The 112718-nt window shown below is 72.6% G+C and carries 111 protein-coding genes and 1 tRNA gene (2 of these 112 cut by a window edge); 50 read left to right on the top strand and 62 right to left on the bottom strand.

The features are described from left to right. On the top strand, positions 1–542 hold the end of the coding sequence (locus tag Pdca_RS04445; RefSeq protein WP_085915993.1) for a BCCT family transporter. 1078 nt of this gene lie to the left of the window's left edge; 542 of the gene's 1620 nt are visible here — the last part of the coding sequence; its start codon lies beyond the left edge, outside the window; it ends in the stop codon at positions 540–542. Positions 543–572: 30 nt separating this feature from the next. Here the strand turns inward: Pdca_RS04445 and Pdca_RS04440 are convergent, their stop codons facing one another. Further along, complete coding sequence (locus tag Pdca_RS04440; RefSeq protein WP_197719920.1) at positions 573–1871, bottom strand: FAD-dependent oxidoreductase; 1299 nt, start codon at positions 1869–1871, stop codon at positions 573–575. Between the two features lie 32 nt (positions 1872–1903). Here Pdca_RS04440 and Pdca_RS04435 point away from each other — a divergent pair, with 32 nt between their 5' ends. The 4 genes from Pdca_RS04435 (at position 1904) to Pdca_RS04420 (ending at position 5668) form a co-directional block, all read left to right on the top strand. After that, positions 1904–2920: a helix-turn-helix transcriptional regulator gene (locus Pdca_RS04435; protein WP_085915994.1), complete on the top strand. Its 1017-nt coding sequence runs from the start codon at positions 1904–1906 to the stop codon at positions 2918–2920. A gap of 78 nt (positions 2921–2998) precedes the next feature. Beyond that, complete coding sequence (locus Pdca_RS04430) at positions 2999–4000, top strand: ABC transporter substrate-binding protein (protein WP_085915995.1); 1002 nt, start codon at positions 2999–3001, stop codon at positions 3998–4000. 68 nt (positions 4001–4068) lie between these two features. Beyond that, positions 4069–4141 (top strand) — tRNA-Arg (locus Pdca_RS04425). 93 nt (positions 4142–4234) lie between these two features. Continuing rightward, on the top strand, positions 4235–5668 hold the full coding sequence (locus tag Pdca_RS04420; protein WP_073577577.1) for a tyrosine-type recombinase/integrase: 1434 nt from the start codon (positions 4235–4237) through the stop codon (positions 5666–5668). 232 nt (positions 5669–5900) lie between these two features. Here Pdca_RS04420 and Pdca_RS04415 read toward each other — a convergent pair whose 3' ends face one another. Further along, positions 5901–7286, bottom strand: coding sequence for an AlbA family DNA-binding domain-containing protein (locus tag Pdca_RS04415; protein ID WP_073577575.1), 1386 nt, complete (start codon positions 7284–7286; stop codon positions 5901–5903). A gap of 429 nt (positions 7287–7715) precedes the next feature. Between Pdca_RS04415 and Pdca_RS04410 the strand changes: the two genes are divergently transcribed. Beyond that, complete coding sequence (locus Pdca_RS04410; RefSeq protein ID WP_125911259.1) at positions 7716–8378, top strand: hypothetical protein; 663 nt, start codon at positions 7716–7718, stop codon at positions 8376–8378. A 1-nt stretch (position 8379) separates the two neighbouring features. Next, positions 8380–9426 (top strand): hypothetical protein, encoded by a 1047-nt coding sequence (locus Pdca_RS04405; RefSeq protein ID WP_073577573.1) that lies wholly within the window; start codon positions 8380–8382, stop codon positions 9424–9426. Between the two features lie 639 nt (positions 9427–10065). Here Pdca_RS04405 and mobF read toward each other — a convergent pair. From mobF to Pdca_RS04350, 11 genes are all read right to left on the bottom strand, one after another. Continuing rightward, positions 10066–14475: a MobF family relaxase gene (gene mobF, locus Pdca_RS04400; protein ID WP_073577571.1), complete on the bottom strand. Its 4410-nt coding sequence runs from the start codon at positions 14473–14475 to the stop codon at positions 10066–10068. 253 nt (positions 14476–14728) lie between these two features. Continuing rightward, entirely contained in the window at positions 14729–15625 is an 897-nt protein-coding gene (locus tag Pdca_RS04395) for a hypothetical protein (RefSeq protein WP_125911258.1), read from the bottom strand. Then, positions 15622–16284, bottom strand: coding sequence for a hypothetical protein (locus tag Pdca_RS04390; protein WP_073577779.1), 663 nt, complete (start codon positions 16282–16284; stop codon positions 15622–15624). Before Pdca_RS04390 ends, Pdca_RS04395 begins: the two co-directional genes overlap by 4 nt. Further along, on the bottom strand, positions 16284–17159 hold the full coding sequence (locus tag Pdca_RS04385) for a hypothetical protein (RefSeq protein WP_073577569.1): 876 nt from the start codon (positions 17157–17159) through the stop codon (positions 16284–16286). Before Pdca_RS04385 ends, Pdca_RS04390 begins: the two co-directional genes overlap by 1 nt. After that, positions 17156–19078, bottom strand: a complete 1923-nt coding sequence (locus tag Pdca_RS04380) for a type IV secretory system conjugative DNA transfer family protein (RefSeq protein ID WP_073577568.1) — start codon at positions 19076–19078, stop codon at positions 17156–17158. The genes Pdca_RS04385 and Pdca_RS04380 overlap by 4 nt, the downstream gene beginning before the upstream one ends. Beyond that, positions 19078–19617, bottom strand: coding sequence for a hypothetical protein (locus tag Pdca_RS04375; RefSeq protein ID WP_073577567.1), 540 nt, complete (start codon positions 19615–19617; stop codon positions 19078–19080). Before Pdca_RS04375 ends, Pdca_RS04380 begins: the two co-directional genes overlap by 1 nt. After that, a complete protein-coding gene (locus Pdca_RS37935) occupies positions 19617–20195 on the bottom strand; it encodes a WhiB family transcriptional regulator (protein WP_249044941.1) in 579 nt (192 codons plus the stop codon). The genes Pdca_RS04375 and Pdca_RS37935 overlap by 1 nt, the downstream gene beginning before the upstream one ends. Then, positions 20192–20575 (bottom strand): hypothetical protein, encoded by a 384-nt coding sequence (locus Pdca_RS04365; RefSeq protein WP_125911257.1) that lies wholly within the window; start codon positions 20573–20575, stop codon positions 20192–20194. Before Pdca_RS04365 ends, Pdca_RS37935 begins: the two co-directional genes overlap by 4 nt. Next, positions 20572–20874, bottom strand: a complete 303-nt coding sequence (locus Pdca_RS04360) for a hypothetical protein (RefSeq protein ID WP_073577565.1) — start codon at positions 20872–20874, stop codon at positions 20572–20574. The genes Pdca_RS04365 and Pdca_RS04360 overlap by 4 nt, the downstream gene beginning before the upstream one ends. A gap of 293 nt (positions 20875–21167) precedes the next feature. Beyond that, positions 21168–21398: a hypothetical protein gene (locus Pdca_RS04355; RefSeq protein ID WP_073577777.1), complete on the bottom strand. Its 231-nt coding sequence runs from the start codon at positions 21396–21398 to the stop codon at positions 21168–21170. Beyond that, positions 21398–21670: a helix-turn-helix domain-containing protein gene (locus Pdca_RS04350; protein ID WP_073577564.1), complete on the bottom strand. Its 273-nt coding sequence runs from the start codon at positions 21668–21670 to the stop codon at positions 21398–21400. Before Pdca_RS04350 ends, Pdca_RS04355 begins: the two co-directional genes overlap by 1 nt. A gap of 145 nt (positions 21671–21815) precedes the next feature. Here Pdca_RS04350 and Pdca_RS04345 point away from each other — a divergent pair, with 145 nt between their 5' ends. Together Pdca_RS04345 and Pdca_RS04340 are read left to right on the top strand one after the other, a co-directional pair. After that, on the top strand, positions 21816–23024 hold the full coding sequence (locus tag Pdca_RS04345; RefSeq protein WP_232021410.1) for a helix-turn-helix domain-containing protein: 1209 nt from the start codon (positions 21816–21818) through the stop codon (positions 23022–23024). 488 nt (positions 23025–23512) lie between these two features. Next, on the top strand, positions 23513–23974 hold the full coding sequence (locus Pdca_RS04340) for an NUDIX domain-containing protein (RefSeq protein ID WP_073577563.1): 462 nt from the start codon (positions 23513–23515) through the stop codon (positions 23972–23974). A gap of 242 nt (positions 23975–24216) precedes the next feature. Here Pdca_RS04340 and Pdca_RS04335 read toward each other — a convergent pair whose 3' ends face one another. From Pdca_RS04335 to Pdca_RS04325, 3 genes are all read right to left on the bottom strand, one after another. Beyond that, positions 24217–24750, bottom strand: a complete 534-nt coding sequence (locus Pdca_RS04335; RefSeq protein ID WP_073577562.1) for a hypothetical protein — start codon at positions 24748–24750, stop codon at positions 24217–24219. A gap of 96 nt (positions 24751–24846) precedes the next feature. Next, entirely contained in the window at positions 24847–27474 is a 2628-nt protein-coding gene (locus Pdca_RS04330) for a DUF2309 domain-containing protein (protein WP_073577561.1), read from the bottom strand. A gap of 103 nt (positions 27475–27577) precedes the next feature. After that, positions 27578–29155 carry a proton-conducting transporter transmembrane domain-containing protein gene (locus Pdca_RS04325; RefSeq protein ID WP_073577560.1) on the bottom strand — a complete coding sequence of 526 codons (1578 nt, stop codon included), beginning with the start codon at positions 29153–29155 and terminating at the stop codon, positions 27578–27580. A gap of 230 nt (positions 29156–29385) precedes the next feature. Here Pdca_RS04325 and Pdca_RS04320 point away from each other — a divergent pair, with 230 nt between their 5' ends. From Pdca_RS04320 to Pdca_RS04300, 4 genes are all read left to right on the top strand, one after another. Next, positions 29386–29685 carry a helix-turn-helix transcriptional regulator gene (locus tag Pdca_RS04320; protein WP_073577775.1) on the top strand — a complete coding sequence of 100 codons (300 nt, stop codon included), beginning with the start codon at positions 29386–29388 and terminating at the stop codon, positions 29683–29685. After that, positions 29682–30551, top strand: a complete 870-nt coding sequence (locus tag Pdca_RS04315; RefSeq protein WP_073577559.1) for a DUF6671 family protein — start codon at positions 29682–29684, stop codon at positions 30549–30551. The genes Pdca_RS04320 and Pdca_RS04315 overlap by 4 nt, the downstream gene beginning before the upstream one ends. Before the next feature lie 89 nt (positions 30552–30640). After that, positions 30641–32020: a UDP-N-acetylmuramoyl-tripeptide--D-alanyl-D-alanine ligase gene (locus Pdca_RS04310; RefSeq protein WP_232021621.1), complete on the top strand. Its 1380-nt coding sequence runs from the start codon at positions 30641–30643 to the stop codon at positions 32018–32020. Between the two features lie 344 nt (positions 32021–32364). Continuing rightward, positions 32365–32859, top strand: a complete 495-nt coding sequence (locus Pdca_RS04300; RefSeq protein WP_085915224.1) for a hypothetical protein — start codon at positions 32365–32367, stop codon at positions 32857–32859. Positions 32860–32890: 31 nt separating this feature from the next. Here Pdca_RS04300 and Pdca_RS04295 read toward each other — a convergent pair whose 3' ends face one another. Next, positions 32891–33247 (bottom strand): MerR family transcriptional regulator, encoded by a 357-nt coding sequence (locus Pdca_RS04295; RefSeq protein ID WP_085915223.1) that lies wholly within the window; start codon positions 33245–33247, stop codon positions 32891–32893. A gap of 68 nt (positions 33248–33315) precedes the next feature. Between Pdca_RS04295 and Pdca_RS04290 the strand changes: the two genes are divergently transcribed. Next, positions 33316–34230 carry an NmrA/HSCARG family protein gene (locus Pdca_RS04290; RefSeq protein ID WP_166665896.1) on the top strand — a complete coding sequence of 305 codons (915 nt, stop codon included), beginning with the start codon at positions 33316–33318 and terminating at the stop codon, positions 34228–34230. A 619-nt stretch (positions 34231–34849) separates the two neighbouring features. On the opposite strand, the gene mhpA is transcribed toward Pdca_RS04290, so the two are convergent. From mhpA to Pdca_RS04260, 5 genes are all read right to left on the bottom strand, one after another. Then, positions 34850–36394, bottom strand: a complete 1545-nt coding sequence (mhpA, locus tag Pdca_RS04280) for a bifunctional 3-(3-hydroxy-phenyl)propionate/3-hydroxycinnamic acid hydroxylase MhpA (RefSeq protein ID WP_085915222.1) — start codon at positions 36392–36394, stop codon at positions 34850–34852. A gap of 2 nt (positions 36395–36396) precedes the next feature. Continuing rightward, the gene (locus Pdca_RS04275) at positions 36397–37332 is read right to left on the bottom strand and encodes a fumarylacetoacetate hydrolase family protein (RefSeq protein WP_085915221.1); all 936 of its coding nucleotides are present in this window, start codon (positions 37330–37332) and stop codon (positions 36397–36399) included. A 31-nt stretch (positions 37333–37363) separates the two neighbouring features. After that, positions 37364–38512: a VOC family protein gene (locus tag Pdca_RS04270; RefSeq protein WP_085915220.1), complete on the bottom strand. Its 1149-nt coding sequence runs from the start codon at positions 38510–38512 to the stop codon at positions 37364–37366. 264 nt (positions 38513–38776) lie between these two features. Next, positions 38777–39424, bottom strand: a complete 648-nt coding sequence (locus tag Pdca_RS04265; protein WP_085915219.1) for a TetR/AcrR family transcriptional regulator — start codon at positions 39422–39424, stop codon at positions 38777–38779. 359 nt (positions 39425–39783) lie between these two features. After that, positions 39784–41034, bottom strand: coding sequence for a PucR family transcriptional regulator (locus tag Pdca_RS04260; protein ID WP_158092271.1), 1251 nt, complete (start codon positions 41032–41034; stop codon positions 39784–39786). Positions 41035–41258: 224 nt separating this feature from the next. Between Pdca_RS04260 and Pdca_RS04255 the strand changes: the two genes are divergently transcribed. From Pdca_RS04255 to Pdca_RS04245, 3 genes are read left to right on the top strand one after another with little or no spacing between them, the layout of a single operon-like run. Continuing rightward, on the top strand, positions 41259–42125 hold the full coding sequence (locus Pdca_RS04255; RefSeq protein WP_085915217.1) for a polysaccharide deacetylase family protein: 867 nt from the start codon (positions 41259–41261) through the stop codon (positions 42123–42125). A 38-nt stretch (positions 42126–42163) separates the two neighbouring features. Further along, the gene (locus Pdca_RS04250) at positions 42164–43708 is read left to right on the top strand and encodes an AMP-binding protein (protein ID WP_085915216.1); all 1545 of its coding nucleotides are present in this window, start codon (positions 42164–42166) and stop codon (positions 43706–43708) included. Beyond that, on the top strand, positions 43705–44544 hold the full coding sequence (locus Pdca_RS04245) for an enoyl-CoA hydratase (protein ID WP_085915215.1): 840 nt from the start codon (positions 43705–43707) through the stop codon (positions 44542–44544). Before Pdca_RS04250 ends, Pdca_RS04245 begins: the two co-directional genes overlap by 4 nt. A 124-nt stretch (positions 44545–44668) precedes the next feature. Here the strand turns inward: Pdca_RS04245 and Pdca_RS04240 are convergent, their stop codons facing one another. Further along, positions 44669–45319, bottom strand: coding sequence for a TetR/AcrR family transcriptional regulator (locus tag Pdca_RS04240; RefSeq protein ID WP_085915214.1), 651 nt, complete (start codon positions 45317–45319; stop codon positions 44669–44671). 121 nt (positions 45320–45440) lie between these two features. On the opposite strand from Pdca_RS04240, the gene Pdca_RS04235 reads away from it, so the two are divergent. Both Pdca_RS04235 and Pdca_RS04230 read left to right on the top strand, forming a co-directional pair. Further along, complete coding sequence (locus Pdca_RS04235; RefSeq protein WP_085915213.1) at positions 45441–46649, top strand: cytochrome P450; 1209 nt, start codon at positions 45441–45443, stop codon at positions 46647–46649. A 7-nt stretch (positions 46650–46656) separates the two neighbouring features. Continuing rightward, a complete protein-coding gene (locus Pdca_RS04230; RefSeq protein WP_085915212.1) occupies positions 46657–46848 on the top strand; it encodes a ferredoxin in 192 nt (63 codons plus the stop codon). A gap of 128 nt (positions 46849–46976) precedes the next feature. On the opposite strand, the gene Pdca_RS04225 is transcribed toward Pdca_RS04230, so the two are convergent. Beyond that, entirely contained in the window at positions 46977–47597 is a 621-nt protein-coding gene (locus tag Pdca_RS04225; protein ID WP_085915237.1) for a CGNR zinc finger domain-containing protein, read from the bottom strand. Between the two features lie 69 nt (positions 47598–47666). On the opposite strand from Pdca_RS04225, the gene Pdca_RS04220 reads away from it, so the two are divergent. Next, positions 47667–48347 carry a haloacid dehalogenase type II gene (locus Pdca_RS04220; protein WP_085915211.1) on the top strand — a complete coding sequence of 227 codons (681 nt, stop codon included), beginning with the start codon at positions 47667–47669 and terminating at the stop codon, positions 48345–48347. 22 nt (positions 48348–48369) lie between these two features. Next, on the top strand, positions 48370–48954 hold the full coding sequence (locus Pdca_RS04215; protein WP_085915210.1) for a hypothetical protein: 585 nt from the start codon (positions 48370–48372) through the stop codon (positions 48952–48954). 166 nt (positions 48955–49120) lie between these two features. On the opposite strand, the gene Pdca_RS04210 is transcribed toward Pdca_RS04215, so the two are convergent. From Pdca_RS04210 to Pdca_RS04200, 3 genes are all read right to left on the bottom strand, one after another. Beyond that, positions 49121–49384, bottom strand: coding sequence for a hypothetical protein (locus Pdca_RS04210; protein ID WP_085915209.1), 264 nt, complete (start codon positions 49382–49384; stop codon positions 49121–49123). A 463-nt stretch (positions 49385–49847) separates the two neighbouring features. Continuing rightward, positions 49848–50240, bottom strand: a complete 393-nt coding sequence (locus Pdca_RS04205; protein WP_085915208.1) for an HNH endonuclease — start codon at positions 50238–50240, stop codon at positions 49848–49850. Positions 50241–50531: 291 nt separating this feature from the next. After that, the gene (locus Pdca_RS04200) at positions 50532–51992 is read right to left on the bottom strand and encodes a serine hydrolase domain-containing protein (protein WP_085915207.1); all 1461 of its coding nucleotides are present in this window, start codon (positions 51990–51992) and stop codon (positions 50532–50534) included. 338 nt (positions 51993–52330) lie between these two features. Here Pdca_RS04200 and Pdca_RS04195 point away from each other — a divergent pair, with 338 nt between their 5' ends. Further along, positions 52331–53158 (top strand): helix-turn-helix transcriptional regulator, encoded by an 828-nt coding sequence (locus Pdca_RS04195; RefSeq protein WP_085915206.1) that lies wholly within the window; start codon positions 52331–52333, stop codon positions 53156–53158. A gap of 70 nt (positions 53159–53228) precedes the next feature. Here the strand turns inward: Pdca_RS04195 and Pdca_RS04190 are convergent, their stop codons facing one another. From Pdca_RS04190 to Pdca_RS04165, 6 genes are all read right to left on the bottom strand, one after another. Then, positions 53229–53978, bottom strand: a complete 750-nt coding sequence (locus Pdca_RS04190; protein ID WP_197719919.1) for an SDR family NAD(P)-dependent oxidoreductase — start codon at positions 53976–53978, stop codon at positions 53229–53231. Continuing rightward, complete coding sequence (locus Pdca_RS04185; protein ID WP_232021409.1) at positions 53975–54784, bottom strand: alpha/beta fold hydrolase; 810 nt, start codon at positions 54782–54784, stop codon at positions 53975–53977. The genes Pdca_RS04190 and Pdca_RS04185 overlap by 4 nt, the downstream gene beginning before the upstream one ends. A gap of 37 nt (positions 54785–54821) precedes the next feature. Further along, positions 54822–56126 carry an MFS transporter gene (locus Pdca_RS04180; RefSeq protein WP_232021408.1) on the bottom strand — a complete coding sequence of 435 codons (1305 nt, stop codon included), beginning with the start codon at positions 56124–56126 and terminating at the stop codon, positions 54822–54824. Positions 56127–56216: 90 nt separating this feature from the next. Beyond that, complete coding sequence (locus Pdca_RS04175; RefSeq protein ID WP_085915205.1) at positions 56217–56972, bottom strand: SDR family NAD(P)-dependent oxidoreductase; 756 nt, start codon at positions 56970–56972, stop codon at positions 56217–56219. Continuing rightward, positions 56969–58093, bottom strand: a complete 1125-nt coding sequence (locus Pdca_RS04170) for an NDMA-dependent alcohol dehydrogenase (RefSeq protein WP_085915204.1) — start codon at positions 58091–58093, stop codon at positions 56969–56971. Before Pdca_RS04170 ends, Pdca_RS04175 begins: the two co-directional genes overlap by 4 nt. A gap of 29 nt (positions 58094–58122) precedes the next feature. Further along, positions 58123–59616 carry an aldehyde dehydrogenase family protein gene (locus Pdca_RS04165; protein ID WP_085915233.1) on the bottom strand — a complete coding sequence of 498 codons (1494 nt, stop codon included), beginning with the start codon at positions 59614–59616 and terminating at the stop codon, positions 58123–58125. 211 nt (positions 59617–59827) lie between these two features. On the opposite strand from Pdca_RS04165, the gene Pdca_RS04160 reads away from it, so the two are divergent. The 8 genes from Pdca_RS04160 to Pdca_RS04125 all read left to right on the top strand — a co-directional run bounded on the left by Pdca_RS04160 (position 59828) and on the right by Pdca_RS04125 (position 66992). Continuing rightward, positions 59828–60265 carry a Zn-ribbon domain-containing OB-fold protein gene (locus Pdca_RS04160; protein ID WP_085915203.1) on the top strand — a complete coding sequence of 146 codons (438 nt, stop codon included), beginning with the start codon at positions 59828–59830 and terminating at the stop codon, positions 60263–60265. Further along, on the top strand, positions 60262–61416 hold the full coding sequence (locus Pdca_RS04155) for a thiolase family protein (protein ID WP_197719918.1): 1155 nt from the start codon (positions 60262–60264) through the stop codon (positions 61414–61416). Before Pdca_RS04160 ends, Pdca_RS04155 begins: the two co-directional genes overlap by 4 nt. Further along, a complete protein-coding gene (locus tag Pdca_RS04150) occupies positions 61413–61922 on the top strand; it encodes a hypothetical protein (protein ID WP_085915202.1) in 510 nt (169 codons plus the stop codon). Before Pdca_RS04155 ends, Pdca_RS04150 begins: the two co-directional genes overlap by 4 nt. Further along, a complete protein-coding gene (locus Pdca_RS04145) occupies positions 61919–62656 on the top strand; it encodes an SDR family NAD(P)-dependent oxidoreductase (protein ID WP_085915201.1) in 738 nt (245 codons plus the stop codon). The genes Pdca_RS04150 and Pdca_RS04145 overlap by 4 nt, the downstream gene beginning before the upstream one ends. After that, a complete protein-coding gene (locus Pdca_RS04140) occupies positions 62656–63753 on the top strand; it encodes a CaiB/BaiF CoA transferase family protein (RefSeq protein ID WP_085915200.1) in 1098 nt (365 codons plus the stop codon). Before Pdca_RS04145 ends, Pdca_RS04140 begins: the two co-directional genes overlap by 1 nt. Positions 63754–63827: 74 nt before the next feature. Next, positions 63828–64502, top strand: coding sequence for a GntR family transcriptional regulator (locus Pdca_RS04135; RefSeq protein ID WP_232021407.1), 675 nt, complete (start codon positions 63828–63830; stop codon positions 64500–64502). Between the two features lie 64 nt (positions 64503–64566). Beyond that, positions 64567–66153, top strand: coding sequence for a class I adenylate-forming enzyme family protein (locus tag Pdca_RS04130; protein ID WP_085915198.1), 1587 nt, complete (start codon positions 64567–64569; stop codon positions 66151–66153). Then, positions 66150–66992: an SMP-30/gluconolactonase/LRE family protein gene (locus Pdca_RS04125; RefSeq protein WP_085915197.1), complete on the top strand. Its 843-nt coding sequence runs from the start codon at positions 66150–66152 to the stop codon at positions 66990–66992. Before Pdca_RS04130 ends, Pdca_RS04125 begins: the two co-directional genes overlap by 4 nt. A gap of 210 nt (positions 66993–67202) precedes the next feature. On the opposite strand, the gene Pdca_RS04120 is transcribed toward Pdca_RS04125, so the two are convergent. Next, entirely contained in the window at positions 67203–67811 is a 609-nt protein-coding gene (locus Pdca_RS04120; protein WP_085915231.1) for a TetR/AcrR family transcriptional regulator, read from the bottom strand. 93 nt (positions 67812–67904) lie between these two features. Here Pdca_RS04120 and Pdca_RS04115 point away from each other — a divergent pair, with 93 nt between their 5' ends. Together Pdca_RS04115 and Pdca_RS04110 are read left to right on the top strand one after the other, a co-directional pair. Continuing rightward, entirely contained in the window at positions 67905–68648 is a 744-nt protein-coding gene (locus tag Pdca_RS04115) for an SDR family oxidoreductase (protein ID WP_085915196.1), read from the top strand. Positions 68649–68674: 26 nt separating this feature from the next. Further along, on the top strand, positions 68675–69541 hold the full coding sequence (locus Pdca_RS04110; protein WP_085915195.1) for an LLM class F420-dependent oxidoreductase: 867 nt from the start codon (positions 68675–68677) through the stop codon (positions 69539–69541). 59 nt (positions 69542–69600) lie between these two features. Here the strand turns inward: Pdca_RS04110 and Pdca_RS04105 are convergent, their stop codons facing one another. From Pdca_RS04105 to Pdca_RS04090, 4 genes are read right to left on the bottom strand one after another with little or no spacing between them, the layout of a single operon-like run. Next, complete coding sequence (locus tag Pdca_RS04105) at positions 69601–70410, bottom strand: SDR family NAD(P)-dependent oxidoreductase (RefSeq protein ID WP_085915194.1); 810 nt, start codon at positions 70408–70410, stop codon at positions 69601–69603. Beyond that, on the bottom strand, positions 70407–71276 hold the full coding sequence (locus tag Pdca_RS04100) for a PCC domain-containing protein (protein WP_085915193.1): 870 nt from the start codon (positions 71274–71276) through the stop codon (positions 70407–70409). Before Pdca_RS04100 ends, Pdca_RS04105 begins: the two co-directional genes overlap by 4 nt. Continuing rightward, a complete protein-coding gene (locus Pdca_RS04095) occupies positions 71273–72871 on the bottom strand; it encodes an AMP-binding protein (protein WP_174824369.1) in 1599 nt (532 codons plus the stop codon). The genes Pdca_RS04100 and Pdca_RS04095 overlap by 4 nt, the downstream gene beginning before the upstream one ends. Next, complete coding sequence (locus tag Pdca_RS04090; RefSeq protein WP_085915192.1) at positions 72868–74064, bottom strand: thiolase domain-containing protein; 1197 nt, start codon at positions 74062–74064, stop codon at positions 72868–72870. The genes Pdca_RS04095 and Pdca_RS04090 overlap by 4 nt, the downstream gene beginning before the upstream one ends. Positions 74065–74209: 145 nt before the next feature. Between Pdca_RS04090 and Pdca_RS04085 the strand changes: the two genes are divergently transcribed. Then, positions 74210–75427, top strand: coding sequence for a PucR family transcriptional regulator (locus Pdca_RS04085; RefSeq protein WP_085915191.1), 1218 nt, complete (start codon positions 74210–74212; stop codon positions 75425–75427). 125 nt (positions 75428–75552) lie between these two features. Continuing rightward, entirely contained in the window at positions 75553–76350 is a 798-nt protein-coding gene (locus Pdca_RS04080) for an SDR family NAD(P)-dependent oxidoreductase (RefSeq protein WP_085915190.1), read from the top strand. Positions 76351–76382: 32 nt separating this feature from the next. On the opposite strand, the gene Pdca_RS04075 is transcribed toward Pdca_RS04080, so the two are convergent. Continuing rightward, the gene (locus Pdca_RS04075) at positions 76383–76955 is read right to left on the bottom strand and encodes a TetR/AcrR family transcriptional regulator (RefSeq protein WP_085915189.1); all 573 of its coding nucleotides are present in this window, start codon (positions 76953–76955) and stop codon (positions 76383–76385) included. Between the two features lie 77 nt (positions 76956–77032). Further along, positions 77033–78550 carry an MFS transporter gene (locus tag Pdca_RS04070; RefSeq protein WP_085915188.1) on the bottom strand — a complete coding sequence of 506 codons (1518 nt, stop codon included), beginning with the start codon at positions 78548–78550 and terminating at the stop codon, positions 77033–77035. Between the two features lie 121 nt (positions 78551–78671). On the opposite strand from Pdca_RS04070, the gene Pdca_RS04065 reads away from it, so the two are divergent. The 5 genes from Pdca_RS04065 to Pdca_RS04045 are packed head-to-tail and all read left to right on the top strand — an operon-like array spanning position 78672 to position 82811. Then, a complete protein-coding gene (locus Pdca_RS04065; RefSeq protein WP_085915187.1) occupies positions 78672–79676 on the top strand; it encodes a zinc-dependent alcohol dehydrogenase in 1005 nt (334 codons plus the stop codon). 9 nt (positions 79677–79685) lie between these two features. Then, on the top strand, positions 79686–80084 hold the full coding sequence (locus Pdca_RS04060) for a 6-pyruvoyl trahydropterin synthase family protein (RefSeq protein WP_085915186.1): 399 nt from the start codon (positions 79686–79688) through the stop codon (positions 80082–80084). A 35-nt stretch (positions 80085–80119) separates the two neighbouring features. Next, positions 80120–81175 (top strand): glycosyltransferase family 4 protein, encoded by a 1056-nt coding sequence (locus Pdca_RS04055; protein WP_085915185.1) that lies wholly within the window; start codon positions 80120–80122, stop codon positions 81173–81175. Next, entirely contained in the window at positions 81172–82098 is a 927-nt protein-coding gene (locus Pdca_RS04050; protein WP_085915184.1) for a lysylphosphatidylglycerol synthase transmembrane domain-containing protein, read from the top strand. The genes Pdca_RS04055 and Pdca_RS04050 overlap by 4 nt, the downstream gene beginning before the upstream one ends. Next, entirely contained in the window at positions 82095–82811 is a 717-nt protein-coding gene (locus Pdca_RS04045) for a RibD family protein (protein WP_085915183.1), read from the top strand. Before Pdca_RS04050 ends, Pdca_RS04045 begins: the two co-directional genes overlap by 4 nt. A 46-nt stretch (positions 82812–82857) precedes the next feature. Here Pdca_RS04045 and Pdca_RS04040 read toward each other — a convergent pair whose 3' ends face one another. Beyond that, positions 82858–84168 carry a glycoside hydrolase family 140 protein gene (locus tag Pdca_RS04040; RefSeq protein ID WP_158092270.1) on the bottom strand — a complete coding sequence of 437 codons (1311 nt, stop codon included), beginning with the start codon at positions 84166–84168 and terminating at the stop codon, positions 82858–82860. A 289-nt stretch (positions 84169–84457) separates the two neighbouring features. On the opposite strand from Pdca_RS04040, the gene Pdca_RS04035 reads away from it, so the two are divergent. Next, positions 84458–85432 carry a DUF808 domain-containing protein gene (locus tag Pdca_RS04035; RefSeq protein WP_085915181.1) on the top strand — a complete coding sequence of 325 codons (975 nt, stop codon included), beginning with the start codon at positions 84458–84460 and terminating at the stop codon, positions 85430–85432. Between the two features lie 245 nt (positions 85433–85677). Then, complete coding sequence (locus Pdca_RS04030) at positions 85678–86058, top strand: DUF4345 domain-containing protein (protein ID WP_232021406.1); 381 nt, start codon at positions 85678–85680, stop codon at positions 86056–86058. Here Pdca_RS04030 and Pdca_RS04025 read toward each other — a convergent pair. After that, the gene (locus Pdca_RS04025) at positions 85942–86898 is read right to left on the bottom strand and encodes an AraC family transcriptional regulator (protein WP_085915180.1); all 957 of its coding nucleotides are present in this window, start codon (positions 86896–86898) and stop codon (positions 85942–85944) included. The genes Pdca_RS04030 and Pdca_RS04025 overlap by 117 nt on opposite strands. A gap of 17 nt (positions 86899–86915) precedes the next feature. Between Pdca_RS04025 and Pdca_RS04020 the strand changes: the two genes are divergently transcribed. Beyond that, on the top strand, positions 86916–87332 hold the full coding sequence (locus Pdca_RS04020) for a phosphopantetheine adenylyltransferase (RefSeq protein ID WP_125911253.1): 417 nt from the start codon (positions 86916–86918) through the stop codon (positions 87330–87332). A 40-nt stretch (positions 87333–87372) separates the two neighbouring features. Here Pdca_RS04020 and Pdca_RS04015 read toward each other — a convergent pair whose 3' ends face one another. The 6 genes from Pdca_RS04015 to urtA form a co-directional block, all read right to left on the bottom strand. After that, positions 87373–88104: a GntR family transcriptional regulator gene (locus Pdca_RS04015; protein ID WP_197719916.1), complete on the bottom strand. Its 732-nt coding sequence runs from the start codon at positions 88102–88104 to the stop codon at positions 87373–87375. A 102-nt stretch (positions 88105–88206) separates the two neighbouring features. Next, complete coding sequence (gene urtE / locus Pdca_RS04010) at positions 88207–88911, bottom strand: urea ABC transporter ATP-binding subunit UrtE (RefSeq protein WP_232021405.1); 705 nt, start codon at positions 88909–88911, stop codon at positions 88207–88209. After that, positions 88908–89687: an urea ABC transporter ATP-binding protein UrtD gene (urtD, locus tag Pdca_RS04005; RefSeq protein ID WP_085915178.1), complete on the bottom strand. Its 780-nt coding sequence runs from the start codon at positions 89685–89687 to the stop codon at positions 88908–88910. Before urtD ends, urtE begins: the two co-directional genes overlap by 4 nt. Then, positions 89684–90787, bottom strand: coding sequence for an urea ABC transporter permease subunit UrtC (urtC, locus tag Pdca_RS04000; RefSeq protein ID WP_174824391.1), 1104 nt, complete (start codon positions 90785–90787; stop codon positions 89684–89686). Before urtC ends, urtD begins: the two co-directional genes overlap by 4 nt. Further along, positions 90784–91668 carry an urea ABC transporter permease subunit UrtB gene (gene urtB / locus Pdca_RS03995; RefSeq protein ID WP_085915177.1) on the bottom strand — a complete coding sequence of 295 codons (885 nt, stop codon included), beginning with the start codon at positions 91666–91668 and terminating at the stop codon, positions 90784–90786. Before urtB ends, urtC begins: the two co-directional genes overlap by 4 nt. Positions 91669–91749: 81 nt before the next feature. Then, positions 91750–93009: an urea ABC transporter substrate-binding protein gene (gene urtA, locus Pdca_RS03990; protein WP_085915176.1), complete on the bottom strand. Its 1260-nt coding sequence runs from the start codon at positions 93007–93009 to the stop codon at positions 91750–91752. 328 nt (positions 93010–93337) lie between these two features. Between urtA and Pdca_RS03985 the strand changes: the two genes are divergently transcribed. Further along, a complete protein-coding gene (locus Pdca_RS03985) occupies positions 93338–93898 on the top strand; it encodes a TetR/AcrR family transcriptional regulator (protein WP_085915175.1) in 561 nt (186 codons plus the stop codon). Positions 93899–93923: 25 nt separating this feature from the next. Beyond that, positions 93924–94412, top strand: a complete 489-nt coding sequence (locus tag Pdca_RS03980) for a cupin domain-containing protein (protein ID WP_158092269.1) — start codon at positions 93924–93926, stop codon at positions 94410–94412. A 150-nt stretch (positions 94413–94562) separates the two neighbouring features. Here Pdca_RS03980 and Pdca_RS03975 read toward each other — a convergent pair whose 3' ends face one another. From Pdca_RS03975 to Pdca_RS03960, 4 genes are all read right to left on the bottom strand, one after another. Next, positions 94563–95192 carry a PIN domain-containing protein gene (locus Pdca_RS03975; RefSeq protein WP_085915173.1) on the bottom strand — a complete coding sequence of 210 codons (630 nt, stop codon included), beginning with the start codon at positions 95190–95192 and terminating at the stop codon, positions 94563–94565. After that, positions 95189–96022, bottom strand: a complete 834-nt coding sequence (locus Pdca_RS03970) for an ImmA/IrrE family metallo-endopeptidase (protein ID WP_085915172.1) — start codon at positions 96020–96022, stop codon at positions 95189–95191. The genes Pdca_RS03975 and Pdca_RS03970 overlap by 4 nt, the downstream gene beginning before the upstream one ends. Next, complete coding sequence (locus tag Pdca_RS03965; protein WP_197719915.1) at positions 96019–96351, bottom strand: helix-turn-helix domain-containing protein; 333 nt, start codon at positions 96349–96351, stop codon at positions 96019–96021. The genes Pdca_RS03970 and Pdca_RS03965 overlap by 4 nt, the downstream gene beginning before the upstream one ends. A gap of 193 nt (positions 96352–96544) precedes the next feature. After that, positions 96545–97642, bottom strand: coding sequence for a serine hydrolase (locus Pdca_RS03960; RefSeq protein WP_085915170.1), 1098 nt, complete (start codon positions 97640–97642; stop codon positions 96545–96547). 89 nt (positions 97643–97731) lie between these two features. Here Pdca_RS03960 and Pdca_RS03955 point away from each other — a divergent pair, with 89 nt between their 5' ends. Beyond that, positions 97732–98958, top strand: a complete 1227-nt coding sequence (locus Pdca_RS03955; RefSeq protein WP_085915169.1) for an amidohydrolase — start codon at positions 97732–97734, stop codon at positions 98956–98958. An 18-nt stretch (positions 98959–98976) separates the two neighbouring features. Here the strand turns inward: Pdca_RS03955 and Pdca_RS03950 are convergent, their stop codons facing one another. Further along, complete coding sequence (locus Pdca_RS03950) at positions 98977–99789, bottom strand: helix-turn-helix domain-containing protein (protein WP_085915168.1); 813 nt, start codon at positions 99787–99789, stop codon at positions 98977–98979. Between the two features lie 102 nt (positions 99790–99891). Here Pdca_RS03950 and Pdca_RS03945 point away from each other — a divergent pair, with 102 nt between their 5' ends. Together Pdca_RS03945 and bla are read left to right on the top strand one after the other, a co-directional pair. Then, entirely contained in the window at positions 99892–100620 is a 729-nt protein-coding gene (locus Pdca_RS03945; protein ID WP_085915167.1) for an SDR family oxidoreductase, read from the top strand. Between the two features lie 49 nt (positions 100621–100669). Further along, positions 100670–101560: a class A beta-lactamase gene (gene bla, locus Pdca_RS03940; RefSeq protein WP_232021620.1), complete on the top strand. Its 891-nt coding sequence runs from the start codon at positions 100670–100672 to the stop codon at positions 101558–101560. Between the two features lie 21 nt (positions 101561–101581). Here the strand turns inward: bla and Pdca_RS03935 are convergent, their stop codons facing one another. Then, positions 101582–102388 carry an SGNH/GDSL hydrolase family protein gene (locus tag Pdca_RS03935; protein ID WP_125911252.1) on the bottom strand — a complete coding sequence of 269 codons (807 nt, stop codon included), beginning with the start codon at positions 102386–102388 and terminating at the stop codon, positions 101582–101584. A 117-nt stretch (positions 102389–102505) separates the two neighbouring features. Then, positions 102506–103861: a glycosyltransferase family 2 protein gene (locus Pdca_RS03930; protein ID WP_085915164.1), complete on the bottom strand. Its 1356-nt coding sequence runs from the start codon at positions 103859–103861 to the stop codon at positions 102506–102508. A gap of 139 nt (positions 103862–104000) precedes the next feature. Here Pdca_RS03930 and Pdca_RS03925 point away from each other — a divergent pair, with 139 nt between their 5' ends. Then, on the top strand, positions 104001–104348 hold the full coding sequence (locus Pdca_RS03925; protein ID WP_085915163.1) for a tetratricopeptide repeat protein: 348 nt from the start codon (positions 104001–104003) through the stop codon (positions 104346–104348). 54 nt (positions 104349–104402) lie between these two features. Here Pdca_RS03925 and Pdca_RS03920 read toward each other — a convergent pair whose 3' ends face one another. Continuing rightward, on the bottom strand, positions 104403–105929 hold the full coding sequence (locus Pdca_RS03920; RefSeq protein WP_125911251.1) for a glycoside hydrolase family 16 protein: 1527 nt from the start codon (positions 105927–105929) through the stop codon (positions 104403–104405). 336 nt (positions 105930–106265) lie between these two features. Next, the gene (locus Pdca_RS03915; protein WP_085914512.1) at positions 106266–107489 is read right to left on the bottom strand and encodes an MFS transporter; all 1224 of its coding nucleotides are present in this window, start codon (positions 107487–107489) and stop codon (positions 106266–106268) included. 93 nt (positions 107490–107582) lie between these two features. Here Pdca_RS03915 and Pdca_RS03910 point away from each other — a divergent pair, with 93 nt between their 5' ends. After that, positions 107583–108770, top strand: a complete 1188-nt coding sequence (locus tag Pdca_RS03910; protein WP_125911250.1) for a THUMP-like domain-containing protein — start codon at positions 107583–107585, stop codon at positions 108768–108770. A 1-nt stretch (position 108771) separates the two neighbouring features. On the opposite strand, the gene Pdca_RS03905 is transcribed toward Pdca_RS03910, so the two are convergent. Then, positions 108772–109227 (bottom strand): VOC family protein, encoded by a 456-nt coding sequence (locus Pdca_RS03905; RefSeq protein WP_085914510.1) that lies wholly within the window; start codon positions 109225–109227, stop codon positions 108772–108774. A 41-nt stretch (positions 109228–109268) separates the two neighbouring features. Further along, the gene (locus Pdca_RS03900) at positions 109269–109793 is read right to left on the bottom strand and encodes a GNAT family N-acetyltransferase (RefSeq protein ID WP_232021404.1); all 525 of its coding nucleotides are present in this window, start codon (positions 109791–109793) and stop codon (positions 109269–109271) included. A 59-nt stretch (positions 109794–109852) separates the two neighbouring features. On the opposite strand from Pdca_RS03900, the gene Pdca_RS03895 reads away from it, so the two are divergent. Then, complete coding sequence (locus Pdca_RS03895) at positions 109853–110881, top strand: NAD(P)-dependent alcohol dehydrogenase (protein WP_232021403.1); 1029 nt, start codon at positions 109853–109855, stop codon at positions 110879–110881. A 92-nt stretch (positions 110882–110973) separates the two neighbouring features. On the opposite strand, the gene Pdca_RS03890 is transcribed toward Pdca_RS03895, so the two are convergent. The 3 genes in view from Pdca_RS03890 to Pdca_RS03880 are tightly spaced (each overlapping or abutting the next) and all read right to left on the bottom strand, a layout consistent with a single transcriptional unit that may run on beyond the window. Next, positions 110974–111723 carry a hypothetical protein gene (locus tag Pdca_RS03890; protein ID WP_085914509.1) on the bottom strand — a complete coding sequence of 250 codons (750 nt, stop codon included), beginning with the start codon at positions 111721–111723 and terminating at the stop codon, positions 110974–110976. Beyond that, complete coding sequence (locus Pdca_RS03885; RefSeq protein ID WP_085914508.1) at positions 111720–112610, bottom strand: ABC transporter ATP-binding protein; 891 nt, start codon at positions 112608–112610, stop codon at positions 111720–111722. Before Pdca_RS03885 ends, Pdca_RS03890 begins: the two co-directional genes overlap by 4 nt. Next, positions 112607–112718: the 3' end of a GntR family transcriptional regulator gene (locus Pdca_RS03880; protein WP_085914507.1), read on the bottom strand. It continues 251 nt past the right edge of the window; 112 of the gene's 363 nt are visible here — the last part of the coding sequence; its start codon lies beyond the right edge, outside the window; the stop codon is at positions 112607–112609. Before Pdca_RS03880 ends, Pdca_RS03885 begins: the two co-directional genes overlap by 4 nt.

The raw sequence follows: 112718 nt of genomic DNA, 5'->3' as shown, positions 1-112718 counted from the left end.
GCGTCGTGTTCTCGGTCTGGTTCACCGCGTTCGGCGGGACCGCGATCCACACCGACCTGGCCGGCACCACCCGGATCGCCGCGGCTGCCGCGGCGGATGCCAACTCGGCGTTCTTCACGATGCTGCAGTCGCTGCCGCTCCCGGCCGTCACGTCGGTGGTGACGATCCTTCTGGTGGTCCTCTTCTTCGTCTCGGGGGCCGACGCGAACACGTTCGTGCTCGGCATGCTGACCACCGGTGGCTCGACGAACCCGCCGGCCTGGGTGCTCGCCCTGTGGGGATCGGTGACCGGTGCAGCGGCGATGGCCCTGCTGGTCGCCGGGGGCCTGGACTCGCTGCAGCAGATGGTGATCGTCAGCTCGGCGCCTTTCCTGCTCATCGTGCTCGGCGTGGCGGTGGCGCTGTGGCGGGACCTGTCCGTCGAGCCCGCCACTCCCCTCCCGTCGCCGGGGACCGACGGCTCCCGGGCGGCGGAACGCACGCCGGAGGACCCGCCGGAGGCCGAGCAGCTCGACACGGACCGGGCGGCGGTGCCCGGCTGAACTGCGGTGACGCCGTGGCGGCGCGCCCGGTCAGCGGCTCGACCGGGCGACCGCGGCGAGGATCGGGGTGGCGAGCGCCGTCGCGGCGGCGCCCAGCACGGTGTCGGTCGCGCGGATGCCTCGGACGGTCCGCATCGCCAGGGCGAGCACCTCGCTGCCACGCTCGCGCATGCCGGCCTCGAACCGGCCGATCGCATCGGTGAGCGGCACGGCGTCCTCCGCGACGGCACCGAGCTGGTCGAGCAGATCGGCGGCGTCGCGGATGGCGGCCCCCGCTCCCATCCCCGCGGTGGGCGGAGTCGCGTGCACGGCGTCCCCGAGTGCGGTGATCGAACCCGCCGGCCAGGGCGCGAGCTCGGCGGCCCTGGTCGACGCGGCGCGGAACCGGAACGAACCGATCCCGGTCGGATCCGCCAGGGCGACGACCTCGAGGAAACGGTCGTCCCAGCCCCGGTCGCGGAACCGGTCGAGCAGCGCCGCCCGCAGCTGCTCGCCGCGCAGACCGCGCAGTGCCCGGGTACCGGCGCCCTCCGGGAACATCGCGCCCCAGATGTAGGTGGGGCCGGTGGTGACCGACATCCGCAGCTCGGGCGCATCGAGTGCCGCGTTGCCGACCGGGTCGAGGAAACCGATGTAGAGCGCGGCTCCCCGGGGGCCGACGGCCATCGACGACCGCGGGCCCAGGCGCTCGCTCTCCGCGGCACCGAGGTCGGCCCGCCGGGTACGCCCGGAGAAGCCGATGATGCCCACCGGATGGTTGGTCGGCGCTCCCGCCAGGTGCCGGGCGACGAGCGAGTGGGCGCCGTCGGCGCCGACCACCAGGTCCGCGGTGACCGACGTGCCGTCGGCGAACCCGACCCGTGGACGGCCGTCACCGTCGAGCCCGACGCCGGTCACCGTTCGTCCCAGGCGTAGGTCCGGACCGACCGCCTCGGCCAGCAGCGCGCGCAACGTGATGCGGTCGACGTCGACACTCGCGCTGCCGCTCAGGTCGGCACCGTGTCCGAGGAACCGGCCACGGCGGTCCCAGAACGCGTCGGGCTCGCGATGCCGCAGCGCCGAACCCGAGGCCGACAGCCGGCGCACGATCTGCGGCTGGACCAACCGTCCCAGCGCCGCCAGGGCCCGGTCGTCGAGCGTGATGTGGTAGCCGCCGGTCGCCCTCACGTCGATGTCACGGTCGACCACCTCCACGTCGAACCCGTTGCGGCGCAGCCCCGATCCCAGAGCCAGTCCGCCGATCCCGCCACCCACCACGACCACCCGCATGCCCGCCCCGTCCTTCCGTCGACTCCTGTCGGCCTCGACGGTGGCACCGGTGGTGGACACCGGATGTCCACCACCGGTGCCAGGATGAGCCGATGGCGGGCACCTCGCTCCGGACTCTGACGCTGCTGTCCCTGCTCGGGGCCCGCCGGGTGTGGCCACTGCGCGAGCTGGCGGACCGGCTCGGGACCAGCACCCGGACCGTCCGCCGGGATCTGGACACCTTGCGCGAGCTCGGCTACCCGGTCACGACCCTGCACGGTCCCGGTGGCGGGTACCGGCTGGGCAGCGGCCACACGCTGCCGCCGCTGCTGTTCGACCACGACCAGGCGCTCGCGATCGCCGTCGCACTGCAGACCGCTCCCGGCACGATCGCCGGATTGGGCGACGACGCCGCACGCGCGCTGGCCACGCTCGAGCAGGCGATGCCCGAGACCGTGCGCACGTCGATGGAGTCGCTGCGGCTGACCAGGTTGCGCAACTACTGGGAGTTCTCGGCGCCACCGATCGATCCCGAGGCGCTCACGGTGGTCGGCACGGCGGTGCGACAGCGGCGCGAGCTCGTCGTCGAGATCCTGCGGCCGGACGGGACCCGATCCGCTCCGGCCGACGCCGACTTCAGTGCCGGTCGCCGCGTCGAACCTCATCATCTCGTCGTATGGGCGGGGCGCTGGTACCTGGTGGCTCACGACCGCGCCGACCAGGAGTGGCGGGTGCTGCGCGTCGACCGGCTCCGTGCGCACCCGACCACCGCCGGTTTCGGGCCCCGCGAGCTTCCCGGCGCCGACATCGCCGGTTTCGTCATGTCCAGCCACGACCGGGGTGACACACCCGCCGACTGGCAGTGCACCGGCAGCGCCCGCCTCGATCTGCCCGCGCACGTGGTCGCCCGCTGGGCACCCGGCGGCTCGGTCGTCGAACATCTGGACGACCGGCATTGCCGTCTCACCCTCGGCGCGTGGTCGTGGGCCGGGATCGCCGGCATCCTCGCGAGCTTCGACTGCGACCTCGACGAGCTCCACCCGCCCGAGCTGGCCCGGGCGGCGGGCGGCATCGCCGAGCGGCTCCGGATCGCCGCCGATCAGGGGGCGAGCACGTCGACGCCGTCGTGAGCCAGGGCTGGGACAGGCCGGGCAGCTGCACCGGAGCACCCGTTGTGGAATCAGGTGAGGCTCACCTATGTTCGGTTCATGATGATCGCCTGCCCGCCCCCCGTCTGCACCGCGACGACCCGCCGGGAGTTCCTCGCGATCATGGCCGCCGCGGGCCTGCTCAGCGGCTGCGCCGGTGGCTCGGACAGCGGCCCTGCCGGCGCCACGTCACGCCGGGTCGAGCACCCCCTCGGCGTCACCGACATCCCGGTGTCCCCGTCGCGGGTCGTCGCGATCGACCGCCGGGGCACCCTGCCGCACCTGCTGGCACTCGGCATCGAGCCGGTCGGGGCCCTGACCCACGAGAGCATCATCGGGTCGCAGTTCCCCGGCGTCGTCGCCGACCTCACGGGCGACGTCACCGTGCTGCCGACGGCCGGAAGCTCCGACGAGGTCCGCCTGGAGGCGGTGGCAGCGCTCCGGCCGGACCTGGTGCTGGGCTGGACCGACGGGATCACCGACCAGTACGACGCGCTGACCCGGATCGCACCGACCGTGGCCGTCGACATCGACGTCCACGACGCGGAGCCCAGCCTGCGTGCGATCGCCGCAGCCGTAGGACGCGACGAACGGGCCGAGGAGATCATCACCGGGTTCGAGGCGCAGCGCACGCAGCGCCTCGAAGCCCTCGGCGAGATCGGAACGGTCTCGGCCGTCCTGGGCGTCGGGGACCAGATCCGGGTCTACCGCCCACGGGCGTCCTCGGTCACCCGGTGGCTGCAGGAGGCCGGTGGCCGGATCGTCCCGGACGCGGGCACGCTCGCCGGTGAGCCGTACCGGGACCTGTTCGTCACTGTCGGGCAGGAGCTCCTGGGCGAGGTGAACGGCGACACCCTGATCGTGATGGCCAACTCCGGCCCCGACGGCGAGGCGGCACTGGACGCACTGCGCGGGAACGCGTTGTGGTCGGGCCTCCCGGCAGTCCGGACGGGTCGGGTCATCCGGCTGGACTCGCAGGAGTCGGTCGGATACTTCGGCTACCAGGGCTACAACGCCGTCCTGGACTCGCTCACCGAGCAGTGGGCGGCGCTGACCCCCTGATCACCGGACGTACGGGGAGCGAACCGCGCCGGTGGTGCTGTGCGAGCATCCGGGTAGGCTCGCCGCACGCCCTCGTAGCTCAGGGGATAGAGCACCGCTCTCCTAAAGCGGGTGCCGCAGGTTCGAATCCTGCCGGGGGCACTACACCGTGACCAGCGGAAACGCTGTTCGCGATCGCGAACGACAGACGGCCGTGGGGCCATTCGTGGGGCCAAACTTGGCTACGGTCCGCCCATGCCCCCGCAGAAGCGCAGGTCACGCGGCTACATCGAGGAGCTGCCGAGCGGTTCGTTCCGCGCCGAGGTGTTCGCCGGAATCGACCCGCTGACGGGCAAGAAGCGCAAGCTCCGGGAGACCTGCAAGACCCACGCCGAGGCCAAGAAGGCACTGACCAAGCTCCAGCGCCAGGTCGACGAGAACAAGCAACCGAAGTCCTCGATCACCGTCGGCCAGGCCGTCGCGCAGTGGCTGGAGGTCGCCGACCTCCAGCCCACGACCCAGGAGCGCTACGACGACCTGATCCGGCTCTACGTCCTGCCCACGTTCGGCCACCTCCAGGCCGGGAAGCTCGACGCCGAGCTACTGGAACGCTTCTACGCCCGCCTCCAGCGGTGCCGGACGCTCTGCACCGGCCGCCCTCGACCCGGGCACGAGTGCCGGCCGCTGAGCGCCAGCACGACCCGCAAGGTGCACTACATCCTCCGGGCCGCGCTCGACCGGGCCGTGCGCTGGCGCCACCTGGGCGTCAACCCTGCCGCCATCGCCCAGGCCCCGGCACCGAGCAAGGCCGAGCCCGACCCGCCCAGCGCCGACGAGGCCGCCGCGATCCTCAACGAGGCATGGCGCGACCCGGAGTGGGGCCTGCTGCTCTGGTTGACGATGCTCATCGGCCCCCGCCGGGGCGAGATCTCCGCGCTGCGCTGGCACGACGTCGACCTCGACCGCGCGACCGTCTGGGTGCAGCGCAGCAACACCCAGTCCAAGGCCGGCGTCGTCGAGAAGTCGACCAAGACCGACCGCAAGCGCCGGGTCGCACTCGACCCGCACACCGTCGAGCTGCTGCGCACCCAACGGGACCTCTGGATCAGCAGACTGGCCGCGCTGGGCGTCGAGTTCGAGGCCGAAGGGTTCGTGTTCTCACCCTCGCCCGACGGGCGGACGCCCTACGCGCCCCGCGCGATCAGTCAACGCTACCGGCGGCTCGCCGTCCGGTTGAAGCTGCGCAGTACAAGACTTCACTCGCTCCGCCACTACTCCGCGACCGAGCTGGTCGCGGCCGGGGTCGACATCCGGACCGTCGCCGGTCGACTCGGGCACGGCAGCGGCGGCGCGACGACCCTGCGGGTGTACGCGGCGTGGGTCGAGGAGGCCGACCGGCGAGCCGCCGCGACGATCGCCACGGTGCTCCCGCAGCCGAAGCCTGCAGTGCGGCGATCGGGGCCGTACGAGCTGCTCGCTGCCGCGCTCCGTCAGCAGATCCAGGACGGCAGCCTTCCGCCGGGAGCGCTCCTACCGACGATGGCCGAACTCGCCGTTGCGAACTCTTGCGCGGTTGGGACCGCGCATCGTGCCGTCTCACTCCTCCGAGAGGAGGGGCTGGTCGAGGTCTCTCGCGGGCGCCGAGCGGTGGTCATTGGACCAAGACGGATTCACACGACTGTTCGGTAACCGGTGAGATCGTCGAGCACCACGACCCCCTCGGAGATTGCGGACGCGCTCGCCAACAAGCTCCCCGTCGGGGCGGCGGGCTCCGCGACGTCGAGGAGGGCGAACCAACGTGCTTGCCAACACTCCGCCCGGGTCGTCGTGGCGCGGTGGGTGCGCGAGCGCGCCGCCGTCAAGCACATCGACGGCGATCCGACGCCGCCGTACCTGTGCCGCCGCTCGAGCCCGACCTCGTCTACTGACCGCGGGCAGCTCCGGGCCCTCCGGGCAGGGACGCGTAGTAGTCGGGTTGCGACACGACCTCGACCCCCAGCTCGCCCTCGATCTTCCCGTCCACATTCTCGGCGGTCGCGGTCCACTCCACGCGGAGGATGGTGCCCGCAGGCTCCCTCACCATAACGGCCACGGCGGGCAGAGCAGTCGGGGTCCGCGGCCGGATATCGACAGCGGCGTAGGTGATGGTCACCGACCCCGTGTCCTCAATCTCGAAGCGCGGGATGGGGTTGACGATCGCACGGTCCGCCGCCCTTGGATACAGCGCGGCGGGGTTTAGAAGCCTCTCGATGCCGGGCAACTTCCGCGGCGTGCCCAGTACGGCCGGCACAGCGGGCCAATTCGGCGCGGCGTATACCCGGACCCCAACGCTCGACGGCCACTTCACGACATCGCCGTGGACGTGGGCCGTGACGACCAGCTTCTGAAAGTTGCGGTCCGTCGGGTTGTCGACGACCAGCCTCAATGTGGCGCCGTCGGACTCGTACCGCTGATGCAAAAGGTGGTCTCTCACCGTCTCTTCCGCCTTGGCGAGGTACTCCTCGACCTCCCGCTCGTAGTCCTCCTCGGTGCGTTTGTCGGGCTGCTCACCCAGGCCGTAGACCGACGTAGCCGGCATGACGAGACCCCGGTCAAACTGCCTGAGCGCGGCGTACGGCGAGGGCTTCGTGGCCGGCCACTTCGACCGGCTAGGAAGCATCAGCTCAGTTCGTCTCTCCGCGAGCCACTCCTGCGCGCGCTGCGCGTCGTAAGCCGGGCCGAACTCGACCGTGGCGGGCTCGGCTCTCACAACGACCTGCACGACAGCCGTACCAGCCCGGGCGCGCGCCATGAGGTCGGTGATCTGCGCGCTGGTCGCCCTGTCTGTCCGGCCGGGCGTCCGCACGAAGATGGCACCCTCGTTGAACTGGTCGTATGCCTTCCGCAGGGTGAAGGGGTCGTCGCCCGGCTGCGGAGGGTCCACGACGATCACCATGACGGTCTTGCCGTCGACCACCACCTGCTCCGGCGACCACCGCGCGGGACCGACCCACCGGTTAAGGGGGTTCACCAGGTCCGCGTTGTCGATAGTGGTCACGCCCGCCAGGGCGCCCGGCTCGACGCCGACGAGCACATAGCTGTAGCCCCCGGCGTGCCGCTTCGACGTAGCGATGGCACGGTTAGAGAAGCCGAGAATCTGCTTCGCAAGGTGCCAGCGGTCGGCGGCGATCGTGAGATCGAGGGTGCTTTTCCACTCCACCCAGTCGTGCTCGTCGTTCTTGTCCGCCTCGTCGCGTACGGCGACCACGAGCGCCTCGAGCTGGCTCGGCCGGAGGAACGGCGCCGACGTGTCGATCGAGAATGCCACCCTCCGAGTGTTCCTGTTCGCGCTTGACTCTCCGCAGCTCAGAGGGCTATCCGTCGACCACCGGTTCGTCTCGATCGGGTGAACGGGCCGCAGCTGCCGCGGTGAGACGGACCCCGTCGATGACCGGTCGACTCCTCAAGCGAGCGAGGTGTGCGTCTGCCCGGCGGCGCGGCCAGCACACCGCCAGGCACGCGACGGCGTCCGCCGTCAGAACGCGGTCTTCAGAATTGCGCGCTGCTCGCGGATGACGAGGCGAATCGAGCAGACGTTGCGGTACGTACTCATCCACCGCCTGAGCGACAGGGACATCGCCTCCTGCCCCGAGCTGCCGGAACGCCCGTCTGTGGCAACGTCGTCACTTTCCGTCGGCCCCGTCCACTAGCCTTCCTGGAGTTCCGCTCCCCACGGACGATCAGACGGGTGATCTGCATGAACCGCATCGACGCCGTGTCACAGGCGTTCCTCCAGTGGTCGTATCAGAACCGGCGGACCTCACCCCCCAACCACGGTTTCCTCACGAACGGGGAGTCGCTCGTCAACGGTCAGCAGGTCACACCAGACGAGCTTGAGGACGTCGTCGAGCTACTGCATCAACGGGGCCTCGTCGACGGACCGGTCTCGTTCGGGGAGCCGCAGCCGAACCCCGCGGAGCTGACGCCGGACGGGTTCTCCTGCGTCCTCGACTACGACGCCGACGTGCAGAAGTGGAAGGCGAGCAGACTCGTGACCTACGTCAACCAGCCGGTCACCGTCACAGGGAACCAGAACCAGGTCTCGGCGTTCAGCTCGAACATCAGCCAGCAGCAGCGCAGCACGATGGAGAAGGTTCACACCCTCCGTAACGTTGCGGAGCAGGCGCTCGCCGGACTTGGCACCTACGAGATCGACGAGGACGAGGCCGCCGACGTTCGGGCCGCCGCCGAGAAGGTGCTCGCCGAGACCGCGGAGGGCGAGCCCGAACCCGGCCGCATCGCGAAACTCGCGAAGAAGCTTCACTCCGTGCTCAGCATGTTCCTCGGCACGGCGGTCGGCGCCGAGTTTGCGCAGAGGCTCATGGACGCCCTCCTCCCGCTCATCGGCATGGCGGCCTGACGTGGAACCGAAGGAGCGGCGCAACGCCGTCGCCCGGGCGATCCTGCGGTGGCTCTATGAGGAGGACGGCAGCTACCCCCTCGTTGAGGACTTCCTCGCCTCAGCAGGGGGCGAGATCGGGGGCGAGCGCGTTGGCAACGACGAACTCGTCCGCACGGTCCGGTGGCTCCACGACCGGAAGCTCATCGAGGGCCCTGAGGTCGACGAGGTCCCGTACCCCGTCAGGCTTGCCCTGACCACCGCTGGTCGCCTCATGGTTGTCGAGCAGGACGGATGGGTAGAGCAGGAGGCTGCGACGCCGAGCGCCGGCGAGAAGCCGACCGTTCAGATCGTGGCGCGGGCGTTCCTGCTCTGGCTATATCCGGTCGAAAGCCAGCAGCCGACACCGCAGAAGTTCCTTCAGGCTCCGCGGTCTCTCATCGCGAACTACCAGATCGACGAGAAGCTGATGTCCGAGGCAGTTCGTCTGCTCGTCGCCAAGGGCCTCGTCGATGGGCCCGGCGCGTGGGGCAGCGATATCCCCATCCGGGTTCGACTCACTGACGCCGGGCGAATCTGCGTGATCGACCATGACGGGAACGTAACCAAGCAGGCCACATGGGCAGAGGTCGAGCGAGGCGGCGGAACGACCGTCGACAAGTCGATCACCACCACCGGGAGCGGCAACACAGTCGTCGCGCACAGCGACAACGTGACCTTACCGGTGGATCCGCGCGACCGGCCGGACTTCATCATCAAGCACGGGCGCGTGAGAGAGCCCGGACACCCGATCGTTGTGACGATGACGAGCGGCCCCCAGCAGCAGTACGTCACCCTGGACGTCGCCGTGCTCAAACCGCGCGAGGGCATCGCAGCGACGGTGTCAGGGGGTGAACGGTCCCGGATGGTTCGCGATCTTGAACGCGAGATCGTCGTCGACCTCGAACCGCCACGAGGAGAATCGGACGTCGTGGTCGAGGTAGTCGCGGTGTGCGAAGACGTCGACGCACCCGGCGACGGGTGGACCTGGCGGCGGGCTTTCAAAATCCCCGGCTTTGGGGTCGGTTAGCGCCGCTTCAATAGGCGAGCCCGCTGATCGTGAATCAGACTCCGTCGCCCGGAACAGCGGAACCAGGGCCGGCAAGTGCCGGGCCGAGAGCCTGCAGACGGCTCCCACAGGGCCGGAAACGGGGCTCCGTCCGGCTCCCGACGAGCAGGCCGCGCCTGTGTTGCTGTCGGTGGTTGCTGTCACCCTGAGTTGTATGGTGGCGACTGCTGAGCAGGTAGCGCGGATCCCGGCGGGAAACCTTCGGGTCCCACCAGGGGATCTCGCGGCTGTCTGGGCAGCCGCGGAGCGGCGGTCGTTCGAGCAGTCCAAGCGGGGTGTTCTCGACTGGTACGCCGCGGCGGTGGTCGCGACGTGCATGTGGTTGGCGTGCGCGATCTATCGACCGCCGTGGGGCCGGCCGCACCCCGCGGAGGCGCCGGTCTCCCGCACGCGGGCGTCGGCGTACGAGGAGCTGATCGAGGCCGAGTACCTCGCCGCGGAGCGGTTCGAGGAGCTGCATCCTCGTCGGGCGGAGCGGGAGCCCGGTTGGGCTGAGGGCGCGCGAGCGACGCTGCGGTGGGCCTGGCGCGGTGAGGGAACGCCGCCGATTGACGTCGAGGGATGGTCGGTGGCGGGATAGCTCCCGCCACCGACCATCCGTCACCACCGGCTGTCGGGCAGCTCCCGCTCGTCGAACCCGTCGGCGACGTCGTCGAACTCGCTGTGCTGCTCGGTATGCGAGCGAGCGAGTCCGGCTCGTTCCTCCTGGCCATCCTCGGCGGTGTCGCGGTAGCGAATCTCGTCGAGGATCCGGCCGGCGTGGTCGAGGTAGTCGGTCGTCTCGGCGGCCTCGGGCACTCGCACCGCGTCTTCCAGCACTGGGGCCGGGCGGGCGTCGGCGATCTCGCGGACGTCGTCGCGACGGCTGTCGGCCGTCTCGGCGTTCTGCTGCTCGTCCAGGAAGGCGTTGCGGTCGTCGGGGGCCTGGTCGTGGATGTCGTTCTCGGTGATCTCCCGGTACTGCTCGTCCTCGGAGAGGGCGGCGTCGTGGGCGGCCTTCCACTCCGCTGCGGTGACTCGGTCGTCGGGGTCGTCGGCGGCGTCGCGGGCGGACAACTCGGCCTTGGACAACTCAGCTTGCACGCGGGTCTGTGCGGTGTGGGCGAGCCAGGCACCGCGGGCGTCGTCGATCTCCTGGAGCTGGGTGGCTCGCTGCTCCAGCAGCGCGGCCATCGCCTCGGCCCCGGCTGCGCGCTCGGCGAGCCGGTTCCGCTCGGTCGGGTCGGGGGTGGTGTCGAGGGCGGCTCGGGTGACCGCGGCGTCCTGCCGCTGGGCCTCAGCCGCCTGCCGGGTCCCTGCAAGTTCGTTCGCGACGTAGCGGGGCGCAGCCGCCAGTTCGCGGTCATAGGCGCGGACTCGGATGCGGAGCTGTCCGTTGGATAGCTCCAGGTGCTCGCGGTCGATCTCGGGCCGCCCAAGAGCCCGCCACGCCGCCCGGTGGGCCGCGAACTCCTCCACCTGCCCGGGCTTCGGAGCCGGACCGAGTGCGTCGGTCGGGTCGTCGTGGCCGCGGACCTCGCGGTAGGCGGCGACCCGTCCGACGTCGTCGCACCACCGCTGCCGGGCCATCGGGTCGGTGGGGACGTCGCCGAACGCCTGGAACGCCCACGCGGGCGGCTCGACGGCCGCGGCGGCGCCGAGGTCGTCAGCACGCTGGTCGGCGGCGACGGCGAGCCGGTCAAGGTAGCTGCTCCACTGGAGGTTGTCGGTCTGGGGGATCCAGTCCGTCCAGCGTTCCCCGAGTGGGTCGAGGCGGTGCTGGTCGCGGATGCGGGAGTAGACGACGTTGCTGACGTTGCGCGCCCCGGTGAGCGGTCCGCGGTCAACGGCCTCGGCGAGCACGGCGTGCGGATCGAGTCCGGCGAGCTCGGCGCGGCGCAGGACCCGGGTCAGGGCGGCGGTGCCGTCCTCGGCCGCGATCCGAGCCCGCTGCTCGGTCGTGAGCGTGCCGTCGTGGACGAGGCGGTCCAGTGAGGCGGCGGTGCGCTCGGTCGCGGCGAGCTGGGCGGCGTCGGCGAGCAGCTCGACCACCGTCCGCGCGCTCCCGGCCTCCTCGGCCGACTCGGTCGCGATCGCCACCGCGGACCGGTCGATGGCCTGGTCGGCGGTGTCGAGGATTCCGGCGAGGACAGCGACGGGGTCGCGGTGCAACTCGTGGCGGGCGGCGGTGCCGTCGGCCGGGTCCTCCGGCGCGACTCGCGTGGTGACGTGAGCGGTGTTGCGAACGCGGCCGCGGGACATCCCGACGTAGAGCGCGTTCGCCCGGGTCATGGGCGTTACGACGGTGTGAGTGGTGTCGACGGTGGCGCCCTGCCCGGCGTGGGTCGTCCCGGCGTAGCCGAGGGCCAGGTGCTCGCTCACGTAGGTCGCGGGCAGCACGAAGCGGGCCCCGACGGTCGGACCGTGGGCAGAGTCGACGCCGCCGCCGTGGGTGTCGGTGGTGACCTCCAGGGTGCCGTCGTCGCGGACCGCGGTGATTCGGTAGAGGTCGCGGTTGTGCGGGCCGCGGCGGTTGCCCTCGAACCCGGCCAGGTGGTGGGCGTTGTGGCGGGCCTCGACCAGGTCCCCGACCCCGGCGGTGGTGCCGTCGAACCCGAGCCGAACCCCTGCCTCCGTGACTCGCCCGAGGCGGATCAGCTCGGCGCGGATCGAGCTGGAGAGGCGGGCTGCCTGCTCGTTGGTGTCGACCAGCAGCAGCGACCGCCGCCCCGCGAGGTGGTCGGCCAGCCAGCCCCGCGCCGCCGAGGTCTCGGCGTCTTCGCGGGTGCCGGAGTCCAGCAGGCGACCCTGCTGGTGGTAGGCGCGGAGCACGGTTTGGTCGCCCTCACGCAGCCGCAGGGACGCGTCGCGTTCCCACTCGGAGCTGAACCGGCGGGCGTCGGTGAGTTCGTAGCGGGACCCGGCCGTGGCGAGCAGGTCCATGCCGCCGCCGGCGCCGACCGCGGCGAGCTGGCGGTGGTCCCCGACCAGCAGCAGCTTCGCCCCGGCCTCGTCGGCCCGCTGGTGGATGGCGGCGAGTGCGGCGGTGTCGGTCATTCCGGACTCGTCGATCACCAGCAGGTCCCCCTCTCGTAGCCGCCACGCTTCGTCACCGTCGACCGTGCGGCGCTCGGCCGGGGCGGCGGCGAGGCGGTCCTGGGTGGTGAGCCAGCGGGCGATGTTCGACGCCGTCAGCCCCTCGGCGGTGAGGACCTCGGTGGCGCGTTGGCTGGTCGCCAGCCCGAACACCCGCCCCGCACCACCGCCCGGCCCGCCGGTCGGGCGTAGGTCAGGGTCTGTCCAGGCGCGGGCGAGGTTTCCCACGACGTAGGACTTCCCGGTCCCGGCGGGGCCGACGAGGGTCTCGACCCGGGCGCCGGAGGTGAGGATCCCGCGCACCGCGGCGGCCTGGTCGACACCCAGTTCGAGGCCTTCGCTGCGCAGGGTGCGCAGGAACCGCTCCGCCTGCGCCCCGGTCAGGGCGGCGCCGTCGCGGGCGCTGGTGGCGGCGAGCAGGATCCGCTCCGAGCGGACCTGGTCGGGGGTGCAGTAGACCCGCCCGCCCGGGGCGATGTAGGCGGACTCGCCGTTGGCCACGCGCAGCTCGTCGGGCAGCAGCCCGGACCCGGGTCGTTCGGACTCCAGCGCGATCGCGTAGACGAGAGCGTGGTCGGTGATCTGATCGAGCAGCACCGCGACGTCACCGCCGTCGGGGACCCCGAGGTAGTCCGGCAACGCCGCGTTCACCGCCCGCACCAGATCCGAGCGGGTCCACCCCGACTTGCGCGACGCCACATCCTCCAGGGCTATCTCGATCACGGCCTGCGGGTTGAACGCCTGCGGGGTCACGCCGTCTCGGCGGGCAGCCAGGGCGGTGTCGGCGATCCCGGCCAGCCCGCCAGCGATATCGGACTGCAACCGGGCGGCGACCCGGTCGAGCATGTCCCCGCGGGTCTCCCCGTCGTGCGACTTCGCGGCCCGCGTGGCGAGGGTGGCCTGCTGGGCCAGCCGGTCGCGCTCGACCCCGTTCGGGGCGCGGCCGTAGCGGGTCTCGAACGCCTCGATCAGCTCCGCCGCCTTCGCCGTCACCGCGTGACGGCGGTTCGACACCAGCGACATCGCCTCCGCGGACACGCCGACGACCTCGCGGGACTTCCCGTCCCGGCGGGTCGCGACCAGCGTCCCGATCGTCGCGGCCAGCCGCTCTTCGGTGGTGCGCTCCCCCACCGCCCCGGCCCCGGCGCGCCAGCGGTGGATCGCGCGGGAGTCCAGGGTTCGCCACACCCCGTCCGGGCCCTGGATCCGGTTCAGGATCGCGTTGTGGATGTGCAGCTGCGGGTCCCGGTCACGGGAGTCGTGCTGGAAGAACGACGCGACCGTGAACGCGTGCGCATCGACCCAACGGCCCGCGGCTCCGCCGTGGTGCCCGACCCGGGCGTACCCGGCCTTGTCCTCCAGGTAAGCCAGCGCGGCGTTGTTGCCCGCCCAGATCGCGTCCTCGACTGCCTGGCGGAACTCGCCCCACGCCGCCGCGGTGGCCTCGTCCCCGGCCTGGCGGGCGGCGACCTCGCGGGCCTCGAACGCGGTGTGCAGCAGCGTCACCGACTTCTGCACCGAGAACGTCGCGTCGAGGAAGGCGACGTTGTGCCGGGCCGCCTTACCCGCCTCGGTACGGAGCTCGGCGCGGCGTTCCGCCGCCGCATCCGGCTCCCGTTCCAACGCTGCCGCGTACAGGTCGTCCTCGGACAGGTACTTGCGTCCGGTGTGTCCCAGCGTTGGGACGCTGTCCCACCGGGACGGATCACCGAACCCGGCGTCGCGGGGGTCGAGGAACCGCTCGTAGAGGGCGCGCATGTCCTGGGCGTCGACGAGGCCGGCGAGGCCGAGCTGCTCGGCCCCCGCACCCCACCAGCGGCCCGGGGGCTCGCCCTCGGCGACGGCGCCGGTGTAGTAGTTCTCCCGCCCCGTCGCGACCTCCTTCAGCAGGTAGTCCGGTGAGTAGCCGGTGGCGATCCTCAACACCCCGACCACCCCCGAACGATCATGAACACGGCTGCAGAGCCGTCGGCGACGGCCGCCGGACAGTCGGAAGCGGTGGGGGTGCGGCGTGGCCGGCCGGAGGCCGGCCCGCCCCCTCGGATCGTGATGCCTCGGTGTGACTCTCTTGATCTTGGGGTGTTCTTGGTCTGATCGGTGTAGTCGCTCTCGGTTCTGGTCTTCTGCTCGCTCTCGCTGCTGGTACTGCTCGTCTCGGCGTGGCCGCTGCTGGTCAGGCTGCTCGGGTTCATGGCTGGGTCCTGTTCTGGGGCTCGTCGGGGACGAGGTGCAGGCCGCTCGGCGCCTGCTGCGGGGTGTCGCGGAGCTGCTGGAGGGCTCGGGCGGCGGTGCCCCGGCCGACCTGGGCGAGGTCTTCCAGCTCCCGGACGGTGGGGAGGGCGCCGTTGTGCTGGCGGTGGGTGAGGGCGGTGGTGCGGGCGCGCTCCTGCGCGCCCGCACCCGACCCGCCCGTCCCACCAGTCGTCGACCGGTCCCGCCGGACCGCCGGACGGGGTGCCGGGTGGGATACCGGCCGCGGCGGGCCCGGGATCACCGGCCCGTCCAGCGCGGGTGGGACACCTATCCCGCGTCCCACCGTGTCCGGACGTTCCACCGGTGCCGGACCGGACGGCGGGACGGTGATCGTCGCCTGAACACGGGCTCCGGACACCTCGCCGGGCGCGGTCTGCGCCCGGCCGGCCTCGGCGGCCGGCGCGTCGGCGGAGCGGGTGTCGGCGAGGAGGTAGAGCAGGTGCGCGACGACGGCCGCGGCGATCGCGGGCCACGCCCCGACACCGAACCGCAGCACCGCGTCCGCCTCGACCGGCGGCGCCCCGGGCGCCGGGGCGGGCCCCGCAAGGAACATCGCCTGCGCCAGACCCGACAGCCCGGCGGCGACGATCACCACCGACCAGGCGTAGCGGGCCGCGCCGCCCCGCAGCCGAGCGGTCGCGGTGTAGGCGACCAGCGCCAGGCCATCGGTGATCAGCGGGTAGATCCACGCCACCCCGACCGGGACCCGCGCAGCCACCGCCACCTCGAACAGGCCGTGCGCCGTCGCGACCGCGGCGCCGATCGCGACGGCCAGGCCCGGAAGCCACACCGCCGCCTGACCCCACCGCCCCGCACCACTACTGGTGGTCATCCGAGCGCACCCCCGATCGGGCTCGCGACGGCCCGAGCGGGCTCGGGTGGGGCTTGGTCGCGGTGCTGCGCCCACCAGCCGGTGATCGCGGTTGCGTGCTCCAGCCCGGGCACCGGGACCGGCGCTCCACCGGGGGCCGACCAGCCGGGGCGGGTCTGGTGGGCCTCGATCGAGCACGACCCCGCGCTCTTGCGGATCCGGGCGGTCACGCCGGGGCGCTGGCGGTCGTGCCAGTCCCCGGCCGCGGCGACCGAGGCGTCGGGGCCCTGGTAGGCGGCGAGCCAGGCGTGCATCAGCCACAGCAGTTCCTCGACCACGTCCGGGTGCCAGAGCCAGCACTCGGGCAGCACCGAGGCGCCGTCGGGGTAGCGCAGGAACACCACGCCGAGCCACGCGGTCAGCTCGTCGACCAGCCCGGCAACCTCGCCGGGGTCGGTGGGGGCGAGCAGCCACGACGGCGCCGGCGGCTTCGTCTTCCTGCCAATCACGGTCTTCAACGTGTCTGCGGTCCGGGCGGCCATCTCGTCGAGCCGGTCCACTCGGGCGGTGAGCGGGTCCAGGCCGTCGACCCGGCGGCGGAGTGAGTCGACCTCGCGGGCCAGACCGGCCACGACGACCTCACTCGCCGAGCCCTCGGGGGTCTGCGGGGGTGGGGGCATCACCGCTCCCACCCCGCCCCGTCTACGTCCGCCGCGGGGGCCCGCCCCGCGGGCCGCTCCTCGGACCCTGCCAACTCGACGGCGTCGGCCTGGGTCTGGCGGACCAGCTCGCAGACCCGGTTCATCTCGGCCTCGGTCAGCGGCCAGACCCCGCCCTCGGCCGCGTGGTCGGGGGTGAGCCACAGCCCGCCCGCGAACGCCCCCGGGCCCTCGTCGAGCACCCGGCCCCGGTCACTGCGCTCGTCGGTGCACACATCCTCGCGCGGGTGGCCGTCGTCGGGGGTGTTCACGCGGTCCTCCTCGTCGTCCTGGTGCTCGGTGGTGTCGGGACCGTGGTTGGGGCGCTGGTCGGTGCGGTGGTCGAGCGCGGCGGCCTCGGCCGTCGCTTCGGCGGCCAAGACACGGGCGTCGTGCGCAGCCGTGGCCTCGCGGTGCGACCGCTCCCGGGCGACGATCACCAACCGGGGCTGCGGATCACACGCGGTCCGGTTGGTCAGCTCGTCCAGGCCGACCCGGTGAGCGCGGTAGCCCCACATCTCCGCGTCCGAGTGCAGCCCGGCCAGCCGGTCCCGCTCGGTGATCGCCGACGTCCCACGCGCCTCGCGCAGCGCCGCGATCGCAGCGGCGCCGGCGCGGGTGCGGGCGGCGGCGACGGTCTCCCCACCGGTGAAGTCGACCCAGCCGAAGCGGGCGCGGGCGTCGTCGAGATCGAACTCGTCGAGGTGCCACCCCGACGACGGCCGCCCGTGGGCACCGGTGGCGTCGCGCAGGTAGGAGGCGACGACCTGCTCGGCGTCCGCCCGGCCCCCGGGCAGCTCGGCGGCGAGGCGGTCGACGGCCTGGGCCGGGGTCCACAGCTCGTAGCGGTCGTTCATCGCTGCCACCGCCCGTCACCGGTCGGGCCGTCGGGGCCGTCGCTCGGAGACGGTTCGTGCAGCACGACCTCCTCGGCGACCTGGTCGACGTCGTTGCCGCGGCGGATCGCACGCAGCTCGGCGAACATCCGGTTCGACGACCGCACCCGCTCCAACGTCTCTCGGAATCGCTGCGGCCAGTGCGCGGCGAGCACCACCAGAGCGCGTTCGAGCTGGGCGTCGGCCCACACCCGGATCGCCTCGTTGCGGCGATGGCGGCGGGACTCGGCCTCGACGCGGCGCATCAGCCGCGCCCGACGACGGACGTCCAGGCGCTTCCACGCCATCCGGACCCGGCCGATGACCGGGGCGATCCCCCGCCGGATCACCACCACCCGCCCGGCAGGCAGGTTCGCGATCTGGGCCGGGGCGAGCACCGGTACCTTCCGCACGCTGCGGGAGGCGACCCGGCCGTGCTCGTCCGTGGTGGAGACGCGCTCGTCGCGCTCTCCGGCGAGGGTGGACCAGAACTCCAGGTCCGCCTTGTCCCGCGTCCCGCCGAAGATCATGACGGCGGCGGTGTTGTTGAGGATCGTGGCGGCCTTGTGCTCGCCCCAGCGGGCGAGGAGCTGGGCGCGGGACTGGAACGCGCACAGGATCGTCACCCCACGCCCGCCCATGTCGGCGGTCCAGGACTCCAGCGGGACGGGGCTGATCAGGGCGGCCTCGTCGAGGAACAGTCCGAGCGGCGGGTCGAGCCGGCCCTTCGGCTGCCCGGCCGCCAGCCGTCGGGCTTCGCGGGCGATGTGGCCGGTGAGGGCGCAGACCAGGGGTGCGGTCTGGGCCTCCTCGGCGCCGAGCAGGAACACCGTCGCCCGCTCCTCCAGGAGGCGGGCGACGTCGAACCCCGCGCCCGGCTCGGCCGCCGCCGCAGCGGCCGGATGGGTCAGCCAGCCCAGGGCGGGCATCACGCTGGAAGTGATCGAGCTACGGGTGCGTTCGTTGGTGGTGACGAACTGCATCGCGTCCTGCTCGAACGCGGTCACCCCGGAGCGGCGCAGCAGGGCGGGGACCTCGCGGCCGGCGGCGTCGGGGTCGGCGACCCACCCGAGGACGTCGGCCATCCGACGGTCGCCGAGTGCGGCGGCGTGCAGCAGGGCTGCGAGGACGCGGCGGGCCTGACCGTCCCAGAACTCCCGATCCCCACCACCACCGGAGGCGACGGCGGCGAGCATGTCCGTCGCCCGCTCCGTGGCCGTTACGGGGTCGGTGCAGCCGGTGAGCGGGTCGAACGTGATCGTGCTCGTGCGGTCGCCGAGCCCGGCGGGGTTGAACACGAACACCTCACCCCGGGACTGGCGGCGCAGCGGCGCGCACAGATCCAGCAAGTCCGTGCGGGTCGAGGTGACCAAGGCGGCGCCGGGGGCGTCGAGGACGCGCCCGGCCAGCCAGCCCGTCTTCCCGGTCCGGGGACCGCCGACGACGATCACTACGTCCTCGACCAACGCCCACACCCGCAGCGCCCCGGTGCGGCACAGCTCGACCGCGGCCTCGGTGGTCGCGAGCCGCCACCGCTGCATTCGGGGCAGCTCGGCCAGCGAGGGCCGGACGGTGCCGGTACGGCGGCGGACAGCGAGGGTCCCTGCGTGGCGGAGGATGTCCAGCGACGAGGCCACTCCGACCTTGCGGCGGGACCGGGACGCCCAGCGGGAGACGGTGGCGGAGGAGCGGGTCCAGCGGTGCCACACGATCGCCAGGGCCAGCGCGGCCACGGCGACGAGGGCAGGCCAGGACAGAGCGGTGACCATCGTCGCTGCCGGGAGCAGTGCGACCGCGGCGAGGCCGGCGGCCAGACCGCGGGCACCGCGCGACCAGGCCAGCAGCGCGCCTCCGGCGAACGCGGCCAAGACCAGAGCGGTGGAACTGAACAGGATGCTCATCAGTCCTCCACCCCCGTCCGCTCGACCCACGCCGCGACGTCCGCCCGGTGGCGGGTGCAGGTGTCGGCGTGGCCGGTCTCGTTGTCGGTCGGGTGGGACTCGAACGGGCCGTCGTCGGTCACCTGTTCGCCGCACGTGGTGCAGCGCCAGTACGCCGACGGCGTCCGCCACGACCGGATCCCCTCGCGCTCGGGGTCCGGGACGCGGCCGCACACCAGCCAGTCGAACGCCGCCTCCCCCACCGGCACCCCACCGGTCGGCAGGCCCAGGACCGCGCCGATCTCATCCCACGACCGCCCGGCCGCCCGCGCGGAGCGGGCGTAGTCGTAGAGCTGGGCCTCGGCCACCGTGCGGGTAAGCAGCGCGGCCCGGACCCCGGCCAGCGGGTCGTCGAGCCTGCGGTCGGGGAAGATCGTGAACCCGGGGATCGGGACCTCGGACTCGGTCGTGCCGAGCACCTCGACCGCGATCCGGCGGACCAGCTCCCGGATCCGACCGGCGGCCTGCCCGGACTCGGTAACCCCGAACGTCTCGCTCATCACCGACCACCCCCGGCGGGGATCGCAAGGGCGGCGGCCCAGCGGTCCACGGTCCGGCGGGTCACGCCCAGCGTGCGGGCGATGTCGCCGCGGTCGGCCCCGGCGGTGAGCGCCGTGTGGCCCGCGGCGATGACCGGGGCCCGGTCGGCACGCGGCGACGGGCCGGGCACCACAGCGGAGCGCTCGGCTCGACCGGGTCGGCGGGGCGTCGCCCGGCGGGCGCGGCGGCGCTCGTCCTCGGTCAGCCCACCGGCGATCCCGTGCGGCTGCTCGACGTTGGCCCACGCCCGGCATGCGGCCAAGACCGGGCACACCCGGCACACAGCGAGCGCCCGCCGCTCCGCCGCCGCCAGAGCGGCACCGTGGGTCGGAGTCGGGAAGAACAGATCGGGCTCGACGTCCCGGCAGGCCGCGCGGGCCGGCCAGTCCAGCTCCTCGCCCCGTGCGGGGACCGGGTCTACGGTGAACACCTCTCCTACCTCCATGTGTTGGTTGGTGAGAGCGGCCCGGCGGTCGTGTTCCGCCAAGATCCCGTCGCCGGGCCGTCCCATCTCCTGCGTCTGCTGCTGCTCGTTCACGGCTGTCCCCGCTCCGGGGCTCGGGCTGGGGCCGTGAACAGCCCCAGCAGCCCGTCCTCGATCCGGCGCTGCTCGTCCCGTTCGGCCGCGGTGTCGCGGCCGGTGCGGGCGCCGGGGATCACCTCGGCCAGGTGCGCGAGCCGGACCGGCCGGGGCCGGCCGTCGAGCAGGCACACCGCGATCTGCCGCGACGGGCACTCCTGGCGGCGCAGCACCGGCCACCCGCACGCCGGGCACCGGCCCGCACCCGGCACGTAGTGCTCGACCACCACCTGCAGCCGGCCCGTGCGACCGGTCAGGCGCAGCAACCGCGGGTCCAGGTCCTCGGGTCGCGCGACCCGCTCCGGCGCCGTCCACTCCGGCGACGGACGCCCGGTCACGCCGACCACCCACGCGCCTCGTCCAGGGCCGCGGTCGCCCTGGCGTCGGTGAGGCCGTAGCGCAACGACGCCGCCTCGACCGGCTCCGGGACCCGCCCGAGCGCGTCCGGGCACAGCACCGACCCGTCGAGGTGGGAGAAGTCCGGGCAGCGGCCGGCGCGGGCGGGCCACCCCGAGGGCGGGGCGTCGACGACGGGGCCGGCGCAGCCCGGGCACACCAGGTCGGTCACGTCGACCAGGTCGACGGGGTCGTCGCCCAGGTCCACGATGGGCGGGCCGGGCAGGAAGATCGCGGTCATGCTGGCCTCCAGAAGTGGTGAGGAGGGTCGGCCGGTCCGGCCTCCCGGTGGCGGCGTCCCGTCCGCCACCGCGCCGTCAGGCGCGCACGGCCTCCGAGGCTCGGACTCAAGGGCCGGCCGAAGGTCGGTCGCGCAGCGACGCGTAGCGCCAGCGGAGCGCCCTTGAATCTGAGTGAGGCCGGGCCAAACTCGGGCCGGACGGCCCTCCGCCCCGCCGCAGGCGGGTCCACCAGTGGTCTCGGCCCGCCCGGCCGTGAGGGCGAGGTCTCCCGCTCCGGGACCGGCGGCCGCGGTCACGACCCCGCCCCGGTGGTCCCGGCGCTGTTCAGCGCAGGTGTCGCCGCCCGGTCGAACGCCGAGATGAACGTGCTGATCGCCTCCGGCAGCCCGGCACCGACGGGCGTGGCGATGAACAGCGCCAGCGCGATCAGCGAGAAGGCGACCGCGCCGATCGCGACCCGCGCCTTCGCGCAGATGAACGCCCCGAGTACCGCACCGAGGATGAGCACACCGACGCTGCCCATCAGGACGCGCTCCCCCGGGTCGCGGGGACCCACGCGGCGACATCGACAACGGCCTGCTGGCTGACGGCGGCGCTCACCATCTCGTCGAGAACCCGTGCCGGGATGATCAGTCGGCCGCGGACTCGGAGCGCGGGGAATTCACCATCGCGAATTGCGCGGTACAGCGTGACGGGCGAGGTTCCGATCAACTTCGCGGCGTCGGGAACGCTGTAGAAGGTCGGGCCGACCGCCGCGGCGGTGTCGACACCCTCCCTGGTAGACGGACTGTTCACTGGGCTTCTCCTCTCGAACTACTGCTCCCTGTTGGGCAGTGGAGATAGCCTGAGTCCTGTTCTGACGTAGAACCCGGAAGGAAATTCCGGGGTACTTCCGGCCAAGTCGGGGAGGGTGGTTGCCATGCGCGGAATGACGACGGCGATGGCCATCGGCGAGCGGATCGCCTTCTACCGGCGGCGGCGTGGGCTCTCGCAGCTTGTGCTCGCCGGTCTCATCGGTCGGACCGAGGACTGGCTCAGCAAGGTCGAGAACGGGCGGATCGACCTCGATCGGCTGTCGGTCATCCGGCGGATCGCCGAAGCTCTCGACGTCGCGATCGGGGATCTGGTCGGTGAGCCGACCCTCCTCGAGTGGACGGCGGACAGCGGGGTTCAGACCGTCCCCGCGCTCCGCTCCGCCCTCATGGACTACCGGCAGATCACTCCGCTACTCGCGGGCCCGGCAGCTCCGGGCGAGGCAGCCGACCTCAACTCGCTGGAGGCGGACGTCTCGGCGATCTTTGACGCGTACCAGGCGAGCCGCTACGGCTACGTCACCGGCCGGACTCCCCTGGTCCTCAGCGACGCGCTGACCGCTGTACGCAACGCGGAGCAGGCGGACCGTCGGAGGGCGCTCGCTCTGCTGGCGCTCACCTATCAGGTCGCGGTGTCGGTCCTGACGAAGCTGGGAGAGACCGACCTGGCGTGGATCGCGTCCGAGCGCGGTCTGGCTGCAGCACAGGAGTCGGAGAGCCCGGTTGTACTCGGCTCGCTATTCCGGTCCGTCGCCTACGCCCTGCACTCGATCGGGAGGTTCGCGGCGGGCGTCGACCTCGTGCGGACCGCGGCGGGCGTCCTCGAAACGCATCTGAGTAGCCGGACCGACGAGTCCTTCCTCTCGGTCTACGGCACGCTGTTCCTGACCGGGGCCGTCGCTGCGGCTCGGGCCGACGATCGAGCCTCGGTGAACGCCTTCCTCCGCGAAGCTGAGGACAGCGCGCACCGAGTCGGGCACGACACCAACGCGATGTGGACGGCGTTCGGACCAACGAACGTCGCTCTCCACCGCATGACGACGGCGCTTGAGCTCGGCGACGTCCAGGTGGCGGTCGACCTCGCGCCCACGATCGACGCCTCGGGCCTTCCTGCTGAGCGTCAGGTGCGGCACGCCATTGAGACGGCCCGGGCCTACGCGGCGAGAAACCGCCGCGACGACGCTCTCTCGGTGCTGCTCCAGGCCGAGCGGATCGCTCCGGAGCAGATCCGACACCATGCCCGCAGCCGTCAGCTCGTCCTCGGATGGGTGAAGACCAATCGAGGGCATCGGGATACCGCACTCGACGATCTGGCGGGCCGGCTCCGCCTCGTCTGATCGACCCAACGAAGGTCACTGGGACGAGCGCTGCGCGACCGACCCAAACCCGGCGCCGCGGTCGTCCACATCGGATCCGCCGCGGCCGACATGTGATGCCGGCGGCTACAGCGCCGGTCCGCACCCCTGGATCGTTAACCTCGCGGTTCTGTCCCGACCGGAGGAACATCACGGTCAGCAAGGTGCTTTCCAGCTACGTCGCCGACACCGAGTTCTTCTTCAACCAGCTCTCTGACGACCGCCGGAAAGACCTACCGAGTACGCGCTCACACGTCGCGCCGCCGCCCTCGGGCCACCGCCCAGCTCACCGCTGGGAGGGTGCGAGCGGCACCACCCACTGACCACACGACCACACGGCTGTCCCCTGCCAGCGCAGTTGGGGGCCAGCCCTACCTTCTCGCGCTTCCCGCCTTGCACGCTCGCGAACGACCGCGAGAGCAGGTCCCAGGCCAGCAGCACCCAGACAGCAGCAGTCGTAAGCTCGCACGGTGTCTGACCCGAGCGAAACGTTCGCTACCCCCCGCGTCGCCGCAGGCGCCCTCTTCCTCGACAACAGCAGCCGGATCCTGCTCGTACACCCCACCTATAAGGACACCTGGGACATCCCCGGTGGGTACGTCGAGCGCGGCGAGTCGCCGGCCGCCGCCTGCCGCCGAGAGATCGCCGAGGAACTTGGGCTGGACCGGAACCCCGCGGCGCTGCTCTCCGTCGACTGGGCACCGAGTGAGAAGGAGGGCGACAAGCTCCTCTTCATCTTCGACTGCGGCCAGATCGGCGAGGACACCAAGCGGATCCAGCTCGCGGAAGACGAACTCGACAGGTGGGCGTGGGTTGCTCTCGGCGATCTTGACTCTTACGTCATCCCGCGGCTTGCCCGTCGTCTGCGCTCCACTGCCGAGGGCGGACCCCGCTACTTGGAACACGGCGGGGCCCTGAACAGCGCTTACTAGACCGCACACCGTCCCGGTCTTCTAAAGCGGGTGCCGCAGGTTCGAATCCTGCCGGGGGCACTACACCGTGACCAGCGGAAACGCTGTTCAGACACCGGTCGGAAGCCGAGATCCCACGTCGTGTCCCGCGGCACCGGACCAGGTGCCGCCGGCATCTCAGTCGCGCTGTTCGTCGCCGCCGTCGTCGTCAGGGATGCCTCCAGAGCTATTGCGAGCGCCGCGTGAATACCGGCGCGCTTGTCTCATCGCGTACAGATGCCCTGCTCTGAGTCGTCGATGTACCACTGGGGCGCGATCAGGTGCGGATAGCGGCCGCCGAGTTCGGTCAGCTGGGCTTCGATCGTCTCCTGGCAGTCGGTGTGCGCGAAGACCGGGAAGAACCTGCCCGACGCTCTGTCCGCGAGATGAGCCGGTTGCACGAGCAGATCGAGGATCCGGCGCCGTCGCCGATGGGCGTCATGGGCATCGCGCAGGGCAGGGCCGTCGAGCCAGCACAGTGACCACAGCCCCGACACCGCCGCCGATGTGCGGATCCCCATCGGTACCACTGGTGGAGGCCCTCCCGAGGGGCCCAGGACGGTGTCGGTCTCGTGGCCGCCGCCCGGGAACAGCGTGGGCAGGCCGGCGTCGAGGCCGCGGCGGACCCAGATGCCGAGCAGGGGGGCGTTCCGAGCCGGGTCACCGACGTAGCGTCGCTGGTGGGCCAGGTACTCACTCGCCTGTTCCACGGCGACCTCCGCGTAGTCCACGCTCGGGATCAGGAGAAGCGCGGCCATTTGGGTACCTCTCTTCCTTCGTACTGTTCTGTCACTCGTGGCCCCGGGGCGGGCCGCGCCGTCCGCGGACGGCGCGGCCCGGGGGAGGCCGGGCGGCTAGAGGTGCGCCGCGTGGGTCGTCGCTGCGGAGGCGTCGGCTCCGGGCTGCCACAGCTGCCACCCGGTGGGGCTGTAGCGGTGCCACGTCCCGCCGGCATGTTCCTGGGCAGCGAGGCCGACCCAGTCGTTGCCGAACATGTGGTGCAGCACTGCGTGGCGGGCGATGAGGGTGTCAAGCCTGGACAGCGGCGCCTGTACGAGGGCGAGCAGACGTTGTGGCTCGTGCCGGATGTGGTGTCCGTCGGTGAGGGACTGCCAGGGCAAGCCGGTCCGGAGGTCGCTGGTGGGACCGGACATCACCCCCAGGCCACCGCCGACGACGTTGTGCTGGGCCTTGCTGCCCGCGCCGAAGGCGTCCTGGTCGACGGCGGCGAAGTAGTACTGGCTGTTGATCCAGTGCGCGACGACCAGCGGCGCGGTGAGGATGGTCTCCAGGACGGAGCCGGTCGGGTCGAGGTCGGCGTCGTAGTCGTGGAGGAACACCCGGCTCCGCAGATCGACGCCGCGGGTGCGGGCGCGGGGCGCGATCAGGAAGGCCGCGTTGTCGGCGAGCCCCCATTCCGGGAAGACCTGGGCCCAGTCCCGGGCCCTGGCACGGGTGTGGCGCGCCGCGCGCCGGGGCTGGGCACGCACCGGGGCTCCCGGCAGGACGGCGCACCGTTCCGCGGCCAGCCGGGCACCGGCCGTGCGGAGGTCGGCGGTGAGCGCGTCGACGTCGGGGCGGTGGGTGTCGGGCAGGAGGTGGGTGTCGAGCAGGCGGACGGTGTCGGTGGTGGTGTCGTGCTCGGCCGCGACGAACCAGGTGTCACCGGGGACGGAGATGCCGTGGTCGGCCAGGTGCAGGCGGACCTGCGGATCGTTCAGCAGAGCCGCGGCGGTGCGGGCGTTGGGGCCTCCGGGGTGGCCGCCGCAGGCGCCGCAGTCCAGTGCCGCCTGGTACGGGTTGTTGTCGGTGTGCGCACCGTGCCCGCAGAGCACCACCAGCCGCGCGAAGCCGCCGGTCAGGCCCATCAACGTCAGCATCGTCTCGGCGGTCGCGGCCCGTTCGGCGACGGTGAGGTCGTCGGCGACCGAGATCTCGGTCTGCGGGGCGGGAGCGATGCGGCGGGCCCACCACGAGCGAGCGGCACCGGCGGCGCCGGGGGCGAAGGTCTTGGCCGCGGCAAGTGGCCCGGCCAGCCACCCGGCGGCTTCGGCGAGCACGAACGGCGCCACCAGGTCGTCCTTGGCGGCGTGCAGGGAGTTCTCGGCCGCGGCGAGCACCCGCCGCCCGGCCAGTGACCGCTCGGCCGCCCGCTGCCGGCCGGGAGAGGGAAGCTCGGTGACGGTGTGCCGGGGAGCGATCGGGCCGGGGCACTGGGCCCGCGCGGTGCCCCCGGCGAGGTCGCGGTACCGCATGGCGACGGCGAAGAACCCGGCGAAGCCCAGGGTCCGGTAGTTCCCGAGGGTCTCCAGGTGCCGGCGCAGCCCTTCGGAACGAGGGTCGATGCAGCACACCACCTGCGCCTGCGGCCGGGCGTCGGGCTGCTCGGGCAGGGGGCGGTCGAGGAGGCGCAGCAGCCGGCTGCGGTAGTGCTCCTCGTAGGCATCCAGCCAGACGAGTGCCCGCTGGTGCACCGGCAACTCATCGAGGAGCTCCGCCAGCGCGGTGCGCTGGGCGGCGTGGGTACCCGTGATCTCCAGCGCCGACAGCAGGTGCTGGGCCCGGCCGAGCGGATCGACGGTGGCCTGCCCGACCTCGGACAGGTCGGTGCGGGCCAGGGCCCAAGCGGTGCCGTGGGAATGGGTGCCGGCGAGCACCGCGGCTTCGGCGCCCAACCGCAGCGCGAGGTAGTCGACGAGGTCGATGCCCTCATCCGCCTGCTCCCCGCGCCACCGGACGTGGGCGGCGAAGCCGGGAAGGCGGGTCAGGTGGGCCTGCAGGTAGTGGGTCCTCCGGTCGTCCGGGACACCGAGCGCGGCCAGCGCCTCCAGGACCGCGTCCTCGGCGCGCTCGGGCAGGTGCCGCAGCCGCTCCCGCACCGGCCGGGGCAGCGTCGTGTCGTGGGCGGCCAGCGCTCGCCACGCGGGGTAGAAGCCGCGATCCCGGCCCGGCATCCGCCAGGTGGCCTGGCCCTCGTCCAGGAAGGCCGAGCACCACTGGATCGTGTGGGTGTCGAGCAGACCGGCGAGGTCGGGGGCCAGTGCCTCTGCGGCGGTGCGTGCCCGACGGTGCGGCGGGGGGCAGGCGATGCCCCGCTGCAGGTCGGCCAGCAGCAGGTCGACCGGATCGTGGACACGGTCGCCGAGGGCGAGCGGGCTCCGCCGCAGCACTGCGGGGTGGCGGCGGGTCAGCGCAGCGCGCAGGTCGTCGTCGGTGATCCGGCCGCGCTGCCACGCGGCCCGCAGCCAGGTCTCGTCCGGGGTGGCTCGCGCCCCCAGCAGGTCTCCGGCGTGAGTGGCCGCCTCGCTGAACGGGCGGTCCAGCAGGCCGAACAACGGGTTGACGGCGATGAAGTCGGCCAATGGCCAGGTCGAGGCCAGGAACGCGGCCGCGTCGGCGATCTCGGCACGCACTGCTTCCGCCCGCGTGACGACGTCGGTCACCGCATCGAGGTCCAGATCGGTGGCGGGGCTGGTGGTCATGGCTGGGAACCCTTCTGAGCGAGCACGACGGGACCGTCGGCGATCTGTGCGGGCGTGGGGAACCGGAGGCGCCGTCTGCGCCCAGCGGCCGGTGAACCGCGGGTCATGCCCGCGCCCCTTCCGGCCGAGGCGCTGGTCGTGGGCCCGGTACCGGCCGCGGCAGGTGCGTCGGGGCGGTGGTCGGCGTGCGCTGTTGGCCGGCGGACAGCGCCGCCACGTACAGGCGGTCGCGCCAGGGGCCGAGACCGATCGCGGGCGCCAGGTGGAACAGCAGCGCCGCCGTCACCAGCACGGCGAGCACGGCCATCAGGGCCCAGGCCGACACCGCGGCGGGCTCCATCGCGGGCAGGCTCGGCCCGAGGACCACGGTGACCGCGTCCACCACGGCCAGGTATGCCACGGCCGCACCCGGCACCACGATCATGGCCGCGACCAGAGCACCGGGGGTCGGGTGACGACGCAGCCAGCCCCACGCCAGCCGCGCGGCGGTGACTGCGGCGAAGACCAGCAACGCCGCGCTGCCGGCATGCAGCGGGAGCAACCAGGCCGCGACCCCCACCGCCGCGACGGCGACGGCCCCGGCGACCACTGCGACCTGCACCGTCCGCGCACGAGTCAGCCGAGGCGCGGGTGGAGCCAGGGTGTGGGTCACATGGCGCTGCACCGCGGTCCCCGAACCGAGGAACAGCGCCGCCTTGAACAGGCCGTGTGCCACCAGGTGCACCACCGTCGCCGCGTAGAGGCCGAGCCCGCAGGTGACGAGCATGAACCCCATCTGGCCGATCGTGGAGTGCACCAGCGCACCCTTGATGTCGGGGCGGGCGAGCATGATCGTGGTGGCGGCCACGACGCTGACGGCTCCGAAGGCGAACGCCAGGTGCGTCGCGACCGGCGACGCACCGACGATCGGCGAGAGCTTCACCAGCAGCACCCCGCCGGCGTTGACCACACCGGCGTGCAGCATCGCCGACACCGGGGTCGGTGCCGCCAGGGTCGCGGGCAGCCAGCGGTGCCAGGGCATCTGCGCGCACCGCACGGCCGCGGCGATCACCAGCGAACAGGCCACCACCGTGCCCACCACGCCGCCGAGGGCGCCATCGTCCTGGTGGCGCAGGTCGAGATCCCCCCACGACGCGACCGCGAGACCGACCCCGAGCCACAGCGCGACGTCACCCACGAGGAACGCGCGTGCGGTGCGGCGGGTGGCCTCGACGGCCGAGGGTGCCGGGCGGTACATGCCCACCAGCCGACACAGGACCACCCCGCTCAGCGTCCACGCCACCGCGAGGGTGACCAGGGTCGCCGCGGTCACCATCGCCGCGGTCGCGGCGGTCAGTGCCCCCGCCGCGACGGCGAAGCGGGCCGCAGCCGGGTCACCGTGCAGGTAGCGGCGGGCGAAGGCCTGGACCACGGCGCTGACCGTGCACACCAGCAACAGCACGACCGCGCCGACGTGGTCGACGACCAGCCCGGCCCGTGCCTGCCCGTCGGGATCGGCCAGCACCATGTCGACCGGCCCGCCGACCATCACCGTCACGGCCAGCACTCCCGCCAATGCGGTGGCCACCAGCGCCGCTGCGGCACCCAGCACGGGTGCCCGACCCCGCAGCCACCGGATCGACCCGGCCGCGGCCGCGGCGGCGGGTACGGCCACGACGGCGAGCAGCATCATCCCCGTCATCCCCGCGCACCTTCCCGATCCGTGCGCGCCGTCTCGGCGTCAGCAACCCGACCGGGCGCCCCCGGCACGGTCCCGCACAGGTCCGCCATCTCGTCGTCGCCCATGACACCCACCTCCCAAGCACGCTGTCGTTTACACGTGTTCTAATACGCGACATGATTAGTACGACACAGATGACGCGTATTAGGAAGCGTGACAAGCGTTACCTCGGGGTCGGTACAGTGGACGCCATGCAGGGGTGGACGTTTCTGACAAACCACGCCCACGTACTGCTGTGCGTGGTGCGGGATCCGGAGGCGCGACTGCGCGACGTGGCCGACATGGTGGGCATCACCGAGCGGGCGGCGCAGCGCATCGTGGCCGATCTGGTCGAGGCGGGATACCTGGAACGGACCCGACAGGGACGCGGCAACCACTACCGGCTGCACCCCGACGTGCCGCTCCGGCACCCCATGGACCGCGACACCGCCATCGGGCAGCTCGTCACCCTGCTCACCGGCATCGACGCCCGGTCCGGCGACGTCGCATGACCCTCGCCGTGCACCCCTACGCGGGCGCACGGATCGCACTGGCCACGCGGCATGGCAAGCAGCGGGCCCTCGGGCCCGCCTTGGCGCGAACCCTGGGCATGCGTCTCGTGCTCGCCCACGACGTCGACACCGACCAGCTCGGCACCTTCACCGGGGAGACCCCCCGCACCGGTACGGCGGCAGAGACCGCGGTCCGCAAGGCGCGCCTGGCGATCGAGTCGACCGGCCTCGGCCTTGCCGTGGCGAGCGAAGGCTCCTACGGCCCGCACCCGTCCGCGCCGATGTTGGGCGCCGGCCAGGAGATCCTCGCCTTCCTCGACACGGTGCGGGACATGCACATCCTCGAGAGCCGAACGACGCCGACGAACTTCGGCCACACCACGACCACCCGCATCGACGAGGAGACCGACGCCTACCTGACCCGCATCGGTTTCGGAGACCACGCGGTCGTCGTCCGCCCCCACAGCTCTCCCGAAACGGGCGCGATCCCCCTCCACAAGGGCGTCCGTACCCGCGCCGGCCTGTGCGTGGCGATCGGCCGGTGCGCCGCACACTCCGACGACGGCCTGGCGCGGGTGGAAACCGACATGCGCGCGCACGTCAACCCCACCCGCATGCGGGAGATCGGCCTGCTCGCAGATCGACTCGCGTCACGCCTGGCCACGCTGTGCCCGGCCTGCGGCGCCCCCGGATACGGCCCGGTGGGTCACGAACCCGGTCTGCCCTGCGACACCTGTGGCGAGCCGACCTGGCTCACCCTCGCGACGATCCACGGGTGCGCCCGCTGCTCGCGTCGCAGCCGCCACCCCCGCCAGGACGGCCGTCGCGGCGCCGATCCCACGTTCTGCGAGTGCTGCAACCCCTGACCCCGTGAACGACGCCCGCGGCGCCGACCCGTCAGCCTCCTGCGGACGGGCCGCCGCACGTCCGAAGGAGAGTCACCTCCGTGATCCCCATGACCGCCGCCACGATCGCCGCCGCCACCGACGGCCGTCTCGTCCCGGGAACCGAACCGTCGACGACGGTGACCGCCCCGGCGAGCATCGATTCCCGCCGCGTCCACCCCGGCGGGACCTTCGCCGCGCTGCCCGGTCGGCGCACCGACGGACACGACCACGCTCACGCGGCCCTCGCCGCGGGGGCCGCGCTGGTCCTCGCCGGACGTCCGGTACCTCCCCCGGCCGTCCAGGTCGCTGACGTCACCCGCGCGCTCGGACACCTGGCCCGCCACGTCTCAGAACGCCTACAGGCAACCGTCATCGGGATCACTGGCTCAAACGGCAAGACCACGACGAAGGACCTCGCCGCCCAGGTCCTGACACACCGCGGCCCTGTCACCGCCACCGACCGATCCCTCAACAACGAGCTCGGCTTCCCGCTCACCGTCCTGCGGGCCACCCCCGACACGCGCTACCTCGTCCTGGAGATGGGCGCCCGGGGCCGCGGCGACCTCAGTCACCTGTGCGACCTGGTTACACCCCATGCCGGAGTCGTGCTCAACGTCGGCACTGCCCATCTCGGCCAGTACCCCGACGGGCAGGCCGGGATCGCGCAGGCCAAGAGCGAACTCGTCACCGGACTCCCCCGCGCCGACGACGGCGGGCTGGCCGTGCTCAACGCCGACGACCCGCTGGTCGCCGCGATGGCCCCTCTCACCCCCGCCCGCATCGGATGGTGGAGCGGGCGCCCCCGCCCGGACTGCGTCTACGCACAGGACGTGCACGTCACACCACAGGGCCGGCCGTGCTTCACCGTGCACACCCCCGACGGCTCCGCACCCGTCGCGCTCCGTCTGACCGGCCGCCATCAGGTCGGCAACGCCCTCGCGGTCGCCGCACTCGCCCACGGACTCGGCCTCGACCACGACACCATCGCCCGCGCCCTGAGTGCCGCCGAACCCCCTGGTGGTGGACGCATGCAGACCATCGTGCGCGGAGACGGAGTCACGCTCCTCCACGACGCCTACAACGCCAACCCAGACTCCATGACCGCCGCCCTGACCACCCTGAGCAGCATGTCCGCCCGCCGGCGGATCGCCGTCCTCGGTGAGATGGCCGACCTGGGCAGTCACGCCGCCCACGCCCACCACCGGCTCGGGCTGGCCGCCGCGCGAGCCGGACTCGACGTCCTGGTCACCGTCGGCACCCAGACCGCGCCCCTGATCGCCGACGCGGCCGGCACCGGGTGCCGCTCCCTCGACGTCATCTCCGTTCCCGACGCCGAGGCCGCCCGCGCCGTGCTCGAGCCGATCCTTCGTGCCCATGATCTCGTCCTGATCAAGGCGTCCCGAACAGCCCGTCTCGAACAGCTCGTCGCCGCGCTCGGCGGCCGCTGAGCTGCATCGCACTACGGCCCGCTCGACGGATTCGATCACCGATCGACGCTCTCGGCCCCCGCGGGCCGGGTCCGGTGAGCAATGGACGGAGAGAGGCGCTGACCACTCCTGTCCCGGGGTCAGCACAGCCCTGTGTGGGGCCGCTCGTGGGACGAACCACAAGGCATCCGAGACCACCATGGACAGCACCCGAGAACCTCAGGCCCCGGTAGTACCGCCGGGGCCGGTGCGGATCACACACCGGCCCGGCCTCCTAAAGCGGGTGTCGCAGGTTCGAATCCTGCCGGGGGCACCACCACCTGACCAGCGGAAACGCTGTTCACAGGTGCGGACGGATCCACGCCGTGGAACGGATCGTGGAACGAATCCGCTCGGCGTTCCGCTGCATGCCCCCGCGAAAGCGCAGGTCACCCGGCCACATCGAGGAGCTGCCGAGCGGCTCCTTCCGCGCCGTCGTGTTCGCCGGCCTGAACCCGCAGTCCGGCCGCGAGCGACGGATCCGAGAGACGGCGCGTACGCACGCCGAGGCGACGAAGCTGCTCACCAAGCTCCAGCGCCAGGTCGACGAGAACAAGCAACCCAAGTCGTCGATCACCGTCGGCCAGTCCGTCGCGCAGTGGCTGGAGGTCGCGGACCTCCAGACCACGACCCGCGAGCGGTACGACGACCTGATTCGCCTCTACGTGCTGCCGACCTTCGGGATCCTCCAGGCCGGCAAGCTCGACGCCGAGCTGCTGGAGCGCTTCTACGCTCGTCTACAGAAGTGCCGGGAGCTGGTCTCGAGCATTGCTCTTCCTGATCTTCGAAGACGCCGACAACGACTGATGTGCGAGCGATGATCGTCCGTGACGGCGCTGTCGGCTGCAGCGATCAGGACGGCGGAAAGTCCTCTCGCAGCGCTTCGGAGATGCACACGTGCAGCCGCTCGCGCGCCTCCTGCAGTTCTCTCATCCGTTGGTCGAGCCGGTCACGTTCCGCTTCGAGGAGGTCGACCAACTCGGGTGCCACCTCGCCGGAGTCAGCGAAGGGAAGCACGTCGCGGATGGTCCTGCTGGGCAGCCCCGAGGAGTAGAGCCGCTGGATCAGTCTGACCCGTTCGACGGCGCCCGCCGGGTACACGCGCTGTCTGGCGGGGTTACGCGTGGAGTGCAGCAGGCCCTGCTGCTCGTAGTAACGCAGAGCCCGGACACTGACCCCCGCCCGCGCGGCGACCTCCCCGATCCGCACTCCGACCTCCCGACCGGTCCAGATCGCGACTTGCCCCTGACGCCCACGTCAGGTCCTAGCGTACCGGCATGATCGATCACGCGAAGAAGACCATCGTCGTCCTGGGCGCCACCGGACAACAGGGAGGATCGGTCGCCGCGGCGCTGCGGACCGACCACTGGACGGTGCGCGCGCTCGTCCGCGACCCCTCGAGCCGCCGGGCACGGTCGCTCGCCGACGCGGGTGTCGAGACCGTGCCCGGCGATCTCGCCGATGCGGACACGCTCCGCGCCGCCTTCGTCGGCGCACACGGCGTGTTCAGCGTTCAGCCGAACTCGGGCCAGGCCGGCGCCGTGGTGACCGACGACGACGAGGTCCGCTTCGGCACGACGGTCGGCGACATCGCCGAGGAGAGTGGTATCGCCCATCTCATCTACAGCTCCACGGCCGCCGCCGGACCGACCTCCACCGGCGTCGCCCACCTCGACACCAAGAGCCGCGTCGAGGCCCACCTGCAGACTCTGGGTGTTGCCACCACGGTCGTGCGGCCGGCCACCTTCATGGAGCTCCTGCTCGGCCCGGGAACCGGGCTCGACCGGGGAGGCCTGAGCTTCCTGACCAGTCCTGACCGGACTCACCAGTTCATCGCCGTGCGCGACATCGGCCGGATCGTCGCCGGGGCCTTCGGGGCCCCCGGCCACTACGCGGGCCGCACCCTGGACATCGCGGGCGACGCTCTGACCGGCCGCGAGCTCGCCGCGAAGCTGACACGGGCCGCGGGACGGCCGATCGGCTACACCCGCCTTCCGGCCTCGCTGCGGCAGCAGGACGAGGTCCTCGGGCGGCTGGCGGTTCTGGCGGAGGACGGCAGGCTGGCCGGAGCTGCCGACCTGGACACGTTGCGCGCTGCCTTCCCCGACCTGCTGACCTTCGATCGCTGGCTGGCAGGACCCGGATCCCGCCGGCTCGAGGAAGCACTCCGCACCTCCGAAACCGCGCACTGACCCACGCCCGGGTTCGCGCCGACGCCTCGTCACTTCATTGCTCCGCCGTACTGCGACGTTATTGTCCTACAAGACTCTTCGCCCGTAACTTCGACGACGTAGGCTGATGCGCAACCACCGCATTGTGCCGCCATCCGCGCGGCGCCCCCGGCTCGGCGCGCAGCCCTGCACGGCATCGTCGACCAGTACGTCGACGCCGAGCACCGCGACCACCCCGAGACCGGATGCCCCTCGGCCGCACTCGTCTCCGACGCCGGCCAGCACGGCACCGCCGCGCAGGCCGAGTACCGCCGCGGCCTGAGCGGCTACTTCGACGCCATCGCGGATACGGTGATTGAGCTTGACCCCCTGACACCGGACACGTCACCTGAGGCGGACCCGGTCCGCCAGGGAGGTGCAGGGGGCCAAGCTCACGATGCCGATGACCTCGACGAGTCCGATCAGCGATCGCTGGTGGCTCTGCTCCCCGAGCGGACTTGATCGATATAGATCTCCTAATGATCAAGAGACCCAGGTGTCAACCCTCTCCGTCAGTTCTAGACCTGAAATTTGACACTGCCGGGGCGCTACTGCCGGGGCACTACACTTTGACCAGCGGAATCGCTGTTCGCCCTCATGGTCAGCGGGTGAGTGCGATACCCGCGGCGACGAGCCGGCGGCGCCACACACGGAGGTCGGGAGTGTCGGCGGCGGCCGCAACGATGCGGTCCGGGCGCAGCAGCACGGCGTCGGCGCGCAGGTGGTCGAGCAGGGCCAGCGCCGCGGTGTCGGTGTCGGACACGCGCACGACGCCGGCGCCGAGCTCCTCGAAGAACGCCCTGGTCTCCGGATCGAACGCGGCGGTGCGGTCCGGGCCGCGGTGCACGATCGCCCAGCCCTCCCCGGTCAGGTCGTCCAGGCGCGTGCCGCCGATGTGCGGCTGGCCGAACACGTCACCGGTGCGCTTGCCGCGCCGGCCGGCGTCGTGCACGAGCGGGCCGGGTCCGAAGGTCGGCCACTGCTTCGCGACGAGCTTGTCCTCGGCCCCGAGGAACCGGCTGATCGTGCGGATCGCGGCGTTGCGCGCGCGGGTCGCCGGCGCCGGGCCACCGGTCATCAGGGTGCCGACCGAGATGGCGAGCCGGACCGCGTGGCGGGCGTACGGGCGGCGCTCGGCCTCGTAGGTGTCGAGGATCCGGTCCTCGGCCCGTCCGGTGAGGACAAGGGCGAGCTTCCAGACGAGGTTGGCCGCGTCGCGGATGCCCGCGCACATCCCCTGGCCGATGAACGGCGGGGTCTGGTGCGCGGCGTCGCCGAGCAGGAACAGCCGTCCGTTGCGCCACCGGTCGGCCACGACGCCGCGGAAGGTGTAGGTGGTCCGGCGCAGGAAGGTCAGCCGGTCGGGGTCGGCGTCGGCCAACCATGGCCGGGTGAGCTCGAGGACCATCGCGTCGTCGCCGTCCCCGGGCAGCTCGTCGGGCCGCAGCTGGAACTCCCAGCGGTACCGCGTCGGGGTGACCTGCATGAACGTGGCGGCGCGGTGGTTGTCGCAGACCTGCTGCACGCCGTCGTAGAGGTCGAGCGGCTCCGGGGACTCGACGTCGACGACGAGCCACCGCTGCTCGAAGCCGAGGTCCTCCATCTGCGCACCGACCGCGGAGCGGGTCGTGCTGTTGGCGCCGTCGCAGCCCAGCACCGCATCGGCGGAGACCTCGTGCACGGTTCCGGTGGCGGTGTCGCGGTAGCGCACGCGCACCGGCCCGGCGTCGCCGTGGACCTGCGTGATCTCGACGACCTCGACACCGCCCTCGAAGCGGACGCACTCGTACCCGGTGAGGGCCTCGCGCAGCACGCCCTCCAGGTCGGGCTGGTCGAACATGTTCGCCTCGGGGTAGCCGTGCACGCGCCCGGTCGTGTCGCGACGGAAGTCGGCGAGCACGTTCTGCCGCCAGTCGGTCAGGCGCATGCCCGGGGCGGGCCGGGAGATCGCCCGGACCTGCTCCTGGAGTCCCATCGACGCGAAGACGCGGAAGACCTCGTCGTCGAAGTGGACGGCGCGGGGCAGCGGGTAGACCTCGGGCCAGCGTTCCAGGACGAGCGTGCCGATGCCGCGCCGCCCGAGCATGATCGCCGCGCTGGCGCCGGTGGGGCCGCATCCGACGACCACGACGGGCACGTGCTCCATGACTAGACCACCGTGTTCTTCTGGACACCCAGGTCGAGGGCCCCGTCGTCAGTGCGGATCGAGGCGGCCACGCGGTCGCCCGGCTTGAGGTAGGCGCGGCTGCGGGCCTGGGTCCGGACGAACAGCTCCCACCGCCTGGCCTCGGGCAGCAGGCCCGCGATCTTCTGCGTGACCGCGCCCGGGGGCTGCATCGCGACCCCGCCGGGCGTGCCGGTGAGGATGACGTCACCGACCGCGAACGTCTCGAGCTGCGAGAACTCCGTCAGCGTCGCGGCGGGCTCGAACACCATGTCGCCGGCGAGCGATCCCTGCCGCCGTTCGCCGTTGACCGTCAGGGCCAGGCGCAGCTCGGGCCAGCGCGCGACCTCGGCCCGCTCGGGCACACACAGGTACGGGCCGACCGGGCAGAACGTGCGGTAGCTCTTGCCCTTGTACCACTGGCCCTGCGGCAGCTGGACGTCGCGCGCGCTGACGTCGTTGGCCACGACGAACGCCCCGACGTAGTCCGGGAGGTCGGCTCCGGTGACCGTGACGGGCCCGGTGACGGGGGCGCCGATGACCAGGCCCAGCTCGACCTCGTAGTCCAGCAGCCGGACGTGGGGCGGGGTGACGATGTCGTCGTGGGCACCGGACAGCGACGCCGTCGACTTCGTGAACAGCATGTTGAAGGCGCGGTCCGGGTCCATTCCCGACTCGACCATGTGCGAGCGGTAGTTCGCGCCCTGGCAGTACACCCGCGCACCCGGCAGCGGGTTGAGCGGGGTGACGTCGACGAGCGGGACGGACGGGGCGTCCGGGTCGGCCAGCAGCTCGCGGGCGGCCTTCACCCCCTCCCCGAGCACCTCGGCCGTGGTGGCGTACTCGCCCGGCAACGGCAGGACGTCGTCGCCGCGGACCACGCCCCAGCCGTCGTCGTAGCGGATCAGGTTCGTGCTCATGGTCGTCGCTCCTCCGGTCTCCGGCTGGTGCTCACGAACGGGACATCGAGATCATGCCCAGCAGCCGCCGGGCGGTGAACTCGTTGTCGCCGGCCGTGAGGGCCGACACGATCTGCTTGATCATCGACGGGTTGACCTCGAGGAAGTCCCGGGTCACCGCGGGCCCCCACTGGGCCAGGCCGCTGGCGGTCATCGGCGTCCAGCCCGGCTCGAGGGTGTTGTCGAACATGTCGCCGTCGGTGAAGTGCTCGACCAGGAACCCGTCCGGGTCACGCCAGTAGTCGAAGATCTGGCTGCCCTCGATGTGCCGGCCGATGCCCCAGGAGCGCTTGTAGCGGTGCTCCGTCAGGTACTCGCCGCCGGCGGCGAGCGCGTCGAGATCGGCGACCTGGTAGGCCGAGTGGATGTACGTGCGGCCGGGGCCCAGCGTCATGGCCAAGGTGTGATGGTCGGTGGGGGTGGCGCCGCGGTCGCAGCGGATGAACGCCATCGTCGGGCCCCGGTCGCGCTGCCCCGGGAAGTACAGGAAGTCGCTCACGATCAGGCCCAGGTGCTGCTGGTACCAGTCGAGTGCCTGGGTGAACCGGGCCGACTCCAGCACCACGTGGCCGAGCCGCTCGATGCGGGCCGGCTCCCGCGGCGGCCGCTGCGTCGCGTTCGCGCGCTCGACCGCGCCGCCCGCGTTCACCGTCAGGGGCCGCTGCAGCGGCAGCGCCGGTAGCTCGGCCACACCGGCGACGACGCGCAGCGGGACGCCCGACGGGTCGACCAGGTCGACCCCGACACCACCGCCGGGCTCCCGGAGCTCGTACGCCGCGCCGTTCGTCGCCTTCGCCAGCCGGTGCACGTCGGCGACGTCGGCGGCCCGGAACGTCGGCCCGACGAAGCGCGATCCCCGCCCCCGGCGGATCACGACGCACTGCGTGCCGGCCAGCGCACCGCGCAGGTGGAGCGTGTCCGCGGTCCGGGCCGCGGTGACGAAGCCGAAGTCGTGGGCGAACCGCTCCGCGGCGTCGAGGTCGGGCTTCTCGAACTCCAGCCAGGCGATGTCCTCGACCTTGATCACCGGGTTCGTGGCGCGGTGCGGCCGGTCGCCGCGGATCGCGCCCTGCTCGCTGTGCAGACCGTCGTGCACGTCTCCGTGCGCGTCCGGACGGTCGCTCTCGGCCTGTGCGGTCATCTCGATCCCTCCACCGTTTCTGATGAAAGCATCAGCTATACCGGTCGGCCTGTCAAGCGAGCCATCAAAACTGATGTCTTCATCAGAAACATGGCGCGACCGCGTCCGGCCCCGGGACGAGCGCAGTGAGCCGAGCCCGCCGACGCCGGGTGAAGCCTTTCCGGGAGCGCTGGTGTAATCGGAACCCGGAGATCGACGCGCGTCCGTCGCCTGAGTCCGCAGGGCGAGGACGCGGCCGGACTCAGCAGCGCCGCTGCGACGACGTCAGGCCGGCAGGTCCTGCGGCACCGTGGGCAGCGGGCGCCCCACGACCTCGCGGGCCTCTCCGTCGTCCATCCCGAACATCCGCAACATGGTGACCGCGAGCTCGTCGGCGATCCGGTCGGCCTGCTGCGGATCGCGGGAGACGAGGTGGAGTGCGGCGATCAGCGACCCCGCGGTGCAATGCAGTGCCAGCTCCGGGTCCTCGAGCCGCAACCGGCCCGCGGCGTGCGCGCGCTCGAGATCACGCAGGGCGCGCGGCCCGATCCCGCTCGGCGAGTGCAGGTAGTCCAGGCCGGTCCGCATGGTGATCTCCGCGATCTGCGGATAGCTGCGGGGCAGGCGACCGGTCAGGCGGACGCCCGCGGCGAAGACCTCGGCCGGGTCCTCGATGTCGGCCAGGGCGACCTCCAGCAACGCTCCATGCTCGTCGAGGACCTCGGCGACGGCGACCTCGAACAACTCCGTCTTGGACTGGAAGTGGCCGTAGAGGGAACCGAAACCGACGTCGGCGAGGTCGGTGATCTCCTGGATGCTGATCTCCGCAGGGTGCCGCGTCGAGAGCAGCTGCCGAGCCGCGCCGACCAGCGCGGCACGCGTGCGCGCCTTGCGCCGACCCTGACGGTTCGCCGGTTCCACCACACCACCCATCCAATCACAGAAGTGATGACTGCATCATCTTCGATGAGCAGTTGCTCGCGGACCGCGGGCCTCGAGGAACCGAGCGCCGTCAACGTCGGTGCGGGATCCACCGGTCCTCGACGTCGTCGATTCGAAGGCGGTGCTTCTGGCGCCCCTCGTTTTCCACTGGATCGCGCACTGCGGCAATCGTCACTGCCCGCGGCGGAGGTATCTCGCCGGAGTCGAGCGACAACCCGAGCGCCCGCCCACTGCCGGGGTGAAACTCGCAGTCTGCAAGGCCATGCCGCACCCTCTGGGCGTGGAGGGTCAAGTCCCGTGGCTGTCCTGATGAGTTCAGGTCCGCCGACGACGACCGCAGATTACCGGCGTCATCCGAGCAGCTGCTCAGCCGTCGTCATCTCGATGAGGTGCAGGGCTACCCTCAGCGAGAGGTCGGAGGGGCTGACGGGCCGGCCGAGGATGACCTCGGCACGCTGCACTCGCTGTATGACGGTGTTGGGGTGCACTCCGAGCACGCGGCCGCAGTGCCTGGGGCTGCCGAGACTGTCGAGATACAGCCGCAGAGTGTCGATCAGCCGCTCGGCGTCGTCGTGGCGGATGAGCGGGCCGAGATGGTCGTCCACAAAACGCGTCATGAGCGCACTGTCGCGGGACGCGAGCAAGGTGACCGCGACGTCCGGGAACCGGAGCACGCAGGATCGGCGTGAGAGGAGCCCGGAACCCGCGACCAGCAGGGCTTCCTGGTGGGTCACGATGAATCCGGTATGACCCCGGCGAGGGCTGCCGAAGGCGATCCGGAGCGGGCCCGACGGCTCCCGACCTCCCAGTACGGCGAACGCGGTGTCATCGATCGGCGTGAACCATCCGTGCACGGTCTCGGGGTCCTGCGACACCGCCAGGTGCTGCCGGGCGAGTGGCTGCATCTCGCGGCGGACGGCCTCGGCGACCTCGGCGGAACGGGCGGGTTCGGAGCTCCGGGCGACGTAGCCGATGTGCAGGTCGTCCACGCGGTAGCCGAGGAGCTGCTCGAGCTCGGCGGTTCCGCCCGATCCGGCGAGCACTTCGCGGACGATCTCGCTACGCCCGAAATGGGCACTCTTCTCGATCTCGTCGCGAATCGCGTTGTACACCTCGATCGTCTGTCCGGTCATCGCCTGCATGTAGGCGAACAGCCGGACCGAGCCGTCCTCCAGCACCGTGGCGCGACGGGAGATCGGCCATTCCTCCTGGCCGCGGAGGTAGTCGGTGAATGCGTTCCACACGGCGGCATGTCCCAGCTCGTAGGACCGCAGCACCGCCGACAGCGGAGTGTTGCGGGTGGCCATCCGGCGAGCGAAGTCGCGGGCCTCCCGCGGGAGCGCCGGATGCCCGTCCACGCCGAGCAGCGATTGCCGCATGACGCCGAGATGGGAGAGCACGGACGCCCGCATGGCCGTGACGGACTCGGTGTCGGTTCCGAGCGCGGGGATCTCGGAGCAGAGTTGATCGGCGAGTCCGGCGAAGCGGACCGCTCCGTGCAGGTCGAGCCAACGGACGAAGGGCTCCAGCGCCTCAGGAGCAGAGCGGGTCTCCGGGTCTGCCATGGCCGAAGTATGTCTCCCGGCCGGGTGCAGGTCCACGCTGCTCCGAGCAGGTGTGTGTCGGCGCCACATCGCTGTGTGGGCGAACCGGATATAGGCGCGCCGCCGACCTCGCGGCAGCATCCCTCTGGTCAACCCGAAGGAGTGTTCGATGAACGATCCCACGACCGACCCGCTCGCCGGCCTGAAGGTCGCCGTCACGGTCGACGACCAGTTCCAGTGGATGGGTATCCCGTTCGCCGAGGGGCACAAGCCCGCAGTCGGTGTCGAAGCGGATGATCGATGCGTTCGCCGCGCACGGAGTCCCCGGGGTCTACGCGTTCAACGGCACGATGCCGACCGAGGCCAGGCCCGCCGATCTCGACATCCTCGACGACTGGTGCGCAGCGGGTCATCACGTCGGCAACCACACCCACCAGCACATCAGCCTGAACTGGCTGGACACCGATACCTACATCAAGGACATCGACGCGAGCGAGCGGATCCTCCGGCGGTGGATCGACGCCGCTCCCACGCGCTACTTCCGGTACGCCTTTGCGATGGAGGGTGACACCGTCGACAAGACCCGCGAGGTCCAGGCGCACCTGACCAGGACCGGATTCCTGTCCTCACCGGTGACGCTGTGGTTCTGGGACGCCCAGTTCATGGCGGCCCACAACCGTGCGGTGTCGCTGGGAGACCACGAGGCGGTGCGGTGGTTGGAGGACAAGCTCGTCGACACCGCGGTGGACCAGGTCCGCAACCAGGCAGCGGCCACCGCCGCAGCGCTGGGTCGTTCACCCGCACACATCCTGCTCGTCCACGGCACAGCCGTGGCCGGTGCGACGCTCGACCGCATCCTCGGACGGCTCGCCTCCCACGGCGTGCTCTTCGTGACCTCCGAGGAGGCCATGGCCGATCCCGCCAACGTGATCGGCCCACAGCTCACGACCCGTCGGTTCCGCAACTTCAGCCAGAAATGGGCCGAGCTGTCCGGCACCACCGTCGCCGACGCTCCCCCGGCCGTGCTCGACGACCTCGACAACACCGCCTACATCGAGGGCATGAGCTTCAACGAGCTGCTGGGACGGGCGATGACCGACTGGGGCACGCGAATCCCGTTCACGCCGGTGGCGTCCGACTTCCACTGACCAGCAGTCCCTGGTGCATCTACGGCAGGAGAGAACCGATGTCCGACGAGCCGAGGATCTGGACCGGCGAGGAGTCCCGCACGCACGGCGAGGTGCAGGGCCGTGCCGCACGGCTGGCGACGGGCCTCCGCGCAGCGGGGGTCGGTGCGGGAGACCGCATCGCGCTGCTCATGCGGAACGAGACCGCGTTCCTCGAGGTCACCCTCGCGGCCGGGCGCATCGGCGCGGTACCGGTCCCGCTCAACTGGCACTGGACCGGAGACGATCTCGCGCACGCGCTGGAGAACAGCCGGTCCCGCCTGGCCGTCGTGCACGGCGATCTCCTGCCGGTGGTGGCCGCGCAGGCACCCGACCTGTCGATCATCGAGGCCGTCGAGCCGGACGCGGTCCGCGCCGCGTACCGGCTGCCGACGCGGCCGCCGACCCGCCGGGTGCCGACGCTCGAGGATCTGATCGGCGCCAACGAGCCATGGACCGAGCAGGCCCCACCGGCACCGATGGCCGTGATCTACACCTCGGGCACGACCGGATCCGCGAAGGGCGTCCTCCGGGATCCCATCCCACCCCGGGACCGGCCGACCGCGCTGGCGAACGTGGCCTCGTTGTTCCATCTCCGCGAGGGAGCAACGACGCTCGTCCCGGCGCCGCTGTACCACTCGGCGCCCAATGCGCACGCGGTGTTCTCCCTGGCGATGGGGATGGACGTGCACGTCATGCCCCGGTTCGACGCCGAGGGGTTCCTCCGGCTGGTCGAACAGCACCGGGTGACGACGGTGCAGATGGTGCCGACGATGTTCGTCCGCCTCCTCCAGCTGCCGGAACCGGTTCGCCGCTCGTACGACCTGTCGTCGCTGACCGCGATCGTCCACGCCGCCGCACCGTGCCCACCGCAGGTCAAGGCAGCCATGATCGACTGGCTGGGACCGATCGTCCACGAGTACTACGGCGGCGCGGAGATCGGCGCCTTCACCGCCTGCGACTCGACCGAGGCCCTGACCCGCCCGGGCACCGTCGGGCGACCGGTGCTGGACGCCGACGTGCGCATCCTCGACGAGCACGGCACCGAGCTACCGACCGGCGAGGACGGCATCGTCTACGGCAGACCGTTCTCCGGATGGCCCGACTTCACCTATATCGACGACGACGCCAAACGCCGGGGCATGGAGCAAGAGGGCTACCTCACCCTGGGCGACATCGGGCATCTCGACGTGGACGGCTACCTCTATCTCGCCGACCGGCAGAACGACATGGTCATCTCCGGCGGGGTGAACATCTACCCGGCCGAGATCGAGGCATGCCTGCACGATCTCGACGGAGTCGCCGACGTCGCCGTCTTCGGCATCCCGGATTCCGACATGGGCGAGGCGATCGCCGCCCACGTCCAGCCCCTCCCCGGGGCGACGCTCGCGGCCGAGGACATCCGTGACCACGTCTCCTCGCGTCTGGCGCGCTACAAGGTGCCGCGCGAGGTCGTCCTCGTCGAGGAGCTCCCCCGCGAGGACACCGGCAAGATCTTCAAACGCCTGCTCAAGGAGAAGTACCTGTCCCCGGACCGCCCGCTCACCGACCGGAGCTCGACGTGAGTGCTCAGCTGGTCCTCGTCGACCACCCGGAGCCCGACATCGCTCGGGTGACCCTGAACCGGCCGGAGCGGCGCAACGCCCAGAACCCGGCGCTGCTCTACGAGCTCGACGCCGCGCTGAGCGCCGCCGCCACGGACCGGCAGGTCAAGGTGATCGTCCTGGCGGCCAACGGCCCCGACTTCTCCGCCGGCCACGACCTCACCGAGGCCGACGTCCCGATCCCCGGGCCACCGGTCGCCACGATGGAGGGGGCCTTCGACGCCGACGGAGTCGAAGGCAGGCATGCCTTCGAGTGCGAAGCCTACCTGGGGCTCTGCCGACGGTGGAGGGACCTGCCCAAACCGACGATCGCCGCCGCGCAGGGCCGCTCCATAGCCGGCGGCCTGATGCTGCTGTGGCCGATGGATCTCATCGTCGCCGCCGAGTCGGCCACCTTCTCCGACCCGGTCGCAGCCTTCGGCCTCAACGGCATGGAGTACTTCACCCACGCCTGGGAGGTCGGAGCACGCAAGGCCAAGGAGATGCTGTTCACCGGGCAGCCGATAACCGCCTCCGATGCACACAGGCTGGGGATGGTCAACCACGTCGTGTCCGACGACCGGCTCACCGAGTTCACCCTGGACCTGGCTCGACGCATCGCCGTGATGCCCGCGTACGCGCTGCGCCTGGCCAAGGCCGGCGTCAACGGCTCGCTCGCCGCCCAGGGACAGGACGTCGCAACGGACTCGGCCTTCGCACTCCACATCGCCGGCCACGCCAACGCACTCGCCCGGCACGGCGACATCATCGATCCAGCCGGTATCGAGAGGATCAGGGCGCTGTCCCGTCGACGGTAGAACCAGGACGACGACCTTCCGCTCGCACGACACACCCTCGAGAGCGCGGGACTGAGGGTGACGGCGCCGGGACCGCCCAGGATGCGCCGGCCCGACGGCAGACGCCCAGGAGACCGGGACGCGGTCACCGTGCGTCGGCAGAGTGGGTGTCGAGGCCGGTAAGCACCAGCTGCACCCGGCCGTCCTGTGGTGTGCCGGGCAGTGGCCCGCCGGCGGTGTCGGCGAGCAGCCCGTCGATGAGCACTCGGAGCTGGCGGTGAGTTGCCAGCTCGTTCTGCTCGGTGGTGAGCACGGGTATCGGACGACACACTTTGACCATCCAGACCTCGAGGTCACCGGCGCCGACGTCGCCACGGAGCCGACCCTCCCGCTTGGCGGCCTGAACGAGCTGCTCGAACCGCCCGATGACCTCTTCCCGGCGTGACCAGACGTCACCTCGGCGCCGGAGCTCCTCGTGAATGTTCGGCGCAAGGACCGGGACCAGCAGCGTGATCTGCTCGTCCACGACGTCGTGCAGGTATGCCACCAGCGCGCTCCACGCGTCGGAATGCTCCTCGGCGGCGCGTTCCAAGGCCGCTCGCGACCGTTCGAGGTTGTCCTGCATGACCTGCTGGATCAGCGCCTGGCGGTCGGGGAAGCGCCGGTACAGGGTCGCGATACCCACCCCCGCGCGCCGCGCGATCTCGTCCAGAGGCGCGTCGACGCCCTGTTCGAGGAAGACCTGACGGGCCGCGGTGACGAGCTGCTCGCGGTTGCGTCGGGCGTCTGCTCGCATTCGGGTCACCCTCTCGGCCACTGGCTCGCGCCACCCTCACCCACCACTTGTGGAGGAACTTCCTCCGATTGTAGCCTGAGCGGATTAAACGGAGAGAATGACTCTCACATAGGAGGTTCTCATGGCAGAGGACACGCTCGGTCAGGACTTTCCGATGCAGCGGCAATGCCCGTTCGAGCCGCCGAAGGAGTACGAGCGACTCCGCGCCGAGCAGCCGATCTCCCGGGTGCGCATGCCCGATGGCACACCCGCCTGGCTGGTGACCCTGCACGAGGACGTCCGTACGGTGCTCGCCAGTCCGGCGTTCAGCTCCGACCTGGCTCATCCCGGCATGCCAGCGGTCAACCCGGAGATCAGGACCATCGCCCGGCAACAGCGGCCCCCGTTCTCGCGGATGGACCCGCCGGAGCACTCCTTCTTCCGGCGCATGCTGATCCCGGAGTTCACCGTCAAGCGCACCAAGACACTGCGCGCCGGCATCCAGTCGGTGGTCGACGGCCTCATCGACGACCTGCTCCGCAAGTCACCGCCGGTGGACCTGGTCGACGAGTTCGCCCTGCCGGTGCCGTCACTGGTGATTTGCCAGCTGCTCGGCGTGCCCTACAGCCGGCACGAGTTCTTCCAGCAGCAGGCGCGGGTCATTCTGTCCAGGCAGAGCACCCGCGAACAGGTCGGCGCCGCCTTCACCGCGCTGCGCGCCTACCTGGACACCCTGGTCGAGGAGAAACTCCACACACCCGGCGACGACCTGACGAGCAGGCTGGCGACCGAGCATCTCGAGCCCACCGGCGAGCTGCGCCGCCAGGACCTGGTCGCCAGCTGCATGCTGCTGCTCACCGCGGGTCACGAGACCACCTCGCACATGATCTCGCTGGGCGTCACGGCGCTGCTGGAACACCCCGACCAGCTGGCCGCGCTGCAGAACGACCTCACGCTGCTTCCCGAGGCCGTCGAGGAACTGCTGCGCTACCTCAGCATCGCCGACTACGTCCCCAGTCGAGTCGCGCTCGAGGATGTCGTGATCGGCGGCACGGTCATCCGTGCCGGCGAGGGCGTCGTCCCGCTGCTCGCCGCGGCCGACTGGGACCCGAAGGTCTTCGACAATCCCGGCACGCTCGACATCCACCGGGGCAACCGGCGCCACGTCGCCTTCGGCTACGGCGTCCACCAGTGCATCGGACAGCACCTCGCACGCACCGAGCTGGAGGTTGCGTTCTCGACCCTGTTCACGCGGATACCCACCCTGCAGATCGCGGCCCCCTCCGACGAGCTCGACTACGACCACGACGGGATGCTCTTCGGTCTACACGAGCTACCGGTCACCTGGTGAGGGCCCCATGCAGATCGCCGCCAACCGCGGCGTCTGCGTCAGCGGCGGCATCTGCATGCTGACCGCTCCGGAGGCATTCGACCAGGACGAAGAGGGCGGACCGGTGACCGTGCTGGTACCCGACCCTCCGGAGGAGCTACCCGGGCGTGTGACCGAGGCCGTGCGCCTCCACCCCAGCTGCGCCCTCCGAATCACGTAGAGCCGAGCGGCAGGGACGTCATCGGTCAGTTCGAGATGCTGGCCGGACGCGCGGGCGAGCCTCCACCAACGTCGGCGACGGCTCCACGCTCCCCGCCTGCGGACACCTGACCGCCGGCCCGGCCCCGGTCACTCTCGGACCGTGCGGCCGCCCCCGACCGTTGCCGCCCGTCGAGCACGGTGATTGGCGACATTCACCCTGTTGCCGCACAAGCCGGGCATGCAATAACGACGACGCCCGGCCCGGGTGGAATCGATGAACGCCCCGACACAGGTGGGCGCACTGCACTGCCGGAACCGCTGCTCCCCGAGTGCCTGGACGACACCGAGCACCCCGACTCCGCAGATCAGCGCGAGAGCCTCGTCGATCCCGCTGCCCGGCGCGAGTTCCACGGCCCAGCGAGCGGACCGGCTTCCCGGAACCAACGTGAGTGCTCCGGCGGAGGCCGTCAATGTGGTGGCCCCCGCGACGAGCCGCTCCCGCACCGGCGCGTCGATCAGTTCGCGAACGACGTAGCGCAGCGACTGCGCCGCCCTCAGCCGACGATCATCAGCCGCACGCGCGAGCTCCCCGAGCCCGAAGTGCCCGTCCGGATCCGATGGGGCGGCTGCCGCACGGTCGAACTCGTCGGCGAAGTCGACCAGTGCGTCGAGGTCGCCCAGGTGATCCGGCCCCTGCCATACCTCGGGGGTGGTGTTCGCCAGCTCGGTCGCCAGGGTCGCTGCGAACGAGTAATCGTCAAGAAGCACTTGCATCCCTTACGCCCCCTCCTGCAGGCTGAACAACGTCACTTTAACCCTTACAGACCGGAGGCGGGCATGGCGCCGATCGACATCGATGTGGTGGTGTTCGACGTGCTCGGAACGCTGGTGGACGAGGCAGCAGGGCTGCGCAGCGCCATCGACGAGGTCGCTCCACGACCGGATCCCGCAACCGCGGCCGAACTCGTCGCACGCTGGCAGGGGCACGTCGCGACCGAGCACGAGCGCATCGTCGCCGGGGAGCGCGAGTTCGTCCCGAGCAGCATCCTCGACGCCGAGGCCGCGGCCATGGTGGCTCGGCACGCCGGAATCGACGTCCCCGCGGACCAGCGACGTCTCACCACCGCCTCGACCCGGCTACCGCCGTTCGCCGACTCAGGATCAGGGCTGACCCGTCTCGCCGAGCGCTACCCCGTGATCGGCCTGTCCAACGCCGACCGATCGACACTGCTCCGGCTCAACGCCCACGCCGGCCTGCGCTGGCATCAGGCCCTGTCGACCGAGAGCGCCGCGACCTACAAACCCGCCGCTGTCGTCTACCGGCTCGCACTCGATGTCGCGGCGGTCGCTCCCGAACGTGTACTCATGGTCGCCGCACACGCCTGGGACCTGCGCGGCGCAGCAGCCCTCGGCATGCGCACCGCCTACGTCGAACGCCCCGCCGGGGATCCGCCGACCAGCGCCGACCGTTTCGATGTCCACGCCACCGGCCTCGCCGATCTGGCCGAGCAGCTCTGACGAGTGATCCGGAGGGTCACAGATGATCATCACCTTTGCCTTCACCCGCCTCGCCGTCGACGTCAGGCGGTGGTTCGAGGTCGCCCCCGACGCGACCATGGAGCACGGAGCGCGGGTCGAGTTGCGGCTTCTCGACCCTCAGCAGCACCGCGGCACCGAGTCCGCTTCCCAGCGGACCGTTGTCGACACCACGTTCTGGCGGGCCGACCTCTTCGACCGCCTCGACCGGCCGGGAGAATGGGCCGCCGCCCACTACCACCCGTCGTTCGACGGGGTCGAGCCCAGCGACCGGGCCTGGTCGCCGGAACTGACCGCCGACCCCTGGGGATGGCTGTCCGATCAGTTGCACCACATCGAGGACCGACTCCGCGACGCCGGGCTCGACCCGGGAATCGTCAGGTACGACGCCGACGACCTGCGGAGCGTCGTGCCCCGGATCGTGGCCTGCGCCCGCCAGTACGGACCCGAGAACGTCATGACGCGCGACGAGGAATTCCGCCTGACCCGCGACGCGGCCGAGCGCGTCCGCAGGATGATCACGCTCGTGCCGCCGACCACTCCGTTGGACCGGGAGTACCTGCGGCCGTGGATCGAGCAGCCCGGCTGAGACCGACCTCGCTGCGGGCCCCACTCACCGACTCGGACCGGCTCGCTGCCGGCGCGTACCTGCGCCACAACGACTGGCCCGCGCCATCACGATTCCCCCGGCACCGTGCATGAGCAGGACCACCGGAGGCCCTGCCGGCTGCACATCCGACCGCCGGACAACTCCACTATGGGAAACGGAGTGGATTCAGCCTCGGAGAGTGTTCATTTACGTCCCTGGAGAACGCCTGCACCGACAGGCCGATAAAGGAGATGGCAACGCAGGCCACCCCGATCCAGCCGATCATCTGCCCGAATCCGAACCCGATACCACTGCCGATATCCGCACCCACCATTCCTGGATCGGGATTGATGATCCGGCTGCCGGACAGGGCAGTCATGATGAAACCGATCGCGGTGACGATCGCACCGAACTTGAGCAGCGTTCGCACGATTATCTCCTCGCTCGCTCCCGCAGACTCGACCGAAGAGTACCGATCAGTTCGGTCTCTGGATCCGTGAAGTTACGCAGGCTCGACGATGACGCGCTTCTCGGATCAGATCGGACCGCCGCCATCCTTGCAGTAAAGACAACTACCTGACCGAACCTCTCGGCAATACGTCCGCTCACTGGAGACATCGTGGACAATCGAAACCCGAAGCGGCGTGGCGACAGAAACGCATCGTTTCGCCGAGAATTTCACGGCGAGGGGCTGTGGAGACGGACCCGGCGATCGTCCCGGCCCGGCCGCTCAGGAGAGACGAGCGGCGGACCGGGATCTCACCGGCACCCCGCCGGCCCTGCCGACACCCCGAGGTCGGACTCCGTGGACGCGAGCGCCACCCGAGACTCCCCCACACGTCGGCACCGCCGGTCCGCGGTCGCGAGGGAAGGCCTCGACGACGCCGGCGAGATCACTCCACCGGCGGGGGCGACATCGCCGGATCGGACACCGCCGCAGCCGATTCCGCCGCCACCAGCACGGCCCGGATGTCGACGTAGCGGCGCAGGAACGCCTGCTCGTCGAGCCGCTTCCGGCGCAGCCACCCGGTGACCTCGTCGTTGCACTTGCTGCTGTTGCACGACCGGCACGCCGGGACGACGTTGTCGACGGTGTAGCGGCCTCCGCGCGAGATCGGCAGCACGCAGTCGCGCTGTGGCAGGTCGTCGACCGCGCCGCAGTACGCGCATCCGCCCCAGGCCTCGCGCAGCGCGCTCCACTGCTCGTCGGTCAGATCGTTGACGACCGCGGCCACCCGCTTCCGGCGACGCGCACCCAACCGCGCCTTGCGACTCCTCGCCACCACCCCGCCAGCCTAGAAGGCAGGGGCCGCAACCTGGACGAGGCGGGACCGGGGAGTTCTGCGTCCGGCTGCTGCGTCCACGGTCGCCCCTGGTGCGTGGACGAGCTTCTGCGCGCTCGGTCGGGTCCGTGTGCCGGATGTGGGTAGCCGCTCCTCCGGCGAGCGGGCTGCAACAGCGCAGCCGTCCCAGCTCAACAGCACACGCCGCCGGCCCCGAAGGGACCGGTGGCGCGCCGACCGAGGTACCCGGTCCGGCGGGGCGCCAGGAGAAACGCCCCGCCGGACCGGAGGCTGTCAGCCGCTCGGACGCTCCTCGGCACCGACCACACCGGGAACGGTGCGGGGGACGTCGGTGATCCAGCGGAGGCCGTCGTTGGGCTCCTGCTCGCAGCCGAGGACGGTGCAGCCCTCGGGGGCCTGCGGACCGAGCGCGAGGTAGGTGCCCGGCGCGGTGTCCACCGGGTACAGGAACGTGTCGGGGTCGACGCTGAACTCCGGGTCGGTGTGATTGCCCGGGTCCTCCGACAGCGTCGCGCGGACGTCGTCGGGCATGTCGTTCACGGCGCCCATGACCATCTGGAAGAACTTGAAGTAGCCGAGCTTGCCGGGGTTGCCGGCGATCGGGGCGTCACCGTCGAGGCGGGTCAGCCCGGACTGGGTGTCCGGCGGCTGCTCCCCGCTGCGGGTGATGACCATGTCCAGGCTGGGGATGACGAAGGTGTGCTGGCCGTGCAGGCCCCAGGACCAGTACATGTCCTTCGGCGCGCTCGCGATCCACGGCTGACCGGGCTCGATCTCGGCGCGCTTGAACAGCGACCCGTTGACCTGCTTGTCGCCGGGCTCGCAGCCGTTGCGCCAGACCATGAAGCCGTAGCCGCAGTTGGCCTCGGAGCCCGAGCTCAGCTCCTTGATGTAGCCGGGGTTGATGATCTCCTCACCGGCGTAGGTGCCCTCGTGCATCATCAGCTCGCCGAGGCGGCCGAACTCCAGCGGGCGCAGGAACAGCTGCGAGTAGCCCAGCGTGTTGCCGGCGCGGTCACGCTGCCACCAGTAGGCCGACTCCGGCACACCCAGCTTGTTCCAGAACTCGCGCTGCGCCCAGTCCTGGTAGTCCAGGCCCGGCTCGCGCTTCTCGATCGCCTGCTGGACCACGTAGTTCAGCAGCGACGGGGTGGTCTGGTCGTACTCGAAGTACTTGCCCGGCTCGTGCGGCAGCGGGGCCGACATGACCTCGCGGGGACGCGAGATGTCGGCGGCCAGGTTCAGGCCGCGGACGTAGTTGATCCGGGCGCCGGTGGTCATGTTGAGGATCGACCGGATGGTGATGGCGCGGTGCGCCTCGTCGCCGAGGCCTTCGGGCAGGTAGTCGCCGACAGGGGCGTCGACGTCGATCATGCCCTGCTTCTCCGCGACACCGGCGATCAGAGCCGAGACCGTCTTGGTCTGGCTCCAGTTCAGCCGCGGCACGCGCTCGAAGACCTTCTCGGTGGCGCCCTCGCCGACCAGGCAACCGTGCCGGAAGACCTTCAGGCTCTCCGACCCGGTGGTGTTCCAGTAGGTGATGGCCGCCTGCAGCTTCTCCGCGTCGAGACCGACGGCCTCCGGGGTCGAACGCTGGTACTCGTCGGTCCGAGTCATCTCGCACTCGGCGGAGTCCGAGACCTCCTCGGTGCCCGGGATGCCCGGGATCGGCAGCGGCAACGTGGGCGCTGCGAGCGCAGTGCCTGCTCCCCCGGCGATGATCGCCGCGGTCACGGCGAGGACGGCAAGCCGTCGGCTCCTTCGCACAGTCGGTTCCTTCCTGTGTCACTGCGCCGCTTCACTGCGCACGCTGAGCGACACAACGGGGCCGTTCGGGGCACGTCACGGCGACACCGACCTAAGTCGGTACGGCCTCCTCACCCGGCACAGCCGATCTCGGCGCCACCGGGGGCCGTGAGCTGCCCGAATACCCGAACGGGTGAACAATTGGCCGAGGTCGTGCGGATTGACGCGCCGGACCATGTCTGCCACAACCCTCGCGGGCGTGCCTCGTTGACAGAACGAGACGTCCGAGGCCGGCGAGGGAGCCGTCCGGACAAGGAGGAGCACTCGTGCACGACGACGATGCGGTTGCCCGAGCCCTGGACACGGTCATGCCCCGACGGCTGCACGAGCTCAGCTCGACGACCGGCCTGCCGGTCGTCTTCGGCGGAACCACCCGGACGGTCCGCGACGGGCAGCAGCTCACGATCAACCAGATGATCGGCACCGTCGGCGACTCGCTGCGGCTGCTCAGCGTCCTGTCCGGGCGCGGCCTCGGCGGCGCGGCGATGGCACGCCGGACGCCCTGCCGGGTCACCGACTACGCCGCGACCGCGGGAATCACCCACGACTACGACCACGTGGTCGTCGAGCACGAACGCCTGGCCTCGATCCTGGCCTACCCGATCGTCGTCCACGGGCGCGTGCACGGCGTGATGTACGGCGCGCTGCGCGAGCACCGGCCCATCGGCGACGTCGCGGTCCGCAACGCGGGCGTCGTGGCGACGAACATCGCCCGGGACGCGGCAGCCCTCCTCGACCGGCACGCTCCCCCGGCCGACGCCGACGACCGGTCCAGCGCACTCCTCGATCTCGCGGCACTGATCGACGCCACCGACGACCCGGGACTGCGCAGCAGGTTGAGCCGGATCCACGAGGGCCTGGGCGGCGCGCGCCGGGCGACCGCTCGGCCCACCGGCGAGACCCCGGCCCTGTCGCCCCGCGAGATCGAGGCGCTGCGGCAGGTCGCGGTGGGAGCGACCAACGCCGAGATCGCCGACCGGCTCGGGATCACCGTGGGCACGGTCAAGGCCTACCTGTACAGCGCCATGCGCAAGCTCGACACCCAGAACAGGACGCGGGCGGTCATCGCGGCCCGGGCGGCAGGCCTGATCTGACCTCGGGTCGGTAGCCGTTGCTGACCTGGACGAGGGGCCGGCAGCCGCAGGGCTGCCGGCCCCTCAGCGTTCACAACGCGAGCCCGCCGTCGACGATCAGCTCGGCGCCGGTCATGAAGGGACAGCCCCGCGCGGCCAGGAACAGCACCGCGCGAGCGATCTCGCCGGCCGTCCCGCGGCGTCCGAGCGGGGTGGCGGCGGTGACCGTATCGATCTGCTCACCCGGCAGGACGTCGATCATCGTGGTGCCGATGAAACCCGGGGCGACCGAGTTCACCCGCACCCCGTGCGGCCCGAGCTCGACTGCCGCGCACTTCGTCATGCCGCGGACAGCCCACTTGGTGGTCGAATAGCCGATCTGGTTTGCGTAGCCGCGATGCCCCCCGATCGACGAGAGGTTGACGATCGAGCCCGTCCCGGCCCGCTTCATCGCCCCGGCCACCGCGCGCATCCCCAGGAACACCCCGAGCTGGTTGACCCGGTAGTGCCGGTCGAAGTTGTCGACGCTCGTTCCGCTGATGTCGGAACCGGGATCGAGGATCCCGGCATTGTTGACGAGGACGGTGATCTCTCCGAGCTCGGCACGGACGTGCGCGGTGAGCGCGTCCCAGGACTGCTCGGAGCTGACGTCGTGCGGCAGGTAGCGGTGCGCCGGTCCCAGCTCATCGACGAGCGCGTGGCCGTGCTCAGCCGAGCCACCGGCCACGACGACGGACGCCCCCGCGCCCGCGAGCGTGGTGACGACGGCGGCACCGATGCCGCGGCTGCCGCCGGTGACGACCGCGACGTCCCCGGTCAGGTCGCTGATTGCGTCCGTCATGCCGGCTCCTCGCCGGGACGAACGGCGCGGAGCCAGTCGCTGAGCGCCGCCGTGACCGCCTCGGGCTGCTCCTCGGCGAGCAGATGGCCCGCACCGGGGATCGGCACGTAGGTCGAGTCCGGCAGGTGGGCGTGCATCACGCGGGCGTGTTCGAGGTCGATGCCACGGTCGTCCTCACCGTGCAGGACCAGCGCGGGCACGGTGATCCGGGCCAGGTCCGCGGTCCGGTCCGGCTTGTCGATCCACGACCGGTACTCGCCGTACAACGATCGCGCCGGGCGTGCGCGCCACGCCGTCGTCCAGCGTTCGATCAGCTCGGGCCGGTCGGTGAGCGCGCGCTCTCCGAAGATCACCGACCGGAACGCGTCGATCACGGACTCCGGAATCGGGCCGTCGATGTCCAGGGGCTCGAGCAGTGCACCGAACTCGCGGCGTTCCCGATCGGTGTAGGCGGCGGAACGGGTCGCCATCAGGACGAGCCCGGCGACCCGTTCCGGGTACCGCAGTGCCAGCTCGACGGCCATGAACCCGCCGACCGACATGCCGGCCAGCACGAAGCGGTCGATACCGGCGGTGTCGGCGACCGCGAGCGTGTCGTCGACCAGGTCGTCGAGGGAGCGTTCGGTGCCGTACCGGGTGGTACCGGCCCGGCTGGTCCACGCGACCGTCCGGTGGTCCTCGGACAGCACCTCGGTCTGGGGCAGGAACATCGTGCGGTCGAGCAACGTGCCGTGGCTGAGGAGTACCGGCGGGCCGTGCCCGGTGTCGGCCACGTCGGTGTCGGGCAGCGGCGCGATAGCGGCCATGGGGGCCTCCAGAGGGTGTCGAAGGACGCGCACCGGATCAACCGGCGGTGGTCTCGGCGGGCTGTTCGTCGGTCAGCGACCTGCCCCCCGTCTCCGGCAGGAAACGGATCAGAACGATCCCGACCGCCAGCGCGATCACGGCCAGATAGAACGCCGCGGCGACGACGGTGCCGGTGGCCGCAGTCAGTGCCGCCGCGACGAGTGGCGCGGTTCCCGCTATCGGACCGACACCGAGGCTGTAGGCCAGTGCCGCGCCGCTCGAGCGGGTCCGGGCGGGGAACAGCTCGACCAGCACGATCGAGGACATGACGTTCAGCCCGGCCTGCGGGATCGCGAACAGGCACATGCCGAGCAGCGCGAGCCACGGCGAACCCGAGCCGATCAGCATCAGGACGGGGACGGCGAGCACAGCGTGCCCGATCGCCGAGCCGATGTAGACCGGCCGGCGGCCGATCCGGTCGGACAACCGGCCGGCGGGGACGCAGAGCGCGACGTACCAGACCAGCGCGACCGATGTCACGAGCAGCGCGGCAGGGCGTGAGCCGGCCACGGACATGGCGTTCGCGAAGTAGGTCGCGAGGTAGTAGAAGCCGACGCCGGTGACCGACGCACAGGCGAACGCGATGAGCAGGGCCCGCCGCTCGGTGCGCAGCGCCTCGCGCAGTGGGGCGGCGGCGACGGCGCCCTGGGCCCGCAGCTCCCGGTAGACCGGGGTCTCGTCGATCCGAAGACGCAGGTAGAGCCCGACCAGACCGAGCGGGGCGGCCAGCAGGAACGGCAGCCGCCATCCCCACGCCTGCATCTGCTCCGGCGACAGCGCGGTCTCCAGCGCGAGCACCGACACGATCCCGGTGACGATCGCCAGACCGCCCGAGGCGGAGATCAGCGCCGCCCGCGCGCCGCGTTTCCCGGGTGGGGCGTACTCGGCGAGGAAGGCCGATGCGCTGGTCCACTCGCCACCGGCGGAGAGGCCCTGCACGCAGCGCAGCAGCACGAGCAGGACCGGCGCCCAGAAGCCGATCGCGCCGTAGCCGGGCAGCACGGCGATCAACGTGGTCGCCACGCTGATGCCGATGACCGCCGTGGACAGCGCGATGCGGCGGCCGTACCGGTCCCCGATCGATCCCAGCACCGCGCCGCCGAGCGGGCGGAACACGAACGCCACTCCGAAGACCGCCAGCGAGGCGAGCAACGATGTCACCGCGTCGTCGGTCGGGAAGAAGACCCGGCCGAGGATCACCGCGACCGCGCCGTACACGGCGAAGTCGAACCACTCGGTGAAGTTTCCGATCAAGGTGGCGGACACCACCCGGCGGGACGCCGGCGAGGTCATGCCGGTCATGGGGCTCCTTTCCGGAGCGCTCGTGGGCGGCCGCGGAGCTGCGGCTCGCCCGTCGGGACTGCGTGGGACGCGGTACCGCTGCCGGGCCGGTCAGCCGGCGACGACGCTCATACCGCCGTCGGCCATCACGACCGAGCCGACCAGGTAGGCGGCCCGGTCCGATGCCAGGAAGGCGATCACCTCGGCGATCTCCCGCGGCTGCGCCGCGCGGCCGATCGGGGTGCCGCCGCCGTGGTTGGCGAGGAAGCCGGGACCGTCGTCGTGGATGTCGTCGAGGATGTGGGTCACCGTGTCCCCGGTGCCGACCGCGTTGACCCGGATTCCTGCCTCGATGGCCTCGAGTGCGGTCACGCGGGTCAGCTGGGCGAGCGCGCCCTTGGACGCGGCGTACGCCGCGATCGTCGGAAACGCCTGGTAACAGGCGTACGAGCCGACGTTCACGATCGCGCCGGAGCCCTGCGGCGCCATCGCGCGCAGCGCCTCACGCGAATGCAGGAACGCGCCTGTCGCGTTGACGGCGAGGACCGAGTTCCACTCGTCGAGGGTCATCTCGACGACGGTCCTGTTGATGATGATCCCGGCGTTGTTGACGAGCACGTCGAGCCGCCCGAACCGCTCCCGGGCCAGCGCGACGGCCCGCCGGGCGCTGTCCTCCTCGGCGACATCGGCGACCAGCGGCGCGACCGAGTCCGATCCGAGGGCCTCGACCCCCGGATCCCGGTCCTCGGCGACGACCCGGGCGCCGCGTTCGACGAGCAGCTCGACCGCGGCCCGGCCGATGCCGCTCGCCGCGCCGGTGACGATCGCGACCGTGCCCTCGAACTCGGCGTGGCCCACGGCGCTCACCGCCCGGCCGTCGAGTAGTCGATGACCCCGCGGATGATCTTCCCGTCGCGTAGGTCCTGGTAGCCCTCGTTGATCTCGTCGAGGGTGTAGCGCCGGGTGATCAGCTCGTCGAGCTTGAGCCGACCGGCGTCGTAGAGCCGCAGCATCCGGACGATGTCGTGCTGCGGGTTCGACGAGCCGAACAGCGTTCCCTTGATCGTCTTCTGGTTGAAGACGAGATCCGAGCCGGAGACGTGCACGGTGAGCGCGGCCGGGTCGGCGACACCCGTGACGACGACGGTGCTGCCCTTGCCGATCACGTTGAACGCATCCGTGACGACCTGTTCGGTCATCACACCGACGACGCAGATGGCCTGGTCCGCACCTTCGCCCCAGGTCAGCTCCTTCGTCGCGGTCGCCGCCTCGTCAGCGGTGGCGAACACGTGGGTGGCTCCGAAGTCGAGGGCGGTCGTGCGCTTGAACTCGACCGGGTCCACACAGATCACGTACTTCGCGCCGGCGTGCGCGGCGCCCTGCACGGCGTTCATCCCGACCCCGCCGAGGCCGTAGATCACGACGGTGTCGCCGGGCCGGACTCCCCCGGCGTTGACCGCGCTCCCCCAGCCGGTGGGCACGCCACACCCCACGAGGACGGCCTTGTCCAGTGGGAGCCAGTCGTCGACCTTGACGCAGGACATCTCCGACACGGTGGCGCGCTCGGAGAAGGCGCCGAGCATGCAGAACCCGCCGATGTCACCGAGCTCCGGGTCGTGCATCCGGAAGGTGCCGTCGGGCATGCAGCCCTCGAGGATGGTGGCGCCGGAGTTGCAGAGGTTCTGCTTCCCGGTCGAGCAGTAGCGGCAGGTGCCGCAGGCCGGGGTGAAGCTGCACACGACGTGGTCGCCGGGCGCGATCCTGGTGACGCCGGGGCCGACCTGCTCGACGACGCCGGCGGCCTCGTGACCACCGACGATCGGGAAGCGGACGACGTTGTCGCCGTCGACCATGTGCAGGTCCGAGTGGCACAGACCGGCGGCGGACATCCTCAGCAGGACCTCGCCGGCGCGGGGTTCGTCGAGCTCGATCTCGCGGATCTCGAAGGGTTTGTGGTAGCCGGTCAGTACGGCGGCACGGGTCTTCATGTCATCTCCTGACGGAATGGGGGGCGGCCTCAGCCGTGGAAGGTCCAGACGGACTTGGTCTCGAGGTAGCCCTCGAGACCGTCCGGACCGAGGTCGCGGCCGTAGCCGGACCGGCGGAAGCCGCCGAAGGGGGCAGCCGGATCGGTCAGGCCCCAGCCGTTGACATAGACGGTGCCCGCGCGCAGCGCCCGGGTGGCGCGGTGCGCGGTACTCACGTCGCGGGTCCACACGCCGGCGGCGAGGCCGTACTCGCTGGCATCGGCTCGCTGCAGGACCTCGTCGGTGTCGTCGAAAGCGAGCACGGTCAGGACCGGACCGAAGATCTCCTCGGTCGCGCAGGCCATCTCGTCGTGCGCGTCGGAGACGACCGTGGCCGGGTGGAAGAAGCCCTCGGCCGGGACGTCGGGGCCGACGTGCACGGTCGCGCCCTGTTCCCGGGCCAGGCGGACGTGCCCGGCGACCCTGTCCTGCTGGGCCGCGTTCACCAGCGGCCCGAGCTCCGTGCCCCGGGCGAGACCATGCCCCGGACGCAGCCCGTCGGCGATCGCGGTCAGTCGCCGGACGATCTCGTCGTGCACCGAGCGGTGCACGAACAGTCGCGACGGTGCGCTGCAGGTCTGACCGGAGTGCCAGAACAGCCCCGCCGCCGAGCCCTCGACGGCGGCGTCCAGGTCGGCGTCGGCGAAGATGATGTTCGCGCTCTTCCCGCCGAGCTCCAGCGTGACCCGCTTGACCTGGTCCGCAGACCGGCGGGCGATCTCCTGGCCGACCGCCGTCGAGCCGGTGAAGGTGATCTTGTCGACCAGCGGGTGGTCGACCAGCGCCCGCCCGGCGTCCGCGCCGCGGCCGGGCACCACGTTGAGCACCCCGGGCGGCAGACCGGCCTCGACCGCCAGTTCGGCCAGCCACAGGGCGGAGTGCGGGGTTTCCTCCGACGGCTTGAGGACCACGGCGCACCCGGCCGCCAGCGCGGGCGCGAGCTTCCAGCCGCACAGCAGCAGTGGGAAGTTCCAGGCGGTGATCGCGCCGACGACCCCGACCGGCTCCTTCTCCGTCGCGATGTGGATGCCGGGGTGCGATGTCGGGACGGTCGATCCGACGATCTTCGTCGGCCAACCCGCGAAGTAGTGGAAGGCGCGGGCTGCGAAGTCCACGTCGATCGACCGGGCCGCACCGCGCACCTTGCCCGCGTCGAGCACCTCGAGCTCGGCAAACTCATCGGCTCGGTCGAGGATCGCGTCACCGATCCGGTGCAGCACCTTGCCCCGCTCGAGCGGGGTCATCCTCCGCCACGGTGATCCGGGACGGAATGCCCTCGCCGCGGACCGGACCGCCCGGTCGATGTCGTGCGCGTCGCCGCAGGCCGCCGTGCCGATCCGGTGGCCGCTCGCCGGGTCGACGACGGCGAGCTCGCCCCCGTGTGTGGCGGACACCGCGGCGCCGTCCACGAACAGGTGTGGTTGCAGCGCGAGCCGCTCGGACACCGCGCCGGCCACCTCGGGGGCCTCACTGGTGAAGGTCATCATTGCCCTCCATGGATATTTGATACAAACTACGGCGATACGGGAGCACATCCGCTCTCGACGAGATCGACTCCACGTGCAGCTCGCCTGCCGTGCAGAGGGTCACAGAGATTGCCGGCCGAGGCAAGCGTCAACGTCGTCTAACTTGTATCAAAGATCAGTCATCAGGCGGTCCCGCCCGCCGGATCCACACTCCGTCCAGGAGGCACCGATGCCGTCCGCCGAGACCTCGTCGTCGACCGCAGTGCGCGGCCGACCGTTCCGTGAGGGGCTCCTCGCCCTCGAACCACCCCGGTTGCTGGGATCGCGCTGCACCGACTGCGGTGCGGCGAGCTTCCCGGCCCGCGCGTTCTGCCCGTCCTGCCGGACCGGAGCCGTCGAACCCACCGAGCTCTCGCCCGACGGACGGGTGCACTCGTTCACCGTGGTCCGTCAGGCACCGGCGGGGGTCGAGGTTCCCTACACGCTCGCCTGGGTCGATCTGCCCACGGACCGCGTCCGGCTGATGGCGCAGGTCGTCGGCGTCGTACCCGAGGCGGTCGCCCTGGACATGCCGGTGGCCCTGGAGCTCACCCCCTTCGGCACCGCCGAGGACGGCGCCGAGCTGGTCGGGTACCGGTTCCGGGCCACCGGGGAGGTCGCGCCGTGAGCCCCGCCCCCGCCCACGTCGCCGGCGCCGGGATGGTCCGGTTCGGCAAGTACCCCGCCGAGGTCACGCTCGAGTCGATGGCGCTCGGAGCCGCCCGCGCGGCCCTCGCCGACGCCGGCGCCGGCCTGGGCTCGGTCGACGGCCTCTACGTCGGGCACGTCTTCGGCGGGCCGGTCGCCGGGCAGCGGATCGCCGCCCAGCTCGGGCTCGACGGGCGTCCGGTGTCCAACCACGAGAACTACTGCGCCAGCGGCGCCACCGCGGTCCGCGAGGCCTGGGTCGCGCTCGCCGCAGGGCTGCACGACGTCGTGCTGGTGATCGGCGTCGAGAAGATGACCGACCGGGTCGCCGGCGGGGTCCGCCCCGATCCCGGCGACCTCGATGCCGCCGTCGGCTACGTCATGGCGGCCGGGCACGCGATGAGCGCCCGGCGCTACCTGGCGGACCACGAGGCCACCCGGGAGCAGATCGCCGCGGTGGCGGTCAAGAACCACGCGCACTCGGTGCACAATCCCTGGGCCCAGTACCGCAAGCCGATCTCGCTGGATCAGGTCCTGGGTGCCAGGCCGATCGCCGAGCCGCTCGGCCTGCTGGACTGCAGCCCGATCTCCGACGGTGCGGCGGCCGTGCTGCTCTGCAACCCGGCCGGGCTGCGCAGGCTGGGGATCGCCCCGACCGGTCCCCGGGTACGCGGCGTCGGGCTCGTCAGCGGCTCCGTGCAGACAGGTCTCGGCGACATCAACGCCGAGGACGTGTCCCGCCGGGCCGGGAAGGAGGCCTGGCGGCTCTCCGGCGTCGAGCCCGGCGAGATCGACCTCGTCGAGATGCACGACTGCTTCACGATCGCGGAGATCGTCCGGATGGAGGGTCTGGGTCTGGTCCCGCACGGACGCGGCGCGGCGTGGGCCGCGGAGGGGATGACCGCCCTGGGTGGCCGGTTGCCGGTCAACCCGAGCGGAGGCCTGCTCTCCCGCGGGCACCCGGTCGGGGCGACGGGCGTCGCACAGGTCTGCGAGCTCACCTGGCAGCTGCGCGGTACCGCGGGTGGACGGCAGGTCGACGGGGCCCGCACGGCACTGGCGTACTGCAAGGGCGGCACCGTCAACGGCACCGACGGCGGGTCCGTCACCACGGTGGTGATGACGGCATGAGCTCCACGACCGCTGAGATCGTCCGCGGGGCGGGTGCGCTCGTGCCGGTGGTCCGCGACGCGATGACCCGGGTCCACCCGAGTGCCCCGGTGGCCGTGCTGGCGCCGTGGATCCCGCCGCTCGCCCCGCTCGCCGAGCTGACCGACGACCGGCTGAGCACCGACGTCGGCGACCCGCTCGACGCCGTACTGACCGACGTGCAGGCTGTTCTCGGCGGGCTCGGCCGGCTGGTGTTCGTACTGCCGCACGTGCCACTGATGGCTGCCGCAGGTGGCACGGCCGCGTCCGCCGTCGCGAACGGGGTGCTCTCCATGGCCCGCACGCTGTCCATCGAGCTCGCCCGGGACGCCGTGACCGTCAACGTGGTGGCCGTCGACGCCGCCGCCCCGGCCGTCGAGGCGCTCGCCGCCCAGCTCGGTGTGCTGGCCGGCCCGGGCGGCGACGCCGTCACCGGACAGGAGATCTACCTGACCGCGGGGACCGACCTGGGGAGGCTGCGCCCATGACCGGAACAGCACTGGTCACCGGGGGTGCCGGCGGCATCGGCCGCGCGGTCTGCGCGCGGCTCGCCGCCGACGGGTTCACCGTGCTGCTCGCGGATCTCGACCGGTCCGCAGCGCAGCTCGCGGCGAGCACGATCGGGCACGGCGTCGAGCCGTGGGCACTGGACGTGACCGATCCGGAGTCCCGCCGCGCCGCGGTGGCCCGGGCCGATGCGCTGGGTGGAGCCGACCTGCTGGTCAACTGCGCCGGCGTGCTGCGGGACGCCCGGATCCGCAAGCTGGATCCCGCGGTGTTCCGTCGCCTGAACGAGATCAACCTCCTCGGCCCGCTCGCGATGATCCGCCTGGCCGCCGAGGGCATGGCGGAGCGCGGCCGGGGCTCGATCGTCAACGTCGCCTCGCGGGCCTGGCTAGGCACGTTCGGTTCGGCCGCCTACTCGACCGCGAAGGGCGGCCTGGTCGGTGCCACCCGGTCGTTGTCGCTCGAACTGGGCCCGCGCGGGATCACCGTCAACGCCGTGGCACCGGGGTTCGTCGACACCCCGATGACCGACAGCCTGCCACCCGAGATCCGTCGCCGGGCCCTCGCCGCCATCCCGGTCGGCCGGGCCGGAACCCCGGACGACGCGGCCTCGGCCGTCGGCTATCTCGCGGGCGCCGGCTACGTCACCGGGCAGGTGCTCGTCGCGTGCGGCGGCCGCAGCGTCGGCGACCCGTACTCGGAGGATGGACACTGATGGGAGACGACATGCCGGACGGGCCGCTGCACGGGATCCGCGTCGTGGAGTTCGCCGGCCTCGGGCCCGGCCCGTTCGCCGCGATGCTGCTGGCCGATGCCGGTGCCGATGTGATCCGGGTCGACCGGCCGGCCGGTCCGGTGGACGGCGGAGCGCTGACCCGCGGCCGTCCGTGGATCGGCCTCGACCTCAAGACCGGCACCGGACACGCGACCGCCGCAGAGCTGATCGAGCACGCCGACGTGCTGATCGAGGGTTTCCGCCCGGGTGTGATGGAACGGCTCCGGCTGGGTCCGGAGACGTGCCTCGCCGGGAACCCGCGCCTGGTCTACGGCCGGATGACCGGCTGGGGACAGGACGGGCCGCGGGCGCGCGAGGCCGGGCACGACATCAACTACCTGGCCGTGACCGGCGCGCTGCGCTCCATCGCACGCCGCGGCGAGGCCCCGGTCCCACCGCTCAACCTGGTCGGCGACTACGGCGGGGGCGGGATGTTACTCGCCTTCGGGATCACCACGGCCCTGCTGGAACGACAGGCGAGCGGCCGGGGCCAGGTCGTCGACGCCGCCATGACCGACGGGGTCAGCCTGCTCATGACCGGAATCTGGAGCCGTGCGGCGCAGGGGCGCTGGTCGACCGAGCCCGGTACCAACGACATCGACTCGGGCGCGCCGTTCTACGACGTCTACCGGACCGCCGACGACGAGTACGTGGCGGTCGGCGCGATCGAGCCACAGTTCTGGGCCCGCCTGCTCGATGGCCTCGGTCTCGATCCTGCCGAGCTGCCCGGCCAGTGGGACCGGGAGCGCTGGCCCGAGTTGAAGAAGCAGGTGGCCGAGGCGTTCGCCGGCCGCACCCGCGCCGGGTGGAGCGCTGTGTTCGCCGATCGCGACGCCTGTGTCACACCGGTGTTGAGCATGGCCGAGGCTCCCGGGGACTCCCAGATCGCCGCGCGCGGCACGCTGACCCCCGGCCCCGGGGGCCCGCAGCCCACACCCGCCCCGCGGCTGGCCCGGACACCGCTGCGAACACGATCCCCCGGCACCGTGGCCGAGATTCTCGACCGGTGGGGCGTCGCCACCGGGGATCGGCGATGACCGCGGTGAGCAGGTCCCGCTCCGGCGAGCTGATAGTTTATTCAGATTCCGACCGTCGACGGCGAGGAGACATCATGCCCGGGCGGTCGCCCGCCACGCCTCGCGTGCAGCGCCGTGCGATGGCGGTGGAGGTCGCTGAGCACGTCCGGTCGATGATCTTCGACGGCCGGCTCCGCGCGGAACAGCGGGTCCCTCAGGACGCGATCGCGACCGAGCTCGGGGTCAGCCGGCTACCGGTCCGCGAAGCACTCATCACCCTCGAGTCCGACGGGCTGGTCGCCTCGGAGCCGCATCGCGGGACCTTCGTCGTCCCCATCCGTTCCGAGGACATCGAGGACCACTACCGGCTCTACGGGATGGCACAGGGTCTCGCCGCGGCCGGCGCCGCGCGGCGGATCACCGAACCGGTCCTGAGCAGGCTCGACGAGCTGCACCGGAGCATGTCGGATGCCGACGATCCGGATCTCGTGCACGACCTGAACTGGGAGTTCCACTCCCTGATCAACCACACCGGGGCCAGCAGGCGGACCCTGTCCGTGCTGCGCCAGCTCTCGCACAACCTCCCCCGCGAGGTGTACGGGATCCCCCAGGCGGCAAGCCCGACCGCGACCGCGCAGCACGCGGCCATCGTCGAGGCGCTGCGCGCCCGGGACGGTGCCGCGGCCGACCGGCTGAATCAGGAACACGTGCGCGCCGAGGGCGACGAGGTCGTCGCCGTCCTCAAGCGCAACGGCATCCTGTCCGACTGAGCACGCCCGGCAGCAGCCCCTCACGCATCCACAATCCGTATCAAAGATCAGAACTGGACGTCCGATGTCGTACATTCCGACCGCCGGATCCGGCTCAGCACACACCGCCACCACCCTGCCCGAGGCCGTCGACCGGCAGGCGTCGCTCCGGCCGGACGACGACGCCGTCGTGGCCGCCGACGGCCGGCTGACCTGGTCCCAGCTCGCCGGACGGGTGAGCACGCTGGCGAGCGCCCTCGTCGCGGAGGGAGTGCGGCCGGGAGACCGGATCGGCGTGCTGCTCCCGAACGGGCTGCGGTGGATCGTGTCCGCGCTCGCCGTGCAGCACGCCGGCGCGACCGTCGTACCGATCAACACCTGGTACCGGTCGGCGGAGATCGCCCACGTGCTCGACGAGGCCGCCATCACCCTGGTCGTGACCGAGGAGAGCGTGTTCGGGCGCGACACCCTCACCGAGCTGGCGGCCGCCGGGCTCCCCGAGCGGGTCCCGGGCGCCCGGACCGGCGCACTCGTCTGGAACGCCGGGGAAGCCCTCCCCGCGACGGTCCGGCCGGCCGGCCCCGCACACCCGGTACCCGGCGCACGCCAGGACGGCCTGGCCTACGTGTTGTTCACCAGCGGATCGACCTCCCGGCCGAAACCCGTCCCGCTGCGCCACGACCTGCTGCTGCGCAACGCGGCCGAGATCGGAGCCCGGCAGCGCCTCGTCGCCGGGGACCGCCTGTGGATCTCCGCACCCTTCTTCTTCGGCTACGGATGCTCGAACGCGCTGCCGGTGGCCTTCTGCCACGGGGTGACCCTGTGCGTCGAGGAACGACCGGCCGGGGACACCTCCCTGGAGTTCATCGACCGGGAACGGTGCACCGTCTACTACGGGTTCGGCCCCACCACCAGGAACCTACTGGCGGCTCCCGGGTTCGGGCGGCACGACATCTCGTCACTGCGTACCGGGACCACCGGCTTCACCCACGAGGACCGGCGGCTGGTGCTCGAGGAGCTCGGGATCGCCGGGATCTGCAGTGTCTACGGCCTCACCGAGGCCTACGGGCACTCCACGATGACCGAGCCGGACGATCCGCCCGAGATCGTGCTCGGCACCGCAGGGCGAGTGCTCGACACCCAGGAGATCCGGATCACCGACGACGACGGCCGGATCCTGCCGGTCGGCGAGACCGGGGAGATCGAGCTGCGCGGCTGTGTGATCGACGGGTACCTCGGCGACCCGGTACTCGGCCACGACACGTTCCGCGACGACGGCTGGCTGCGCACCGGCGACCTCGGATCGCTGGACCACGAGCAGCGCCTGCGGGTCGTCGGCCGGAAGAAGGAGATGGTGAAGGTCAAGGGGATCAACATCGCGCCGATCGAGGTCGAGGAGCTGCTCTGCAGCCATCCCGGTGTCGATCAGGCGTTCGTGGTCGGAATCGAGGACGCCCAGGGCTCCGAGCAGATGGTCGCCGCGGTGGTTCCCCGGGGTGTCCCGTCGGCCGATCTCCCGCAGCAGCTCGACGCACACGTGCGCAAACGTGCGGCCGGCTACAAGGTCCCGAGCAGGATCGAGATCATCGCACTCGCCGACGTGCCGCTCACCGACACCGGGAAGTTCAGCAAGCGGCTCCTGCGCGACCGGCTCGCGGGAGGTGCCCGGTGAGCACCCGGACACTCGCCGCCGGGATCGGGTTCACCGAGGGACCGCTGTGGACCGATGACGGGCGACTGCTCGTGGTCGCGCTCTCCCGGGGATCGGTCGTCGAGATCGACCTCGACGGCGGGGTCCGCAGCAGCGTCGACGTCGGCGGGGGGCCCAACGGTCTCGCGCAGGATGCGCGGGGTCGGATCTGGGTCGCGCAGAACGGCGGCGCGGTCCGTGCGAGCAGCTCCGCGCGTCCGGCACGACCGGGACTCCAGCGGATCGGACCGGACGGCGTCACCGACCTCCCGATCCCCGGCGCGCTGGCGCCGAACGACCTCACGATCGGGCCGGACGGCCGGGTGTGGTTCACCGATCCCGGCCCGCCCGGGGCGACCGGGCACGGCCGGGTCTGCGCTCTCGACAGCAGCACAGGCGCGGTCGAGGTGATCCTCGACGACGTCGACTTCCCCAACGGGCTCGCCGTGGCGGGTGACGAGCTGTACCTCGCCGGCACCTCGCTCGGGATCGTGACCCGGCACCGCTGGGACGGGTGCAGGCTGCTCCCCGCCGGGGACCCGCTCGTGGTGCCCGGCGGCGGACCGGACGGCCTGGCCCTCGACGTCGAGGGGCGGGTGTACGCGGCGGTACCCGGGGCGGACGCGATCGTCGTCCTCGGCACGGACGGCGCGGTCGAGGAGACCATCGGATTCGACGAGCCCACTTTCCCGACCAACCTGTGCTTCGCCGGCCCGGACCTCGATCTCCTCGTCGTCACCGCCGCGAAGGGGGGTCGGGTGCTCGTGTGTGAGCGGGAGTCGGACGTGCCGGGCCGCCCGCTCACCGACGGCCGGGCCTGAGCGACGAGCGGACCGCCCGGCGGGGTGCGCCGCCGTGTGGAGGTGCCCGCCGGGCGGCACCGGCACCAGGAGTTCAGTCATGCCGCCCTGGTCGCCCCGCTCCGCCCGGTGCTACGGGCCGAGATCGGGTGGTCACCCGAAGTCCGCAAACATCCACGCGCCCCGCCTCCCGGGTGGCCCCGGGGATCGGCACCGCGGTTCGATGCGCCCTCAGGCCGGCGGCCAGTTCCGCAGCGTGGTGTCGGCGACCTCCTGCAGCTCCCCCCGCGACGTCCCGCCGGCGGCCTGCACGGCGATCCCGTTCGCCACGGTCATGAGGTACCGGGCGAGCCGCCGCGGGTCCGCGCCCGCGGGCAGATCGCCCTCGTCGACCGCCCGTCGGAAGCGGTCCGCGAGCCGCACCTCGGCGGCGGTACGCCACTCGACCAGCGCGTCGTGGATCGGGCGGCCCGCGTCTCCGGAGACCAGCGAGCCCTGGACACCGAGGCAGCCGGCGGGTGCGTCGGGGCGGGTCGTGGTCCGGACCGAGCCGTTCAGGAAGGCCGTCGCCACCGCCTGCGCGGTGGGCTCGGTCAGCGCCAGCTCCCCGTACGACGCGGGCCCCTCGGTGTAGCGGTCCAGGGCCCTGCGGAACAGCTGTTCCTTGTTGCCGAAGGCCGCGTACATGCTGGTCCGGGTGATGCCCATCGCGGCGGTCAGGTCGGCGAGGCCTGCGCCCTCGTACCCCTTCTCCCAGAACACGAGCAGCGCGCGTTCGAGCGCCTCCTCGGCGTCGAACCCGCGGGGCCGACCGACGGGGGCCCTCTTCGCACCGGTCACGGTCCCCACACTACTCGTTCTGTATCGAGCAGTACCGAAGTGCTACGGTCGAGATCAGTACCGATCGGTACTGAATCAGCGGGAGAGGGTGGCATGGGACAGCTCGAGGGCCGGACGGCCGTGGTGACCGGCGGCAGCAGCGGGATCGGCCTGGCGGCCGCCCGGCGGTTCGCCGCCGAGGGTGCGCACGTGTTCGTGACCGGCAGGAACGAGGTCGAGCTGGACGCGGCCGTCGAGACGATCGGCTCGGCCACCGGGGTGCCGGGCGACATCGCCGACATGGATGATCTCGACCGGCTCTACGCGGCGGTCCGGGAGCGGGGCGACGGCCTGGACGTCGTGTTCGCGAACGCCGGGGCCTCGGGGTTCCTCCCGCTCGGCGAGATCACCGAAGAGCACGTCGACCGGATCTTCGACGTCAACGTGCGCGGCACGTTGTTCACCGTGCAGAAGGCGTTGCCGCTGCTCAACGACGGTGCCTCGGTGATCGTGAACTCCTCGACCCGCGCCGACGACGGCGTCGAGGCGTTCGGCACCTACGCCGCCAGCAAGGCCGCGCTGCGCTCCTTCGTCCGAACCTGGGCGAACGAACTGAAGGGCCGCGGCGTGCGGGTCAACGCCGTCTCGCCGGGCACCATCGACACCCCGGCGGTCGCCGAGCTGGTCGGTGCGGAGCGCGCCGAGCAGGCGCGGGCCGGCTTCGCGGCGAAGGTGCCGCTCGGTCGCGCGGGCACCGCCGACGAGGTCGCCGACGCCGTCGTCTTCCTCGCGTCCGCGCAGAGCAGCTTCGTGCTCGGCGCGAACCTCTATGTCGACGGCGGCGAGAAGCAGCTCTGACCCGGACGACGAGAACAGGAGACGGTATGGAAATCGGACTGCACATCGCCGACTTCACCTGGGACGGCGGCGCCCCCGCGCTCGGCCCCGCACTCGCCCGGCACGCCCGGGACGCGGAGGCCGCGGGCGTCAGCCGGATCACCGTGATGGACCACTTCTGGCAGCTCGGCGGCGACGTCGGCCTCGGCCCGTTCGAGAACGACATGCTGGAGGCGTACACGACGCTCGGCTTCCTCGCGGCGGCCACCGAGCGGGTGCGGCTGCACACGCTCGTCACCGGCGTCACCCACCGCGAGCCCGCCCTGCTCGCGAAGGAGGTCTCCACCCTGGACGTGCTGTCCGGTGGCCGCGCCGGGCTGGGCATCGGTGCCGCCTGGGCGGCCGATGAGTCCGCGGGCCTGGGCCTCAACCTCCCGCCGACCCGGGAGCGCTTCGAGCGACTGGAGGAGGCGATCCGGATCTGCCTGCAGATGTGGTCGGACTCCGAGGACCCGTTCACCGGTGAGCACTACCGGCTCGGCCGCACCCTGAACGTGCCGCAGGCCCTACAACGACCACACCCGTACCTGCTGATCGGCGGATCCGGCGAGAAGCGCACGCTACGACTGGTCGCGCAGTACGCAGACGCCTGCAACATCGCCGCGACGCCCGAGTCGGCCCACAAGCTCGATGTGCTGCGGGCGCACTGCGACGCGGTCGGGCGCGACTACGACGACATCGAGAAGACCGCGATGTTCGGGATCGACCCGGACACCACCGCCGACGACGTCGTCCGGACCGCGTCGGCCCAGCGCGAGATGGGGTTCACCACGGCCTACGTGTTCGCCCGGCGGATCCCGGAACCCGGACGGATCGTCGACGTCATGGGAGCGGCGATCGCCGAGCTGGGCTGACCGCGCGAGCCGGCTGTGGACCCAGCGGCTGTACCGCGATCGCGCCGGGCGCTGAGCCGCTAGCAGGATCGGGCGTGCATCCCCCCGTCCACCGGCAGCAGGCAGCCGTTGACGTAGGCGGACTCGTCGGAGGCCAGGAACAGCGCGGCGTTCGCGACGTCGGCGGCGCGGCCCATCCGCCCGGTCGGGCTGAGCGCGTCCCGGGCCGCCCGCACCTGGTCGACGGTGCGGTCCCCGGCGAGCTCGCGGTAGACGAGCGGGGTGTCGACCAGCCCGGCGAGGATCGCATTGACCCGGATCCCGCGATCGGCGTACTGCACGGCGAGGCTGCGGGTCAGCTGGTTCACCCCGGCCTTCGCCGCCGCGTAGGCCGGGTACGGGTAGCCGGTCCAGCGGATCGACGCGAGCGAGGAGACGGTGACGATCGCGCCGCGTCCGCGGGCGAGCAGGTGCGGCAGCGTCTGCTGGCAGCATACGAACACGCTGTCCAGGTTGACCGCCGTCGCGCCGCGCCACTGGTCGAGCGTGATGTCCTCCGGCCCGCCGAGCAGGGTGGTCCCGACGTTGTTGTGCACCACGTCGATCCCGCCGAACTCGTGCACCGTCCCGGCGACGGCGGCGGCGACCTGGTCCGGGTCGGTGACATCCGCGCCCAGCGCGAGCGCCTCGCCACCGGCCCGCCGCACATCGGCGGCGGTGCGCTCGGCGGCGCCGGTGTCCCGGTCGACGACGGCGACCCGGGCGCCGTGCCGGGCGTAGGTCAGCGCCGTGGTGTGCCCGATCCCCGCGACGTCCGCATCCGGCGGTTCCGGTGACGCGGCCCGGCCGCCGCCGAACACGATCGCCACCCGTCCTGCCAGCCGGTTCACCGGTCCACCACCTCGATCAGGAGCAGTTCCACGGTGACGGCCACCGGGCTCGCCGCCGGATCGAACACCCCGCCGTGCACGACGCCGTCGGAGTCGACGGCGAGCGCGTGCAGCTCGGACGGCCCGGCATCCGGTCCGACCACGCCGCGCACCGAGATCACCTCGGTGCACGGCCCGGCGGCCGCCCGACCGGCCCCGGGGAAGAGCGGGCCGACCAGGCTGCCGAGGGTGCCGCGCACCATCGCGCGCCGGAAGCCGGCGTCGGCGCAGATCCGTGTGGCGGCCGCCAGCAGGTCGGCGCCGGGCCGCACCCGCGCGGTGACCGCGCGGGCGCCGTCCCCGGTCCCGGCGGTGGGTCGCGGGGTGAAGACCGGCAGCAGCGTCTCCGGGTCCTCCGCGCTCTCGTTGCACACCCCGGCCAGCGGGAACACCAGTGCCTGCACGCCGGTGGCACCCACCGTCGTCGCGGGCCAGAGGTGCCCGCCGAGCAGGCTGCCCGCCCGGTCCACCCAGGCGACGTGCGCGTGCGTGAAGGGTGCGCCGTCGCGCGTCCCGATCCCGGCCGCCCCGGCGACGACGGCCACCGGCCCGGCCGAGCCTCGGGTCGCGCTGTAGTGCGCCGCGCGGCTGCCGTCGGCGCAGTACGCCGGGATGCAGTAGGACACCTCGCGGAGCGTGCCGCCGAGCAGCTCGACCTGCGCCGCCGTCACGCCCAGCCGGTGCACCGCGTCCTGCAGCGCCGCGGCCAGCCCGGCCCCGGCCGGGAGGTCGACGGCGACCGCACGGGTCCGGGCCGGCACCGCGACGATCCGCTCGGGCGCGGCCGGGCCGGGATGGCGCAATCCGGCAGCGGTGGCCGCGGTCACGACGGGCTTCCCGGTCCGCCGTCGGTCCAGCCCTGGCCGAGCAGGCGGTCCCGGATCGTCCGTTTGACGATCTTGCCGTAACCGGAGCGGGGCAGCTCCGGCCAGCGGACGTAGTGCCGGGGCAGCTTGTAGCGGGCGATCCGCGGTTCGAGCCACTCGCGCAGGTCGGACTCGCCGGGCTCGTGACCGTCGGCGGGCGCCCAGACCGCGACCCCCACCTCGCCCCACGACGGGTGCGGCATACCGAGCACCGCGACCTCACCGACGCCGGGATGCGCGACGAGCTTCTCCTCGACGTCGCGCGGGTGCACATTGGACCCGCCGGAGATGTACATGTCGGAGATGCGGCCGGTCAGGAACAGGTAGCCGTGCTCGTCGAACACCCCGATGTCGCCGGTGTGGAACCAGCCGTCCCGGAACGCGGCGGCGTTCGCCTCGTCGTTGTCCAGGTAGCCGTGGCAGACCGCGGGCCCGGCGACGCAGACCTCGCCCGGCTCACCCGGAGCCGTCTGCATCCCGTCCGGGTCGCGCAGCACCACCTGCATGCCGGTGCGGACCCGGCCGCAGGTGCCGAACTCGATGCCGTCGGGGGCGGGCCGGTCGTGCTCGTCCGGCCCGAGCACGGTGATGTTCCCGGTGACCTCGCCGAGACCGTAGTACTGGACCAGCACGTCGCCGAGCACGGCGCGGGCGTGCTCCTGGTCGGCCGCGTACATCGGCGCGCCGGCATAGACGACGTGCCGCAGGCTCGTGTGGTCGCGGGTACCGGCGTCGGGATGCTCGGCGAGCTTCTTCAGAATCGTCGGGACGGTGAACATGTTGCTCACCCGCTCGCGTTCCACCAGCTCCCACGCCTGCGCCGGGTCCAGCCCGGCTGCGGTGGGGAGCACCGTGCGGGCGCCCCGCGCGACCTGCGGGAGCAGGTGCACCCCGGCGCCGTGCGAGAGCGGCGCGAGCACCAGCGACGCGTCGGCCGCGGACAGCCCGGGCATCAGGTCGGCGATGTGGTTGGTGACCACGAATCCCATCTGGTCGTGCGTGAGCACCGCGCACTTCGGGCTGCCGCTGGTCCCGGAGGTGAAGAAGTACCAGGCCGGATCCCCGTTCCGGACGGCCGAGTCCGGCACCGGCGGGCCGGTCCCGTCCAGCGGGGCCACCGTCGCGACGGCGTCCGGGCCGGTGCCTGCGATCCACAGTGGCTCGCCGCGCAGTGGGCCGACCGTGTCGGCGACGGCGGCGGCGTGCCCGCGGTCGGCGTCGTGGCAGACCACCAGCGCGGGACGGCAGACCCGGGCGATCACGGCGATGTCGCCGGGGGTCGACCGGGCGTTGGTCGGCGCGACCACGCCACCGGCCCGCCAGACCGCGAACAGGGTCTGAACCAGCTCGATCTCGTTGACGCTGTGCACCAGCACGCAGTCGCCCGGCCGCAGGCCGCGGGCGGTCAGCTCGGCCGCCAGCGCGCTCACCCCTCCGTCCAGTGTGGACCAGTTGATCCGCCGCTCACCGCGGACGACGGCGTCGCCGCCGGGCACTCGCCGCGCGGTCTGGGTGAGCAGCGTCGCCAGGTTCACCGCGCGCCGGTGCGGGCTCATCGGACGGCCTCCAGCACCGAGGCGTAGTTGGCGACCGCCACCCCGCCCATGTTGAACACCGCGGCGCGCCCGGCCCGGCCCAGCTGCATGTCCCCGGCCTCACCGACGAGCTGCATCGCGGCCAGCACGTGCTGGGACACCCCGGTCGCGCCGATCGGGTGCCCCTTGGCCTTCAGCCCACCGGAGACGTTGACCGGCAGCACGCCGTCGCGCCCGGTGTGTCCGTCCTCCAGCAGCGTGCCGCCCTTGCCGGGCGCAGCCAGCCCGAACGCCTCGTACTGCAGCAGCTCGGCCTGGGTGAAGCAGTCGTGGGTCTCCAGCAGGTCCAGGTCGGCGAGCTCGATGCCGGCCTCGGCGAGCGCGCCGTGGAACGCGCGGCGGGCGCCGTCGAACTCGAGCACGTCGGCGCGGGCGTCGATCGCCATCGCATCGTTGGCCTGCGCCCGGCCGAGCCAGCGGACCGCGCGGCGGGCCGAGCGGGCGATGTCCGGCCCGGCGACGACGACGGCCGCCGCGCCGTCGGACACCATCGAGCAGTCGGTGCGCAGCAGCGGGTCCGCGACCATCGGGTTGCGTTCGGAGGCGGTCGAGCAGAACTCGACGCCCAGGTCCCGGCGCACGTGCGCGTACGGGTTGTGCACCGCGTTGGCGTGGTTCTTCGCGGCGATCCGGGCGAGCGCGAGCCGCTGGTCGCCGTAGCGCGCGGCATACCGGCGGGCGAGCTCCCCGAAGATCGCGGCGAAGCTGCCGTGGTGCTCCTCGGTCGGCAGGTGGCTGGCGCCGAGCAGCGCCGCGCCGACCTCGTCGCCGGGGGTGGAGGTCATCTTCTCCGCGCCGATGACGAGTGCCGCCCTGGCCCGGCCGGACTCCACCGCGTCCAGTGCGGTGAACAGCGCCGCGCTGCCGGTCGCGCAGGCGTTCTCGGCGCGCACCGCCGGGACGGCGGCGAGCTCCGGGGTCCCGGCTCCGACGAGCGCGGCATGGAAGCTCTGCCTGCCCAGCCCCGCCCCGTACACACCCACGCTGACCAGGTCGATCGCGGAGGCATCGATCCCGGCGTCGGCCAGTGCCGCCGACGCCACCTCGGCGGCGAGCTCCTCCACCCCGGCGGCGGCGAGCCGCCCGAACGGGGTGTGCGCCCAGCCGGTCAACTGCGCACCCGTCCCCTGCGCCGCCCTGATCTGCGCCGTCATCGTCGACCTCCGTCGCGCGGCCGTGCCCTGCTGCGGTCCCGCCGCCGATGGTGCCGATCGCCCCGCCCGGGACGGAACCTCGCGGCGATGCGAGATCACCGTGTCCGGCACTCGTTCTGTCGAAACGTGCTGGTGCAATGGGGCCATGACGGCATGGGGTGGCGAGGCGGACGAGATCCGGTTGCTCGTCGACGACCTGGCCGAGCTGCTCGGCCGCTCGGTCGTCGTCAACGACCCGCTGGTCCGCCAGATCTACGGCAGCCGCCACTTCGAGGACGAGGATCCGGTCCGCATCCGGGCCGTGCTGCAGCACGAGCTCGGGGCCGAGGTCACCGCGCACGTCGTCGACCAGGACATCCCCCGCTGGCCGAGCGCCGGCCGGCTACCCGGGGCACCCGCGCTGGGGCTGCTGCCCCGCTGGTGTGTGCCGCTGCGCGCCGACGGCGCCTTCCTCGGGACCGTCATGGTGATCGACGCCGACCGGACCCTGACCGGCGCCGAGCAGGCCGCGATCGACGAGGCCGCGCACGCCGTCGCAGCTCTGCTCGCAGCCCGCGCCCAGGTCGCCGACGCCCGTCGCGACGAGCGCGACCGGACACTGCGCGGCCTGTTCGGCAGCGCCGACGGTGACCGCGAGGCAGCGGTGGAAACACTGCGCGACAGCGGTTTTCCGGATCGCGCGCAGCTGGTGGCGATGGTCGTCGAGGTCACCAGCGTGCGGCACTCCGACGCCCAGATCGAGCTCGCCCTGCGGCACGCCCGCTCCATCGTCGAGGCGGCGAGCCGAACCCCCGGTCTCGGCCTGGTCACCGGCGGCCGGATCGAGCTCGTGCAGCACCGGCCGTCGGCAGCGGTGCCCGATGCGCTGCGCGAGGCCGCGGACCGGATCCGGCACGGGCTGTTCCGGGCGCTCGGGCCGCAGGCGGGCGTCGTCGTCGGGACCGGCTCGCCGGCCACCGCGCTGGCCCGGATCCGGGCCTCGCACCGGCAGGCGATCGCCGCGGTGCGCGCGGCGCGGCGGCTGCCCGCCCTCGACGGCGTCGCGATCTGGGACGAGCTGGGCGGCAACGCCCCGCTGCTCTCACTGCCCGACGATCTCCCGCCGGATGCCCCGGCGGCGCGGGCGTTGCGCGCAATCGACGCCGACGACGCGGGCCCCCGGCTGCGCGAGACGCTGCGGGCCTACCTGGACCATGCCTGCTCCGCGCCGCGCACGGCGCGCGCCCTGAACCTGCACCGGACGACGCTGTACTACCGGCTCAACCAGATCCGCGAGCTCACCGGGTACGACCTGGGCTCCGGCCACGACCGGTTCGCACTGCAGCTGCAGCTGCGGATCGAGGCACTCGGGCCACGCACCTGAACCGGCCGTTCCGACAGAACGATGAACATCTGCCGCTGATTCGCCACCGCTGACGGTCGAACCGTCCGGGTAGCTGCTCTCACACTCGACTCGAGCAGTGCAGCCGACCCGGTGAGGACCGTCCCGTGAACAGTGCAGCGCAACCCGGCCCGTCCGTCCCGGTCGCGATCGTGACCGGCTCCCGGGGCGGCATCGGTTCCGCCGTCGCGGCCCGGCTCGCGAAGGACGGGTTCACCGTCGCCGGGTTCGATGTCGCCGGCTCCGATGTCGCCGGGTCCGATGTCGCCGGGTCCGATGTCGCAGCCGCGGGCGACCCGGCGACCAGGCTCGATCTGGCGCTCGACGTCGCCGATCCGGACGGCGTCCGGGAGAGCGTGGACCGGGTGGTCGCCGAGCTCGGCCGGCTCGACGTCGTCGTGAACTGCGCCGGCACCGGTCGCCGGACGTCGTTCGAGGCGACCACGCCGGCCGAGTTCACCGCCGACGTCAGCTCCAACCTGCTCGGCACCTTCCTGGTCTGCCAGGCCGCGGTGTTCCCGCACATGCGGGCGTCGGGTGGCGGACGCCTGGTCAACGTCGCGTCGATCTCCGGGAAGACCGGCGGTACCGGGCCGGTGTCCGACGACGGGCGGCCCGGCCGCTCGGGCCCCGGTTACGCCGCGGCGAAAGCCGGCGTCATCAACCTGACCCGGTGGATCGCGCGCGAGGCGCGACACACCGGTGTCACCGCGAACGTCGTGGCCCCGGGACCGATCGCGACCCGGATGACCGAGGGTCAGCACTACGACACGAGTGAGATCCCGCTGGGCCGGATGGGCCTGCCGGACGAGGTCGCGGACGCCGTGGCCTGGCTGGCGAGTCCCGGCGCCGGCTACGTGAACGGCACCGTGATCGACGTCGACGGTGGTCTCGTCCGCGCCTGAGCTCCGCGACCACATCCGGGAGTAGGCCGGGATCACTCCCGGCGGGGGCCCAGCGCCCGCTCCAGGACCGCGCGCAGCCGCTCCGGATCGGGCGGCTCGTCGTCGAGCAGGATCGAGGCGCACAGCCCGTCGGCGGTCGCGATCAGCGCGGTCGCGGCGTTCGGGTCGTCGGTGCGGGTGCGGGCGATCTCGGCGACGAGCGCCCGCCAGCCGTGCGCGAGGCCGCGCAGCGCCGGTCGCCGGGCGGCCAGCGTGGACAGCTCGCGCTCGGCGAGTGCCCGCCCGCGACCGGCCTCGGTGCCGGAGTCGGCGAGCAACCGGGCGAGCCCGGTCAGCGGGTCCGCGCCGGAGTCCAGCGCGGCCCGCAGGATGCGCTCGTAGTCCCGGCCGACCTCGGTCAGCGCGGCGACCAGCAGGTCGTCGAGGGTGGCGAAGTAGTAGGTGGCGAGGCTGGTGGGCGCGCCGGCCTCGCGGGCGACGCTGCGGTGTGTGACGCCGGCGGCGCCGTCCCGTTCGACCACCCGCAGGGTCGCCGCGATCAGCTCCGCCCGGCGGCGCTCACCGCGCGCCCGGCGCCCGTCGGACGGCACATCGGTGCCCGGCACGGGACCTCCCCTCGTCGGCACCCGGCCACGCTATCGGCCGGACGCCCCCGCCCACGCGCGATGCAGCCGAACCGGGCTCAGCTGCACCCCGGCGGCTCCGTCCGGCCGACCGGGGCGACCCGGCGCAGCGCGAACAGGGCCGGCACGGCCAGTGCGGCGACCGCGATCCCGGTCACGAGCCCGACCACGCCGAGCCCGGCGGCCTGGGCCTCCCGGGCGGCGTCCAGCGCGGCCGGGCCCGGGTCGGCGGCGACCGCACCGGCCAGGCTCGCCGCGGCCGGCCCGCCGAGGTCGGGGTGCCCGGCCCCGGCGGCCAGCGTGCTGCGGTAGACGGCGTTCGCGACACTCCCGAGTACCGCCACCCCGACCGCGATGCCCAGCTCCTGCACCGTCTCCGACATCGCCGCCGCCGATCCGGCCCGGTGCGCCGGTGCGCTGCCGACGACCAGGTCGGTGCCGAGCGCGGCGACCGCCCCGAGCCCGAGGTAGACGAGCGCGAACGCCGACACCACCAGGCCGGCGTTGCCCGGGCCGTCGACCGCGACGAACAGCAGATGGCCCACCGCGGAGGCCACCAGCGTCACCGCGACGACCACGCCCGGCCGGATCCGCCGGGCCAGCAGCGGGGCGCCGATCGCCGCGACGAACATCGCCAGCGCCGGTGGTGCCATCCACAGGCCCGCGGTGAGCGGGGAGAAGCCCTCGACGAACTGCAGGTGCTGGGTGACCAGGTACATCGCGCCACCGACGCCGACCAGCGCGACCAGCAGCACCAGCAACGCGGCGCCGAACGCGGGGACCCGGAACAGCCGCACGTCGAGCAGCGGATCGTCCAACCGGCCCTGGCGCCGGACGAACAGCACCGTGAACACCGCCCCCACCGTCGCCGCGGCCACTGTGCGGGGGTCGAGGCCGGCCTCGGCCCCGTGCTTGACCGCGTAGACCAGCGGCAGGATCGCGAGCAGCGACATCGCGACGCTGGTGAGGTCGAGGCGCCCGGCGGCGGGATCGCGGTACTCCGGCAGCAGCAGCGGCGCCACCACCAGCACGACCACGACGACCGGGACCGCGAGCAGGAACACCGATCCCCACCAGAAGCGCTCCAGCAGCAGCCCGCCGGCCAACGGTCCGAGCGCCATCCCGAGCGCGAACATGGTGGCCCAGACCCCGATCGCGAGGCCGCGCTGCCGTACGTCGGTGAACATGTTCCCGATCAGCGCGAGCGTCGAGGGCATGAGCGTCGCGCCGGCGACGCCGAGCGCGGCACGGGCGACGATCAGCATCCCGGCGGAGGTGGCGAACGCCGCCGCGACCGAGGCGAGACCGAACGCGACGAGGCCGATCATCAGCAGCCTGCGGCGTCCGGTGCGGTCCCCGAGCGTGCCCATGGTGATCAGCAGACCGGCGATCATGAATCCGTACACGTCCATGATCCAGAGCGTCTGGACGCTGCTGGGCCGCAGGTCCAGCGCCAGCTCCGGGAGGGCGAGGTAGAGCACCGTGACGTCCAGCCCGAGCAGTGCGGTGGGCAGCGCGAGCACGCCGAGCCCGATCCACTGGCGGGGACCGGCCCGGTGGGCGACGGATGGTGGCACGCGGGACTCCAGCCATAAGTTTGAACGATCGTACTAGTTGTACCATCGTTCTACTTCCTGTGCCCAGCCCCATCTCCTCCCCCGGCGGCCGGAGCGGACGATCCCGGCATACCGTGACGGAGTGACCCGAGGACAGCCGCGTGACCGGGCCTACTGGCTGGTGGAACCCGGCCACGGCGAGATCCGCGATGTCGAACTGCCCGCGCCGGGCCCGGACGACGTGCTCGTCCGCACCCTGCACACCGGGATCAGCCGCGGCACCGAGGGGCTGGTGCACCGCGGCGGGGTCCCGCCCGCCGAGTACGACCGGATGCGCGCCCCCTTCCAGGACGGCGCGTTCCCCGGGCCGGTCAAGTACGGGTACCTCAACGTCGGCGTCGTCGAGCACGGCCCGGCCGAGCTGCTCGGGCGCACCGTGTTCTGCCTCTACCCGCACCAGACCCGCTACGTCGTCCCGGCCGCCGCGGTGGTGCCCGTCCCGGACGACGTGCCCGCCGCCCGCGCGGTGCTCGCCGGCACCGTCGAGACCGCGGTCAACGCGCTGTGGGACGCGGCACCGCTGCTCGGCGACCGGGTCAGCGTGGTCGGGGCGGGCCCGGTCGGCTGCTGCGTCGCCGCGCTGCTGGCCCGGATCCCCGGTGTCGACGTCGAGATCGTGGACGTGCTGGGGTCCCGCTCGCGGATCGCCGAGCGGCTCGGCGCCGGGTTCGCCCGGCCCGCCGACGCCCGGACCGGCCGCGACCTGGTCGTGCACACCAGCGGCACCGGCGAGGGCCTGAGCCGCTCGCTGGAGCTGCTCGCCGACGAGGCGACGGTGCTGGAGCTGAGCTGGTACGGCGACCGGCCGGTCACGGTCGCGCTCGGCTCCGACTTCCACTCCCGCCGCCTGGCGATCCGGTCCAGCCAGGTCGGCGCCGTCGCACCCGCCCGGCGCGGACGGCGCAGCCACGCCGACCGCCTGGCCGTCGCACTCGGGCTGCTCACCGATCCGGCCTTCGACAGCATCGTCACCGGCGACGTCCGGTTCGACAATCTCCCCGCCGCACTGGATCGGATCGCGGCGGGCGGTGAACGGGACGCGCTCGCCATCCGTGTGGACTACGGGGACCCCCCGCCATCCCCGTGAGGAGACTGCATGTTCAGCATCACCGTCCGTGACCACTTCATGATCGCGCACAGCTTCCGTGGGGAGGTGTTCGGACCCGCGCAGCGGCTGCACGGCGCCACCTACGTCGTGGACGCCACGTTCCGCCGCCGCGAGCTCGACGCCGACGGCATCGTCGTCGACATCGGCCGGGCGACCGACGAGCTGAAGGCGATCCTGGCCGAGCTCGACTACCGCAATCTCGACGAGGAGCCGGTGTTCGACGGCGTCAACACCTCCACCGAGTTCCTGGCGAAGGTGGTCGCCGACCGGCTCGCCGAGCGGGTGCACGCCGGGGCGCTCGGCGAGGGCGCGCGTGGGCTGGCCGGGCTGGCCGTGTCGCTGAGCGAGTCGCACGTGGCCTCGGCCGCCTACGAGCGGGACCTGTGACGGCAGGACCTGCGGCTGCGGGATCTCCGACGGCGGTGCACCTGCTGGTCCCCGGCGACGTCGACGATCCGCTGCGCCCCAGCGGAGGCAACGCCTACGACCGGCGGATCCGGGACGGCCTGCGCCGCACCGGGAGACCGGTGCACCAGGTCACACTGCCCGGCGACTGGCCGGAGCCGGGGCCGGCGAGCTGCGCCCGATTGGCCCGGGAGCTGGCGGCGCTGCCGGACGGCGCCACGGTGCTGCTCGACGGGCTGGTCGCCTGTGCGGTGCCCGAGGTGCTGGTGCCCGAGGCGGCACGGCTCGACGTGGTCGTGCTCGTCCATCTCCCGCTCGGCGAGGAACCTGGCGCGCCCGCCGGACTGCCGGAGCGGGAGGGGCCGGTGCTGCGAGCGGCCCGGGCGGTGATCGCGACCAGCCCGTGGACCGCGGACCGGCTGGCCGGGCGGCACCGACTCGATCCGGCCGCGGTGCACGTCGCCGTGCCCGGGACCGCACCGGCGGAGATCGCGCCGGGCACCGACGGCGCGGGCAGCCTGCTGAGCGTCGGGTCGCTGGGCCCCACCAAGGGTCACGACCTGCTGGTCGACGCGCTCACCGCGGTGCGCGAGCACGACTGGCGGTGCCGGATCGTCGGCCCCGAACGCCGGAGCCCCGGGTTCGGCGCTGCGCTGCGCCGCACGCTCGGCGAGCGTGGCCTGGAGCGGCGGATCATCCTCGCCGGGCCGCGCTCCGGGGCCGCGCTGGACGCCGAGTACGCGGTCGCCGATCTGCTCGTCGCGCCGTCGCGGGTGGAGTCCTACGGGATGGTCGTGACCGAGGCGCTCGCCCGCGGGATCCCGGTGCTCGCCGGCCGGACCGGCGGGCTGCCGGACGCGCTCGGCGAGGCCGCCGTACCGGAGCTGCTGGTGCCGACCGGCGACCCGGCCGGGCTCACCACCGCGCTGCGCCGCTGGCTGACCGATCCCGGCCTGCGGCAGCGGGCCCGCGAGCTCGCACTGGCCCGCCGGGACACCCTCCGGGGCTGGGACCTCGCCGTCGCCGAGGTGGACGCCGCGCTCGCCGGCACCCGTCCGGCGGCGTTGCGATGAGCGCCGCGGCGGGCGTGCTGCTGCGGGTCGCGGTCACCATCGGGGTGCTCGCCCTGCTGGCCACCCAGCTCGGCACCACCGAGCTCCTGCACGGGCTGCGCTCGCTGACCCCCGCGGTACTGGCGGTGGCGCTGCTGCTCGGCCTGGTGGCCACCGTGTGCACCGCGCTGCGCTGGTACGTCGTCGCCCGCGGGATCGGCGCACCGGTGCCGCTGGGCACCGCCGTCGCCGACACCTACCGGGCGCAGCTGCTCAACTCGGTGTTGCCCGCCGGGCTGCTCGGTGACGCGCACCGGGCGGTCGCGCACGGCCTGCCCACCGCGGGCGGACGGGCCGGGTTCCGCGCCGTCGTCCTCGAACGGGCCGGCGGACAGCTCGTGGTGCTCCTGGGCTGTCTCGCGCTGCTCGCCGTCGTCACCGGGCATCCGACGGCGCTGCTGGTGCCGGTGCTGCTCGTGGTGATCGTCGTGGTGCTCTACCGGACGCGGACCGGGCCGGGCGCGCAGCCGGGTCTGCGCGGCTGGTTCGACGACGTCCGGATCGTCCTGCTGTCCCGCGACCGCGGACCCGCGGTCGTCGCGCTCTCGCTGATCGGGCTCGGCTGCCATCTCGCGCTGTTCGTCGTCGCCGCCCGCACCGCAGGCGTCGACGCCCCGCTCCCCGTGCTGCTGCCGCTGCTCGTGCTCGGGCTGCTGGCGATGGTGATCCCGCTGAACGTCGGCGGCTGGGGTCCTCGCGAGGGCGTCACGGCGGGGATGTTCGGCGCCGCCGCGCTGGACCCGGCCGCCGGGTTCGCCACCGCGGTGCTGTTCGGCCTGCTGAGCCTGGTCGGTTGCCTGCCCGGCGTTCTCGCGCTCACCCGATCGTGGTGGGGTCATCCTGTCCAGCGCACCGACACCGTCCCCGACCGGAGGGCCCCATGACCGGTACCGCCACCACCGCCGAGTCCGTGGCCGCCGAGCTCGTCGGGCCGTTCCGCGCACACCGGGGCCGGCCGCACGTCGTCCTGAAGTACGCGCAGACCCTCGACGGCCGGATCGCGGCCGTCGGCGGCGACTCGAAGTGGATCAGCTGCGAGCCGGAGCGGGCCGTCTCGCACGCCGTGCGGGCCCGCTGCGACGCCGTCGTCGTCGGCTCCGGGACCGCGGTACGCGACGATCCCCGGCTCGACGTCCGGCTGGTGCCGGGAGAGTCCCCGCTGCGCGTGGTCATCGACAGCACCCTGCGCACCCCGACCGGGGCACAGGTGCTCAGCGGGCCGCCGGACACCGTGCTGATCACCACGGCGCGCGCGTCGGCCGCCGATCGCGAACGGATCAGCCGGGCCGGGGCCGGGATCCGGGAGGTCCCGGCCGCGCCGGGCGGTGTCGACCTGCCCGCCGCGCTGGCGGTGCTGCACGCCGAGGGGATCCGCTCGGTGATGGTCGAGGGCGGGGCCAGGCTGCTGACCGCGCTGCTCGCGGCGGAGCTCGCCGACCGGATCGTCGTCGGGATCGCGCCCCGGATCATCGGCACCGGGGTCGAGGCCATCGGGGACCTCGGGGTACACCGGGTCGCCGACGGGATCGCGTTGCGCCGGGCCTGCCTGCACTCGGTCGAGGACGACGTGCTCGTCGCCTACGACGTGCTGGGCTGAGCCGCCGGGCGACGCCGGGGCGCGGTCCCGGACCGTGGGGCCCCGCTCACCGGCGCAGCAGCAGCACCCAGTCCTCGCCGGACGGCGGATCGAACCGCTCTCCCGGCGCCGCGTCCTGGAACGCGCCGGTGCGCGGATCGAACCAGCGCAGGCTCGTCAGACCGGCCGTCGCGGCCGGATCCAGCGCGAAGTCACCGCCGGCGGGCGAGTAGACCAGCACGTAGGAGCCGTCCGAGGCGCGGTTGGCGACGATCCGGTCCTTGCCGGAGCCGGTCTCCGAGGTGATCACCGACTGGTCCGGCTCGCCGAGCTGGAACGGCAGCGACTCCATCAGCTCCCGCAGGTGGGCCATCTGGCCTCCGGCGGGCAGGCGCAGCGCATCGGTCCAGCTGCCGCGGGCGCCCAGCTCCCCACGTCCGCCGTCGTTGAACTGCCACACCGAGTGCGCGCCGTAGGTGTGCCCGGCGGCGCCCCCGAGGACCGCCCACCAGGCGTCGCGCCGGACGTCCTGCGCGGTGGAGAAGCCGCGATCGGACTCCCAGCAGTACGGGTGCTCCTCGTAGATCGGCTCGCCGTCGATGAACGGCTTCGCCGGCCGGGCGTCGTAGGTGGTGTCGACGAGCCGCTGCCGGACGCCGTACCGCAGGCAGTGCCCGCCCTGGATCATGTGGAAGTCCAGCCAGTCGGCCCCGGCGAACCACTGGGCCGAGGTCTGGTCGCCCTGCGGGTGATACGTCGTCAGCTGGGTCGCCCCGCCCGCCCGGAGGCCGTCGGCGAGGTTGCCCCACAGGCGTTCCTCGCCGCCCGCCGGATGGTCACCGCCCAGGGTCCAGGTGACGTTGTCCCGGTCGCCGAACCGCTCGCCGAGGAAGCGGCCGTAGTCGCGGGCGTTGCCCTCGTTCACCACCGAGCCGGTCTGCTTGTCCCCCCAGACCGGGTGGATGGCCAGGTACATCCCGCGCTCGGCGGCGGCGTCGATGACGAAGCCGACGTTGTCCCAGAAGTCCTCGTGCTCGGGCGCGCTCCTCACGTCGCCGCGGATCGGCCGGTTCGCACCGGCCTGCGGGAAGATCGCCACCGTCTGGATCACGTTGTAGCCCTGCTCGCTGCGGGCGTCGAGATAGCGGACCGTGTCCGAGCGGTCCAGCTTGCCCAGCAGCGCCCAGGCGGTGTCACCCAGCCAGAACAGCGGCTCGCCGCCGGCGGTGAAGAACCGTCCGTCGATCTCCATCCGCGGTGGGCCGGTCACCGCCGGCGGGGCGGGCGGGTCCTGCTGGGCCGTCTCCTGCAGCGACAACGAGACCCTGGACGGGGTGGGGCCGGTGGCACCGGCCGCGACCAGGACTCCGACCGTCATCGCGAGACCGATCGTCAGCAGTGCTTTCCTGCTGGTCCGCGGTGCCCGGCGTGGCATGGTCCCTCCGCACGGCCTCGACGTCCCGGCGGCTCCGGTGGCGCGTGCGCCGACCCCGCAAGGTGATCATCGGAACCTACCGGCCCGGCGGGGTGTTCGTCCGGATACTCCGATCACGGACGGGTGTGGCGCACCCCACGGTCCCGGTGGCCGCGGGCGCGACACCGGCCTGCATCGTTGCGTCGCGACACCGGGGCCGTAGGCTCGGGCCGGTGCCGACCTCGGACGCCCGGTGAGCGGGCTCTTCGCACTGCTGGACGACGTCGCCGCCCTCGTCCGGCTGACGGCCTCGTCGCTCGACGACGTCGCGGGTGCCGCCGGGCGGGCCGGGGCGAAGGCGGCGGGGGTGGTCGTCGACGACGCCGCCGTCACGCCCCGCTACGTGCAGGGCCTGCGCCCCGAGCGGGAACTGTCGATCATCTGGCGGATCGCCAAGGGCTCGCTGCGGAACAAGCTCCTGATCATCCTGCCGGTGGCGCTGCTGCTGAGCCAGTTCGCGCCGTGGCTGCTCACCCCGATCCTGATGCTCGGCGGGCTCTACCTCTGCTACGAGGGCGCCGAGAAGATCTGGGAGAAGCTGGCCGGGCACGAACCCGATCCGGAGACCAAGGACGAGGCCGCCGCGGCCGATCCCGACGGCCACGAGCGGACGGTCGTCGCCGGCGCGGTCCGCACCGACTTCATCCTCTCCGCCGAGATCATGGTGATCGCGCTGAACGAGGTCGCCGGTGAGGGCTTCGTGTCCCGGGCGATCATCCTCGCGGTGGTGGCGGTGGCGATCACGGTGCTGGTCTACGGCGTCGTCGCGCTGATCGTGAAGATGGACGACGCCGGCCTCGCGCTCGCCGCGCGGGACGCGGGGGCGATCAGCGCCTTCGGTCGCGGGCTGGTGCGGGCGATGCCGATCGTGCTGTCGGTGCTGTCGGTGGTCGGCATCGCGGCGATGCTGTGGGTCGGCGGGCACATCCTGCTGGTCGGCGCGGACGAGCTGGGTCTGCACGCGCCGTACGCCGTGGTGCATCACGTCGAGCTGCTGGTGCACGACGCGACGGGGGCGCTCGGCGGGTTCCTCGGCTGGCTCACCAACACCGTCGGCTCGGCGATCGTCGGCGCGGTGGTGGGCGCGCTCGCGGTCGCGGTGCTGCACCTGGTGCCGCGGCGGAAGCCGGCCGGCAACGGGCGGGATCCGGTGGACGCGGCCGGCTAGGAAGCTGTCTCCGCCCCGGCCGGCCGGGGCTGCGCGATCGGGGCTGCGCGATCGGGGCTGTGCGATCGGGGCTGTGCGATCGGGGCTGTGCGATCGGGTAGCGGGTCACCGGGCGCGGCGGTGGACGATCGGACGACCAGCACGGTCGGGTGGTCGTGACTCGCGCGCAGATTCGTGACAGCGCCACCCGCCCCCGGCACGGCACTCTCCCCTCGGCTCGTTCGAGGCGGAGAGGTCGGTGGGGCGTGAACGTCATCGTGGTGCTGGTCGGGGTCTTCTTCGCCGGGATGGGGGTCTTCGCGCTCGCCGCGCCGGCCGCACTGGCCCGGCCCTTCCGGATCGTGGTCGAGCACCCGGAGAGCAGGTCGGAGATCCGCGCCGTCTACGGCGGTTTCGGCGTGGCCACCGCGGCTGCGCTCGGTCTCGCCCTGATCTCTCCGGGACTGCACGACGGGATCCTCACGGCCGTCGGCTGCGCGCTCGCCGGGATGGCCCTCGGCCGCGTCGTGTCACGGGTACTCGACCGCCCGACGGCGTTCTACCCGATCTGGTTCTACGCCCTGGTCGAGATCGTGGCCGCGGGCTTGCTGGCCACGGTGGTCCTGACCCGTGCCTCCGCCACCTGACGATCGGCCGGGCGACCGGCCGATGAACGGCGGAGCCGGCGCGCCGGAGGCGTCGTGGACCACGATGCCGACCCCGGAACCGGCACCGAGCAGGCGGCTGGGCGCCAGACCGAACATCGTGCGGAACGCCGAGCTCAGGTGCGACGGCGTCGCGAAGCCCGCGTCCGCCGCGGCCCGGGTCAGATCGCCCCCGGCCGCGAGGACCGCAGCGACGGTCCGCATCCGGGCCCAGCGGCGGTATGCCTGCAACCCGACCCCGACCTCTCGTCCGAAGACCCGCAACAGGTGCGCGACCGACAGCCGAGACCTCGCAGCGAGCTCCGCGGTCGGTGTGTCGGCTCCACCCGGGCGGTGCAGCAGGTCGAGCACCCGGACGATCCGGGGATCCGGGACGCCGCCACCGCCCGGCCCGATCGCGAGGGCCCGCATCGTCTCGATGTCCCCGCGCCGCGCGGACTCGATCAGGGCGGCCTCACGGTCGTGGCCTGCGGCGATCGGATGATCCGCGGTGCCGCCGAGGCTCATCCGGCTCGCGCACTCGACGTGACCCGCACCGCGCGGCTCCAGGTAGACGAACGCTACGCGCCCCGGGCCGGTCGAGATCCGGTGCCGCAACCCGGCGGGGATCAGTGCCGATCCGGCCGTCACCGGAGCCCGCTCCGCAACCTCCACGGTCAGATCGTCGTCGATCCCCAGTGCGAGGCAGGTCACCGCGCCCCGGTGCGGGGCCAGCCGCAGCGACGGGCCGACGTAGGCCGCCCAGCCCGACCCGACCCACACCCGCGCCGGTCCGGCGACGCCGTGTCCGGCCTCGTCGATCCCCTCGATCCCGGTCCACACCGAAAGGACGATAGTTCGTGACGATCACCAGAAGACACCTGGTCAGCGCACTGATGCTCACCATCGGGGTGGTGCATCTCGCCCCCGGCCTGGTCGGCCTGAGCACGTCGGGTCTGCGTGCGCTCTACGGTGCGGCCGTCTCCGACGATCCGACACTGCTGACCATGCTGCGCCACCGCAGTGTCCTGCTCGCACTCGTCGGGGCCGGTCTGGTCGCTGCTGTACGCCGGCCCGGCTGGTGCGCTCCGGCCCTCGTCGCCGCCGGTACCAGCATGGTCAGTTTCGTGGCGCTGCACCTGCTGTACCGCTCCCCGGAGCTGACGACGGTGGCGGTGGTCGACGGCGTAGCCCTGGCCGCTCTCGTCGTGGTGTACCGGCACCGCGACCTCCTCACCCCGGCCGGCCGGACGGCCCGCGACGTCGAGGTCTCCTGACGCCCCCGGACCCGGGGCGCACGGATCTGGGGCGCACGGATCAGCGGCGCGCGGGCGGGCCCGTCTCGCGAGCGTTCATCGCGACGAGCGCGCGGGTGACCCGCTCGACGACGTCCTCCAGCGAGGCACCGATGTGCTCGTGCAGCAGCCGGTGCGCGGTCTCCAGCCGGCCGTCGAGGATGCGTTCGGCGATCTCGATGTGCTCGTCGATCGAGGTCTCGATCCGGCCGGGGACGACGAAGTCGTGCATGCGGACCCGGCGTATCCGGCTGTTCACGTCGGCCAGCACGGCGACCAGCTCGGCGTTCCCGGACGCCGACAGCAGCGCCGCGTGATAGCGCTCGTCGGCGAGCACGAACTCCGGGGCGGGGCCGGGTGGGGCGGCCCGCAACCCGTGCCAGTACTCCAGCTCGGTCCCCAGCACGGCCGGGTCGTGCCGGACCCCCGGGTTCTCGATGCACCGGGCGATGCCGCGCAGCTCGACCGCGATCCGGACCTCGTAGAGGTCACGGACCCGGGCCACGCTCGGCACGACCACCGAGTAGCCGTAGTCCTCGCGGTGCAGCAGGCCGTCGGCGAGCAGCCGGGTGACCGCGTCCCGGACCGGGGTCCGGGACATCCCGTACCGCTTCGCCAGCTTGGGCTCGGTGAGCCGCTCGCCCGCCCGGAACTCCCCGTTCAGGACGGCGTCGCGCAGCGCCACGTAGACCTGCTCGCGCAGCGGCGGGGGCGGCTCCCCCTCCGGGATCACCGCGGCCGGCGGCACGACCACGCCCCGCTCGTCGAGCCGCCCGTGGTCGCGCGCCGGGCCCGCACCGTCAGGTCCCCACCCTCAGATCGCCACCCTCAGATCGCCACCCTCAGATCGCCACTGTCAGATCGCCATCGCCGACCGCACGTCGACGGCCGCGGCGCCGCCGCCGGCCCCGGAGGCGCGTACCCGGCCGGACGCGAGCACGTAGTAGCCGCCCGCGACGTCCAGCGCGAACCCGACGTGCTGCTCGACCAGCAGCACCGACAGCCCGCCACGCCGGGTGAGGTCGACGATGGTGCGTTCGATCTCGGTCACCACCGAGGGCTGGATGCCCTCGGTGGGCTCGTCGAGGATCAGCAGCCGCGGCTCGGTGATCAGCGCGCGGGCGATCGCGAGCTGTTGGCGCTGGCCGCCCGACAGCAACCCGGCCGCCCGGCCGAGCAGCTCGCGCAGCGCCGGGAACAGGTCCAGCGACTCGTCGATCAGCGCCCGGCCGCGGCGCCTGCCGTCCGCGACGACCTGCAGGTTCTCCCAGGTGCTCAGCTGCCCGAAGGACTGCTGGCCCTGTGGCACGTAGGCCAGACCGCGGGCCACCCGCCGGTTCGGTGGCAGACCGGTGACGTCTTCGCCGTCGAGCAGCACCCGCCCGGCGGTGACCGGGAGCAGGCCGGCGGCGGCCCGCAGCAGGGTGGTCTTGCCCGCGCCGTTGTGCCCGAGCACGGAGGTGACCCCGTCGGCGGGGACCTCGACGGTCACGCCGTGCACGACCGTCGTCCGGCCGTAGGCGACATCGACGGCGTCCACCAGCAGCATCGGCCCGCTCACCCGGCCACCTCCGCACCCAGCACGATCGCGGCCTCCTCGGCGGTGTGGTGCCCCGGCCCGAGATAGACCTCCTGCACCTTCGGATCGGCCTGCACCTGCGCGACCGTGCCCTCGGAGAGCACCCGGCCGGCGTGCAGCACCGTCACCGACCGTGCGAAGGACCGCATGAAGTCCATGTCGTGCTCGACGACCACCACCGTGCGGTCGCCGCTGATCCGCTGCAGCAGCCGGCCGGTCTCCTCCTTCTCCTCGGCGCTCATCCCGGCGACCGGCTCGTCGAGCATCAGCAGCCGGGCGTCCTGCACCAGCAGCATCCCGATCTCCAGCCACTGCTTCTGGCCGTGCGCGAGGGTCCCCGCGGCGGCATCGGCCAGCGCGGTGAGCCCGACCGTCTCCAGCGCGTCCAGCACGACCTGCGGGGTGCTGCGGCGGCGGCGCAGCAGTGTCCACGGCGAGCGGCCGGCCCCGGCCGCGATGTCCAGGTTCTGCAGCACGGTGAGCTGCTCGAACACGGTCGCCGTCTGGAAGGTGCGGCCGACGCCGAGCCGGGCCACGGCGTGCACCTTGCGGCCGAGCAGGTCGGATCCGGCGAACCGGGCGGTGCCGGTGGCGGGCACCAACCCGGACACGGCGTCGATCAGGGTGGTCTTGCCGGCCCCGTTCGGCCCGATCAGGAACCGGAGGTCGCCGGCCCGGACGGTGAGGTCGACGTGGTCGACCGCGACGAAGCCGTCGAAGCTCACGGTGAGATCGGTCAGTTCCAGGTCGTCGGTCATCGCTGGGCTCCTCCGGCCGGTTCGGGTACGGGTCGGTCCGCGGCTCCGCCCGGTGGCCGATCGGCGCGCCGCCGTCGCCGCAGCGTCACCAGCGATGCGATCCCGCCCGGAAGGAACGCGACGACGAGCATGAACATCAGGCCCTGGACGTAGGTCCAGCCGGACGGGAACTGCTCGGACAGCGTGGACGCGGCCCAGGCGACCGCGATCGCGCCGAGGGCGGGCCCGGCGAGGGTGGTGCGGCCGCCGATCGCGACACCGATGAGCAGCCCGATCGACGGGACGACGCCGACGTCGTTCGGCGAGATGATCCCGACGATCGGCACGAACAGCGCCCCGCCGATGCCGGCCATCAGCGCGGCGACGGCGAACGCGACCGTCTTCACCGTCGCCGGGTCGTAGCCCAGGAAGCGGACCCGCTCCTCGGAGTCCCGGCAGGCGACCAGCAGCTCGCCGTACCGGCTGACCATCAGCTGGCGGGCGACGACCAGCATCGCGAGCAGCGCACCGGCGGCGATGAAGTAGAGCATCAGCCGGTTCGCCGGGTCGCGCAGCGAGAACCCGAAGAACCCGCGGAAGTTGTTCAGCCCGGTCGAGCCGCCGGTGGTGGCCGGGTTGCCGATCAGCAGGATCGCGAACGCGGCGGCCAGCGCCTGGGACAGGATCGCGAAGTAGGCACCGCGCACCCGGCGCCGGAAGGTCGCCAGGCCGAGCAGGGTCGCCAGCAGCGCGGGCAGCACCAGGATCGCGACGACGGTGACGGTTCCGGAGCGGAACGGCTCCCACCACCAGGGCACGCCGTCCGAGGAGATCAGCGTCATGAAGTCCGGGGACTCGCCGGGCCCGGCGTCGGCCAGCTTGAGGTGCATCGCCATCAGGTAGGCCCCGATGCCGAAGAACACCCCCTGGCCCAGGGTCAGCATCCCGCCGCGCCCCCAGGCCAGACCGATGCCGACGGCGACCATGGCGTAGCAGAGGTACTTGCCGAGCAGGTTCAGCCGGAAGTCGGTGAGCACCAGCGGGGCGACGGCGAACAGGACGACCGCCGCGGCCAGGAACCCGAGCCCGACCGCGTAGCGGCTTCGCAGCAGTGTGCTCACACCAGACTCCTCGTCCGCAGCGTGAAGATCCCCTGGGGGCGGAACTGCAGGAACGCGACGACGAGCGCGAGCACCAGCACCTTCGCGATCGACGCCGTCGTCGTGTACTCGATCCAGGACTGCGCCACCCCCAGCGAGAAGGCGGCGATGATCGCGCCCTTGAGCTGCCCGAGCCCACCGACGATGACGACCAGGAAGGCGTCGACGATGTAGCTGCTGCCCAGGTTCGGCGAGATCGATCCCATCAGGGTCAGCGCGACCCCGGCGACACCGGCCAGGCCGGAGCCGATGAAGAAGGTCAGCATGTCGGTGCGGCGGGTGGAGATGCCCGAGGACTCGGCGAGCTGCCGGTTCTGCACCGTCGCCCGGATCCGGCGGCCCAGCGAGGTGTAACGCAGCGCCATGACGACCGCGGTCACGGCCAGGACGGCGAGCACCAGGATGAACAGCCGCGATCGCGGGAAGGAGAAGCCGAGGATCTGCACCGGACCGGCCAGCCAGGCCGGCGCCGCGACGTCCACCCCGGCGGTGCCGAAGATGTCGCGGGCCAGCTGCTGCAGGACCAGCGCCACCCCCCACGTCACCAGCAGGGTGTCCAGGGGCCGGTGGTACATCCGGCGCAGCAGCGTCAGCTCCAGCACGACCCCGAGCAGCCCGCCGATGCCGAACGCCAGCGGCAACGAGAGCACCAGCGAGAGGCCGGCCGCGCCGAGCGTCTGCTGCACGACGAAGGCGGTGTAGGCACCGGCCATGATGAACTCGCCGTGCGCCATGTTGATGACGCCCATCTGACCGAACGTCAGGGACAGGCCCAGTGCGGCGAGCAGCAGGATCGAGCCGACGGACAGGCCGTTGAAGACCTGTGTGACCAGGGTTTCCATGCGTCCTCCGGGTGACCGGGCCGCCCGGCGCGCCGTCGCGGCACGCCGGGTGGCCCGGCCGGGATGGTCGGGCGGTGCGGATCAGCCGGCGAGCCCGCTCGCCCAGGGGTAGGACTCCAGGTAGGGGTCCGGCTCGATCGGCTCACCGGAGGACCACTCGGTGTGGATCAGGCCGTCCGGCCCGATCTTGCCGATCAGGGCGGTCTTGGCGATGTGGTGGTTGTCGCCGTTCACCGTGACCGTGCCCTCCGGGGCGTCGAAGGTGACGCCGTCGGCGGCCGCCTGCACGTCGGCGACCGCGAACGAACCAGCCTTCTCCACCATCTCCTTCCACAGGAACAGCGAGGTGTAGGCGGCCTCCATCGGGTCGGAGGTGACCTTGTCGGCGCCGTAGCGGGCCTTGAAGTCCGCGACGAACTGCGTGTTCTCCGGGCTGTCGATGGTCTGGTAGTAGTTCCACGCCACCGGCTGGCCGACGATGTTGTCGACGCCGATGCCGCCGACCTCCTCCTCGGCGATGGACACGCTCAGCACCGGCATCGCCTCGGGGGTCAGGCCGAGGCTCTTGTACTCCTTGAAGAACGCGACGTTCGAGTCGCCGTTGAGGGTGTTGAACACCGCGTCGGCGCCGGCGTCGCGGACCTTGGAGACGATCGTCGAGAAGTCGGTGTGCCCGAGCGGGGCGTACTCCTCACCCTTGATCTCGATGCCGTTGGCCTCCGCGTAGGCCTTGATGATCTTGTTGGCGGTCTGCGGGAAGACGTAGTCGCTGCCGACCAGGAACAGGCTGGTCGCGCCCTGCTCCTTGAGGTAGTCCAGGGCCGGGACGATCTGCTGATTGGTCGTCGCGCCCGAGTAGAAGATGTTCTCCGAGGCCTCCAGGCCCTCGTACTGCACCGGGTAGAACAGCAGCGCGTCGTTCGACTCGAAGACCGGCAGCATCGCCTTGCGCGAGGACGAGGTCCAGCCACCGAACACCGCCGCCACACAGTCGGCGCGGATCAGCTTCTCGGCCTTCTCAGCGAAGATCGTCGGCTCGGACGCACCGTCCTCGGCGACGACCTCCAGCTGCTTGCCCTGCACGCCGCCGGCCTCGTTGATCTGCTCGGCGGCCATCGCGAGGCTGTTGTAGACGGTGTTCTCGCTGATCGCCATCGTGCCCGAGCGCGAGTTCAGGAACCCGATCCGGACGCTGTCCCCGCTGGTGTCCACACAGGAGGCCGCTGCCGCACCGGAGCCGGTCTCGTCATCGACCCGGGCACCGCAGGCCGCGACACCCAGCCCCATCGACAGCAGGGCCACCCCCGCCAGGGCGCGCCGCAACCGCTTCGCACTTCTCATCAGAACGCCTCCGTGACGCGCACCGGAGGACGTCCCCGGAGCTCGAGCGGACCGGGAACCGACATCCGGAACCCGGCCTGAACTGCTGGATACATCCGTGGATCCGGCGCTCAGAACGGTAGGAACGCCGTATTGCGGCGGCAGCACGATCTTCGTTGCCGGGCCGTTTCCGGAGCCCCCCGTCGCACCCGATTCAGCGTCATTTGTCGAAAACACGAACGGGTGACGGGCACCGGGCCTGGCCTGCCGACGTACCATCTGGTACACAGACTGTACCAATCGGTACGTCCAGCGGAGGATGACATGGCAGCGACGTACCATCCGGTACATGACGAGTGCTGGACCGGCCCGCGACCGGCTGCTGCAGGCCGTCGTCGAGCAGCTCGCCGGGCACGGGATCGCGGATCGCAGCCTGCGCGCGCTCGCCGCGGCGACCGGCACCAGCCACCGGATGCTGATCTACCACTTCGGATCCCGCGAAGGGCTGCTCGCCGAGGTCGTCGGTGTCGTGGAGGCCGGCCAGCGGGAGACCCTGGCGGCACTCACCGCGGAACCCGGGACCGGCCCGCGGGAGATCGTCGACCGGTTCTGGACGACCGTGTCGGCCGGGGCACGGCGCTACGGCCCGCTGTTCTACGAGCTGTCCGCGCACGCCATGCAGGGCCAGGAGCATGCTCGGTCACTGCACGAGACCCTGGTCGCGCCGTGGATCGAGCCGCTCGGGTCGGTCCTCGAACGGGCCGGCCTTCCACCGGCGGCGGCTCGCACCCGGGCCCGGCTGATCGTCGGCGCCGCCCGTGGCCTGCTGCACGACGCCCTGGTCACCGGCGAGTTCACCGAGGCGGACGCGGCCATGTCCGACTTCACCGCCATCGCGCTGCCCACCTGAACCCCCGCACCCCGGAGACGACGCCGTGAGCCTCGACCACCTGACCCTGCCGACCGGTGAGGCGCTGACCTTCCTGCGCACCGGCTCGGGCACCGACGGCGCCGCGTTCGAGGTGGAGGCCGTCCTCCCGCCGGGGCTGTCCGGGCCGCCCGCGCACCTGCACCGGTTCGAGTCCGAGACCTTCACCGTCGTCGACGGCGAGCTGCGGGTCCGGGTCGGCCGGGACAGCCGGATCCTGGGTCCCGGCGAGTCCGTGACCGTGCCGCCCGGCGTGGTGCACGCGTTCGCCAACCCGACCTCCGAGCCGGTCCGGATCCGCACCGTGGAGACGCCGGCCGGGCCGCTGGAGGCGCAGTTCCGGGCACTCGCCGACGCGGGCCGGCTGCCCCCGCTGCGCCGGCTGGCCCGGATCAACGTCGAGCACGACCTGAGCTTCGTGCTGCACGGGGTGCCGGAGGCGCTGCAGCGTCCGCTGTGGAGGTTGCTCGCCGCGCTCCCCGCACCCCGGCGCTGATCCTCGCCGCCACGCCCGGCATCCCCGTCGTGGCGTGGCGGGCTCACGCCGGAGCGGGCGCACCGGCTCTCACGCCGGCGCCGCACTTCGGCTTCGACGATGTCCCGCTCACGTGCGAAGCGTTCCGGTGACTCGGCGTCGAGGTGCCCATCAGCCGGTGTCCGGCCGCCAGAGTCGCTCGGCGAGCAGCGGCGTCCGTTCGATCGGGACGAGACCGTCGTCGCATCCCCGGAGACGATCGTAGACCGACCGCATCTCGTGGCGGTCCCGCAGGTACGGCCCGCCGGCCGCGAGCTCGAGGATCGTCACGGTGTTCACCAGCAACAACGCACCCACCGGCAGGCCCTGAAGCCGGAGCCGTTCCAGTCGTCGGCGTTCGGCGTCGGCCATCCGGGCGCCGACCCCGTCATCGATCACCACGGTCACCACGGCGCCCCGCTCGGCGGCGACGACGGCGTGCGCGATCACCATCGTCTCACCCAGGTCCCCCGCCCGGAGCCGGCGCCGCTCCAGGGGCAAGCCGGAGAGCCGGGACACGACGGCGTTCAGCCTGGGGGTCACGGCGTCCGGGAGGATCTCCATCCAGTTGGGGACCACCCGGCTCCACACGGCCGCGGCGGCGTGGAACCGCGGGTCGGCCCTGGCCTTGCGGAGGACCTCGTCCCGCACTGTCTCCGGGGCGCTGAGCCGGCCGAGTGTGCCGAGCAGCAGCCGCTCCCTGTTGATGGAGAAGAAGTTGAGTGCCGGCCCCGCGTCGATGATCGGCCGGTGCGGTGTCATCCCGGCGCACCCTCCGGGAAGTCCGCGTCGAGCTCTGCGGGGGTGATCCCGGCGACCGGCACGCTCCGGGCGGACACCCAGCCGATCTCTCCCTGGTCGTGCGGCGTGAGCCCGGCCGCGACGAACTCCCGCTCGACGACGTCGGCGGGCAGCCCCCGCAACCGGGCGATCGCCGCGACGGACACCACACCGGCGAGATAACCGTCGATCGCGCGGGTCAGCAGGCGCTGGGGCGCGCGGCGCCGGTCCGACTCGTCGGCGAGCGCCCGGTACTGATCGGACCACCCGTGCCGGGCGGCGAGCACCGGGGTGGTCATCGTCATCCACTCGGCCTTCGTGTCGAGGTCGATCAGCCCGGCCTGGTGGAGCGCGATCGTCGCGACGGCCGGGGAGACCAGGTACCGCTGCACGACGTCGGACAGCAGCGAGGGGGCCGCGGCACGATGACCACCGAACCGGACGGGAAGGCCCTCGACGGGCACCAGGAGATGCCGGGCGAACGCATCGGCCCTGATCTCCGCGGGAGGCCGGGTGCCCAGCTCGTCGTCGGAGACGCCCCGATCCTCGAACACCACATGCGCCAGCTCGTGGGCGAGGGTGCTGCGCTGCCGCATCGGCCGGTCGGTCCGGGCCACCGCGATGAAGACGGCGTCACGCACCGGATCGCGCATGGTGAGCCCGTGCTCGTCGGGCCCGACGTCGACCACCGACACGTCGATGCCGGTGACCTGTTCGATGATCGCGACCAGGTCACCGAGCGGCTGCACACCGAGGTGGTGCGCGACTCGGAACTCCTCCGCCGCCGCGCGGCCCTCCGACTCGGGCGTCATGGCCGCGCCGGGATTCCCTGGTCGTCGAGGTAGGCGTCGAGCTCGAGGCAGTGCAGGAGTGCCGCCCGCATCGCGGCCATCTCCGATCCGTTGGTCGCACGCGCGACGCAGTGCACCCGAGCCGCCACCCCCTCACCGGTCAGCGCGGAGAGCGACGTCCCGGTCGCCTCGGCGATCGCCATCAGCTCCGGAACGGTCGGGGTGCGGCTGCCCGCGATGATCCGCGACAACGTGGCCTGCGCGAGCCCGGTCACGGTCGCGAGGCGACGCTGGCTCAGCCCGGCGGCATCGCGGGCCTGATCGATACGGCCCCCGAGATCGCTCGACACCACCGCCTCCTCTCCCACCGGCCTGAATCAGCCTGAATCAATCTGATTCAGACTAGCCCGTCGCCCTGCCGACGGCAACGACGACATCGCGCACCGGCGACAACCTGCTGGTCTGTCCCGCCGGATCCCGGAACGTGCGTGAGGGGCAGCTCCGGGCGCTCGCCGACGCGGGGCCGGCTCTCGCCGCGGGCGTTCAGCCCACGATTCCGGCGAACCGCTCCCATCCCTGCGGCGACCGCAGTGCCCGCAGCGGCGCGGCGACCGCCGCACCGGAGCGGGCGTCCTCCCCGTCGGGATCCAGCACGGCCCCGGTGAGCAGCAGCGCGGCGGTGGAGACGGTTCCGTCGTCGTGCCGCTGGTACAGGCCGGCGGCGAGCACGCCGGGGAGGCTGCCGTCGGTCACCCCGACCGCGGCGACACCGTCCGGGAGCTTCCCGGTGGGTGTGCGCTCCAGGTGGCTGCGCGCGATCCCGCCGGCTCCCGGCACCCCGATGTCACCACTCGCGCAGGCGCGGTGCATGGCCGCCAGCCCGCGTGCGGTGCCGCCGGGCGATCCCGCCCAGTAACCGGGATCGGCGAGCGCGCCGAGCGTCTCCGCGCTGGGCGCGGACATCCGGTCGGCGACCTCGGCACGGCGGCCCGGCGAGGCCGCGTACTCCTGCCCGGCGGCCAGCGCCTCGGCCCGCCGGGTCGCCGGATCGACCGGCGCCGACCACGACCGGAGGATCTCCCCCGCGAAGCAGGGCAGGTCGTGACCGGGCATGCCGCCCGCCGCGGCGGCCTCGGTCAGCGGGCCGTCGCCGAACGTTTCGCGGAGCAGGTCGGCGGCGGCGTCGTCGTCCAGCAGCAGCATCGCGTCGACGACGTCCTCCCAGGTCACGGCGCTTTCCTCGGTCGCGCCGAACGTCCCGAGGGCCCGTTGGTGGGCACCACCGTCGGTGCCGGGCACGTGCCAGCGCTGCCACTCGGAGACCGGGACCGGCGTGTCGGTGGGGAAGCCCGCCGCGACGGCCCGCGCGTACGCGGCGAGGTGCACCACGGTCGACGCCGAGGCGAGCGGTGAGATCTCGTCGGCCCGGTGTTCGAGGACGCCGCCACGGCCGTCGTCGAGGTACAGCGACCAGCCCTGCGGGGCGGCCGCCAACCGTTCGAAGAACTCGCCGAGCGGGTCGTCCGGATCCGGCGGGGCGGGCGGCGCCCCGGTGACCCGGTCGACCGCGGAGGCCGAGCAGGCGGTCGTCGAGAGCAGGACCGCGGCGGCACCCAGCAGGGTGCGGCGACTCAGCGACATCGTGTCTCCCCCGGTGCCGGACGTGCCCGGCGAACGTAGCAGCGCGGCGGCACCCCGGACGGGTGGAAACAGGGCTAGCGTCGGCCATCGTGACCGCCGATCTCGCCGATCTGTACCGCGACCTGCACCGTCATCCGGAGCTCTCGTTCGCCGAGACCCGGACCGCCTCGATCGCGGCGGGGAGGCTGCGCGACGCCGGATACGAGGTCACCGAACAGGTCGGCCGGACCGGCGTGGTCGGCGTGCTGCGCCGCGGCGACGGCCCGACCGTGCTGCTACGCGCCGACATGGACGCGCTGCCGGTCGCCGAGGACACCGGCCTCGACTACGCCAGCACCGCCCGCGGCCGGACACCGGACGGCGAGGACACCGCCGTCGCGCACGCCTGCGGTCACGACGTGCACGTCACCTGCCTGCTCGGGGCCGCGGCCGAGCTGGCCGCCGCACCCGAGACCTGGTCGGGCACGCTGCTGATCGTGTTCCAGCCGGCGGAGGAGATCGGCGGCGGCGCACGGGCGATGCTCGACGACGACCTGTACGCCCGGTTCGGCACCCCCGACGTGGTGCTCGGCCAGCACGTCGCGCCGTTGCCCGCCGGGCTGCTCGCCGTCACCCCCGGCCCGGCGTTCGCGGGCAGCGACACCGTGCGGGCGACGCTGCACGGCTCCGGCGGGCACGGGTCCCGGCCGGAGACCACGGTGGACCCGGTGCTGCTGGCCGCGGCGACCGTGCAGCGGCTGCACACCGTGGTGTCCCGCGAGGTGGCGGCCACCGACACCGCGGTCCTCACGGTCGGGATGCTGCGAGCCGGGACGAAGGAGAACGTCATCCCCGACTCGGCCGAGCTGGGGATGACGGTGCGCTCCTATACCGACGCCGTCCGCGGCCGGGTGCTCGGCTCGATCGAGCGGATCGTGCGCGGCGAGGCCGCGACCGCGGGTGCCCCGCGGGACCCGGAGGTCCGGATCGTCGAGACGTTCCCGCCGGTCGTCAACGATCCGGACGCGGTCGAGCGCACCCGGGCCGCGCTCGCGGCGGTCACGCCGCTGCCGGTCGTCGATCCGGGGCCGGTCACCGGCAGCGAGGACGTCGGCGAGTTCGCCGTCGCCGCCGGGGTGCCGTGTGTGTACTGGTTGCTGGGCGGGGCCGATCCGGCGGCGTTCGAGGGCGCGACGACCGTCGACGAGATCCGGGCCCGGGTCGCCGAGCTGCCCTCGAACCACTCGCCGCGCTACGCCCCGGTGATCGAGCCGACGCTGTCGACCGGGGTGGCCGCGCTGGTCGCCGCCGCCCGGGAGTGGCTGGCCGGTCCCTGAAACCGGCCCGGCGCGGGCTCAGTCCCGGGCGCCGGTGGCGACCAGCGCGCCGAGCAGCGCGAGGCTCTGCGCGGTCGGGGAGCCCGGTTCGGCGTGGTACACGACGAGCTGCTGCCCGGGAGCGGAGCGGACGTCGAAGCTCTGCAGGCGCAGCTCCAGCTCACCCACCTGCGGATGCACCAGGATCTTCGACTCCACCGTCTTGCCGCGGACGTCGTGCCGGGCCCACAGCCGGGCGAACTCGGGGCTGCGGGCCAGCACGTCGTCGAGCACCTCGCGGATCCGCGGGTCGTCCGGCGCCTCGCCGTGCAGCTGCCGGAACCCGGCGGTGACGGTGTGCGCGGCGCGCTCCCAGTCGTGGTGGAACGTGCGCGCCGCGGGATCGCAGAACACCGTCACCAGCAGGTTGGAGCCGGTGCCGAACAGGGCGTCGCCCAGCGCGTTCGCGGCGAGCACGTCGTAGGCCCGGCCGAGGACGATCGCCGGCTGCTCGTCCCAGGCATCCATCAACATCCGCAGCTGCGGGTCCACCCGCTCCCTGGTGCCGGGACGGCGTGGGCGGGGCGCGACCCCGGCCAGGTGCAGCAGGTGGGTACGGGCCTCGTCGCCGAGCCGCAGGACGTCCGCGAGCGCGTCCAGCACCTGCACCGACGGGTTCCGTTCGCGGCCCTGCTCGAGCCGGACGTAGTAGTCGGCGCTCATCCCGGCGAGCAGCGCGACCTCCTCCCGCCGCAGTCCCGGCACCCGTCGCCGGGGCCCGCCGGGCAGCCCGGCATCGGCCGGGGTGACCTGGGCGCGACGGGCGCGGAGGTACTCGCCGAGGGGCGTCATGGCTCCGATCATCTCCCGGTACGACGGTGCGTGGGTGGGTGTGGCACTCCCCCGGTCGACGGGGCCTCCCGCCCGGGCCGCGACGGGGGTCGACTGGAACGCATGTCGAACAACGAGAACCCCATCGCCCTCGTGACCGGGGCCAGCAGCGGGATCGGCCGGGCGGTCGCCGCCCGGCTGGCCGCCGACGGCGCGACCGTCGTCGCGGCGGCACGCCGTGCGGACCGGCTGGCCGAACTGGCCGGGTCCACCGGGGACGGCCGGATCGAGCCGTACGAGCTGGACGTCACCGATCGGGCCGCGTTCGCCGCCGCCGTGGACGACGTCGTCGCCCGGCACGGCCGGATCGACATCCTGGTCGCCAACGCCGGTGTGATGCCGCTGTCCCGGCTCGACGCCGGTCTGACCGACGAGTGGGACCGGATGATCGACGTCAACATCCGTGGCCTGCTGCACGGCATCGCCGCCGTCCTCCCGCACTTCGGCCGGACCGGCAGCGGGCACCTGGTCACCGTCGCCTCGGTCGGCGCGTACGAGGTCAGTCCGACCGCGGCCGTCTACTGCGGCACCAAGTACGCCGCGCGGGCGATCACCGAGGGGCTGCGGCTGGAGTCCCCGGCCGGGATCCGGGTCACCACGGTCTCGCCGGGCGTGGTCACCTCGGAGCTGGCGGAGAGCATCACCGATCCGTACGCGCAGGAGGCGATGGCGGCCTACCGGGCGAACGCGATCCCGCCGGAGTCGATCGCGGACGCGATCTCCTACGCGGTGTCCCAGCCCGCCGAGGTCGACGTCAACGAGATCGTCGTGCGCCCGGCCCGGCAACGGTAGGACGCCCGGTTCACCGCTCCCGCGAACGGCCTGTTGCGATGGGCGGGTGATGCTCTCCCGCCGCGCCCTGCTCGCCGCCGGCCTCGGTACCGCACTGCTCGGCTGCGCCCCGGCCCCGCCGGCTGCCGGTCCGCCCGCACCGGCCCCGACCGGGCCGGTGCCAGGGCTCCCCGACGTGGAACGCGAGTTCGGCAGGCGGATCGGGGTGCACGCGCTCGACACCGGCACCGGGGCGGCCGTCGGGCACCGGGACGGCGAGCGGTTCCTGATGTGCTCGGTGGTGAAGGCACTGACGGCCGGGTTCGTGCTGCACCGTTCGGTGCAGGATCCCGGCCTGCTCGCACGGCCGGTCCGCTACGACCGGTCCGACCTGCTGGAGTACGCGCCGGTGACCGAGCAGCACCTCGCGACCGGACTGACCGTGGAGCAGCTGTGCGACGCGGCCGTCACCGTCTCCGACAACACCGCACAGAACCTGCTGCTGCGCGAGGCCGGATCGCCCGCGGAGCTGACCGGATGGCTGCGCGGCCTCGGCGACGAGGTGACCCGGGTGGACCGTCTCGAACCCGCGCTGAACGAGCGCGACGGCGATCTCGACACCAGCACCCCGGCCGCGCTCGCGGCGACCCTGGGGCTGCTCACCACCGGGGACGCGCTGCCGGACGCGCAGCGGGACCGGCTGCTCGGCTGGCTGCGCGGCAACACCACCGGCGACCGGCAGATCCGGGCCGGGGTGCCGCAGGGCTGGCAGGTCGGCGACAAGACCGGCAGCGGGCCGCTCGGCGAGCGCAACGACGCGGGCGTGCTGTTCCCGCCGCAGGGTGCGCCGGTGGTGCTGAGCGTGTTCACGGTGCCGGACGACCCCGACGAGGAGCCCGATCGCGGCGAGGCGGCCGTCGCCGCGGCCACCCGCACGACGCTGGCGGCGCTGCGCGGCTGAACCGTCCGGCGACCCGGCGGGTCACATGGCGGAGAGGACCGCGCGCAGCAGCACCACCTGGCCGACCGGGCTGGGGTGCAGGCCGTCGTCCTCCCAGAACTCCGGCCGGACCGGGACGGTGCTGAGATCGATCGCGTCCGGGTCGACGTCACGGACCACGGCGACCAGCTCGGGGAAGTCGGCAGCGTCCCACCACTCGCCGGTGAGCTCGCGGGTCGCGCCGACCCGGGCCGGGTCGACGGGCGGCGGCACCAGGAACCGCACGCGGGCCCCGGACTCGGTCTCCAGCAGCAGGCGCAGCGCGCGCAGGTTCCGTGCGGTCTCCGGCGCGGACACCATCCGGACGCCGGTGGTCCCGCCCTCCCGCCGTACGTCGTTGCTGCCCAGCATCACCAGCACGCGGGTCGGCATCCGGGAGACCAGTACCGGGCCGAGCGCGAGCGCCTCGGAGCTGGTACGCCCGGACAGCGCGAGCACCTCGACCGACGCGTCCCGCTGCACCCGCGGGACCAGCTCCGCGAGCAGCCGGGCCCAGCTCAGCCGGTCCGCCGAGATGGAGTCACCGACCACCACGACCCGCTCACCGGGGCGCAGCGCCATCCGGTGCAGCCCGGCCGCGACCGGGCGTTCGGTGAGCAGCGCGGCGGCGTCGGCCCGCACCCGCGCGGCCAGCCCGTCACGCACCCCGGACACGTCCGCCGGGTTCAGGCCGGCGGTACCGGCGAGCAGCCGGTCGATCGCCTCCTCCTGCACCCCGAACGCGGCGAACGCCGGCCACGCGGTCAGGTCGGCGTAGCGGATCAACCGGTACATCAGCTCGTCGTCCACGATCCCCTCCCGGTGCGAGCATGCCGCCCCGCGGGTCCCGCGGTGATCGCCGGGGTCCGGTTCCGCGCTCACCGTTCCCCCCGGGGGGGGGGACGGCGAGGTGAACCGATCGTGAGGTCAGGCCGGCTGGGCCGTGCGCGGGCACGACGCGGCGCGCGGCTGCGGCATACCGGTGACGGTGGCGCCCGCGGTCCGCTCGGCCTGCTGCGCGTTCGCCCGCGCCGCGGCCCGCCGGATGTGCCCGGGGACCGTGCGGGAGCGCTCCGCCAACAGCAGCGGCGGCACCACTCCACCGGCGTGCCGGACCGCGCGGCTCTTGCGCAGGTAGGCCCAGCCGCCGCGGGCGAACCGGGAACCGCGCTGCGCCAGACCTGTCTCCGGCATCGCGTCACCCGCACCCGCCTCGCGGGCGGAGATGTGCCGCAGCCGGGCCAGCGCCGCGGGCAGCCGGCGCAGCGCGACGGCACGACCCTGCGGGGACAGCGCGACCTTCGTGAGGAAGCTTCCGAGCCCGAGTGCGTAGCCCTCCATCTGGGCGGCCAGCGCCTGCTGGTCGGGACGGTGGTGGTGCCACAGGTAGGCGCCCGGGACGTAGCCGAGGACGTGCCCGGCCAGGATCATCCGGACCAGGAACTCGCAGTCCTCGCCGCCGTGGGTCGGCGTGCCCGGCCCCATCGCCTCGTCGAAACCGCCGACCGAGCGGGCCGCTGCGGCGCGCACGGCGAGATTGGCGCCGATGCCGAACAGGCCGGGTGCGAACGGGAAGATCGGGGAGTCGACGGGCGGGTCGTCGAGCGAGAAGCGGCGAGCGGTGAAGCCCTTGTTCCAGGCCAGTGCGACGTCGGCGGCGCGCTCCTCGGCGCTGCCCAGGCGGGCGGCGAGGACCGGGCCGGACACGCAGGCCAGCTCGGGATCGGCGGCGAAGGCGCCGGCGATGCGCGAGGCCCAGCCCGGGTCGACCTCGGTGTCGTCGTCGGTGAAGGCGACGAGCTCGGTGCGGGCCTCGGCGAGACCGCGGTTGCGCCCGACCGAGGCGCCACGGCGGGCCTCCCGGACGTAGCGCACCCGCGCCGAGTCCGCCGCGGCGACGACCCGTTCGGTGAGCTCGTCGTCGGGATCGTTGTCGACCACGATCACCGACAGCGCCGGGTGATCGGAGGCGAGCACCGCGGCCAGGCAACGCGACAGCGAGTCCGCCCGGTTCCGGGTCGCGATCACCACGGTGACCGGGTCGGCCGCGACCGGCGCCCGCTCGACGAGGCCGGGCGAGCCGAGGGTCGACACGGCGGCGTCGAGGTCGGCAGCACCGGCCCGGCCGTCGCGCAGCGGCACCGTCACCTGACCCTGCGGAGTTCCACCCACCGTCACCAGCAGGCGTGCGGCGCCGAAACTCGCGTCGACCACGAGGTCGCGCGCCGGAGCCAGCCGGTCCAGCTCGCCCACCCAGGTCGGTTCGTCCGGTGTCGTCGCCATGTCCCCATCGTGCGCGTGACTCGCTGTGATGACGCTGAGATGCGACGTGGTCCCGTTGTCGCCCTGGTCACGGGAACAGAACGGGTCCTCGTCCGGTTGTGGTTGACGTATCAACTGAATGCGGAGGGAGGCCGGAACGATGAACCTCGAGATCCTGCCCTGGACGGCCGGCGAGCCAGCCGATCCCGCCGCCCGGTGGGAGCGCGCGACGTACCTGTTCGACTCCGGCGACCACGTGGCGGCCTCCCGGCTGCTCGTCGAGCTCGCCGACGCCGAGCCGGACGCCACCGCGGTACGGCTGCTGCTGGCGCGGGCCTACTACCACTCGGCCCAGCTCGGCCGTGCCGAGTCGGTGCTGCGTGAGCTGCTGGAGCAGACCCCGTCCGACGGCTACGCACATCTGCTGCTCGGCCGGACGCTGCAGCGGCGCTCCCGGCACGACGAGGCACAGCCGCACCTGCGGCTGGCCTCCGCACTGGGGAGCTGACGAGCGGGCCGCTCGTGCGCAGGATGCGCACGAGCGGCCCTCGGCTCGGCCGGCTCAGTCCGTCCGGGCGGCCTCGTCGGTCTGCTCAGGTCGGTCGGCCTGGTCGGCCTGGTCGGCCCCGACAGCCTGATCCGGTCCGTCGGCCTGGTCCGGTCCGTCGGCCTGGTCCGGTCCGTCGGCCTGGTCTGCGTCGTCGACCCGGTCGGCATCCTCTGCGTCGTCGTCGAGCGAGTAGATCCGGACCCAGTCGATCTCGTAGGTCGCGGGCTGCATGTTGCCGCCGAAGAAGTTGTCCAGCTGGATCGTCAGATGTCCGCTGGGCATGTCCTGGATGTTCTGCCTGCTGCCCCGCGCACCACCGGAGAAGCTGAACCACTCCTCACCGTCGATGAAGCCCTTGACGTGATCAGGGGTCCACTCGAAGCCGATGTTGTGCCACTCGGTCAGCGGCTCGCCGCAGTCCTGCTCGCGGACGAACTCCTGCTGCACCGGCCCGGGAGCGTGCGGGTAGTGGATGAAGGCCTCGACGCACTTCTCACCGGGGGCCATGTTCTCCAGGAAGTCGTACTCGCCGTCCTGCGGCCAGCGGTTCGACTCCGGCCAGATGATCAGCAGCGGGTGGTACTGGCGGCCGTTGTTCCGGCCGTGTCCCTCCGAGCGCACCCGGGCCTCCCAGCGGCCGTACTGCTGGTTGAACCGTGACGCGATCCAGGCCGAGTCGCCGTTGGCGAGACCGGTCTGGACGAGCTTCTCCCCATCCACCGTGGACCGGCTGGCACACCGGCCGCCGTTGCCGTCGTGCCCCGGCCAGCACTCGCCCGCGTGGTGCCAGCGCTCCGGGTCCGGCGGGCCGACGTAGTCGAACTCGTCGGACGCCGGGAGCGGGGTGCCCCAGCCGTGTCGCTCGGCCGCGGTCTCGGCCGGTTCGTCGGCGGCATCGGACGGCTCGGCGCCGGCAGCAGGATCGTCCGGGTCCTGCCCGGAGCCGGGCTCGTCGGCCGGATCGGCCGGGTCCGCAGCCGGACCAGCCGGGCCCGTCGGGTCAGCCGGGTCCGCCGGGCCTGCCGGGTCAGTGGGGTCCGCAGCCGGACCGGTCGAGTCAGCGGGTTCCGCGGCCGGGTCGGTCGGGTCCACTGCCGGATCGGCCGGATCGACGCGGTCGTCTGCCGGGCCTGCCGGGCCGGCTGCCGGATCGACGGGACTCGCGGCACCGGCCGGATCGGCGGGATCCGCGGCCGGGTCCACAGGATCCGCGGGACCGGCGGCGGGACCGGTAGCCGGGCCCGTGGCCGCCGCGGTACCGGCCGGCGCCGGATCGGCCGGATCGGCCGGATCGGCCGGTGCCCCGCCCGGATCGGTCCGGTCGGCGGGATCCGCAGCCGGGTCGGCCGGATCGGCACCGTCGGCCTCGGCGCCGCGCAGCCACGAGCCATCGCGCAGCGCGGACCCCGAGACCCCGGCCTGCCCGCTGCCGTCGTCGGACCACTGCCCGGACACGGCGGGTGTCCGTTCCGGTGGCACGCTCGCCCCATCGGCGAGCGCGATCCCGCTCCCGGTGAAAGCGAGAACACTCGCTGTCACGACCGCCGTCGTGCCGATCACTGTGCGTCGTGCGAGTCCGCGCCTCATGGCTCCGATCCGTCCCCGTCCGTGTCCGGCTTGTCCGATATCGCGGACGCTATGTGCGGACCGCGCCCATCGACCACGCGAGCCACCCGACGGTGCGGTGAGCTCACCCGGACGGGCGTCCCCCACCGCGGGGCCTCAGGGCCGTCGGGCGTCGGTGAGCGGTCGCCGGCGCGGGGCGGGCGGGAATCCGGGGGCCACGGTGAACGGCTGTGAACAGCGGGTGGCACGTGGTGGGCCCCGTCCGGGTGTACCCGAGTGCGCCGTGCGTGACCCGCCGGCCGGCCCGGCTCAGCGGGCGGCGGCGCCCCGGCCCGGCAGGGTCTCCGGTGCCCGCCACCACACCAGCGCCGCCGCCAGCGACAACACGCCGGTGAGCGCGAACGCCGGCCCGTACCCGACGCCCTCGGCGAGTGCACCCGCGATCAGCGGCCCGCTGATCGCGCCGAGATCGGCCGACATCTGGAACCCGGCGAGCACCGACCCGCCCCGGCCACGCTCGCCGATCACGTCGGCCACCGCGGCGTTCAACGGCGGGTTGAGCAGCCCGCTGCCCAACCCGGCGACCAGCGACAGCACCAGGAACAGCCACGGCGAGGCGGTGTAGCCGAGCAGCGCGGTCGCCGCTCCGGACACGGCGAGCCCGGTGATCAGCGGCGGACGCCGCCCGAGCCGGTCGGCGATCCGGCCCCCCGGCAGCAGGGTCAGCGCGTTCCCGGCGGCGAACACCGCGAGCGCGATGCCGCCGAACGCGTCCTCCCGGCCGAGCGACTCGACCACCACCAGCGGCACCAGCGCGATCCGGACGCCGAACACCGCCCAGCCGTTCGCGAAGTTCCCCACCAGCGCCGCCCGGTAGGCCCGGTTCGGCAGCACGTCCCGGAACCGGGCGCTCGGCGCCGCCTCCTCCGGTACCGGCCCGTCCGGGCTGCGCAGCATCCGCCCGCCGACGGTGAGCACCAGCACGAGCAGCCCGGCGTAGATCAGGAACGGCGCACGGATGTCGATCGCGGCGAGCGTCCCGCCGAGCAGCGGGCCCGCGATGTTGCCGAGCAGGAATCCGGTCGCCCACAGGCTGGTGGCGCGCCCGCGCTGGGCCGCCGGGGACAGCCGGACCAGCAGCGACACCGCCGAGATCGTGAACATCGTGGAGCCGACACCGGCGATCAGCCGCAACGCGATCAGCTGCCAGTAGGCGGTCGCGAACGCCAGTCCGCCGGTCGTCGCGGCGACCACGGCGAGGCCCCAGACGAAGACCGGGAGCTCGCCGAACCGGCTGACCACCGACCCGGCCATCGGTGCGAACAGCAGCCGGGAGAGCGCGAAGACGCTGATCACCGCCGACGCCGCGGTGATCCCGACGTCGAAGGACCGGACGAACGCCGGCAGCACCGGAGCGACCAGACCGAACCCGATGGCGATCGCGAACGACGCCCCGACCAGTACGTAGATCTCGCGGGGAAGCCGGGCGCCTCGCGCCGGTACACCGGGGACGCGGCCGTCCTGCTCGACCACGATCCCCCCTGTTCCCCGAACCCGGACCGACGGTACGCGCGATCCGGAACCCGGGACGCAGCCGGTCCCCCGCCGTCCGGGAAGGTGGTCGCCGTGGAGCACGAGCAGACCGCGTGGCTGGACCGGCTCGCCGGCCCGGAGGGAACCGCCCTGCTGGACCGGCTGGCGGGTACCGACCGCTCCGGCACCGCGGCCCTGCGGATCGGTACCGCGCTGCGCCGCGAGCACGACGCCTCCCTGGTCGCCGACGCGATGGCGCTCGCCGACCTGCGCGACCGGGCCGGCCCGAAGTTCGCCCGCGCCGGGTCGATGTGGTTCACCCGGGACGGACTGGAGCAGGCCTCCTCGGAGGTGATCGCCCGCCACCGGGCCGCCCGCTACGCCGGACGCGGCCACCTGGCAGACCTGTGCTGCGGGATCGGCGGTGACGCCGGCGCGCTCGCCGCCGGGCGCGAGGTGACCGGTGTCGACCTGGACCCGGTGCACCTGTGGATGGCCCGGCGCAACGTCGCGGTGCACGGCGGGACCCTGCACCCGGTCCGGTCGGACGTCCGTGCCGCCGACCTGTCCGGTGTGGACGGGGTCTTCGTCGATCCGGCCCGTCGTTCGTCCGGCGGCCGGATGCGGACCGGCGACTCGGAGCCCCCGCTGGACTGGTGCCTCGGGCTCACCGCCCGGACCGACGCCGTCGGGATCAAGGCCGCGCCGGGCATCGACCACGCGGTGGTCCCGCCCGGCTGGGAGCTCGAGTTCATCGCGCTCGGCCGGGACCTGAAGGAGGCGGCGCTGTGGTCACCCGCGCTGGCCGGGAATCGGACCCGGGCGAGCGTCCTCGCCGGCGACGGCACCGCACACGTGCTGGCCGGCGAGCCCGACCCGGACGACGGCGACACCGGCGTGCCGGTCGTCGAGCCGGGCCGTTGGCTGCTCGACCCGAATCCGGCCGTCACCCGGGCCGGGCTGGTGACGGCGCTGGCCGGCACCACCGGAACGTCCCGGATCGACCGGCGGATCGCGTTCCTGACCGCCGACGACGAGCCACCCGGCACACCCTTCGCGCGCACCCTGCGGGTGATCGACTCCCGGCCGTGGGACCAGAAGCGGCTGCCCCTGCTGCTGCGCGATCTCGACGTCGGCGCGGTGGACGTGCGCCGCCGCGGCCTCGCCGGTGACGTCGACGCCATCGCCCGGAAGCTGCGCGGGCGCGGATCGAGGCGGGCGACCGTCGTCATGACCCGGGTCGACGACCGGCCGTGGGGCCTCGTGTGTGTGGACCCGTGAGTCAGCCGCGGCCGGGGAAGTAGATGAACTCCAGCGCGATCCCGTCCGGGTCGCGGAACTCCAGCGTCGCGTAGTCGGTCGGGTCGGTCCGGTCGACGACGCCCTCGTGCGGCACCGACAGGGTGTCCAGCCACGCCGCCCAGCTGTCGAGGGTGTCCCGCGAGGCGACGCCGAACGCCAGGTGATCGAGTGCGCCGCGGTCCGGGCCCCCGTCGCCACCGGTCGGTGCGTGCAGCTCGATCATGACCCCGGTCGCCGAGTCGAGCAGCAGGGCCGCCTTCTCGTCGTCCGGCACCGGATAGCGGGAACCGCCGATGCCGTGGTGCGGGAAGGTCATCGGCAATCTCTGCAAACCCAGCACCCGCTGATACCAGGTGGCACTGGACTCCACGTCGGTCACGACCGCCGAGACGTGGTGGAAGCCGGTCACGGCCGGTCGTTCGATGCCCGCACCCATCGGCACCTTCTCCTCGTCCGGCCGTCATGTACGGCCTGAAGTCAATCGGTCGGGCCGACCCCGTGTCCAGGTCCGCGCCGCTGCACATGATCGACCGTGGCTGTCGGCAGCGTCACGGCGCCCTCCCCGCCGGGCTCCGGATCGGCTCCGAGAGCGCGCAGCAGGCCCAGCGCGGCGACGTTCGACGCAGTGGTCCGCGCGACGAGCGGTACACCCGATCCGGGTCCGGCCGCGGTGGCGAGCAGCTGCCGGACCGCGGCCGTACCGGCGCCACGGCCGCGCGCCCCGCGGGCGAGCCAGATGCCCAGCTCGGTGTCGTCCGGGCCGGGTTGCAGCCGCACCGCACCGGCGGCGCGGCCGTCCACCCGGATCACCCAGGTGCGCTCCACCGGGGCGGGCCCCAGTGACCGGCTCCGGTGGAACGCGAGGAACCCGGAGCGCAGCGCCGCGTCCCAGACCGCACCGGGCCCGGCGGGCATCACCTCGCCGGGGTCGGCGCCGCGCACCGCCGCGTCGAGCAGTTCCGCCAGCCCGCGCTCGTCGAGCGGGTCGATCCGCACGTCCACCGGACCATCATCACCCACCGGACGAGCGGTGTGCCGGTTCGCGTGCCACGGTCGGTGCTGTGACCGCGAGCGTCGAGGTGCCCGAGTCGATGCGGTGCAGCGTGCTGCGCACCGCCGGTGAGCTGGAGGTGCAGGAGCGGGCGGTGCCCCGGCCGGGGCACCGGGAGGTGCTGGTCCGGATCTCCGCCGTCGGCACCTGCGGATCGGACGTCCACTACTTCCGGCACGGCCGGATCGGCCACTTCGTGGTGCGCGATCCGCTGGTGCTGGGGCACGAACCGTCCGGCCGGATCGTCGCGGTCGGCACCGGGGTGGACACCACACGGATCGGGCAGCGGGTGTCGCTGGAGCCGGGCGTGCCGTGCCGGCGCTGCCGCTACTGCCACACCGGCGCCTACAACCTGTGCCCGGACATCACGTTCTTCGCGACCCCACCGGTGGACGGGGCATTCGCCGAGTACGTCGCGATCGCCGACGACTTCGCCCATCCGGTGCCCGATCACGTCTCCGACGACGCCGCGGCCCTGCTGGAGCCGCTCTCGGTGGCGATCTGGGCACACCGCCGGGCCGGGACCGGGCTCGGGTCCCGGGTGCTGGTCGCCGGGGCCGGCCCGATCGGGCTGCTGGTCGCGCAGGTCGCCGCGGTGCAGGGGGCGACGGAGGTACTGGTGATCGACCCGGACCCGGACCGCCGGGCACTGGCCGGGGCGTTCGGCGCGACCGCGGCGCTGGACCCGGCTGTCGACGACCCCCGCGATCCCGATGTGGACATGGACGTGGACGTGTTCGTGGACTGCTCGGGGGCCGCCCCCGCGGTGCTCGGCGGGCTGGCGGCGGTGCGCCCCGGCGGGGTGGCCGTGCTGGTCGGGATGGGTGCCGACGAGATGACGTTGCCGGTGTCGGCGCTGCAGTCCCGCGAGATCACCCTGACCGGCACCTTCCGCTACGCGAACACCTGGCCTGCGGCGGTGGCGCTGGCGCCGTCGGTGGACCTGGACCGGCTGGTGACCGGGCACGTCGACCTGGACCACGTCGGCGATGCGCTGTCCCCGGACCCGGCGCAGGTCAAGGTGATGGTCCGGCCCTGACGTGCGTGCGCGGCCCGGCACCACCCCCCAGTGGATGCCGGACCGCGCACGGTGCGACCGGGTCCCCGCCCGGCCGTGGATCAGGGGCCGGATCAGGGCTGCGCCCGTCGCAGCACCAGGTAGCCGCCCACCAGTGACAGCGCCGCCAGGATCAGCGGGTAGCCGGCGAGGAGCAGGATCGTCGGCGTCTCCACGAAGAACATCCCGAACGAGAGCCACGCGTCCTGCCAGGTGAAGTACATGACGATCGCCGCGACCACCACGAGCAGGCCCACGCAGACCGCCCAGACCCCGAACTGTCCCCAGCGCCGGAACACGGCTCCGATCGCGACGAACGCGAACGAGATCGTCATCAGCGGGACCCAGTAGGCGAGCACCTGGAGGAACAGGTTGGGCTGCCCCATGAAGAACATCTCGAAGAACTGCACCTGCAGTCCCCAGCCGCCTGTCCATCGCTCGACCTGCAGCAACAGCGTCAGGAAGACCGCGCTCAACAGCGTCTCGGCGGCCACCAGCAGGGTGGTGCCCAGGTAGAAGTGTCGCCGGGTGATGCCCAGGCTGAGCCCGAACGGCATCACCTGGGTCATCAGGGCCAGATACGTACTGGCCACGATGAAGTAGAACGACGACAGCGCGCCGGTGAATCCGTTCGGTTCGCCCCCGGCGTTGGCCCGGATCACCCACCAGATCGCCTGGTGCACGATGAAGATCGCGGCGAGGATCAGCCACGCGCCGAGCACCCGCCCCCGGAAGGCGACGGTGCTGAGGCGGGCGGCCGCGAGCACCCGGTCGGTGCCGGAGAACGCCGGCTGCGACGTCGGCTCTGCGGTTGCGGCGGTCATGACAGGACCTCCCGGTCGAGACGGACTCCGGAGCTCTGCTGGGTGGTCCGGACGACGAGCTGCTGCAGCGAGACCGGCTCGAACGACAGGTTCGGCTCGGAGGTCGCCGGGCGCGCACCGGACAGGGTGACCCGCAGGAACCCGCCGAGCTGCTCGCGGTGCAGCTCGACGTGGCCGCGGGCGAACCGCTCGACCGGCTCGACCGGCCCGGTGACGACGATCGCGCGGCCGCGCAGCGCCTCGGCCTCCTCGTCGATCAGGATCCGTCCGTTGTCGATCAGCACGACGTGCTCGATCAGGTCGGACACCTCATCGATCAGGTGCGTGGACAGCACGACGGTGCGCGGGTGCTCGGCGAAGTCGGCGAGCAGGTGGTCGTAGAACATCTGCCGGGCAACCGCGTCGAGACCCAGGTAGGGCTCGTCGAAGAAGGTCAGCGGCGCCCGCGAGGCCAGCCCGATGATCACCCCGACCACCGAGTGCTGCCCACGGGAGAGCTTCTTGCAGGCCCGCTCGACCGGCAGCCCGAACTCCTCGACCAGCTGGTCGGCGAACGCCTGGTCCCAGTTCGGGAAGACGTGCCGGGCGGCGGCGAGCACGTGCCGGCCCTTGTAGTCGTCCGGGTACTTCAGGGACTCCCGGATGAAGCAGGTGCGGGCGAGCGCCCTGGCGTTCTCGTAGGGCTGCTCGCCGAAGATCTCGGCGGTGCCCGACGTCGCGAAGTTCTGTGCGGTGAGGATCTGCATCGCGGTGGTCTTGCCCGCGCCGTTGCGGCCCAGCAGCCCGTGGATGCGGTTCTCCTGCAGCGCGAAGCTGACGTCGTCCAGTGCGGTCACGTCGCTGTAGCGCTTCGTGACGCCGTGCATGGCGGCGGCGATCACACTCATCGGTCGTCCCCCCAGACGTCGATCATCTTCTTGAGCTGCTCCGCATCGATCCCGATCTTGCGGGCCTCGATCACGAGTGGAGCGATGTACTGCCGGGCGAAGTCCTCC

Source organism: Pseudonocardia autotrophica, assembly GCF_003945385.1.
GTDB lineage: Bacteria > Actinomycetota > Actinomycetes > Mycobacteriales > Pseudonocardiaceae > Pseudonocardia > Pseudonocardia autotrophica.
Note: the sequence above shows the minus strand (reverse complement) of the source record. Positions and strands in the feature narration are given on the sequence as shown.

What these genes read in the sequence shown, in the direction of transcription:
- bla (WP_232021620.1), top strand. Translation starts at nt 100,670, where the DNA reads ATGCTCTCCCGCCGCGCCCTGCTCGCCGCCGGCCTCGGTACCGCACTG.
- Pdca_RS03905 (WP_085914510.1), bottom strand. Translation starts at nt 109,227, where the DNA reads ATGGGTGCGGGCATCGAACGACCGGCCGTGACCGGCTTCCACCACGTC.
- Pdca_RS03960 (WP_085915170.1), bottom strand. Translation starts at nt 97,642, where the DNA reads ATGTCGCTGAGTCGCCGCACCCTGCTGGGTGCCGCCGCGGTCCTGCTC.
- Pdca_RS04095 (WP_174824369.1), bottom strand. Translation starts at nt 72,871, where the DNA reads ATGAGCCCGCACCGGCGCGCGGTGAACCTGGCGACGCTGCTCACCCAG.
- Pdca_RS04250 (WP_085915216.1), top strand. Translation starts at nt 42,164, where the DNA reads ATGTCCGACGAGCCGAGGATCTGGACCGGCGAGGAGTCCCGCACGCAC.
- Pdca_RS04045 (WP_085915183.1), top strand. Translation starts at nt 82,095, where the DNA reads ATGACCGGTACCGCCACCACCGCCGAGTCCGTGGCCGCCGAGCTCGTC.
- Pdca_RS04170 (WP_085915204.1), bottom strand. Translation starts at nt 58,093, where the DNA reads ATGAAGACCCGTGCCGCCGTACTGACCGGCTACCACAAACCCTTCGAG.
- Pdca_RS04320 (WP_073577775.1), top strand. Translation starts at nt 29,386, where the DNA reads ATGCAGGGGTGGACGTTTCTGACAAACCACGCCCACGTACTGCTGTGC.
- Pdca_RS04410 (WP_125911259.1), top strand. Translation starts at nt 7,716, where the DNA reads ATGAACCGCATCGACGCCGTGTCACAGGCGTTCCTCCAGTGGTCGTAT.
- Pdca_RS04215 (WP_085915210.1), top strand. Translation starts at nt 48,370, where the DNA reads ATGATCATCACCTTTGCCTTCACCCGCCTCGCCGTCGACGTCAGGCGG.
- Pdca_RS03950 (WP_085915168.1), bottom strand. Translation starts at nt 99,789, where the DNA reads ATGACGCCCCTCGGCGAGTACCTCCGCGCCCGTCGCGCCCAGGTCACC.
- Pdca_RS04115 (WP_085915196.1), top strand. Translation starts at nt 67,905, where the DNA reads ATGGGACAGCTCGAGGGCCGGACGGCCGTGGTGACCGGCGGCAGCAGC.
- Pdca_RS04395 (WP_125911258.1), bottom strand. Translation starts at nt 15,625, where the DNA reads ATGACCACCAGTAGTGGTGCGGGGCGGTGGGGTCAGGCGGCGGTGTGG.
- Pdca_RS04390 (WP_073577779.1), bottom strand. Translation starts at nt 16,284, where the DNA reads ATGCCCCCACCCCCGCAGACCCCCGAGGGCTCGGCGAGTGAGGTCGTC.
- Pdca_RS04375 (WP_073577567.1), bottom strand. Translation starts at nt 19,617, where the DNA reads ATGAGCGAGACGTTCGGGGTTACCGAGTCCGGGCAGGCCGCCGGTCGG.
- Pdca_RS04135 (WP_232021407.1), top strand. Translation starts at nt 63,828, where the DNA reads ATGCCCGGGCGGTCGCCCGCCACGCCTCGCGTGCAGCGCCGTGCGATG.
- Pdca_RS04385 (WP_073577569.1), bottom strand. Translation starts at nt 17,159, where the DNA reads ATGAACGACCGCTACGAGCTGTGGACCCCGGCCCAGGCCGTCGACCGC.
- Pdca_RS04190 (WP_197719919.1), bottom strand. Translation starts at nt 53,978, where the DNA reads ATGACGGACGCAATCAGCGACCTGACCGGGGACGTCGCGGTCGTCACC.
- Pdca_RS03930 (WP_085915164.1), bottom strand. Translation starts at nt 103,861, where the DNA reads ATGGCGACGACACCGGACGAACCGACCTGGGTGGGCGAGCTGGACCGG.
- urtD (WP_085915178.1), bottom strand. Translation starts at nt 89,687, where the DNA reads ATGACCGACGACCTGGAACTGACCGATCTCACCGTGAGCTTCGACGGC.
- Pdca_RS04430 (WP_085915995.1), top strand. Translation starts at nt 2,999, where the DNA reads ATGATGATCGCCTGCCCGCCCCCCGTCTGCACCGCGACGACCCGCCGG.
- Pdca_RS04310 (WP_232021621.1), top strand. Translation starts at nt 30,641, where the DNA reads ATGACCGCCGCCACGATCGCCGCCGCCACCGACGGCCGTCTCGTCCCG.
- Pdca_RS03925 (WP_085915163.1), top strand. Translation starts at nt 104,001, where the DNA reads ATGAACCTCGAGATCCTGCCCTGGACGGCCGGCGAGCCAGCCGATCCC.
- Pdca_RS04290 (WP_166665896.1), top strand. Translation starts at nt 33,316, where the DNA reads ATGATCGATCACGCGAAGAAGACCATCGTCGTCCTGGGCGCCACCGGA.
- Pdca_RS03975 (WP_085915173.1), bottom strand. Translation starts at nt 95,192, where the DNA reads ATGACACCGCACCGGCCGATCATCGACGCGGGGCCGGCACTCAACTTC.
- Pdca_RS04180 (WP_232021408.1), bottom strand. Translation starts at nt 56,126, where the DNA reads ATGACCGGCATGACCTCGCCGGCGTCCCGCCGGGTGGTGTCCGCCACC.
- Pdca_RS03890 (WP_085914509.1), bottom strand. Translation starts at nt 111,723, where the DNA reads ATGACCGCCGCAACCGCAGAGCCGACGTCGCAGCCGGCGTTCTCCGGC.
- Pdca_RS04140 (WP_085915200.1), top strand. Translation starts at nt 62,656, where the DNA reads ATGGGAGACGACATGCCGGACGGGCCGCTGCACGGGATCCGCGTCGTG.
- Pdca_RS04380 (WP_073577568.1), bottom strand. Translation starts at nt 19,078, where the DNA reads ATGAGCATCCTGTTCAGTTCCACCGCTCTGGTCTTGGCCGCGTTCGCC.
- Pdca_RS03970 (WP_085915172.1), bottom strand. Translation starts at nt 96,022, where the DNA reads ATGACGCCCGAGTCGGAGGGCCGCGCGGCGGCGGAGGAGTTCCGAGTC.
- Pdca_RS04275 (WP_085915221.1), bottom strand. Translation starts at nt 37,332, where the DNA reads ATGAGCACGAACCTGATCCGCTACGACGACGGCTGGGGCGTGGTCCGC.
- Pdca_RS04355 (WP_073577777.1), bottom strand. Translation starts at nt 21,398, where the DNA reads ATGGGCAGCGTCGGTGTGCTCATCCTCGGTGCGGTACTCGGGGCGTTC.
- Pdca_RS04420 (WP_073577577.1), top strand. Translation starts at nt 4,235, where the DNA reads ATGCCCCCGCAGAAGCGCAGGTCACGCGGCTACATCGAGGAGCTGCCG.
- Pdca_RS04150 (WP_085915202.1), top strand. Translation starts at nt 61,413, where the DNA reads ATGAGCTCCACGACCGCTGAGATCGTCCGCGGGGCGGGTGCGCTCGTG.
- Pdca_RS03985 (WP_085915175.1), top strand. Translation starts at nt 93,338, where the DNA reads ATGACGAGTGCTGGACCGGCCCGCGACCGGCTGCTGCAGGCCGTCGTC.
- Pdca_RS04220 (WP_085915211.1), top strand. Translation starts at nt 47,667, where the DNA reads ATGGCGCCGATCGACATCGATGTGGTGGTGTTCGACGTGCTCGGAACG.
- Pdca_RS04270 (WP_085915220.1), bottom strand. Translation starts at nt 38,512, where the DNA reads ATGACCGCACAGGCCGAGAGCGACCGTCCGGACGCGCACGGAGACGTG.
- Pdca_RS03945 (WP_085915167.1), top strand. Translation starts at nt 99,892, where the DNA reads ATGTCGAACAACGAGAACCCCATCGCCCTCGTGACCGGGGCCAGCAGC.
- mhpA (WP_085915222.1), bottom strand. Translation starts at nt 36,394, where the DNA reads ATGGAGCACGTGCCCGTCGTGGTCGTCGGATGCGGCCCCACCGGCGCC.
- urtB (WP_085915177.1), bottom strand. Translation starts at nt 91,668, where the DNA reads ATGGAAACCCTGGTCACACAGGTCTTCAACGGCCTGTCCGTCGGCTCG.
- Pdca_RS04145 (WP_085915201.1), top strand. Translation starts at nt 61,919, where the DNA reads ATGACCGGAACAGCACTGGTCACCGGGGGTGCCGGCGGCATCGGCCGC.
- Pdca_RS04185 (WP_232021409.1), bottom strand. Translation starts at nt 54,784, where the DNA reads ATGGCCGCTATCGCGCCGCTGCCCGACACCGACGTGGCCGACACCGGG.
- Pdca_RS04240 (WP_085915214.1), bottom strand. Translation starts at nt 45,319, where the DNA reads ATGCGAGCAGACGCCCGACGCAACCGCGAGCAGCTCGTCACCGCGGCC.
- Pdca_RS04090 (WP_085915192.1), bottom strand. Translation starts at nt 74,064, where the DNA reads ATGACGGCGCAGATCAGGGCGGCGCAGGGGACGGGTGCGCAGTTGACC.
- Pdca_RS04060 (WP_085915186.1), top strand. Translation starts at nt 79,686, where the DNA reads ATGTTCAGCATCACCGTCCGTGACCACTTCATGATCGCGCACAGCTTC.
- Pdca_RS04040 (WP_158092270.1), bottom strand. Translation starts at nt 84,168, where the DNA reads ATGACGGTCGGAGTCCTGGTCGCGGCCGGTGCCACCGGCCCCACCCCG.
- Pdca_RS03885 (WP_085914508.1), bottom strand. Translation starts at nt 112,610, where the DNA reads ATGAGTGTGATCGCCGCCGCCATGCACGGCGTCACGAAGCGCTACAGC.
- Pdca_RS04360 (WP_073577565.1), bottom strand. Translation starts at nt 20,874, where the DNA reads ATGACCGCGATCTTCCTGCCCGGCCCGCCCATCGTGGACCTGGGCGAC.
- urtA (WP_085915176.1), bottom strand. Translation starts at nt 93,009, where the DNA reads ATGAGAAGTGCGAAGCGGTTGCGGCGCGCCCTGGCGGGGGTGGCCCTG.
- Pdca_RS04160 (WP_085915203.1), top strand. Translation starts at nt 59,828, where the DNA reads ATGCCGTCCGCCGAGACCTCGTCGTCGACCGCAGTGCGCGGCCGACCG.
- Pdca_RS04235 (WP_085915213.1), top strand. Translation starts at nt 45,441, where the DNA reads ATGGCAGAGGACACGCTCGGTCAGGACTTTCCGATGCAGCGGCAATGC.
- Pdca_RS04345 (WP_232021410.1), top strand. Translation starts at nt 21,816, where the DNA reads ATGGCCATCGGCGAGCGGATCGCCTTCTACCGGCGGCGGCGTGGGCTC.
- Pdca_RS04435 (WP_085915994.1), top strand. Translation starts at nt 1,904, where the DNA reads ATGGCGGGCACCTCGCTCCGGACTCTGACGCTGCTGTCCCTGCTCGGG.
- Pdca_RS04230 (WP_085915212.1), top strand. Translation starts at nt 46,657, where the DNA reads ATGCAGATCGCCGCCAACCGCGGCGTCTGCGTCAGCGGCGGCATCTGC.
- Pdca_RS04110 (WP_085915195.1), top strand. Translation starts at nt 68,675, where the DNA reads ATGGAAATCGGACTGCACATCGCCGACTTCACCTGGGACGGCGGCGCC.
- Pdca_RS04315 (WP_073577559.1), top strand. Translation starts at nt 29,682, where the DNA reads ATGACCCTCGCCGTGCACCCCTACGCGGGCGCACGGATCGCACTGGCC.
- Pdca_RS04265 (WP_085915219.1), bottom strand. Translation starts at nt 39,424, where the DNA reads ATGGGTGGTGTGGTGGAACCGGCGAACCGTCAGGGTCGGCGCAAGGCG.
- Pdca_RS04330 (WP_073577561.1), bottom strand. Translation starts at nt 27,474, where the DNA reads ATGACCACCAGCCCCGCCACCGATCTGGACCTCGATGCGGTGACCGAC.
- Pdca_RS04085 (WP_085915191.1), top strand. Translation starts at nt 74,210, where the DNA reads ATGACGGCATGGGGTGGCGAGGCGGACGAGATCCGGTTGCTCGTCGAC.
- Pdca_RS04335 (WP_073577562.1), bottom strand. Translation starts at nt 24,750, where the DNA reads ATGGCCGCGCTTCTCCTGATCCCGAGCGTGGACTACGCGGAGGTCGCC.
- Pdca_RS04130 (WP_085915198.1), top strand. Translation starts at nt 64,567, where the DNA reads ATGTCGTACATTCCGACCGCCGGATCCGGCTCAGCACACACCGCCACC.
- Pdca_RS04165 (WP_085915233.1), bottom strand. Translation starts at nt 59,616, where the DNA reads ATGACCTTCACCAGTGAGGCCCCCGAGGTGGCCGGCGCGGTGTCCGAG.
- Pdca_RS04325 (WP_073577560.1), bottom strand. Translation starts at nt 29,155, where the DNA reads ATGACGGGGATGATGCTGCTCGCCGTCGTGGCCGTACCCGCCGCCGCG.
- Pdca_RS04050 (WP_085915184.1), top strand. Translation starts at nt 81,172, where the DNA reads ATGAGCGCCGCGGCGGGCGTGCTGCTGCGGGTCGCGGTCACCATCGGG.